116 protein-coding genes, 1 tRNA gene and 1 other RNA gene (1 of these 118 cut by a window edge) are annotated in these 112103 nt (G+C 74.5%); 74 read left to right on the top strand and 44 right to left on the bottom strand.

The features are described from left to right. Together glgC and LFA75_RS05625 are read left to right on the top strand one after the other, a co-directional pair. On the top strand, nt 1-411 hold the 3' end of the coding sequence (gene glgC, locus LFA75_RS05630) for a glucose-1-phosphate adenylyltransferase (protein WP_225232705.1). Its footprint begins 813 nt before the window's first position; the window shows 411 of its 1224 coding nt (coding positions 814-1224); the start codon falls outside the window, past its left edge; the stop codon is at nt 409-411. Between the two features lie 6 nt (nt 412-417). Beyond that, entirely contained in the window at nt 418-912 is a 495-nt protein-coding gene (locus LFA75_RS05625; protein WP_225232704.1) for a 2'-5' RNA ligase family protein, read from the top strand. Here the strand turns inward: LFA75_RS05625 and LFA75_RS05620 are convergent. Further along, nucleotides 909-1583 (bottom strand): O-methyltransferase, encoded by a 675-nt coding sequence (locus LFA75_RS05620; protein WP_225232703.1) that lies wholly within the window; start codon nt 1581-1583, stop codon nt 909-911. The genes LFA75_RS05625 and LFA75_RS05620 overlap by 4 nt on opposite strands. Nucleotides 1584-1773: 190 nt before the next feature. Between LFA75_RS05620 and sigE the strand changes: the two genes are divergently transcribed. The 4 genes from sigE to LFA75_RS05600 all read left to right on the top strand — a co-directional run bounded on the left by sigE (nt 1774) and on the right by LFA75_RS05600 (nt 4878). Then, nucleotides 1774-2337, top strand: coding sequence for an RNA polymerase sigma factor SigE (gene sigE, locus LFA75_RS05615; RefSeq protein ID WP_225232702.1), 564 nt, complete (start codon nt 1774-1776; stop codon nt 2335-2337). Then, entirely contained in the window at nt 2334-2900 is a 567-nt protein-coding gene (locus LFA75_RS05610; RefSeq protein ID WP_225232701.1) for an anti-sigma factor family protein, read from the top strand. Before sigE ends, LFA75_RS05610 begins: the two co-directional genes overlap by 4 nt. 174 nt (nt 2901-3074) lie before the next feature. Next, nucleotides 3075-4415: a S1C family serine protease gene (locus LFA75_RS05605; RefSeq protein WP_225232700.1), complete on the top strand. Its 1341-nt coding sequence runs from the start codon at nt 3075-3077 to the stop codon at nt 4413-4415. A gap of 61 nt (nt 4416-4476) precedes the next feature. Next, the gene (locus tag LFA75_RS05600; RefSeq protein ID WP_225232699.1) at nt 4477-4878 is read left to right on the top strand and encodes a twin-arginine translocase TatA/TatE family subunit; all 402 of its coding nucleotides are present in this window, start codon (nt 4477-4479) and stop codon (nt 4876-4878) included. Between the two features lie 17 nt (nt 4879-4895). On the opposite strand, the gene LFA75_RS05595 is transcribed toward LFA75_RS05600, so the two are convergent. After that, nucleotides 4896-6047: an Mrp/NBP35 family ATP-binding protein gene (locus LFA75_RS05595; RefSeq protein WP_225232698.1), complete on the bottom strand. Its 1152-nt coding sequence runs from the start codon at nt 6045-6047 to the stop codon at nt 4896-4898. 129 nt (nt 6048-6176) lie between these two features. Between LFA75_RS05595 and LFA75_RS05590 the strand changes: the two genes are divergently transcribed. Genes LFA75_RS05590 through LFA75_RS05565 form a run of 6 tightly spaced genes read left to right on the top strand, consistent with a single transcriptional unit; the run spans nt 6177 to nt 10536 of the window. Then, entirely contained in the window at nt 6177-6866 is a 690-nt protein-coding gene (locus tag LFA75_RS05590; RefSeq protein WP_225232697.1) for an AzlC family ABC transporter permease, read from the top strand. Next, nucleotides 6863-7180, top strand: coding sequence for an AzlD domain-containing protein (locus LFA75_RS05585; protein ID WP_225232696.1), 318 nt, complete (start codon nt 6863-6865; stop codon nt 7178-7180). The genes LFA75_RS05590 and LFA75_RS05585 overlap by 4 nt, the downstream gene beginning before the upstream one ends. After that, the gene (locus LFA75_RS05580; RefSeq protein WP_225232695.1) at nt 7177-7488 is read left to right on the top strand and encodes a CHY zinc finger protein; all 312 of its coding nucleotides are present in this window, start codon (nt 7177-7179) and stop codon (nt 7486-7488) included. The genes LFA75_RS05585 and LFA75_RS05580 overlap by 4 nt, the downstream gene beginning before the upstream one ends. A gap of 21 nt (nt 7489-7509) precedes the next feature. After that, entirely contained in the window at nt 7510-8619 is a 1110-nt protein-coding gene (locus LFA75_RS05575) for a M20 family metallopeptidase (RefSeq protein WP_225232694.1), read from the top strand. After that, nucleotides 8609-10021, top strand: coding sequence for an aminotransferase class I/II-fold pyridoxal phosphate-dependent enzyme (locus LFA75_RS05570; RefSeq protein WP_225232693.1), 1413 nt, complete (start codon nt 8609-8611; stop codon nt 10019-10021). Before LFA75_RS05575 ends, LFA75_RS05570 begins: the two co-directional genes overlap by 11 nt. Continuing rightward, nucleotides 10018-10536, top strand: coding sequence for a hypothetical protein (locus tag LFA75_RS05565; RefSeq protein WP_225232692.1), 519 nt, complete (start codon nt 10018-10020; stop codon nt 10534-10536). Before LFA75_RS05570 ends, LFA75_RS05565 begins: the two co-directional genes overlap by 4 nt. A gap of 7 nt (nt 10537-10543) precedes the next feature. On the opposite strand, the gene LFA75_RS05560 is transcribed toward LFA75_RS05565, so the two are convergent. Both LFA75_RS05560 and LFA75_RS05555 read right to left on the bottom strand, forming a co-directional pair. Continuing rightward, entirely contained in the window at nt 10544-11134 is a 591-nt protein-coding gene (locus LFA75_RS05560) for a DUF1003 domain-containing protein (protein WP_225232691.1), read from the bottom strand. Beyond that, nucleotides 11127-12365: a magnesium transporter MgtE N-terminal domain-containing protein gene (locus LFA75_RS05555; protein ID WP_225232690.1), complete on the bottom strand. Its 1239-nt coding sequence runs from the start codon at nt 12363-12365 to the stop codon at nt 11127-11129. The genes LFA75_RS05560 and LFA75_RS05555 overlap by 8 nt, the downstream gene beginning before the upstream one ends. Before the next feature lie 74 nt (nt 12366-12439). Between LFA75_RS05555 and LFA75_RS05550 the strand changes: the two genes are divergently transcribed. From LFA75_RS05550 to LFA75_RS05540, 3 genes are read left to right on the top strand one after another with little or no spacing between them, the layout of a single operon-like run. Beyond that, entirely contained in the window at nt 12440-13291 is an 852-nt protein-coding gene (locus tag LFA75_RS05550; protein ID WP_225232689.1) for a PhzF family phenazine biosynthesis protein, read from the top strand. Next, on the top strand, nt 13288-14205 hold the full coding sequence (locus tag LFA75_RS05545) for a DMT family transporter (protein WP_225232688.1): 918 nt from the start codon (nt 13288-13290) through the stop codon (nt 14203-14205). The genes LFA75_RS05550 and LFA75_RS05545 overlap by 4 nt, the downstream gene beginning before the upstream one ends. A gap of 44 nt (nt 14206-14249) precedes the next feature. Further along, a complete protein-coding gene (locus LFA75_RS05540; protein ID WP_225232687.1) occupies nt 14250-15203 on the top strand; it encodes an HpcH/HpaI aldolase/citrate lyase family protein in 954 nt (317 codons plus the stop codon). A 1-nt stretch (nt 15204) separates the two neighbouring features. Here LFA75_RS05540 and LFA75_RS05535 read toward each other — a convergent pair whose 3' ends face one another. After that, nucleotides 15205-15468 carry a DUF4190 domain-containing protein gene (locus LFA75_RS05535; RefSeq protein ID WP_225232686.1) on the bottom strand — a complete coding sequence of 88 codons (264 nt, stop codon included), beginning with the start codon at nt 15466-15468 and terminating at the stop codon, nt 15205-15207. Nucleotides 15469-15763: 295 nt separating this feature from the next. Between LFA75_RS05535 and LFA75_RS05530 the strand changes: the two genes are divergently transcribed. Both LFA75_RS05530 and LFA75_RS05525 read left to right on the top strand, forming a co-directional pair. Beyond that, nucleotides 15764-16963: an acyl-CoA dehydrogenase family protein gene (locus LFA75_RS05530; protein WP_225232685.1), complete on the top strand. Its 1200-nt coding sequence runs from the start codon at nt 15764-15766 to the stop codon at nt 16961-16963. A gap of 8 nt (nt 16964-16971) precedes the next feature. Further along, a complete protein-coding gene (locus LFA75_RS05525) occupies nt 16972-17580 on the top strand; it encodes a hypothetical protein (RefSeq protein ID WP_225232684.1) in 609 nt (202 codons plus the stop codon). Here LFA75_RS05525 and LFA75_RS05520 read toward each other — a convergent pair. Continuing rightward, nucleotides 17561-19489, bottom strand: coding sequence for an ArnT family glycosyltransferase (locus LFA75_RS05520; RefSeq protein ID WP_225232683.1), 1929 nt, complete (start codon nt 19487-19489; stop codon nt 17561-17563). The two genes, LFA75_RS05525 and LFA75_RS05520, sit on opposite strands and share 20 nt — an antisense overlap. Next, nucleotides 19486-20742, bottom strand: a complete 1257-nt coding sequence (locus LFA75_RS05515) for a bifunctional glycosyltransferase family 2/GtrA family protein (RefSeq protein ID WP_225232682.1) — start codon at nt 20740-20742, stop codon at nt 19486-19488. The genes LFA75_RS05520 and LFA75_RS05515 overlap by 4 nt, the downstream gene beginning before the upstream one ends. Nucleotides 20743-20867: 125 nt before the next feature. Here LFA75_RS05515 and LFA75_RS05510 point away from each other — a divergent pair, with 125 nt between their 5' ends. After that, nucleotides 20868-21803: an NADP-dependent oxidoreductase gene (locus tag LFA75_RS05510; RefSeq protein WP_225232681.1), complete on the top strand. Its 936-nt coding sequence runs from the start codon at nt 20868-20870 to the stop codon at nt 21801-21803. A 10-nt stretch (nt 21804-21813) separates the two neighbouring features. On the opposite strand, the gene LFA75_RS05505 is transcribed toward LFA75_RS05510, so the two are convergent. After that, complete coding sequence (locus LFA75_RS05505; protein ID WP_225232680.1) at nt 21814-22155, bottom strand: group I truncated hemoglobin; 342 nt, start codon at nt 22153-22155, stop codon at nt 21814-21816. A gap of 213 nt (nt 22156-22368) precedes the next feature. Here LFA75_RS05505 and LFA75_RS05500 point away from each other — a divergent pair, with 213 nt between their 5' ends. The 13 genes from LFA75_RS05500 (at nt 22369) to LFA75_RS05440 (ending at nt 36366) form a co-directional block, all read left to right on the top strand. Continuing rightward, nucleotides 22369-23616: a CpaF family protein gene (locus LFA75_RS05500; protein WP_225232679.1), complete on the top strand. Its 1248-nt coding sequence runs from the start codon at nt 22369-22371 to the stop codon at nt 23614-23616. Next, a complete protein-coding gene (locus LFA75_RS05495; RefSeq protein WP_225232678.1) occupies nt 23613-24476 on the top strand; it encodes a type II secretion system F family protein in 864 nt (287 codons plus the stop codon). The genes LFA75_RS05500 and LFA75_RS05495 overlap by 4 nt, the downstream gene beginning before the upstream one ends. Further along, on the top strand, nt 24473-25414 hold the full coding sequence (locus LFA75_RS05490) for a type II secretion system F family protein (protein ID WP_225232677.1): 942 nt from the start codon (nt 24473-24475) through the stop codon (nt 25412-25414). Before LFA75_RS05495 ends, LFA75_RS05490 begins: the two co-directional genes overlap by 4 nt. A 10-nt stretch (nt 25415-25424) precedes the next feature. Next, nucleotides 25425-25625, top strand: coding sequence for a hypothetical protein (locus LFA75_RS05485; protein WP_225232676.1), 201 nt, complete (start codon nt 25425-25427; stop codon nt 25623-25625). Beyond that, a complete protein-coding gene (locus tag LFA75_RS05480; protein ID WP_225232675.1) occupies nt 25618-26034 on the top strand; it encodes a TadE/TadG family type IV pilus assembly protein in 417 nt (138 codons plus the stop codon). Before LFA75_RS05485 ends, LFA75_RS05480 begins: the two co-directional genes overlap by 8 nt. Next, nucleotides 26031-26486, top strand: coding sequence for a hypothetical protein (locus LFA75_RS05475; protein WP_225232674.1), 456 nt, complete (start codon nt 26031-26033; stop codon nt 26484-26486). Before LFA75_RS05480 ends, LFA75_RS05475 begins: the two co-directional genes overlap by 4 nt. Nucleotides 26487-26600: 114 nt before the next feature. After that, nucleotides 26601-28373: a putative bifunctional diguanylate cyclase/phosphodiesterase gene (locus LFA75_RS05470; RefSeq protein ID WP_225232673.1), complete on the top strand. Its 1773-nt coding sequence runs from the start codon at nt 26601-26603 to the stop codon at nt 28371-28373. A 91-nt stretch (nt 28374-28464) separates the two neighbouring features. Then, complete coding sequence (locus LFA75_RS05465) at nt 28465-31953, top strand: ATP-binding cassette domain-containing protein (RefSeq protein ID WP_225232672.1); 3489 nt, start codon at nt 28465-28467, stop codon at nt 31951-31953. A 66-nt stretch (nt 31954-32019) separates the two neighbouring features. Beyond that, nucleotides 32020-33096 carry a peptide chain release factor 2 gene (prfB, locus tag LFA75_RS05460; protein WP_404820966.1) on the top strand — a complete coding sequence of 359 codons (1077 nt, stop codon included), beginning with the start codon at nt 32020-32022 and terminating at the stop codon, nt 33094-33096. Between the two features lie 79 nt (nt 33097-33175). Further along, nucleotides 33176-33865, top strand: a complete 690-nt coding sequence (gene ftsE, locus LFA75_RS05455; RefSeq protein WP_091237996.1) for a cell division ATP-binding protein FtsE — start codon at nt 33176-33178, stop codon at nt 33863-33865. A 24-nt stretch (nt 33866-33889) separates the two neighbouring features. Continuing rightward, a complete protein-coding gene (gene ftsX, locus LFA75_RS05450) occupies nt 33890-34774 on the top strand; it encodes a permease-like cell division protein FtsX (RefSeq protein WP_225232670.1) in 885 nt (294 codons plus the stop codon). 177 nt (nt 34775-34951) lie between these two features. Beyond that, nucleotides 34952-35434 (top strand): SsrA-binding protein SmpB, encoded by a 483-nt coding sequence (gene smpB / locus LFA75_RS05445; RefSeq protein ID WP_091237991.1) that lies wholly within the window; start codon nt 34952-34954, stop codon nt 35432-35434. After that, nucleotides 35431-36366 carry an NADP-dependent oxidoreductase gene (locus tag LFA75_RS05440; protein ID WP_225232669.1) on the top strand — a complete coding sequence of 312 codons (936 nt, stop codon included), beginning with the start codon at nt 35431-35433 and terminating at the stop codon, nt 36364-36366. Before smpB ends, LFA75_RS05440 begins: the two co-directional genes overlap by 4 nt. 16 nt (nt 36367-36382) lie before the next feature. On the opposite strand, the gene LFA75_RS05435 is transcribed toward LFA75_RS05440, so the two are convergent. Both LFA75_RS05435 and LFA75_RS05430 read right to left on the bottom strand, forming a co-directional pair. After that, nucleotides 36383-37780 carry an MFS transporter gene (locus LFA75_RS05435; RefSeq protein WP_225236011.1) on the bottom strand — a complete coding sequence of 466 codons (1398 nt, stop codon included), beginning with the start codon at nt 37778-37780 and terminating at the stop codon, nt 36383-36385. Between the two features lie 281 nt (nt 37781-38061). Beyond that, nucleotides 38062-38682, bottom strand: a complete 621-nt coding sequence (locus LFA75_RS05430; RefSeq protein ID WP_225232668.1) for a TetR family transcriptional regulator — start codon at nt 38680-38682, stop codon at nt 38062-38064. Nucleotides 38683-38762: 80 nt separating this feature from the next. Here LFA75_RS05430 and LFA75_RS05425 point away from each other — a divergent pair, with 80 nt between their 5' ends. Genes LFA75_RS05425 through LFA75_RS05410 form a run of 4 tightly spaced genes read left to right on the top strand, consistent with a single transcriptional unit; the run spans nt 38763 to nt 42113 of the window. After that, nucleotides 38763-39653: an amidohydrolase family protein gene (locus tag LFA75_RS05425; RefSeq protein ID WP_225232667.1), complete on the top strand. Its 891-nt coding sequence runs from the start codon at nt 38763-38765 to the stop codon at nt 39651-39653. Nucleotides 39654-39664: 11 nt separating this feature from the next. Beyond that, entirely contained in the window at nt 39665-40642 is a 978-nt protein-coding gene (locus LFA75_RS05420; RefSeq protein WP_225232666.1) for a GNAT family N-acetyltransferase, read from the top strand. A 20-nt stretch (nt 40643-40662) separates the two neighbouring features. Next, the gene (locus LFA75_RS05415; protein WP_225232665.1) at nt 40663-41550 is read left to right on the top strand and encodes an SCO6745 family protein; all 888 of its coding nucleotides are present in this window, start codon (nt 40663-40665) and stop codon (nt 41548-41550) included. Then, nucleotides 41547-42113, top strand: a complete 567-nt coding sequence (locus tag LFA75_RS05410; protein ID WP_225232664.1) for a carboxymuconolactone decarboxylase family protein — start codon at nt 41547-41549, stop codon at nt 42111-42113. The genes LFA75_RS05415 and LFA75_RS05410 overlap by 4 nt, the downstream gene beginning before the upstream one ends. Here LFA75_RS05410 and LFA75_RS24260 read toward each other — a convergent pair. Further along, nucleotides 42110-43528: a hypothetical protein gene (locus tag LFA75_RS24260; protein WP_455428452.1), complete on the bottom strand. Its 1419-nt coding sequence runs from the start codon at nt 43526-43528 to the stop codon at nt 42110-42112. The genes LFA75_RS05410 and LFA75_RS24260 overlap by 4 nt on opposite strands. Here LFA75_RS24260 and LFA75_RS05405 point away from each other — a divergent pair. The 3 genes from LFA75_RS05405 (at nt 43482) to LFA75_RS05395 (ending at nt 45640) form a co-directional block, all read left to right on the top strand. After that, a complete protein-coding gene (locus tag LFA75_RS05405) occupies nt 43482-44750 on the top strand; it encodes a magnesium and cobalt transport protein CorA (RefSeq protein ID WP_455428451.1) in 1269 nt (422 codons plus the stop codon). The two genes, LFA75_RS24260 and LFA75_RS05405, sit on opposite strands and share 47 nt — an antisense overlap. 68 nt (nt 44751-44818) lie before the next feature. Then, nucleotides 44819-45194, top strand: a transfer-messenger RNA (tmRNA) gene (gene ssrA / locus LFA75_RS05400). Between the two features lie 101 nt (nt 45195-45295). Next, nucleotides 45296-45640 (top strand): ribonuclease E inhibitor RraB, encoded by a 345-nt coding sequence (locus tag LFA75_RS05395; RefSeq protein ID WP_225232662.1) that lies wholly within the window; start codon nt 45296-45298, stop codon nt 45638-45640. A 33-nt stretch (nt 45641-45673) separates the two neighbouring features. Here LFA75_RS05395 and LFA75_RS05390 read toward each other — a convergent pair whose 3' ends face one another. Next, nucleotides 45674-48049 carry an ATP-binding cassette domain-containing protein gene (locus tag LFA75_RS05390; RefSeq protein ID WP_225232661.1) on the bottom strand — a complete coding sequence of 792 codons (2376 nt, stop codon included), beginning with the start codon at nt 48047-48049 and terminating at the stop codon, nt 45674-45676. An 80-nt stretch (nt 48050-48129) separates the two neighbouring features. On the opposite strand from LFA75_RS05390, the gene LFA75_RS05385 reads away from it, so the two are divergent. Both LFA75_RS05385 and LFA75_RS05380 read left to right on the top strand, forming a co-directional pair. Further along, on the top strand, nt 48130-49002 hold the full coding sequence (locus tag LFA75_RS05385) for a sigma-70 family RNA polymerase sigma factor (RefSeq protein WP_225236010.1): 873 nt from the start codon (nt 48130-48132) through the stop codon (nt 49000-49002). Continuing rightward, the gene (locus LFA75_RS05380) at nt 48999-49235 is read left to right on the top strand and encodes a hypothetical protein (protein WP_225232660.1); all 237 of its coding nucleotides are present in this window, start codon (nt 48999-49001) and stop codon (nt 49233-49235) included. The genes LFA75_RS05385 and LFA75_RS05380 overlap by 4 nt, the downstream gene beginning before the upstream one ends. A gap of 5 nt (nt 49236-49240) precedes the next feature. Here LFA75_RS05380 and LFA75_RS05375 read toward each other — a convergent pair whose 3' ends face one another. Continuing rightward, nucleotides 49241-49627: a DUF1304 domain-containing protein gene (locus LFA75_RS05375; RefSeq protein ID WP_225232659.1), complete on the bottom strand. Its 387-nt coding sequence runs from the start codon at nt 49625-49627 to the stop codon at nt 49241-49243. A gap of 4 nt (nt 49628-49631) precedes the next feature. After that, nucleotides 49632-50666, bottom strand: a complete 1035-nt coding sequence (locus LFA75_RS05370) for a uroporphyrinogen decarboxylase family protein (protein ID WP_225232658.1) — start codon at nt 50664-50666, stop codon at nt 49632-49634. A gap of 95 nt (nt 50667-50761) precedes the next feature. On the opposite strand from LFA75_RS05370, the gene LFA75_RS05365 reads away from it, so the two are divergent. Next, nucleotides 50762-51832 (top strand): alpha/beta fold hydrolase, encoded by a 1071-nt coding sequence (locus tag LFA75_RS05365; protein ID WP_225232657.1) that lies wholly within the window; start codon nt 50762-50764, stop codon nt 51830-51832. Nucleotides 51833-51883: 51 nt separating this feature from the next. Further along, nucleotides 51884-52741: an alpha/beta fold hydrolase gene (locus LFA75_RS05360; protein ID WP_225232656.1), complete on the top strand. Its 858-nt coding sequence runs from the start codon at nt 51884-51886 to the stop codon at nt 52739-52741. Here the strand turns inward: LFA75_RS05360 and ggh are convergent. Further along, nucleotides 52707-54128: a glucosylglycerate hydrolase gene (ggh, locus tag LFA75_RS05355; RefSeq protein ID WP_225232655.1), complete on the bottom strand. Its 1422-nt coding sequence runs from the start codon at nt 54126-54128 to the stop codon at nt 52707-52709. The genes LFA75_RS05360 and ggh overlap by 35 nt on opposite strands. 80 nt (nt 54129-54208) lie before the next feature. Beyond that, entirely contained in the window at nt 54209-55540 is a 1332-nt protein-coding gene (locus LFA75_RS05350) for an APC family permease (protein ID WP_225232654.1), read from the bottom strand. Nucleotides 55541-55695: 155 nt separating this feature from the next. Here LFA75_RS05350 and LFA75_RS05345 point away from each other — a divergent pair, with 155 nt between their 5' ends. Continuing rightward, entirely contained in the window at nt 55696-57237 is a 1542-nt protein-coding gene (locus tag LFA75_RS05345) for an adenylate/guanylate cyclase domain-containing protein (RefSeq protein ID WP_225232653.1), read from the top strand. A 12-nt stretch (nt 57238-57249) separates the two neighbouring features. Here LFA75_RS05345 and LFA75_RS05340 read toward each other — a convergent pair whose 3' ends face one another. Together LFA75_RS05340 and LFA75_RS05335 are read right to left on the bottom strand one after the other, a co-directional pair. Further along, nucleotides 57250-58257, bottom strand: a complete 1008-nt coding sequence (locus LFA75_RS05340; protein WP_225232652.1) for a potassium channel family protein — start codon at nt 58255-58257, stop codon at nt 57250-57252. A 67-nt stretch (nt 58258-58324) separates the two neighbouring features. Next, the gene (locus LFA75_RS05335) at nt 58325-60031 is read right to left on the bottom strand and encodes a class I adenylate-forming enzyme family protein (protein WP_225232651.1); all 1707 of its coding nucleotides are present in this window, start codon (nt 60029-60031) and stop codon (nt 58325-58327) included. A gap of 64 nt (nt 60032-60095) precedes the next feature. On the opposite strand from LFA75_RS05335, the gene LFA75_RS05330 reads away from it, so the two are divergent. The 4 genes from LFA75_RS05330 (at nt 60096) to LFA75_RS05315 (ending at nt 64224) form a co-directional block, all read left to right on the top strand. Continuing rightward, nucleotides 60096-60950 carry a patatin-like phospholipase family protein gene (locus LFA75_RS05330; protein WP_225232650.1) on the top strand — a complete coding sequence of 285 codons (855 nt, stop codon included), beginning with the start codon at nt 60096-60098 and terminating at the stop codon, nt 60948-60950. Nucleotides 60951-61028: 78 nt separating this feature from the next. Further along, complete coding sequence (locus LFA75_RS05325; RefSeq protein WP_225232649.1) at nt 61029-62393, top strand: sugar porter family MFS transporter; 1365 nt, start codon at nt 61029-61031, stop codon at nt 62391-62393. Between the two features lie 67 nt (nt 62394-62460). Further along, a complete protein-coding gene (locus LFA75_RS05320; RefSeq protein ID WP_225232648.1) occupies nt 62461-63225 on the top strand; it encodes a crotonase/enoyl-CoA hydratase family protein in 765 nt (254 codons plus the stop codon). Nucleotides 63226-63342: 117 nt separating this feature from the next. Further along, nucleotides 63343-64224 carry a DUF559 domain-containing protein gene (locus LFA75_RS05315; RefSeq protein WP_225232647.1) on the top strand — a complete coding sequence of 294 codons (882 nt, stop codon included), beginning with the start codon at nt 63343-63345 and terminating at the stop codon, nt 64222-64224. Nucleotides 64225-64271: 47 nt separating this feature from the next. Here LFA75_RS05315 and LFA75_RS05310 read toward each other — a convergent pair whose 3' ends face one another. Next, on the bottom strand, nt 64272-65846 hold the full coding sequence (locus tag LFA75_RS05310; RefSeq protein ID WP_225232646.1) for a long-chain-fatty-acid--CoA ligase: 1575 nt from the start codon (nt 65844-65846) through the stop codon (nt 64272-64274). A 102-nt stretch (nt 65847-65948) separates the two neighbouring features. On the opposite strand from LFA75_RS05310, the gene LFA75_RS05305 reads away from it, so the two are divergent. Then, nucleotides 65949-66704, top strand: a complete 756-nt coding sequence (locus LFA75_RS05305; RefSeq protein ID WP_225232645.1) for a 3-hydroxyacyl-CoA dehydrogenase — start codon at nt 65949-65951, stop codon at nt 66702-66704. Here LFA75_RS05305 and LFA75_RS05300 read toward each other — a convergent pair. Beyond that, on the bottom strand, nt 66701-67309 hold the full coding sequence (locus LFA75_RS05300; protein ID WP_225232644.1) for a TetR/AcrR family transcriptional regulator: 609 nt from the start codon (nt 67307-67309) through the stop codon (nt 66701-66703). The genes LFA75_RS05305 and LFA75_RS05300 overlap by 4 nt on opposite strands. A 100-nt stretch (nt 67310-67409) precedes the next feature. On the opposite strand from LFA75_RS05300, the gene LFA75_RS05295 reads away from it, so the two are divergent. The 6 genes from LFA75_RS05295 to LFA75_RS05270 are packed head-to-tail and all read left to right on the top strand — an operon-like array spanning nt 67410 to nt 74127. Continuing rightward, the gene (locus tag LFA75_RS05295) at nt 67410-68654 is read left to right on the top strand and encodes an acyl-CoA dehydrogenase family protein (RefSeq protein ID WP_225232643.1); all 1245 of its coding nucleotides are present in this window, start codon (nt 67410-67412) and stop codon (nt 68652-68654) included. Beyond that, nucleotides 68651-69628, top strand: coding sequence for an acyl-CoA dehydrogenase family protein (locus LFA75_RS05290; protein WP_225232642.1), 978 nt, complete (start codon nt 68651-68653; stop codon nt 69626-69628). Before LFA75_RS05295 ends, LFA75_RS05290 begins: the two co-directional genes overlap by 4 nt. Then, nucleotides 69625-70485, top strand: a complete 861-nt coding sequence (locus tag LFA75_RS05285; protein ID WP_225232641.1) for an enoyl-CoA hydratase-related protein — start codon at nt 69625-69627, stop codon at nt 70483-70485. The genes LFA75_RS05290 and LFA75_RS05285 overlap by 4 nt, the downstream gene beginning before the upstream one ends. A 47-nt stretch (nt 70486-70532) precedes the next feature. Continuing rightward, a complete protein-coding gene (locus LFA75_RS05280) occupies nt 70533-71054 on the top strand; it encodes a 2Fe-2S iron-sulfur cluster-binding protein (protein ID WP_225232640.1) in 522 nt (173 codons plus the stop codon). Then, nucleotides 71051-72061 carry an FAD binding domain-containing protein gene (locus LFA75_RS05275; protein WP_225232639.1) on the top strand — a complete coding sequence of 337 codons (1011 nt, stop codon included), beginning with the start codon at nt 71051-71053 and terminating at the stop codon, nt 72059-72061. Before LFA75_RS05280 ends, LFA75_RS05275 begins: the two co-directional genes overlap by 4 nt. After that, nucleotides 72058-74127 (top strand): xanthine dehydrogenase family protein molybdopterin-binding subunit, encoded by a 2070-nt coding sequence (locus tag LFA75_RS05270; RefSeq protein WP_225232638.1) that lies wholly within the window; start codon nt 72058-72060, stop codon nt 74125-74127. The genes LFA75_RS05275 and LFA75_RS05270 overlap by 4 nt, the downstream gene beginning before the upstream one ends. 21 nt (nt 74128-74148) lie before the next feature. Here LFA75_RS05270 and LFA75_RS05265 read toward each other — a convergent pair whose 3' ends face one another. Then, nucleotides 74149-74631 (bottom strand): MarR family winged helix-turn-helix transcriptional regulator, encoded by a 483-nt coding sequence (locus tag LFA75_RS05265; RefSeq protein ID WP_225232637.1) that lies wholly within the window; start codon nt 74629-74631, stop codon nt 74149-74151. Between the two features lie 89 nt (nt 74632-74720). Here LFA75_RS05265 and LFA75_RS05260 point away from each other — a divergent pair, with 89 nt between their 5' ends. From LFA75_RS05260 to LFA75_RS05230, 7 genes are all read left to right on the top strand, one after another. Further along, nucleotides 74721-75275 carry a YceI family protein gene (locus tag LFA75_RS05260; RefSeq protein ID WP_225232636.1) on the top strand — a complete coding sequence of 185 codons (555 nt, stop codon included), beginning with the start codon at nt 74721-74723 and terminating at the stop codon, nt 75273-75275. 175 nt (nt 75276-75450) lie between these two features. Next, complete coding sequence (locus LFA75_RS05255; protein ID WP_225232635.1) at nt 75451-75924, top strand: MauE/DoxX family redox-associated membrane protein; 474 nt, start codon at nt 75451-75453, stop codon at nt 75922-75924. A gap of 10 nt (nt 75925-75934) precedes the next feature. Next, on the top strand, nt 75935-76702 hold the full coding sequence (locus LFA75_RS05250) for a DsbA family protein (RefSeq protein ID WP_225232634.1): 768 nt from the start codon (nt 75935-75937) through the stop codon (nt 76700-76702). Nucleotides 76703-76719: 17 nt separating this feature from the next. Next, nucleotides 76720-77055, top strand: coding sequence for a hypothetical protein (locus LFA75_RS05245; protein ID WP_225232633.1), 336 nt, complete (start codon nt 76720-76722; stop codon nt 77053-77055). 151 nt (nt 77056-77206) lie between these two features. Then, the gene (typA, locus tag LFA75_RS05240) at nt 77207-79099 is read left to right on the top strand and encodes a translational GTPase TypA (RefSeq protein WP_225232632.1); all 1893 of its coding nucleotides are present in this window, start codon (nt 77207-77209) and stop codon (nt 79097-79099) included. Nucleotides 79100-79281: 182 nt separating this feature from the next. Next, nucleotides 79282-79806: a DUF5994 family protein gene (locus LFA75_RS05235; RefSeq protein ID WP_225232631.1), complete on the top strand. Its 525-nt coding sequence runs from the start codon at nt 79282-79284 to the stop codon at nt 79804-79806. A gap of 79 nt (nt 79807-79885) precedes the next feature. After that, nucleotides 79886-80737, top strand: a complete 852-nt coding sequence (locus tag LFA75_RS05230; protein WP_225232630.1) for a DUF1684 domain-containing protein — start codon at nt 79886-79888, stop codon at nt 80735-80737. Here the strand turns inward: LFA75_RS05230 and LFA75_RS05225 are convergent. From LFA75_RS05225 to LFA75_RS05205, 5 genes are all read right to left on the bottom strand, one after another. Further along, complete coding sequence (locus tag LFA75_RS05225; protein ID WP_225232629.1) at nt 80734-81396, bottom strand: SDR family NAD(P)-dependent oxidoreductase; 663 nt, start codon at nt 81394-81396, stop codon at nt 80734-80736. The genes LFA75_RS05230 and LFA75_RS05225 overlap by 4 nt on opposite strands. A 433-nt stretch (nt 81397-81829) precedes the next feature. After that, nucleotides 81830-83527 (bottom strand): sulfite exporter TauE/SafE family protein, encoded by a 1698-nt coding sequence (locus LFA75_RS05220; RefSeq protein ID WP_225232628.1) that lies wholly within the window; start codon nt 83525-83527, stop codon nt 81830-81832. Nucleotides 83528-83764: 237 nt separating this feature from the next. Beyond that, nucleotides 83765-85159: an MFS transporter gene (locus LFA75_RS05215; protein ID WP_225232627.1), complete on the bottom strand. Its 1395-nt coding sequence runs from the start codon at nt 85157-85159 to the stop codon at nt 83765-83767. 10 nt (nt 85160-85169) lie between these two features. Next, entirely contained in the window at nt 85170-86171 is a 1002-nt protein-coding gene (locus tag LFA75_RS05210) for an inorganic phosphate transporter (protein ID WP_318249963.1), read from the bottom strand. A gap of 7 nt (nt 86172-86178) precedes the next feature. Next, nucleotides 86179-86796, bottom strand: a complete 618-nt coding sequence (locus tag LFA75_RS05205; RefSeq protein WP_225232626.1) for a DUF47 domain-containing protein — start codon at nt 86794-86796, stop codon at nt 86179-86181. Nucleotides 86797-87365: 569 nt separating this feature from the next. On the opposite strand from LFA75_RS05205, the gene LFA75_RS05200 reads away from it, so the two are divergent. Together LFA75_RS05200 and LFA75_RS05195 are read left to right on the top strand one after the other, a co-directional pair. Next, nucleotides 87366-88340 carry a DMT family transporter gene (locus tag LFA75_RS05200; protein ID WP_225232625.1) on the top strand — a complete coding sequence of 325 codons (975 nt, stop codon included), beginning with the start codon at nt 87366-87368 and terminating at the stop codon, nt 88338-88340. Between the two features lie 134 nt (nt 88341-88474). Continuing rightward, nucleotides 88475-89197, top strand: a complete 723-nt coding sequence (locus LFA75_RS05195; RefSeq protein ID WP_225232624.1) for a M23 family metallopeptidase — start codon at nt 88475-88477, stop codon at nt 89195-89197. Between the two features lie 9 nt (nt 89198-89206). Here LFA75_RS05195 and LFA75_RS05190 read toward each other — a convergent pair whose 3' ends face one another. Continuing rightward, on the bottom strand, nt 89207-89881 hold the full coding sequence (locus LFA75_RS05190; RefSeq protein ID WP_225232623.1) for a response regulator: 675 nt from the start codon (nt 89879-89881) through the stop codon (nt 89207-89209). Nucleotides 89882-89929: 48 nt separating this feature from the next. Continuing rightward, nucleotides 89930-90415, bottom strand: coding sequence for a hypothetical protein (locus LFA75_RS05185; RefSeq protein ID WP_225232622.1), 486 nt, complete (start codon nt 90413-90415; stop codon nt 89930-89932). 143 nt (nt 90416-90558) lie between these two features. On the opposite strand from LFA75_RS05185, the gene LFA75_RS05180 reads away from it, so the two are divergent. Beyond that, a tRNA-Ala gene (locus tag LFA75_RS05180) sits at nt 90559-90631 on the top strand. Nucleotides 90632-90685: 54 nt separating this feature from the next. Here the strand turns inward: LFA75_RS05180 and LFA75_RS05175 are convergent. After that, nucleotides 90686-90886: a hypothetical protein gene (locus LFA75_RS05175; RefSeq protein WP_225232621.1), complete on the bottom strand. Its 201-nt coding sequence runs from the start codon at nt 90884-90886 to the stop codon at nt 90686-90688. A 63-nt stretch (nt 90887-90949) separates the two neighbouring features. On the opposite strand from LFA75_RS05175, the gene LFA75_RS05170 reads away from it, so the two are divergent. Beyond that, entirely contained in the window at nt 90950-92047 is a 1098-nt protein-coding gene (locus LFA75_RS05170) for an SDR family oxidoreductase (protein WP_225232620.1), read from the top strand. Here the strand turns inward: LFA75_RS05170 and LFA75_RS05165 are convergent. Then, a complete protein-coding gene (locus LFA75_RS05165) occupies nt 92037-92366 on the bottom strand; it encodes an EthD family reductase (protein ID WP_225232619.1) in 330 nt (109 codons plus the stop codon). The genes LFA75_RS05170 and LFA75_RS05165 overlap by 11 nt on opposite strands. 19 nt (nt 92367-92385) lie before the next feature. Next, on the bottom strand, nt 92386-93321 hold the full coding sequence (locus tag LFA75_RS05160) for an AraC-like ligand-binding domain-containing protein (RefSeq protein WP_225232618.1): 936 nt from the start codon (nt 93319-93321) through the stop codon (nt 92386-92388). A gap of 200 nt (nt 93322-93521) precedes the next feature. On the opposite strand from LFA75_RS05160, the gene LFA75_RS05155 reads away from it, so the two are divergent. Next, nucleotides 93522-94454: an alpha/beta hydrolase gene (locus LFA75_RS05155; protein WP_225232617.1), complete on the top strand. Its 933-nt coding sequence runs from the start codon at nt 93522-93524 to the stop codon at nt 94452-94454. 3 nt (nt 94455-94457) lie between these two features. Here the strand turns inward: LFA75_RS05155 and LFA75_RS05150 are convergent, their stop codons facing one another. After that, complete coding sequence (locus tag LFA75_RS05150; RefSeq protein ID WP_225232616.1) at nt 94458-94853, bottom strand: hypothetical protein; 396 nt, start codon at nt 94851-94853, stop codon at nt 94458-94460. A 58-nt stretch (nt 94854-94911) separates the two neighbouring features. Between LFA75_RS05150 and LFA75_RS05145 the strand changes: the two genes are divergently transcribed. Both LFA75_RS05145 and LFA75_RS05140 read left to right on the top strand, forming a co-directional pair. After that, entirely contained in the window at nt 94912-95835 is a 924-nt protein-coding gene (locus tag LFA75_RS05145; protein ID WP_225232615.1) for a pyridoxal-phosphate dependent enzyme, read from the top strand. A gap of 94 nt (nt 95836-95929) precedes the next feature. Next, nucleotides 95930-97132, top strand: coding sequence for an HNH endonuclease (locus LFA75_RS05140; RefSeq protein ID WP_225232614.1), 1203 nt, complete (start codon nt 95930-95932; stop codon nt 97130-97132). A 21-nt stretch (nt 97133-97153) separates the two neighbouring features. On the opposite strand, the gene LFA75_RS05135 is transcribed toward LFA75_RS05140, so the two are convergent. After that, nucleotides 97154-97735 carry a DUF1353 domain-containing protein gene (locus LFA75_RS05135; protein WP_225232613.1) on the bottom strand — a complete coding sequence of 194 codons (582 nt, stop codon included), beginning with the start codon at nt 97733-97735 and terminating at the stop codon, nt 97154-97156. 21 nt (nt 97736-97756) lie between these two features. Next, the gene (locus tag LFA75_RS05130; protein WP_225232612.1) at nt 97757-98770 is read right to left on the bottom strand and encodes an adenosine deaminase; all 1014 of its coding nucleotides are present in this window, start codon (nt 98768-98770) and stop codon (nt 97757-97759) included. On the opposite strand from LFA75_RS05130, the gene LFA75_RS23995 reads away from it, so the two are divergent. After that, complete coding sequence (locus tag LFA75_RS23995) at nt 98706-98939, top strand: GPGG-motif small membrane protein (RefSeq protein ID WP_318249962.1); 234 nt, start codon at nt 98706-98708, stop codon at nt 98937-98939. The genes LFA75_RS05130 and LFA75_RS23995 overlap by 65 nt on opposite strands. Nucleotides 98940-98993: 54 nt before the next feature. On the opposite strand, the gene LFA75_RS05120 is transcribed toward LFA75_RS23995, so the two are convergent. Beyond that, nucleotides 98994-99392: a PPOX class F420-dependent oxidoreductase gene (locus LFA75_RS05120; RefSeq protein ID WP_225232610.1), complete on the bottom strand. Its 399-nt coding sequence runs from the start codon at nt 99390-99392 to the stop codon at nt 98994-98996. 9 nt (nt 99393-99401) lie between these two features. Next, a complete protein-coding gene (locus tag LFA75_RS05115; RefSeq protein WP_225232609.1) occupies nt 99402-100322 on the bottom strand; it encodes an aldose 1-epimerase family protein in 921 nt (306 codons plus the stop codon). A gap of 97 nt (nt 100323-100419) precedes the next feature. Here LFA75_RS05115 and LFA75_RS05110 point away from each other — a divergent pair, with 97 nt between their 5' ends. Beyond that, a complete protein-coding gene (locus LFA75_RS05110; protein ID WP_225232608.1) occupies nt 100420-101442 on the top strand; it encodes a LacI family DNA-binding transcriptional regulator in 1023 nt (340 codons plus the stop codon). Nucleotides 101443-101444: 2 nt separating this feature from the next. Here the strand turns inward: LFA75_RS05110 and LFA75_RS05105 are convergent, their stop codons facing one another. Continuing rightward, nucleotides 101445-102671: a DUF2786 domain-containing protein gene (locus LFA75_RS05105; protein ID WP_225232607.1), complete on the bottom strand. Its 1227-nt coding sequence runs from the start codon at nt 102669-102671 to the stop codon at nt 101445-101447. Between the two features lie 128 nt (nt 102672-102799). Between LFA75_RS05105 and LFA75_RS05100 the strand changes: the two genes are divergently transcribed. Next, complete coding sequence (locus LFA75_RS05100) at nt 102800-103870, top strand: winged helix DNA-binding domain-containing protein (RefSeq protein WP_225232606.1); 1071 nt, start codon at nt 102800-102802, stop codon at nt 103868-103870. Here the strand turns inward: LFA75_RS05100 and purT are convergent, their stop codons facing one another. The 3 genes from purT to LFA75_RS05085 are packed head-to-tail and all read right to left on the bottom strand — an operon-like array spanning nt 103871 to nt 106391. Next, nucleotides 103871-105061 (bottom strand): formate-dependent phosphoribosylglycinamide formyltransferase, encoded by a 1191-nt coding sequence (gene purT / locus LFA75_RS05095; protein ID WP_225232605.1) that lies wholly within the window; start codon nt 105059-105061, stop codon nt 103871-103873. A 23-nt stretch (nt 105062-105084) separates the two neighbouring features. Beyond that, nucleotides 105085-105720: a hypothetical protein gene (locus LFA75_RS05090; RefSeq protein WP_225232604.1), complete on the bottom strand. Its 636-nt coding sequence runs from the start codon at nt 105718-105720 to the stop codon at nt 105085-105087. Further along, nucleotides 105717-106391: a hypothetical protein gene (locus tag LFA75_RS05085; RefSeq protein ID WP_225232603.1), complete on the bottom strand. Its 675-nt coding sequence runs from the start codon at nt 106389-106391 to the stop codon at nt 105717-105719. The genes LFA75_RS05090 and LFA75_RS05085 overlap by 4 nt, the downstream gene beginning before the upstream one ends. 151 nt (nt 106392-106542) lie before the next feature. Here LFA75_RS05085 and LFA75_RS05080 point away from each other — a divergent pair, with 151 nt between their 5' ends. Beyond that, a complete protein-coding gene (locus LFA75_RS05080) occupies nt 106543-107721 on the top strand; it encodes an acyl-CoA dehydrogenase family protein (RefSeq protein WP_225232602.1) in 1179 nt (392 codons plus the stop codon). A 62-nt stretch (nt 107722-107783) separates the two neighbouring features. Further along, nucleotides 107784-108611: a siderophore-interacting protein gene (locus LFA75_RS05075; RefSeq protein ID WP_225232601.1), complete on the top strand. Its 828-nt coding sequence runs from the start codon at nt 107784-107786 to the stop codon at nt 108609-108611. A gap of 26 nt (nt 108612-108637) precedes the next feature. On the opposite strand, the gene LFA75_RS05070 is transcribed toward LFA75_RS05075, so the two are convergent. The 4 genes from LFA75_RS05070 to LFA75_RS05055 are packed head-to-tail and all read right to left on the bottom strand — an operon-like array spanning nt 108638 to nt 111691. Then, on the bottom strand, nt 108638-109303 hold the full coding sequence (locus LFA75_RS05070) for an NADPH-dependent F420 reductase (RefSeq protein WP_225232600.1): 666 nt from the start codon (nt 109301-109303) through the stop codon (nt 108638-108640). Nucleotides 109304-109319: 16 nt separating this feature from the next. Then, nucleotides 109320-110105 carry an enoyl-CoA hydratase/isomerase family protein gene (locus tag LFA75_RS05065; RefSeq protein WP_225232599.1) on the bottom strand — a complete coding sequence of 262 codons (786 nt, stop codon included), beginning with the start codon at nt 110103-110105 and terminating at the stop codon, nt 109320-109322. Continuing rightward, nucleotides 110102-111037, bottom strand: coding sequence for a KPN_02809 family neutral zinc metallopeptidase (ypfJ, locus tag LFA75_RS05060; protein WP_225232598.1), 936 nt, complete (start codon nt 111035-111037; stop codon nt 110102-110104). The genes LFA75_RS05065 and ypfJ overlap by 4 nt, the downstream gene beginning before the upstream one ends. Beyond that, nucleotides 111038-111691: an SIMPL domain-containing protein gene (locus LFA75_RS05055; protein ID WP_225232597.1), complete on the bottom strand. Its 654-nt coding sequence runs from the start codon at nt 111689-111691 to the stop codon at nt 111038-111040. 115 nt (nt 111692-111806) lie between these two features. On the opposite strand from LFA75_RS05055, the gene LFA75_RS05050 reads away from it, so the two are divergent. Next, entirely contained in the window at nt 111807-111947 is a 141-nt protein-coding gene (locus LFA75_RS05050; RefSeq protein WP_225232596.1) for a hypothetical protein, read from the top strand. The last annotated feature ends 156 nt before the right edge of the window (nt 111948-112103 follow it).

The following is a 112103-nucleotide window of genomic DNA, read 5'->3' as shown; positions in this document are numbered from 1 at the left end:
GCGCACATGGACCTGCGGTCGGTCTCCCCGGTGTTCAACCTCTACAACGACCGGTGGCCGATCTACACGCTGCCCCCGCAGCTGCCGCCGGCGAAGTTCGTGCTGGGCGGCCGCGCCGAGGACTCCATGGTCAGCGCCGGGGTGATCATCGCCGGCGGGTCGGTCCGCGGGTCCGTGGTCAGCCCCGGGGTGCGGGTCGACGGCTCCAGCAGCGTCGAGGACAGCGTGCTCATGGACGGCGTGCACATCGGCGAGGGCGCGGTGGTCCGCCGGGCGATCCTGGACAAGAACGTCGTCGTCCCGCCGTTCGCCCGGATCGGGGTCGACCACGAGGCCGACCGCTCCCGCTACCACGTGAGCGCCGGCGGCGTGACCGTGCTCGGCAAGGGCGCCCGCGCCATCCTCGACTGAGCCACGGTGCAGCCCCTGGTCGTCACGCTGCTGCTGGACGCCGAGGCCCAGCAGCGGTTCGACGGGCTGCGCGAGCGGCACTTCCCGGCCGACCGGAACCACCTGGCCGCGCACGTCACGCTGTTCCACGCGGTGCCCGGCGAGCACGAGGACGCCGTCCGGGCCGACCTGGCGGCCGCGGCCGACCGGCCGGGGTTCGACGTCGAGGTGGCCGGGCTGCGCCTGCTCGGCGGCGGGGTCGCGTTCGACCTGCGCTCGGACGACGTCACCGACCTGCGGACGGCGCTGGCCCGGTCCTGGGCGCCGTGGCTGACCCGGCAGGACGCTCAGTGGCGGCACCCGCACGTGACGGTGCAGAACAAGGTCGCCCCCGAGGTGGCCCGCGCCCTGCACGCGGACCTGGCCGCGGACTTCACGCCGTACCGGGTGCCGGCCGTGGGCCTCGGGCTCTGGCGCTACCTCGGTGGCCCGTGGGAGCCGGTGGAGCGCTACCTCTTCTAGCTGCGCTTGGTGGCGACCAGCAGGCCGGCGCCGACCGGGATGACCGCGCGGACCAGGTCCTCGTCGTCCTTGACCGCGCGGACCAGCTCGCGCCAGGCGACGGTCTGCGGGTCGCGCTGGGAGCGGTCGCCCACCGACGACGCGCTGATGCCGTGCAGCACCAGCGACCCGCCGGCGCGGACCAGGCCCAGCAGCGCGGGCAGCTGCTTGCTGTACTCCGCGGGGGGACCGGCACAGCAGACCAGGTCGTAGGCGGCCGGGGACAACCGCGGCAGCACCTCGCCGACCGTGCCGAAGATCAGCCGGGTGCGGCCGCTGGGCAGCCCGGCGTCGGTGAAGGTGCGGCGGGCGGCGCGCAGCTCGGTCGGGTCGGCGCCCAGCGCGGTCAGCCCGCCGTCGGCCCGCATGCCCTGCAGCAGCCACAGCCCGGCGACGCCGCCGCCGCCGCCGATGGTCACCACGGAGCGGGCGCCGACCCCGGCGGCCAGCACGGCCAGCACGGCACCGACGGCGGGCTCGACCGGCGGCACGGTGCCCAGCGCGTCGACCGCGGCGGTGGCCCGGTGCCGGGCCTGGGCGAGCGCGGGGGACTCGGCGGCGAAGGTGTCCGCGTACGCCGCCGCGTCGGGGGTCTGCCCGCCCGGGGGCGGCGGTCCGGCGGCGCTGGTCACCCGGCGAGGGTAGTGGCCCCGGCCGCCGACGGGCGCACCGGGAACCGCCGTGGACCCGGCGGGAACACGGCGTACCTGCTCGTCCGTTGGTACGGGTGTGCGCCTGAAGCGTCCCTCGTCCGAGTCGACCGGCCCGTCGTCGACACCCACCGACCCGGCCGGGTCCGCCGCGGTCTGGGATGCTGGGGTGGTGACCGAGCCCGCTGCTGCCGACGTCTGGGTGGCCCCGACCTGGGAGCAGGTCGTCCGCGACCACTCCGCCCGGGTCTACCGCCTGGCCTACCGGCTCTCGGGCAACGCCCACGACGCCGAGGACCTCACCCAGGAGACCTTCGTCCGGGTGTTCCGCTCCCTGGCGTCGTTCTCCCCGGGCACCTTCGAGGGCTGGCTGCACCGGATCACCACGAACCTGTTCCTGGACATGGTGCGGCGGCGCCAGCGGATCCGCTTCGACGCCCTCCCCGAGGACACCGAGCGGCTCCCCGGCAGCGCGCCCAGCCCCGAGCAGGTCTACACCGACACCCACCTCGACCCCCAGGTGCAGGCCGCGCTCGACGCGCTGTCGCCGGAGTTCCGGGTGGCGGTCGTGCTGTGCGACATCGAGGGCCTGACCTACGAGGAGATCGCCGCCACGCTGGGCATCAAGCTCGGCACGGTGCGCAGCCGAATCCACCGCGGGCGGGTGCAGCTCCGCGAGGCCCTGGCCCACCTGGCACCGGGCCGTCGTCCCGTGCTCGAGGAGGGGCTGCGGTGAACATCCCGGTGAGCCACCTGGCCCAGGAGGCCATCGCCGCGCTGGTCGACGGCGAGCTGTCCGGCGTCGCCGCTGGCCGCGCCGCCCGGCACCTCACCGGGTGCGCCCAGTGCCGGCTGGCCGTCGAGGCCCAGCGCGAGGCCAAGGAGGCCCTGCACACCAGCCGCGACGTCGCCGTCCCCGGTGACCTGCTCAGCCGGCTGCAGGCCATCCCGTTCACCGCCGACGTGTCCGCCTCGGGCGGCTTCGGCGGTTCGGGCACCCTGCTCGCCTCGCCGGACCGGGTGATCGGCGGCGGGTTCTCCGCACCGCTCACCCCGCAGGAGACCCCCGACCGTCCGGGGCAGGCCCGCTGGCTGCGCCGCGGCGTGGCCGCCGGTCTGGCCGGGATCGGCGTCGGCGTGGTGGCTCTGGCGGTCAGCCTGCCCAGCGGCGGCCAGCCCGGTCCGGTGGCCCGCCCCGACACCGGCAGCGCGGCGACGTCCGGTGAGCGCACCGCCGTCGTCCCGCCGGTCGTCCGCACCGTCACGGTCGGCACGGAGCTGACCGGCGGCACCCCCTGACCGAGCGATCCGCAGGAGCCCCGGAGGACGCCGGGTACGTCCGGCCGGCGGGGACCGACGGGTCCTTCGACCGCCCGGCAGCCCCGGCGCCGGGGCACCGTCCCGTCCCGCCCCCGCCGCCGGAGCAGCAGGCCGCCTTCGGCCGGCCCGCCGACGTCGAGGGCTCGTTCGCCGGTGACCGCCCCGTGGCCNGTGCTGCGCGCCTTCGCCCCCCGCGACGGCCAGAGCGGCCTGGGCCTGCCGCCCGGTGGCCGCCCCGGCGCCCGGCGCACGTCGTCGGGTCCGTGGTGGAAGCCCGACGCCGCGGCCGACCCGTGGCGCGACCCGCTGGCCCCCTCGAGCCTGGGCCGGCCCGCGGAGTACGTCGAGGAGTCCGAGCCCCAGGGGCCGATCCAGGTCGACGCGAAGGGTCGCCGCCGGCTGCGGCTGGGCGACATCACGCTGCCGGTCGCGGTGATCGCCGTCCTGTCGCTGCTGTTCGTCGCCGCCCTCGGCGGCACGCTGAGCTGGTACCTGGGCCGCACCGCGACCGAGTCGCCGCTGCTGACCGCCAACACCCAGCTGTCCGAGGTCTCCCCGGGGATCAGCCGGGCGCCCGGCTCGGTCGCCGACATCGCCCAGCAGGTGGGCCCCGCCGTCGTCTCCATCGAGGTGCGGGTCGGTGACTCCGGGGCCACCGGGTCCGGCGTCGTCGTCGACGCGGAGAACGGCTACATCATCACCAACAACCACGTGGTCTCCGGCGCCGACGACGTCGAGGGCGCCGAGATCCGCGCGGTCTTCTCCGACGGCAGCGGGTCCGACGCGCGGATCGTGGGCCGCGACCCGGCCAGCGACATCGCGGTGATCAAGGTGGAGAAGCCCGGCCTGGTGGCCGCCTCCCTCGCCACGGCCGGCTCGGTCGTCGTCGGCGACCCGGTGGTGGCCATCGGCTCGCCGCTGGGCCTGGCCGGCACGGTGACCAGCGGGATCGTCAGCGCGCTGGACCGGCCGGTGCGGCTGTCGGGGGAGGGCAGCGACACCAACGCGGTGATCAGCGCCATCCAGACCGACGCCCCGATCAACCCGGGCAACTCCGGCGGCGCCCTCGTCGACGGCACCGGAGCGGTGATCGGCATCAACACCGCCATCGCCTCGCTGGGCGGCAGCGGCACCACCGGCGGCTCGATCGGGCTCGGCTTCGCCATCCCGATCGACACCGCCCGGGACATCGCCGAGCAGCTGATCAGCACCGGCACCGCGGTGCACGCCTCGCTCGGGGTGCAGGCCCGGTCGGTCACCGACGGCGCCCGCGACGGCGCCCTGGTGGTGAACGTGGAGCCCGGCAGCCCCGCCGAGGCCGCCGGCATCGAGGAGCAGGACGTCATCATCGCCGTCGACGGCACGCCGGTCGGGTCCTCGGAGGAGCTGCAGGTGGCCGTGGACAGCAAGTCCCCCGGGGACACCGTGACCGTCGAGCTGGTCCGCGACGGCGGCTCCTCGACCGAGGTCCAGGCCACGCTCACCACGGCCTGAGCCGACACCCAGGCACGCTGCCTACAGTTGCCCTCGACGACCCGCGGGAGGGGATGAGCAGGTGTTCGACTCGATCGGCTGGGGCGAGATCATCGTCCTCGGGTTGGCCGCGCTGTTCATCTTCGGCCCCGACCGCCTGCCCACCCTGGCCAAGGACGCCGCGCAGGGCCTGAAGAAGGTGCGCGAGATGGTCACCGGTGCGCGCGGTCAGCTGCAGGACAGCCTGGGCGACGACTTCGACCAGCTGCGCGACCTCGACCTGCGCAAGTACCACCCGAAGACGTTCATCCGCGACCAGCTCATGGGCGACGACGGGCCGGTCGTGACCCGGGGCAGCGGCCGCACCTCGGCCACCGCGGCGGTCGCCGGGACCGCCGCGGTGGCCGGTGCGAGCGCGTTGTCCCGGGCGGGCGCGCCCCGGGACCGGTCGCAGCCGGCGCCCTACGACACCGACGCGACCTAGGCCCCGAGGCCGCGGGCCTACCTCCGGACGGGGGTGAGGCCCAGCGACATCCCGGACAGACCGCGGGAGCGGACCGCGAGGCCCTCGGCGATCTTCTCCAGCGCCTGGGCCGCGGGGGCGTCGGGCTGGGCGAGCACGATCGGCGCACCGGCGTCGCCGGCCTCGCGCAGCCGGGTGTCCAGCGGGATCTGGCCCAGCAGCGGCACCCGGGCGCCGAGGGTCTTGGTCAGCGCGTCGGAGACCGCCTGGCCGCCGCCGGAGCCGAAGAGCTCCATGCGGGAGCCGTCGGGGAGCTCCAGCCAGGACATGTTCTCGACCACGCCGACCACCTGCTGGTGGGTCTGGGTGGCGATCGCCCCGGCGCGCTCGGCCACCTCGGCGGCGGCCTGCTGCGGGGTGGTCACGACCAGGATCTCGGCGTTGGGCACCAGCTGGGCCACCGAGATCGCCACGTCGCCGGTGCCCGGGGGCAGGTCCATGAGCAGCACGTCCAGGTCGCCCCACCAGACGTCGGCGAGGAACTGCTGCAGCGCGCGGTGCAGCATCGGCCCGCGCCAGACGACCGGGGTGTTGCCCGGGGTGAACATGCCGATCGAGATGACCTTCACCCCGTAGGCCTGCGGGGGCATGATCATGTTGTCGACCTGGGTCGGCTTGTCCTCGACGCCCAGCATGCGGGGGACGGAGTGGCCGTAGATGTCGGCGTCGACGACGCCGACGCTCAGCCCGCGCTTGGCCAGCGAGGCGGCCAGGTTCACCGTGACGCTGGACTTGCCGACCCCGCCCTTGCCGGAGGCGACAGCGTAGACGCGGGTCAGCGAGCCGGGCTGGGCGAAGGGGATGACGGCCTCGGGGGCGTCGGTGCCGCGGACGGTCTTGCGCAGCTCCGCGCGCTGCTCGTCGTTCATGACGTCGAGCCCGACCTTGACGCCGGTGACGCCGGCGACGCCGGAGACGGCCTCGGTGACCCGGCTGGTGATGGTCTCGCGCATCGGGCAGCCGGAGACGGTCAGGTAGACGTCCACCTCGACCAGGCCGTCCGCACCGATCCGGACGTCCTTGATCATGCCGAGCTCGGGGAGCGGCCGGTTGATCTCGGGGTCCTGGACCGTGGCCAGGGCGGCGTTGACGGCGTCGGCGGCCGGGGTGGCGGTCAGCGTCTCGGACATGCGGTGGTGGGTCTCCTCGCATCGGTGGGGGCCCGCGTCGTCCCGGTCGCCCGCACCCGAGCGGGGCGGCGACCTGCGCAGCAGGCCGTCCACCACTGTACGGCGGCCGGCGTCCTAGAGTCCGGGCTCGTGACGGACCCCGCACGCGCTGCCCGGCGGGCGACCATCCGGGACGCCCTGGGGCTGGGCGTGGCCGTCGGCCTCTACGGCGCCGCCTTCGGGGCCGCCGCGGTCGCCGCGGGGCTGGACGCCTGGCAGGCCTGCGCCCTGTCGCTGCTGATGTTCACCGGTGCCTCGCAGTTCGCCCTGGTCGGCGTGCTGGGCGCCGGCGGCGGCGTGCTGGCCGCGGTCGGCAGCGCCGTGCTGCTGGGCACCCGCAACACGATCTACGGCGTCCGGCTGGTGCCGTTGCTGCAGCCCAGGGGCGGACTGCGGCGGCTGGGGACGGCGCACCTGGTCATCGACGAGTCCACCGCGCTGGCCCTGGCCGCCCCCGACCGGGCCAACGCCCGGCTGGCCTTCACCGTCGGCGGCGGGTCGATCTTCCTGGGCTGGAACATCACCACGCTGATCGGTGCGCTGGGTGCCGACGCGCTGACCGGGGCGTCGCTGGCCGCGCTGGACGCCGTCGTCCCGGCCGCGTTCCTGGCGCTGCTGTGGCCGCGGCTGCAGCGGAGCTGGGCCGAGCCGGCCGCCCAGCGGCGGGTGGCCCTGGGCGGCGCGGTGGTCGCGCTGGCGCTCACCCCGTTCGTGCCGGCGGGGGTGCAGGTGATCACCGCCGTCGTCGCGGTGGCCCTGGCCGGGCGGTGGCGGCGGTGAGCGGGCTCTGGCTGGCGGTGCTGCTCGGGTCGCTGGGCTGCTACCTGCTGAAGGTCGCCGGGCTGAGCGTGCCGGCCGCGTGGGTCGAGCACCCGGTGGTGGCCCGGGTGGTCGACTTCGTGCCGGCGGCGCTGCTGGCCGCGCTGGTCGCGGTGCAGGCCGCGACCTCCGGGTCGGCCCTGGTGGTGGACGGCCGGCTGGCCGGGCTCGTGGTGGCCGCGGTCGCGCTGGCGCTGCGGGCGCCCTTCGTCGTCGTCCTGCTGCTGGCGGGGCTGACCGGGGCCGGCGTGCACTGGCTAGGGTCGGGCGGGTGACCACCGTGGCCGGGGAGCTCGTCGACGAGCAGACCCGCTGCGCGCACTACCGCACCGACCTGGACGTCGTGGCGATCCGGTTCGCCTGCTGCGAGCCCTACTACGGCTGCCACCTGTGCCACGCGGCGTGCGCCGACCACCCCGCCGTCGTCTGGCCGGCCGACGACCGGTCGGTGCACGCGGTGCTGTGCGGGGTCTGCCGCGGCACCCTGTCGATCGCGGACTACACGGTGGCCGACGGCTGCCCGCACTGCGCGGCCCCGTTCAACCCCGGGTGCCGGCTGCACCACCACCTCTACTTCGGCTGACCGGGTGGCAGGCTCGGGCCCGTGGACGATCCGGGTGCCGTGGCCACCGCGTTGAAGGCCGAGCTCGTGGGCATCGACAGCGTCAACCCAGGCCTGGTGCCCGGCGCCGCCGGCGAGCGGCGGATCGTGGCCCACCTGCGCGACCGGCTGGACCGCGCCGGCTTCGCCACCACCGTCGTCCCGTCGGCCGGGCCGGGCGACCGGCCCAGCCTGGTCGCCGTGCCGCCCGGTCCCGCGGGACGCCCGACGGTGCTGCTCAACGGGCACCTGGACACCGTCGGGGTCACCGGGATGGCCCGGCCGTTCGCCCCGCGGGTGGACGGCGACCGGTTGTCCGGTCGGGGTGCCGCGGACATGAAGGGTGGGGTCGCCGCCCTGGTGACGGCCGCCGAGGGTCTGGTGGACGGGCCGGTGCGGGCGGTGCTGGCCCTGGTGGCCGACGAGGAGGACGCCAGCACCGGCACCGAGGCCGTGCTGGCCGCGCTGCCCGACCTGGGCGTGCGCCCCGACGTCTGCGTGGTCGGCGAGCCCACCGACCTGGCCCTCGCGCGCACGCTGCGCGGGTTCGTCGTGCTGCGGGTCCGGTTCACCGGCCGGGCCGCGCACAGCTCGCAGCGCGACCTGGGGGTCGACGCGATCGCGCACCTGGGCCGGTTCCTGGCGGCGGTCGAGGACCGGGCGGGCGCGGTGCGGGCCGGGGGCGGTGAGCTCATGGTCACCGTCGTCCGCGGTGGCACGTCTCCCTTCGTCGTCGCCGACGCCGCGGAGTGCCTGGTGGAGCGGCGCACCGTGCCCGGGGAGGACTCGGCGTCGGCGCTGGCCGAGGTGCGGGCCCTGCTGGCCCCGGACTGGGCAGCCGAGGTCGACCTCGTCGCGGCCCGGGAACCCTGGCAGCTGGACGACAAGGGGCCGGCGGCCGACCTGGCCGACGCCCTCGGCGGCGCACTGGGCACCGGCCGCACCCTCGACGCCCCCTACTGGATGGAGGCGGCGCTCTGGCAGCAGGTGTGCCCGGCCCTGGTGTGCGGGCCCTCCGGCGGCGGGCTGCACGCCGTCGACGAGTGGGTCGACCTGCGCCAGGTCCGCGCCTTCACCACCGCCCTGCTGCAGGTGCTGCCGCGTGTCCGCTGACCCCCGTGGGCTGCGCGGCGACGCCCCCCTGCTGGACGCCTGGCTCCGCTTCCGCGAGCAGCCGGTCACCCCGTTCACCATCCCCGGCCACAAGCAGCGCCACGACCTGGTCGGCGACGTGGTGGCCGGCGACGTCCCGCTGTACGGCGGACTGGACACGGTGCACCTGGACGCCGGGGTGCTGGCCGACGCCGAGGCGCGGGCCGCCCGGCTGTGGGGGGCCGACGTCTGCCGGTTCTCCACCGGTGGGGCCACCCACGCCAACCAGGCGGTCGCGCTGGCGGTCGGCCGCCCCGGCGACGAGGTCGTGGTCAGCCGCACCCTGCACCGGTCGATGCTGATCGGGCTGGTGCTGGCCGGGCTGGTCCCGGTGTGGGTCCGGCCCGACGTCGACCCGGCCACCGGCCTGCCGCTGGGCGTGGCCCCGGCGACGGTGGCCCGTGCGCTGGCCGAGCACCCCCGCGCCCGGGCGGTGTTCGTCGGCGACCCCTCCTACGTCGGCACGGTCGGCGACGTGGCCGGGCTGGCCGACGCCGCGCACGCCCACGACGTCCCGCTGGTCGTGGACGGCGCCTGGGCGGCGCACTTCGGCTTCCACCCCGACCTGCCCCGGCACGCCCTGCAGCTGGGCGCCGACGTGCTGGTCACCAGCGCGCACAAGACGCTGCCGGCCTGGAGCCAGGCCGCCCTCGTGCTCGCCCGCACCCAGCGGGTGGACCCGGTCCGGCTGGACGCCGGGGTGGAGGCCACCGCCACCACCAGCCCGGCCGGCGCGGTGCTGGCCAGCACCGACGCCGCCCGCGCACTGCTGGCCCGGGACGGCGAGCAGCTGCTCGGCGCGGCGATGGCCGCCGCCCGGCGGGCCCGCGACCGGCTGGCCGACGTGTCCGGCCTCGTGCTGGTGGACGGTGACCCGCTGGTGCTCACCCTCGTGCTGCCGGGCACCGGCGCGGACGGGCTGGCCGTGGAGCGGGACCTGCTGGCCGCCGGCCTCCCGGTGGAGGCCGCCGAGCGGGACCTGGTCAAGGCGGTGGTCACCCTGGCCGACGACGACCGCAGCCTGGGCGCGTTCACCGACGTCGTCACCGCCTCGGTGCAGCGGCACCGCGGCGTCCCGCGGCCGGTGGTGGGGGCCGCGGTCTACGGCGTGGTGCCGGTGCCCGTGCTGCCGCCGCGGGAGGCGTTCTTCGCCGACCGGGAGGCCGTCCCGCTCGCCGACGCGGTGGGCCGGGTCTGCGCCGAGCTGGTCGCGCCGTACCCGCCGGGCATCCCGGTGCTGGCGCCGGGGGAGGAGGTCACCGCGGCCGCCCTGGCTGCGCTGGCCGCCGCCGCGGACGCCGGCGTCCGGATCGCCTACGCCGCCGACCCCACCCTGGCGACCCTGCAGGTGGTGCGTCGGTGAGCGGGCTGCCGGAGCGCTGGGGAGTCACCGACGCGGAGGCCGCGGCCACCTACGGCTGCGACGAGCTGGCGCCCGACGCCCCCGGCCGCTGGCTGCGCGGGGTGGACGTCGCCGCCCCGGTGGAGGTGGCGTTCCGCTGGCTGTGCCAGCTGCGGGCCGCGCCCTACAGCTACGACCTGGTCGACAACCTCGGCCGGCGCAGCCCGCGGACGCTGACCCCCGGCCTGGACGAGCTCGAGGTCGGCCAGCGGGTGGCCACGGTGTTCCGCCTGCACGCCTTCGTCCCCGGCCGCGAGCTCACCCTGGTGCTGCCGCCGAGACCGGTGGCGCGGGCCAGCGGGGACATGGTGGTCAGCTACGCCGCCCTGCCGGGGGCCGCCGCCGGCACGAGCCGGCTGGTCGCCGTCCTGCGGGTGCAGCCGCTGCCCCGCCCGGTGGCGGCGGCGCTGTGCTGGGGCGACCTGGTGATGATGCGCCGGCAGCTGCAGGTCCTCGCCGGGCTGGCAGCCGGCTGAGCGCGGGTCAGGAGGAGGGCCGGTCGGCGCCCTTGTCCCGGTCCACCCGGTGCTCCCGGGCCTCGCGGGTCTGCTGCTCGCGCTTGCGCTTGCGCTCCTTGCGGCGGCGGGCCGCGGCCTCGTCGTCAGGCGGGGCAAGCCGGTCCAGCTCGCTGCGGATGAAGTCGCGGGTGGCCAGTTCGCCGATCGCGACGCGCAGCGAGGCCAGCTCGCGGGCCAGGTACTCGGTGTCCGCACGGGTCTGCTCGGCCCGGGCGCGGTCCTCCTCGACCTGCACCTTGTCCCGGTCGGTCTGCCGGTTCTGGGCCAGCAGGATCAGCGGGGCGGCGTAGGCGGCCTGGGTGGAGAACGCCAGGTTGAGCAGGATGAACGGGTAGGGGTCGAACCGCAGCGAGATCCAGGCGATGTTGATCGCGATCCAGATGATCACGATGATCGTCTGGATCGCCAGGTAGCGGCCGGTGCCCAGGAACCGGGCGATCCGCTCGGCGTAGAAGCCCACCGCGTCGGGGTTGAAGGTGGGGCGCCAGCCGCGGACGCCGCCGGGCTGGTCGAGCTGCAGGTCCGCCCGCCGGGCGGTCTCGCGCGCGTCAGCCACGCCGGGCCCGCTCGCGCCAGTCGTCGGGCAGCAGGGCGTCCAGGACGTCGTCCACGGTGACCGCGCCCAGCAGCCGGCCGCCGGCGTCCACGACCGGGGCGGCCACCAGGTTGTAGGTCGCGAAGTACCGGGTGACCTCGGCCAGCGGGGCCTCCGGGCGCAGCGGCTCCAGGTCGTCGAGCACGCCGGAGACCAGAGTGAACGGGGGCTCGCGGAGCAGCCGCTGGATGTGCGCCAGGCCCAGGTAGCGACCGGTCGGGGTGGCCGAGGGCGGCCGGCAGACGTACACCTGGCTGGCCAGCGCGGGGGTGATCTCCTCCGAGCGCACCCGGGCCAGCGCCTCGGCGATGGTCACGTCGGGGGCGAGGATGACCGGCTCGCTGGTCATCATCCCGCCGGCGGTGTCCTCGGAGTAGTCCAGCAGCTGGCGCACCGACTTGGCGTCGTCGGGCTCCATGAGGCTCAGCAGCCGGTTGCGGTCGGCGCCGGGCAGCTCGCCGAGGAGGTCCGCGGCGTCGTCGGGGTCCATCTCCTCCAGGACGTCGGCGGCGCGGTCCTCGTCCAGGCTGCGCAGGATGGTGATCTGCTCGGCCTCGGGCAGCTCGCCCAGCACGTCGGCCAGCCGGCCGTCGTCCAGGGCCTCGGCGACCTCGTTGCGCCGCTTGTCCGGCAGGCCCTGCAGCTGGTGCGCGAGGTCGGCGGGCTTGAGCTCGCGGTAGGTGGCGATGAGCGTCTCGGCGCTCTGCCCGGCCTCCTCCAGCGACAGCCCGGCGACCTCGTCCCAGGCGACCTGGTGCAGCTGACCGCGGCGGCCGAACCGGCCGGGCTCGGCGACGGCCAGCCGGGTGATGACCCAGTCGCCGGTGCGGTTCTGCTCCATCGAGGCGTCGACGACGACGGCGGGCCGGCCGTCCTCGGTCATCGTCACCCGGCGGTCCAGCAGCTCGCCCAGCACCAGGGTCTCCCCGGCGCGCTGCTCGAAGTGCCGCAGGCTCAGCGTGCCGGTGCTCAGGGTGACCGCGGCGGCGTCGATCCGGGTGACCCGGCCCATCGGCAGGAAGATCCGCCGGCGGGCGACCACCTCGAGGACCAGGCCCAGGATGCGCGGGGGTGCGGTGCCCACCCGCAGCGCCACGACGGCGTCGCGGACCTTGCCGACCCGGTCGCCGGACGGGTCGAACACGGTCAGCCCGGCGACCCGGGAGACGTAGGCCCTCAGCACGGTGGTCACGGCGCCTCCAGCGTGCACAGGACGGGATTCGACCACCGGCGGGGGCCCCGGGAGGGGAGGTTACCGTCGCCGCCGTGCTGTCCTTCGAGGTCGTCGACGTCTTCGCCCCGCGACCGTTCACCGGCAACCAGCTCGCGGTCGTCCTGGACGCCGGCGGGCTGACCACGCAGCAGTGCCAGGCGCTCGCCGCGGAGTTCGGCTTCTCCGAGAGCACGTTCGTCACCGCTGTCCACGCCGGCGGCTACGCGGTGCGGATCTTCACCCCGGAGACCGAGCTGCCCTTCGCCGGCCACCCCAGCGTCGGCACCGCGCACACCCTGGTCCGGCTCGGGCTGCTGCCGGCCGGGACCGTGCAGCAGGAGTGCGGCGAGGGCGTCGTCCCCCTCGACGTCACCGCGGACGGCGCCCGGCTGACCGGTGGCGCCCCCCGCTCCCGGCCCGGCCCCGACCCGGCGGCGCTGGCCGCGGCCGTCGGCCTGACCGCGGACGACGTGACCGGCCGGCCGGCGCACCTGACCAGCTGCGGGCTGGAGTTCGCGCACCTCGACGTCCACCCCGACGCCCTCGACCGGGCCGTCGCCGACCCGCGGGCGCTCGCCGCCCTGCTGCCGGGCGTCCTCGGCGGTGTCTCGGTGCTGGCCCGGGGGGAGCACGACGAGCACACCGTCCGGGTGTTCGCCGGCGGCCTGGAGTGGGGCGAGGACCCGGCCACCGGGTCCGCGGCGCTGGCCACCGGTGCGTGGCTGGCCGCCGAGGGGCTCGCGGGGGAGGGGACCAGCGCCTACCGGCTGCACCAGGGCGCCGCCGTCCGCCGTCCCTCGGTGCTCGACGGCACCGTGGTCGTGCAGGACGGCCGCGCGGTCGCCGCCACCGTCGCCGGCCGGGTGCACCCGGTCGCGTCGGGCACGATCGCCGTCCCCGCGTGAGCACCACCCAGGCCTGGGCGCTGCACCGTCCCGGCGGGCGGGACCTCGGGCTGATGGCGGTGGCCGTCGTCGGCATCTCGCTGTCGGGGCCCATGACCGCGCTGGTGGTCGCGCCCGCGCTTGCCATCGCCTTCTGGCGCAACGCGGCCGGCGCGGTGGCCCTGCTGCCGGTGCTGCTGACCCGCGAGCGGCCGGGCCTGGCCGGTCTGCGGCTGCGCGACCTGCGCAGCTCGGTGCTGGCCGGGCTGTTCCTTGCCGCGCACTTCGCGGCCTGGCTGCCCAGCCTGTCGATGACGTCGGTCGCCGCGTCGATCGCGCTGGTCACCACCACACCGGTCTGGACGGCGGTGGCCGCCCGGTTCACCGGCGTCCGGTTGCCCGCGCAGGTCTGGTGGGGGCTCGCGCTGGCCGTGGTCGGCGCCGCGCTGATCGCCGGGGTCGACGTCACCGTCTCGCTGCGGGCGCTGGCCGGGGACGGGTTGGCGCTGCTGGGCGCGATCGCGGCGGCCGGCTACGTGCTCGCGGGGGCCTCGGCCCGGCAGCGGCTGACCACCTCGGCGTACTCGGTGGTCTGCTACAGCACCTGCGCCGCGGTGGTGGCCGTGGCCGCGGTGGTCGTCGGCGTCCCGCTGGTCGGGTTCAGCGCCCGTGACTGGTGGCTGATCGCGGGCATCACGGTCGTGGCCCAGCTCTTCGGACACACCGTGCTCAACCTGGTGGTGTCCTCGGTGGGGCCGACCGTCGTCGGCCTGGCGATCCTGCTGGAGGTGCCCGGCTCGCTGCTGGTGGCGCTGGTGCTGCTCGGCCAGCTGCCCCCGCTGCTGGCGCTGCCCGGGATGGCGCTGGTCGTGGTCGGCGTGGCCCTGGTGGTCCGCGCGTCCCGGCCGCCGACCGCCACGGAGCCGATCACCTAGACCTTGGTTACTGTCCGGTAACCATCGTCGATCGTGGAGGCACCGTGGCCGAGCTCCGATCCCGCCGTTCCAACCTCGCCGTCCCGGGCAGCAACCCCCGGTTCCTGGAGAAGGCCAAGGGCCTGCCCGCGGACCAGGTGTTCCTGGACCTGGAGGACGCCTGCGCGCCGCTGGCCAAGCCCGGCGCCCGCAAGAACATCGTCGCCGCGCTGAACGAGGGCGGCTGGGGCGACAAGATCCGCACCGTCCGGGTCAACGACTGGACGACGGAGTGGACGTTCCAGGACGTCATCGAGGTCGTCGGCGGCGCCGGGGCGAACCTGGACGCGATCATGCTGCCCAAGGTGCAGGACGCCGGTCAGGTGCAGGCGCTGGACATGCTGCTCACCCAGATCGAGAAGGCCAACGGCCTCGAGGTCGGGAAGATCGGCATCGAGGCGCAGATCGAGACCGCGCAGGGGTTGATCAACGTCAACCAGATCGCGTTCGCCAGCCCGCGGATCGAGACGATCATCTACGGCCCGGCCGACTTCATGGCCTCGATCAACATGAAGTCCCTGGTGGTGGGCGCGCTGCACCCGGACTACCCGGGCGACCCGTTCCACTACATCCTCATGCAGATCCTGATGGCCGCCCGCGCCCGCGGCGTGCAGGCCATCGACGGGCCGTTCCTGCAGGTCCGCGACGTGCCGGCCTTCGAGGAGGTCGCCAAGCGCTCGGCGATGCTCGGCTTCGACGGCAAGTGGGTGCTGCACCCGGGCCAGATCGACGCGGCCAACGAGATCTACGCGCCCTCCCAGGAGGACTACGACCACGCCGAGCTGATCCTGGACGCCTACGAGTGGGCGACCAGCGAGGCCGGCGGCAAGAAGGGCTCGGCGATGCTGGGCGACGAGATGATCGACGAGGCCAGCCGCAAGATGGCGCTGGTCATCGCCGGCAAGGGCCGGGCGGCGGCGATGTCCCGCACCTCGTCGTTCACCCCGCCGGAGGACTGACCTACGGGCCGAAGCTGGTGAGGGCGATGAAGGCCCAGACCCAGATCAGGATCAGCGAGCCGTAGACCGCGGTGCCGATCGACCCGACGATGATCCCGGCCAGCGCCAGACCGTCGCCCTCCTCCCCGGTGCGGCGGATCTGGCGCCGGGCGGAGATCCCCAGCGCCAGGCCGACCGGCCCGAAGACGAAGCCGAACACCAGCGCCAGGATCGCGGTGGTGTTGGTCGGCCGCCGGACCAGGTTGATCCTGAATCTTATACACATTTCCATTGCCCCGTGACCAGTGAGGATCTCGAATGAAGGCCTACGATTTTATTAATANGGGGGGCCGTACCCCGGGGGAGGGCCGTACCCGGGCGGCGGGCCGTAGCCGGGAGGCGGGCCTTGTGCGGGAGGCGGTCCGGAGGGGGCCGGCCGGATCTGCGGGTCGCCGCGGTAGAAGCCGTCGTCCGGCTGGCTCATCTGGTCCTCCTCGGTGCGGGTGCGGCCGTCAGCGTCGCACCCCTGACGCATACTCACCGGTAACCACGGACACCGTCGTCCCCCGCGAGGAGCACCCATGACCCGCCTGGCCCAGACCGCCGACCTGACCGAGATCCAGACCGAGATCCTGTCCACGGTCCGCCGGTTCGTCGACCGGGAGATCATCCCGCGGGCCCAGGAGCTCGAGCACGCCGACACCTACCCGCAGGAGATCGTCGACGGGATGAAGGAGATGGGCCTGTTCGGGCTCATGATCCCCGAGGAGTTCGGCGGGCTGGGCGAGTCGCTGCTGACCTACGTGCTGGTCGTGGAGGAGATCGCCCGCGGCTGGATGAGCGTCTCCGGGGTGATCAACACCCACTTCATCGTGGCCTACATGCTCATCCAGCACGGCACGCAGGAGCAGAAGGAGCGCTACCTGCCCCGGATGGCCACCGGCGAGGTGCGCGGGGCGTTCTCCATGTCCGAGCCGGGGCTGGGCTCCGACGTCGCCGCGATCCGCACCCGGGCCAAGAAGGACGCCGAGGGGAACTACACGATCGACGGCGAGAAGATGTGGCTGACCAACGGTGGGTCCTCCACGCTGGTCGCCGCGCTGGTCCGCACCGACGAGGGCGCCGAGAAGGCGCACCAGAACCTGACCACGTTCCTGGTGGAGAAGCCCACCGGGTTCGGCGAGGTCAAGCCCGGCCTGACCATCCCCGGCAAGATCGACAAGATGGGCTACAAGGGCGTCGACACCACCAGCCTGGTGTTCGACGGCTACCAGGCCAGCGCCGACGACATCCTCGGCGGCGTGCCCGGCAAGGGCTTCGCGCACATGATGGACGGCGTCGAGGTCGGCCGGGTCAACGTCGCCGCCCGCGCCTGCGGCATCAGCATCCGGGCCTTCGAGCTGGCCGTGGAGTACGCCCAGCAGCGGGAGACCTTCGGCAAGAAGATCGCCCAGCACCAGGCGATCGCCTTCCAGCTGGCCGAGATGGCCACCAAGGTCGAGGCCAGCCACCTGATGATGGTCAACGCGGCCAAGCTCAAGGACTCGGGGAAGCGCAACGACGTCGAGGCCGGCATGGCCAAGCTGCTGGCGAGTGAGTACTGCGCCGAGGTCACCACGCAGTCCTTCCGGATCCACGGGGGCTACGGCTACTCCAAGGAGTACGAGATCGAGCGCCTCATGCGCGAGGCCCCGTTCCTGCTGATCGGCGAGGGCACCAGCGAGATCCAGAAGACGATCATCAGCCGCGGTCTGCTCAAGACCTACGCCAGCAAGCGCTGACGGGTCCCGTGCGGCGCGGCTGGGTGTCGGCCGAGGACGCCGCCGGCGACTGGTGGCGGCTGTCGGTGTTCGACGACGGCTGGGTGGAGCTGCCCGGGTTCGCCCGTGGGCTGTCCGACACCCGGGCTCAGCTGCGCCAGCTGCTGTTCCTGCTGGGCGGGTTCGGCGTACTCGTCCTGCTGTCCCAGCTGGCCGGCCGGTTCGACGGCGTGGGCCCGCTGTCGCTGGTGCTCTCGATCGGCGCGCTGGGCCTGCTGCTGTTCTCCGCCGTGCTCATCGCCCGGTTCCGCGCCCGGGACCGGCAGCAGGCCGCCGGTGACCACGCCCAGGCGATGGCGGCCCGCCGGGCAGGGCATCGGGTGCGGCGCCGTCCGGGCACGCCGCTGTTCCGGCGGGCGCGCTCCTCCGCCGAGTTGGCCGCCGGCCTCGAGGGCGTCCGGCGGATCGGGGCCGAGCAGGTCAGCGCGGTCGTGCTCAGCGGTCCCGAGCGCCCCGGGCCGGCCGACCCGCTGGTGCTGTCGGTGCTGCTGCACGACGGCTCCGTGCTGACCTACCGCACGCCCGACCCGGTGGCGCGCGAGATCTTCGCCCCCTGGATCAGTCGATCCGGCGGCTGAGGTCGTAGAGGGTGACGCCGTCGACCGTGCTGGCCGGGTAGTTCTGGGCGACCCAGTCCTGGATGTCGGCCGAGGAGCTGGACCCGCTGGAGCTGCGGCCCACCGAGCCGCCGACGAACCAGTGGATGTCCCCGGCGGCGACGTACTGCTGGAACTCCGCGAGGGTGGGGGAGGGGTCGCTGCCGTTGAACCCGCCGACCGCCATCACCGGGTCGCCGGTGGCCAGCTGGTACCCCGCGGCGCTCTGCGAGCCGATCGCCGCTGCCACCCAGGTGAACGACGACGCGTTCCCGCGCAGGGCGGCGACGACCTGGGCGCTGGGGTCGCTGGCGCCGACCAGGCTGCCGCGGGTGCTCCCGCCGCCGGGGGTGAACCCGGGCCCGCCGGCACCGGGGTGCGGCTGGGGGGCGGTGCTCGCCGGCCGGGCCGGGGCGTTGCCGAACCGGCTGATCCCGGTCGGCCCGGCGGTGACGATGGACCCGGTGTGCGGGGCGCTCGCGGTGTCCACCGCGTAGGCGGCCGGCCCGCCGAGCGCGGCCAGGGTGCCCAGCGCGACGACCACCCCGACCAGCGGCCGCGGCAGCCGGTGCACCCCGAGCAGCGCGCCCGCGCCCAGCAGCGCCGCGGCCAGCACGAGCGGGGCGACCCACGGCACGAAGCTCGGCGTCCGGGTCAGCAGCACCCACGACCAGACCCCGGTGCCGGCCAGCGTGCCGGCGAGCACCAGCCGTGCCCACCAGGAGCCGCGGCGCGCCCAGAGCAGCCCGCCGCCGATGCCGACGACCGCGGCGATCGCCGGGGCCAGCGCGACGGTGTAGTAGGCGTGGAAGATGCCGGCCATCAGGCTGAACGTCAGGCCGGTGGCCAGCAGCCAGGTGGTCCAGACCAGCAGCCCGGCGCGAGCCGGGTCGGTGCGGGGCCGGCGGCCGACGGCGACCAGGCCGGCGACCGCGAGCACGAGCGCCGCGGGCAGCAGCCAGGAGATCTGGCCGCCGATCTCGGCGTCGAACATGCGCCCCAGCCCGGTCTCGCCCCAGCCCATCGTGCCGCCGACGGAACCGGTCTCGTCGCCGGTCAGCCGACCCAGCCCGTTGTAGCCCCAGATCAGCTCCCACACCGAGTTGGTCTGCGAGCCGCCGATGTAGGGCCGCCAGTCCGCCGGCACCAGCTCCACGACCAGCACCCACCAGCCGCCGGCGACCACCATCGCCAGGGTCGCCCAGGCCAGGTCGACCAGCCGGCGGCGCAGCACGGTGGGGGCGCAGACCAGCCAGACCAGGGCGAACCCGGGCACGACCAGGAAGGCCTGCAGCGTCTTGGTCAGGAAGGCGAACCCGATCAGGACGCCGACGGCCACCAGCGTGGCCCGTCGTCCCGACTGCACGGCGCGGGTCAGCAGGTAGGCCGCGAGGGTGAGCAGCAGGACCAGCAGCGCGTCGGGGTTGTCGAACCGGAACATGAGGACGGCGACCGGCGTCAGCGCGGACGCCGCCCCGGCCAGGAGACCCGCCCCGGGGCCGACCACCCGGCGGACGGCGAGGTACACCACCCCGGTGGTGGCCACGCCCATCAGCGCCTGGGGCACCAGCAGCGACCACGAGCTGAGGCCGAACAGCCGGACCGAGGCCTCCATGACCCACAGCGAGGCCGGCGGCTTGTCCACGGTGATCGCGCCCGCGGCGTCCGAGGCGCCGTAGAAGGCCGCCGACCAGCTCTGCGACCCGGCCTGCACGGCGGCGGCGTAGAAGGCGTTGGCCCACCCGGAGGCGGCCAGGTCCCAGACGTAGAGCACGCCGGTGGCCCCGAGCAGGGTGAGCAGCGCGGGCCGCACCCAGCCCGGGTCGCCGGCCCGGAGCGGGGCGGGGACCGGCGTGGCAACCCCGACCGGGGGGTCGAGGACGGTGCTCACCGGGCGCTGACCGGCAGGCCGGGCAGGACGTCGGCGGTGACCGGGGTGCCCTGGGGGCGGGCGGCCCGGGTGCGGAAGACCCAGGCCCGGAAGAGCACGAAGCGCAGCAGGGTGGCGGCCAGGTTGGCCGAGACCAGGAAGGCCAGCTCGGTCAGCCGGGGTGCCCGCGGGTCCCAGACGTTCAGCGCGGCCAGGGTGCCGCTGGTCATCGCCAGGCCGAGGGCGAACACCAGCAGGCCCTGGAACTGGGCGGTGGCCGCGCCGCCGCGGCCGCGGATGCCGAAGGTGATCCGCCGGTTGGCCGCGGTGTTGGCCACCGCGGTGACGCCGAGGGCGACCAGGTTGGCGGCCTGCGGCTCGAAGGTGTGCCGCAGCCCGACGAACAGCGCGAGGTAGGCCAGCGTCGAGACCACGCCGATCACGGCGAAGCGGACCAGCTGGCCGAGCAGCCCGGCCGGGACGCCGTCCAGGTCGGGCTCGACGAGCGGACCGCGGCCGATCTGGGCGCGCAGGTCGGCCAGCGGCAGCCGGCCGGTGGTGAACGCCCGCCACATCCGGGCGATGCCGGCCAGGTCGGCGCGGGCGGTGGAGACGATGTGCACCCGGCTGTCGGGGTCGTCCACCCAGTCGACGGGGACCTCGGCGATCCGCAGCCCGGCCCGCTCGGCGAGGACCAGCAGCTCGGTGTCGAAGAACCAGCCGGTGTCCTCGACCAGCGGCAGCAGGCGGGCGGCGACGTCGGCGCGGATGGCCTTGAACCCGCACTGGGCGTCGGAGACGTGGGTGGCCAGGGTGCCGCGCAGCAGCAGGTTGTAGCTGCGGGAGATGAACTCCCGCTTGGCGCCGCGGACCACCCGGGAGGACCCGGCCAGCCGGGTGCCGATCGCCAGGTCGGAGTGCCCGCTGATCAGCGGGGCGACCAGCGGCAGCAGCGCGTTGAGGTCGGTGGACAGGTCGACGTCCATGTAGACCAGGACGGCGGCGTCGCTGGCCAGCCAGGCCCGGTTCAGCGCCCGGCCGCGCCCGGGCTCGGTCTCCACCCGCACCCGGACGCCGGGCAGCTCGCCGGCCAGCCGGTGGGCCAGCGCCAGGGTGCCGTCGGTGCTGGCGTTCTCGGCCACGGTGATCCGCGAGCTGAACGGCAGGGTGGCCAGGTGGTCGTGCAGGCGGCGCAGGCACTGCTCGAGGTCGGCCTCCTCGTCGTGCACGGGGACGACGACGTCCAGCACCGGGGCGGCGGTCTGCGGGGGCATGGGGCACACGGTGCGGCCGGTTCCTGACGGTGCGCCCAGGATCGCCTGCACGCCTGCTGTGGAACCCCGTGCCTGGAATCCCCGGCGACGGCGACGACTTGTCCCCGGGTATGAGAGCTGTGGGAGTGACCGAGTTCGGCGGGCCCGAGGCCCTGCACCTGCTCGACGTGCCGGAGGTGCACGCGGGCCCCGGTCAGGTGCGGCTGGCCGTGCGGGCCGCCGCGATCAACCCGACGGACACCTACGCCCGCAACGGCACCTACGCCCAGCACCCGAAGGCCCCGAAGGAGATGCCCTGGATCCCGGGGATGGACGTCGCCGGCGTGGTCGACGAGATCGGGCCGGGCACCGAGACCCCGCTGCAGGTGGGTGACCGGGTGATGGCGATCGTCGTCCCGAGCGGGGCGCACGGGGGCTACCGCGAGCAGATCGCGCTGCCGGCCGGGTCGGTCGTGCCGGTGCCGTCGGGTGTCGAGGACACCGCGGCCGCCTCGCTGCCGATGAACGGCCTCACCGCGCGGCTGGCGCTGGACCGGATGGGCCTGGGCGCCGGGCAGGTGCTCGCGGTGAGCGGCGCAGCCGGTGCGTTCGGCGGCTACGTGGTGCAGCTGGCCAAGGTCGACGGGCTCGTCGTGGTGGCCGACGCCGCGGAGTCCGACCGCGAGCTGGTCAAGTCCCTGGGCGCCGACGTGGTGCTCGAGCGCGGCGACGGGTTCGCCGACGCGGTGCTGGACCGCTACCCGGGCGGGGTCGACGGCCTGGCCGACGGCGCGCTGCTCGGCGCCGCGGGCGCGCGGGTGGTCCGCGACGGCGGCGTGGTCTCGACCGTGCGCGGCTACCGCGGGGACGACGTCGACCCCGGCCGCGGGATCCGCTTCGAGCCGGTGATGGTGCGCGACTACGCGGAGAACACCGCGGCGCTGGACCGGCTGCGGCAGCAGGCCGAGTCCGGCGAGGTCACGCTGCGGGTGGCCGACGTGGTGCCGGCGGCCGAGGCCGCGGCGGCGCACGCCCGGCTCGAGGCCGGCGGCGTGCGCGGGAGGCTCGTCCTGACCTTCTGACCGGGTCCGGTCAGGCCTCCACGACCTGGTCGCGGAGGCCGGCCGCCGCCTGCTGGATGTCGCGGCGGTGGCCGTCCTCGATCCCGACGGCGGCCAGGGCGGCGCCGAGGTGCTCGACCACCCGGTCGAAGGCGGCGTCGTCGATGCCGAGACCGGCGTGGGCGCGGCGCAGGTCGTACCGGCTGGCGCCGCCGTCCAGGGCGGTGCCGAGGAACTCGGCCTGGTGCCGGCGCAGCCGGGTCATGTCGACGTCGGAGAACCAGTGCGCCAGACGGGGGTCGTCCAGCACGAGGTCGTAGAAGCGCGCGACGGCGGTGTCGAGCAGCGAGGCGCTGCCGGTTGGCTGGACCACGGGGCACCTCCGGAGGGTTGGTCGGGGCAGCCTACGGGCCGACCTGCCGAACCCGTTCCGGAATCCCTCGATGGGGGTCGTCACGCTGCGTGCCGGGCACCCAGCACGAGCGTGAGCAGGGCGTTCACCCGATCGGGTACGGGCCGGCCCGGTTGTCCACAGGTCGGCTGATCCGGCCCCCGCGAGTCCTCCCGGTCTCGTAGGTTCCGCTGCGTGCCCGTCCTGCCCGCCGCGTCGACCGCGCTGGACCTGGTGGACGCCGAGGTGCGCGAGCTGGTCCGCCGGCGCGGCCTGGACCCCGCGGTGGACCCCGGCCCCGTGCGGACGCTGGTCCGCGAGGTGGTCGCCGACTACGCCGAGCGGTCGCTGTCGTCGTCCCTGCCGCCGCTGGCCGACGCCGAGGGCGTGCTGCGCGACGTGCTGGACCGGGTCGCCGGGTTCGGCCCGCTGCAGCGCTGGCTGGACGACCCCGAGGTCGAGGAGATCTGGGTCAACGAGCCCGGGCGGGTGTTCGTGGCCCGGCGGGGGCGCAGCGAGCTGACCACGACCATCCTGGGTGCCGGCGAGCTGGCCGACCTGGTCGAGCGGATGCTGCGCACCTCGGGTCGACGTGTCGACATGTCGACCCCGTTCGTCGACGCGACACTGCCCGACGGCTCGCGGCTGCACGTGGTGATCCCCGATGTCACGCGCCGGCACATGGCGGTCAACATCCGCAAGTTCGTGCTCCAGGCGCACAGCCTGGACGAGCTGGTCGCCCTGGGCACGCTGACCGCCCAGGTCGCCCGCTTCCTGGAGGCCGCGGTCGCGGCCGGGCTGAACATCCTCGTGAGCGGCGGCACCCAGGCCGGCAAGACCACCCTGCTGAACTGCCTCTGCGCGGCGATCCCGGCCCGCGAGCGGGTGATCACGGCGGAGGAGGTCTTCGAGCTCCGCATCCCGTTGCCCGACGTCGTGGCCATGCAGACCCGCCAGCCCAACCTGGAGGGCGCGGGGGAGATCCCGCTCCGCCGCCTGGTCAAGGAGGCGCTGCGGATGCGGCCCTCCCGCCTGGTGGTCGGCGAGGTCCGCCAGGAGGAGTGCCTGGACCTGCTCATCGCGCTGAACTCCGGGCTGCCCGGCATGTGCACCCTGCACGCCAACAGCGCCCGCGAGGCCGTGGTCAAGATGTGCACCCTGCCGCTGCTGGCGGGGGAGAACATCGGGCACGCCTTCGTCGTCCCCACCGTGGCCAGCAGCGTGGACCTGGTGGTGCACGTGGGCACCGACCCGTCCGGGCACCGGCGGGTGCGCGAGGTGGTCGCCCTCCCCGGCCGCGCCGAGGGCACCGTGATCGAGACCGCCGACGTGTTCACCACCCGCGACGGACGGCTGGTCCGGGCCGACGGCTACCCGCCGCACCCCGAGCGGTTCGCCGCCCACGGGTTCGACCTCGCCGGCCTGCTCGAGGACCACCGGTGACCGTCCCCGGGGCACTGCTGGGCCTGGCGCTCGGGGTCGGCCTGCTGCTGGTCTGGCGCAGCGGACCGCGGGCGCCGCAGCGCCGGACCACCGGACGACGGCCGGGGCGCCGCGCCCAGCTGCTGTCCGCCGCCGGGCTGACCGGCATCAACCCCGCCCAGCTGCTGGCGCTGCAGGTCGTGCTGGGCCTGGTGGTCGCCGTGCTGGTCCTGGTGACCACCGCGACGGTGACCATCTCTCTGGCCTTCGGCGCGTTCGGCGCGGCCACCCCCTACCTGCTCGTCCGCCGGCTGGCCGGCAAGCGCCGGGCCGACCTGCGCGAGGTCTGGCCGGAGGTCGTGGACAACCTGGCCTCCGCGGTGCGCGCCGGCCTGTCGCTGCCGGAGTCGCTGTCCGCGCTGGCCACCCGCGGGCCCGAGGTGCTGCGGGCGCCGTTCGCCCGGTTCGCCGCCGACCACCGGGCCACCGGCCGGTTCGCCGAGTGCCTCGACCGGCTCAAGGACGACCTCGCCGACCCGGTCGGCGACCGCATCGTCGAGACCCTGCGGGTGGCACGCGAGGTGGGCGGCAGCGACCTGGGCCGAGTGCTGCGCACGCTGGCGACGTTCCTGCGCGAGGACGCCCGGGCCCGCGCCGAGCTGGAGACCCGGCAGGGCTGGATCGTGCAGGCCGCACGGCTGGCCGTCGCCGCGCCCTGGGCGGTGCTGCTCCTGCTGGCCACCCAGCGGCAGACCCTGGCCGCCTACGACAGCCCGGTCGGCACCGCGATCCTGGTCGGCGGTGGCGCCGTCTGCCTGGTCGCCTACCGGCTCATGCTGAGGATCGGGCGGCTGCCCCAGGACGTGCGGGTGCTGCAGTGACCCCCGGCGTCGTCGGCGTCCTGCTCGGGTTGACCACCTCGCTGGGCCTGGTCCTCGTGCTGCGGTACGCACCGCCGGCCCGGCCGGTCCGGCTGGTCGACCGGTTGGCGCCCTACGTCCAGGACACCCCGCCGCCGTCCCGGCTGCTGGGCACCGCCACCGAGCCCGGCATGCTCTCGGCCGCCCGCCGGGTGTTCGGCCCCGCGCTGACCGACGGCGCCCGCGTCGTGGACCGCCTGCTCGGCGGCCGGGTCGCCGTGCGACGCCGACTGGCCGCCCTGGGCTCGGACACCACGGTGGAGGACTTCCGCGTCGAGCAGGTGGTCTGGGGTGGCCTCGGGCTGCTCGCCGGCGGGCTGACCACGCTGCTGGTGGCCGGGGCGACCGGCGGGCTGAACCTGCTCAGCGCCGCGCTGGTCTGCGTCGGCGGCCTGCTCAGCGGGGTGCTGGGCCGCGACTGGTGGCTCACCCAGCAGGTGCAGCGGCGCGAGACCCTGCTGCTGGCCGAGTTCCCGGTGGTCGCCGAGCTGCTTGCCCTCGCCGTCACCGCCGGCGAGAGCCCGACCGCGGCCATCGCCCGGGTGACCCGGCTGTCCGGCGGCGAGCTGGCCCGCGAGCTCGGCGGCGCCCTCGGCCGCGCCCGGGCCGGGGTGCCGCTGGTGACCGCCCTGCAGCAGGTCGCCGACCGCACCTCCGTCGACGCGCTGGCCCGTTTCGTCGACGGCCTGGTCGTCGCGATCGAGCGCGGCACTCCGCTGGCCGAGGTGCTCCGCGCCCAGGCCGCCGACGTCCGCGAGGCCGGCAAGCGCCGGCTGCTCGAGGCCGGCGGCACCAAGGAGATCCAGATGATGGTCCCGGTCGTCTTCCTGGTGCTCCCCGTGACCGTCCTGTTCACCCTGTTCCCCGGCCTGATCAGCATCGTGACGCTGGCCCAGTGAGGAGACCCGCATGCCGTTCCTGACCCTGGTGGTCACCGCCCTCGTGCACCGTCTGCGGGGCGACGACCCCGAACGGGGCGACGTCCCCGGGTGGGTGATGATCACCGTGATGACGGCCGCCCTCGTGCTGGCCATCCTCATCCCCTTCCGGACCGCGATCGTCGACGCCGTGCAGACCGCGCTGACCTCGGTCACCAGCGGTGGTGGCTGACCCCGCCCGCCTGCACCGAACGCAGGACCGGGAGCGGGGCAGCGCGGTCGTCGACTTCGCGCTGGTGTCGGTGCTGGTCGTCGTCCTGCTGCTCGCGGTGCTGCAGGTCGCGGTCTACGTGCACGTCCGCAACGTCGCGACCAGCAGTGCCCAGGAGGGCGCTCGGTACGCCGCCGGCGCCGACGTGCCGACCGGGGCCGGCGCACCGCGGGCACTGGAGATCATCGGCTCGGCGACCAGCGCGGGGACGGCGGCGGGGCTGACCTGCACCAGCGACCAGGAGGTCGACGGCACCGGCCTGGTGCTGGTCGTCGTCCGCTGCTCGGGCGCGGTGCCCAGCCTGCTGGCCGCACTCGGCGACCTGCTGCCGCTGGAGGTCACCGGCCGCGCGGTGGAGGAGGCCCCGTGAGCCCCGACGCGGACGACGGCGAGCGCGGGTCGGCGATCGTCGAGTTCGTCTTCGTGGCGATCGTGGTGTTCCTGCCGCTGGTCTACCTGGTCGCCGGGTTCTCCGCCGTCCAGCGCGGGGTCTTCGCCGCCGACGCCGCGGCGCGGGAGGCCGGCCGGGCGATCGGCACCGCGCCGGACCCGGTGACCGGGGAGGCGCGGGCGGAGGCGGCCGCGGCCCTGGCGGTCGAGGACCAGTCGGTCGACGCCACCGACGTCCGGGTCGCCTACCTGCCGGCGGGGGTCGAGTGCACCGCGACGAACGGGGGCTACGCACCCTCGCTGGTGCCCGGCGAGGAGTTCAGCGTCTGCGTCACGGTGACCGTCCGCGTACCCCTGCTGCCGGAGTTCGTGGACGCGAACACCGCGACCGGGCAGTTCGTCGTCGAGCGCGACCGGTACACCGACCCCTGACAGAGCGTGACGCGCTGTGACCGGTGGGGCGGGGGAGGCGTCGACACACCTTCGGACCACGTCCGGGAACCGAGGATGCGCACGGATCGGCCGCCGTTCCCTACGCTGGGCCACGTGTCGTCACCCGTCGTCCCCCTCGCGGACGGCGGCCGTACGGGCGGGCACCGGTCCCGCCGCCCCGCGCCGGCCCTGCCCGCCGTCCCCGCCTCGGTGCTGGACGCCTTCCCGTCGCCGACCGCGCTGCTGGACTCCGAGGGCACTGTCCTGCTGGTCAACGCCGCGTGGGCCGGCCAGCTCGAGCAGGGCGCCGCGCTCCCGCTGGCCGCCGGCGACGACTACGCCGAGGCGGTGCTGGCCGCCCGCGACGACGACGACGTCCGCACGCTGCTGGCCGGCCTCGGCGAGCTCACCGCGCACGGCGGCCCGCCGGTGTCGATCGACGTCGCGCTGGGCCCGGCCCCGGTCGGCCGCTGGGTGCACGTGCAGGCCAGCCGGGTGGACGAGTCCGGCCAGCTGGTGCTCACCCACACCGACATCACCGCCAGCGTGGAGGCCGTCCGCGACAGCTCCCGCCGCGCGCTCTACGACCACCTCACCGAGCTGCCCAACCGGGTGCACCTGCAGGAGCTGGTCGAGGCCGAGCTGACCAGCGGCGACGAGCGCGGCACGGCCGTGCTGATCCTCGACGTCGACGAGTTCAAGGCCGTCAACGACACCCTCGGCCACGACACCGGCGACCTGCTCATCCGCCAGGTCGCCGCCCGGCTGGCCCGCGCCGCCCGCGAGCTCGACACCGTCGGCCGGCTGGGCGGCGACGAGTTCGTCGTCCTCTGCCGGGACGTCGACGCCGAGGAGGCGCTGCGGCTGGCCGAGCGCTGCCGCGCAGTGTTCGCCGAGCCCTTCACCGTCGCCGGGGCCACCGTGCCGCTGACCGCCAGCATCGGCGTGGCCGTCTCCGGCGGGCAGCGCAGCAGCGCCGCGGACCTCGTCCGGGACGCCGACCTGGCCAAGTACGCCGCCAAGGCCGCCGGGCGCAACACCGTCACCCTGTTCGAGGAGGAGCTGCGCGACGCCGCCCAGCGCCGCCTGCGGGTGACCACCGAGCTCCGCGACGCGATCGGCGCCGGCGAGCTTGTCGTGCACTACCAACCCCTGCTGCACCTGCGCACCCGCACGGTGACCGGTGTCGAGGCGCTGGTCCGCTGGCAGCACCCCGAGCGCGGGCTGCTGCCGCCCTCGGAGTTCGTGCCGGTCGCCGAGGCCAGCGGACTGGTCGACGAGCTGACCCGCTGGGTGCTCGCCACCGTCGCCCGCGACGCCGCCGGCTGGGACGCGATGGGCCTGCCGCTGACCGCCGCGGTGAACATCAGCGCCACCCACATGGGCTCGGGCACCCTGGTCTCCGACGTCAACTCCGTGCTGGCCAGCAGCGGGCTGCGCCCCGAGCGGCTCGTGCTGGAGCTCACCGAGACCAGCGTCGCCGAGGACCCCGAGCGCGCCGCCGAGCAGTTCGCCGAGCTGCGGGTGTCGGGCATCGAGGTGTCCATCGACGACTTCGGCAGCGGGTTCTCCTGCCTGGGCCAGATCGTCTCCATGCCCGCCGGCATCCTCAAGATCGACAAGTCGCTGGTGCAGGGCATCGCCGGGGTCGGCCACAAGCAGGCCAGCCAGTCCGCGGCCGCGGTCGAGACCGTGGTCAGCCTGGCCCGGGCCTGCGGCATGCGCAGCGTCGCCGAGGGCGTCGAGACCCCCGAGCAGCTGGCCACCGTCGCCGCCCTGGGCTGCACCTACGCGCAGGGCTTCGTCATCGCCCGACCCATGCCGGCCGAGGACCTGCCGCGCTGGCTGGGCTCCCGCAGCCGCCGCCGGGCCGCCCTCACCGGCTGACCCTGCCGGAAAACCAGGCGCGGCTGTCGGACCCCGTCCGTAGCGTGCTGCCCGACGGACGACGGCGGGACGACGGGGGAGGCGACAGCTCATGCGGCAGCACGCGCCCCTGGGCTGGCGCCGGCTCGCCGGGCCAGCGACGACGGTCGCCGCGGTCGCCGCCGTGCTGGCCGCCGTCGCCGAGACCCTGGGCACCGTGGTCGCCGGCCGGATCGCCGAGGGCCCGACCGGGTCGCTGCTCGCCGCGCTGGCGGTGCTGCTGGTCGGCTCGGCGGTCGGCGAGGTCGTCGGCCGCACGCTGTTCGCCACCGCCGTCGGCCGCGCCGAGGGCGTGCTGCGCGCCGACCTGCTCGACGCCGCCCTGCACCAACCGCTGACCACGCTGGAGGGCCAGGGCGTCGGCGAGCTGATCGACCGGGTCGACGACGACACCCGGCAGCTGGCCACCCTGCTGCGGATCACCGGCTGGGCGATGGGCCGCGCGGTGTTCCGCTCCGGCCTGGCCTGGGTCGCCGCCGGGCTGGTCTGGTGGCCGGCCTGGATCGCCTTCCCGCTGGTCGCCCTGCTGGTGCTGGCCACCGTCCGCGGGCTCACCTCCAGGCTGGCGGCGTCCAAGACCGTCGAGGAGGAGGCGTGGTCCGACGGCGCCGCCCAGCTCGAGGAGGCCGTCGCCGGCCGGGACGACGTCCGCACCTCGCTGGGCCAGCCGCACGTGGTCGCCCAGTTCGCCCGCCGCTCCGCCGAGATCGTCCGCCGGAACACCAGCACGTCCCGGATCGGCGCGATGGTCGCGCTGCGCAGCGGGCTGGTGCTGCACGGCATGCTCGCCGCCCTGGCGCTGACCGCGATCGCGCTGGTCGGCAGCGGCGAGCTCGACGTCGCCACCCTGGTCACCCTGTGGCTGCTGGTGACCACGTTCGTCGGCCGGCTCGACGAGGTGAACCACCACCTGCCCGAGATGCACGAGGGCATCGGCGCGCTCACCCGGATCCGCACGCTGATGTCCGCGGCGCCCGAGCCGCAGGGCGGCCTGCCGCTGACCGGCGCCGGCATCGAGGTGCGCGACCTGGACTTCTCCTACCGCACCGAGGGCCACCGGGAGCCGTTCAGCCTGCAGGTCGAGAGCTGGACGGTGCCGGTGGGCACCACCTGCGCGCTGGTCGGGCGCAGCGGGGCCGGCAAGTCCACGCTGGCCAAGCTGCTGTCCCGCGCGGTCGACCCGCCGGCGGGCACCGTGCTGGTCGGCGGCCAGGACGTCACGACGCTGGACCTCGAGCAGCTGCGGGCCGGCGTCGGCGTGGTCACCCAGCGCACCGAGCTGCTGGCCGCCACCCTCGCCGAGAACATCACCCTGTTCGCCGACCTGCCGCGCGCCGTGGTCGACCGGGCGGTCGCCGAGCTGGGGCTGACCCGGTGGGTGGCCTCGCTGCCCGACGGGCTGGACACCGTGCTCGGCCCGCGCGGGATCACCCTGTCCGCGGGCCAGGAGCAGCTGGTGGCCTTCGCCCGGCTGCTGGTCCGCGACGTCCGGGTGGTGGTGCTCGACGAGGCCACCGCGCGGATGGACCCGACCACCGAGGAGCTGGTCACCGGCGCCGCCCGCCGGCTGCTGGCCGGCCGGACCGGGGTGGTCGTGGCGCACCGGCTGGGCACCACCCGCTGGTGCGACGCGGTCGCGGTGCTGGAGTCCGGCCGGATCGTGCAGCAGGGTCCGCGCGCCGACCTGGCCGCCTCGCTCGGGCCGTTCCGCGACCTGCTGGTGGCCGCCGGCAGCGCCGGCACCCTGGACGGCCCGCCGGCCGACGAGGCCGCCGAGGTGGCCGAGGTCCCCGTCGCGCACGACGCCGGCCTGCTCTCCCGCGCGGAGCGGCGGGCCCCCCGTCCGCAGCCGCCGACCCCGCGGGTCCGGCTGGCCCGGACCGTGACGCGGGCGATCCTGGCGCACCCGCGCTGGGGCGTCGTGGGCACGATCGCGTTCCTGGGCGCCTCGGTGACCGGCACCTACGGCGTGTTCACCGGGGCGCTGTGGGGCGACCTGGTGGCCGGCCTGCAGCGCGGCGAGGACCCGACCGGGGTCTCGGTGCTGCTGGCCCTGTCGCTGCTGGGGTCGTCGCTGTTCGTGGCGTGGGCGTTCTGGCTGTACCCGATCTGGTGGACGTCGGTGACGCTGCGGCTACGGCTGGCCGTGCTCCGCGGGCAGACCGAGCAGTACCGGCTGGCCCGCACGCCGGCCGGCGAGGTGACCGCCCGGGCGCTGGACTCCGACCGGCTGATGAACTGGGCCGACCGCTGGATCGACGTCGGCATCGGCGCCGCGGTCACCGGGCTGACCATCGCGGTCACCGGGCAGCCGCTGGCCGGGGCGGTGACCGGCGGGGTGATCGTCGGTGCGGTGCTGGTCGCGTTCCTGGGCGCCCCGGCGGCCGGGCGGGCCGGTCGGCTGGCGGGGGACCGGCGGGCGGCCTTCGGGCGGTCGCTGGCCTCGGCCCTGGAGGCGGTGCGCACCGTCAAGCTCGCCGCCGCGACCGGCCCGGTGCAGCAGCACCTGGAGTCCGTCGACGCGCTGCGGGTGGCGGCCACCGTGCGCGAGACCCGGATCCGCACGCTGCTGGAGGGCGCGGCCGTCGTCCTGGTGCAGGTCGGCATCGTGGCGACCTGGGGCTTCTACCTGCTCGACGTGTGGGGGCTGGCCACCGCGCTCACCGTGAGCACCGCGGTCGCCGGGTCGGGTTGGTACGGGATCACCGCCGGACTCGCGGTCGTGGAGCGGCCGATCGCCGGTGCCTGGCTGCGGGAGGCCACCGCCCTGGCCGGCAGCGACGACCTGGTCGGCGTGCCGGCGGGGGTCGACCTGGTCGCCGGGTCCGCGCCGGCACCGGTCGACACCGACCGGGTGCCGCTGCGCCGGCTGCGCCTGGACCGGGTCACCGCTGTGCACGACGACGGCACCGTCGGCGTGGCCGACGTCGACCTCGAGGTGCCGGCCGGTTCGCTCACCCTGCTGGTCGGCCGGGTGGGGTCGGGCAAGACCAGCCTGCTCGGCGCACTCGCCGGGCTGGTGGACCACGAGGGCTCGATCCGCTGGAACGACACCGAGGTCGGTGACCCCCAGCTGTTCCTGCGGCCCGGCCAGGTGGCGCACGTCGCCCAGGTGCCGCGGGTGCTGTCGGGCACCATCACCGACAACGTCGCCCTGGGGCACGCCCGCGAGATCGGCGGCGCGCTGGCCGACGCCCGGCTGGAGCGCGACGTCTCCGAGGCCGGGGGAGTGGGGGCCCTGGTCGGGCACCGCGGGGTACGGCTGTCCGGCGGCCAGGTGCAGCGCCTCGCGCTGGCCCGGGCGCTGGCGACCGGGGCCGAGCTGGTGCTGGCCGACGACGTGTCCTCGGCGCTGGACGCCCGCACCGAGCTCGAGCTGTGGGCCGCGCTCCGGGAGCGCGGGGCCACCGTGGTGGGCGCCAGCTCCAAGCGGTCGGCGCTGGCGCTGGCCGACCAGGTGGTGGTCCTGGAGGCCGGCCGGGTCGTCGCCCGCGGCCCGTGGGTGGACCTGGCCGCGGACTGGGGCCACCTCGCGGGCTGAGCCGTCGGCCGGCCCGGCCGGTGACGACTAGGCTGGACCACCGTGGCTGCCGACTTCTCCTCCCGCATGGACGCCCTCGACGGCACGCTGAAGTCCATCGAGACCGTCCTCAAGCTCGACGACCTGCGCGACGAGATCCGCGACCTCGAGCAGCAGTCCGCCGCGCCGGACCTCTGGGACGACGTCGAGGCCGCGCAGAAGCTGCCCTCGCGGCTGTCCTACCTGCAGGGCGACCTGCGCCGGGTCGAGGACCTGCGCAGCCGGATGGACGACGTCGCCGTGCTGTGGGAGATGGCCGCCGAGGAGGACGACGAGGCCACCCGCCTGGAGGCCGAGCGCGAGGTCGAGAGCCTGCAGAAGGCGATCGAGGAGCTCGAGGTCCGCACCCTGCTGTCCGGGGAGTACGACTCCCGCGAGGCGCTGGTCACGGTCCGGTCGGAGGCCGGGGGCGTGGACGCCGCCGACTTCGCCGAGATGCTGCTGCGCATGTACCTGCGCTGGGCCGAGCGCAAGGGCTACCCGACCGAGGTCTACGACACCTCCTACGCCGAGGAGGCCGGGATCAAGTCGGCCACCTTCGCCGTCAAGCAGCCCTACGCCTACGGCACGCTCTCGGTCGAGCAGGGCACCCACCGCCTGGTGCGCATCTCGCCCTTCGACAACCAGGGCCGCCGGCAGACCTCCTTCGCCGGGGTCGAGGTGCTGCCCGTCGTCGAGCAGACCGACCACGTCGACATCCCCGAGAACGAGATCCGGGTCGACGTCTTCCGGTCCTCGGGCCCCGGTGGGCAGTCGGTGAACACCACCGACTCCGCCGTCCGGATGACCCACATCCCCACCGGGATCGTGGTGTCCTGCCAGAACGAGAAGTCCCAGATCCAGAACCGGGCCGCGGCCCTGCGGGTGCTGCAGGCCCGGCTGCTCGTCGTCCGGCAGCGCGAGCAGAAGGCCGAGATGGACGCGCTCAAGGGCGAGGGCAGCAGCTGGGGCAACCAGATGCGCTCCTACGTCCTGCACCCGTACCAGATGGTGAAGGACCTGCGCACCGAGGTGGAGAGCGGGAACCCCTCCAACGTGCTCGACGGGGACATCGACGCCTTCGTCGAGGCCGGCATCCGCTGGCGCAAGCAGCAGGAGCAGTAAGCCGCCGAGGTGTAAGGCTCCGCCCGCAGCACGGCGAGCCGACCAGGATGACCAGGTTCGGCGGGTACGGTCAGTCCCCGTGATCGAATTGCAACACGTCACCAAGGTGTACCCGACGAGCCCGCGGCCGGCCCTGGACGACGTCTCCATGGAGATCGACAAGGGCGAGTTCGTCTTCCTCATCGGTTCGTCGGGATCGGGCAAGTCCACGTTCCTGCGGCTGCTGCTGAAGGAGGACAACCCGACCAAGGGCACGATCAAGGTCAACGACAAGACCTTGAACACCATGAGCAAGTGGCAGGTGCCCAAGCTGCGCCGCACGATGGGCTGCGTCTTCCAGGACTTCCGGCTGCTGCGCAACCGCACGGTCGCGGAGAACGTCGCGTTCGCCCTCGAGGTGATCAACAAGCCCCAGCGCACCATCCGCCGGGTCGTGCCCGAGGTGCTGGAGATGGTCGGCCTGGAGGGCAAGGCCGAGCGCCTGCCCACCGAGCTGTCCGGTGGTGAGCAGCAGCGCGTCGCGATCGCCCGCGCGTTCGTGAACCGGCCGCTGGTGCTGCTGGCCGACGAGCCCACCGGCAACCTGGACCCCGAGACCAGCCAGGGCATCATGCTGCTGCTGGAGCGGATCAACCGCACCGGCACGACCGTGGTCATGGCCACGCACGACTACCACATCGTGGACTCGATGCGCCGCCGCGTGATCGAGCTGAACGACGGTCAGGTGTCCCGCGACCAGTCGCGCGGCGTCTACGGCGTCGGTCGCTGACCCCCCGAATTCCCGAAGGAACCCATGCGCGTCAACTTCGTCCTCTCCGAGGTGGCCACCGGGCTGCGTCGGAACCTGACCATGACGGTCGCCATGATCCTGACGACCGGCATCTCGCTGGCCCTCATGGGCACCGGCCTGGTCATCGCCAACATGATCAGCGACATGCGAGCGATCTACTACGACAAGGTCCAGGTCTCGATCTACCTGACCGACGACGTCACCGAGGAGCAGCGCGAGTCCATCGCGACCGAGCTCGACTCCTCGCCCGAGGTCGCGAACTACATCTACGAGTCCAAGGCCGAGGCCTACCAGCGGTTCACCGAGCAGTTCTCCCAGCAGCCGGCCCTGGTCGAGAACACCGACCCGAACGCGCTGCCCGAGAGCTTCCGCGTCGAGCTGGTCAACCCGGAGCGGTACTCGGTGATCGCCGCCGAGTTCCCGAACGGGCAGAACGGCGTGGACCAGGTGCGCGACGAGGGCGACTTCCTGGACCGGTTGTTCAGCCTGCTCAACGGTGCCCGGAACGCGACCATCGCGGTGGCCGTCGTCCAGGCCCTGGCCGCGTTGCTGCTGATCTCCAACACGATCCAGCTCGCGGCCTTCAACCGGCGCAACGAGACCAACATCATGAGACTCGTCGGAGCCTCCCGCTGGTACACCCAGCTGCCGTTCATCCTCGAGGCCGCGCTCGCCGGCCTGCTCGGTGGGTTGCTGGCCACGGTGGGCCTGGTGCTGACCAAGGTGCTCTTCATCGACCGCACCCTGGCCGGCCCCATCCGCGCCGGGATCATCCCGCCGGTCGACTGGGGTGTCATCGCCACGATCAGCCCGGTCATCACCGGTGCCGGCATGGCCCTCGCGGCGATCGCGGCGTACGTGACCCTGCGGCTGTACGTGCGGCTCTAGCGGCGATGTGAGTTGCGGGGCGACCGTAGAGTTGACCCCGGACCAAGGCGAGGCGCCCTGCGGGGGCGGGTTGAGGAGTGGGGGCCGGAGGCTCCCGCGATCGATGCCCGGGGTGCGCTCGTCGCAGCTGGGGACGGCACCTGGAGCGGTGTCGTCCGGAGGACGACGAGGTGCAGAGTGCCGCGAGAACAGGGGCGGAAGTTCATCGCCCAGAACAAGAAGGCGCGGCACGACTACTCGATCCTCGACACCTACGAGGTCGGGCTCGTGCTGACCGGCACGGAGGTCAAGAGCCTGCGGATGGGTCGCGCGTCGCTGGTCGACGGGTTCGCCATGGTCGAGGACGGCGAGGTGTGGCTGCACCACGTGCACATCCCGGAGTACACCGAGGGCACCTGGACCAACCACACCCCCCGCCGCAAGCGGAAGATCCTCATGCACCGCAGCGAGATCGAGAAGCTGGTGGGCAAGACCAAGGAGGGCGGGCTGACGCTCGTCCCGCTGGACCTGTACTTCAAGGACGGCCGGGCCAAGGCGACGCTCGCGCTGGCCAAGGGCAAGAAGAGCTACGACAAGCGCCAGGACCTCGCGGAGAAGGACAGCCGCCGGGAGATGGAGCGGGCGTTCGGCCAGTACGTGAAGAGGGGCGGACGACGATGAGCGGGACCATGCGGGGGATCGCCTACGACACCTTCGGCGGTGTCGAGGTGCTGCAGCTGCGCGAGGACCTGCCGGTCCCGCCGGTGGGTCCGGACGTCGTCCTGGTCCGGGTGCACGCGGCCGGGGTCAACCCGGTCGACGTGGGCATCCGGTCCGGCGGGCTGGCGGAGCTGTTCCCGCACCACTTCCCGGTCGTGCCGGGCTGGGACGTCTCCGGCGTCGTGGAGCGGGTCGGTCCCGCCGTGACCGCGTTCGCCCCCGGCGACGAGGTGTTCGGCTACGTGCGCCGGGACGACGTCGGCCTGGGCACCTGCGCGGAGCTGGTCGCCGCGCCGCAGCGGTGCCTGGCGCACAAGCCGGAGTCGCTGTCCTTCGCCGAGGCCGGGGCGCTGCCGCTGGCCGGGCTGACCGCCTACCAGGCGCTGACCGAGGTGCTCGACGTCGGTGAGGGCGACCGGGTGCTGGTGCACCGCGCCGCCGGCGGGGTGGGGTTCAACGCCGTCCAGATCGCGGTGGCGCTGGGTGCGCACGTGATCGGCACGGCGAGCGCGAAGAACCACGGCTTCCTCCGCGAGGCCGGCTGCGCCGAGGTCTACGACTACGCCGACGGCCCGCTGAGCGAGCAGCTCTCCGAGCCGGTGGACGCCGTCCTCGACCTGGTCGGCGGGGCGACGCTGGCCGACGCCCCGGACCAGGTCCGCGACCCGGCCCGGATCGCCTCGGTGGTCGACCCGGCGGTCAACGACCTGGGCGGGCAGTACGTCTTCGTGCGACCCGACGCCCACGACCTGGAGGAGCTGGCCCGCCTCGCCGACGACGGCCAGCTGCGGGTCCCGGTGGCCAAGGCGTTCCCGCTGGAGCGCACCGGCGAGGCGCACGAGCTGGTGGCCGCCGGCCACGTCCGCGGCAAGGTCGTCGTCACCCTGCGCTGACGTGGCCGGCGGTCGGTCAGACCGCCAGCGCCGCGTCGGCGGGCAGGTCGTCCTTGCGCGCGGACACCAGAACGGCGCCGAGCAGCAGGGCCAGCGCCAGGAAGCCGGCGCCCCAGACGAAGGCCACGTGGTAGCCGTGCACGAACGCGGCGGCCGGTGACTCCCCGGGGTTCTCGGCGAGGTAGCCGGTCACCGACGAGGCGTAGAACGTGCTCAGCAGCGCCAGCCCCAGCGAGCCGCCGACCTGCTGGGCGGTGTTGAGCACCGCGGAGGCGACCCCGGAGTCCTGCTCGGAGACCCCGACCAGGGCGGTGCTGGACGCCGGCACGAAAACCGCGGCCAGGCCGAGGCTGATGACGACCTCGGCCGGGAGCACCTCGGTGACGTAGGAGCTGGTCACCCCGATGCGGGTCAGCCAGAGCATGCCGACCGCGGCCAGCAGCAGGCCGACCACCATCAGCGGCCGCGGCCCGACGCGGGGGAGCAGCTGGGAGACCACGCCGGCGCCCAGGATGATGCCGCCGCTGAAGGGCAGGAAGGCGAACCCGGACTCCAGCGGGGTGTAGCCCAGGGTCTGCTGGAAGTAGAAGGTCAGGAACAGGAAGATCGCGAACATGGCGGCCCCGACCAGCAGGAAGACCAGGTAGGACCCGCCGCGGTTGCGGTCGAGCACCACCCGCAGGGGCAGCAGCGGGTGGCTGGTGCTCCGCTCGCGGACCACGAAGCCGACGAGCAGCACCGCGGCGGCGGCGAGCAGCGTCAGGGTGACCGGGTCGCCCCAGCCCACGCCCTCCTCGGCGGCCTTGTTGAACCCGTAGACCAGGCTGGCCAGCCCGGCGGCCGACAGCAGGACGCCGGGGATGTCGAAGCGCCGGTCGCCGGTGGCCCGGCTCTCGGTCACCAGCGTGACGGCGAGGACGGCGGTGACCGCCGCGATGGGCACGTTGATCCCGAGCGTCCAGCGCCACGAGGCGTACTCGGTGAGCACCCCGCCGAGGATCAGGCCGATGGCCGCCCCGCCGCCGGAGATGGCGCCGAAGACCCCGAAGGCGCGGGCCCGCTCCCGCGGGTCGGTGAAGGTCACGGCCAGCAGGGACAGCGCGGCCGGTGCGAGCAGGGCCGCGAAGGCGCCCTGCAGCGCGCGGGCGGCGAACAGCAGCTCCTGGTTGGCCGCGATGCCGCCCAGCGCGGAGGCCAGGGCGAACCCGCCCAGCCCGACGAGGAAGGCCCGCTTGCGGCCGATGAAGTCCGCGATCCGGCCGCCGAGCAGGAGCAGCCCGCCGAAGGTGAGCGTGTAGGCGGTGACGACCCACTGGATGTTGGCCGCGGAGATGCCGAGGTCGGCACCGGCGTCGGGCAGCGCGATGTTCACGACCGACACGTCGAGCACGATCATCAGCTGGGCGACGGCGATGACCGCCAGCGCGAGCCATCGGCGGGGGGCGGGGCCGGGCGGGGGGGGGGCGGGCCGCCCCGGGGGGGGGGGGGGGGGGGGGGCGGGGGGGGGGGGGGGGGGCGGCCGGGGGGGGGGGGGGGCCGGCTCTTTTTCACAACTGGCGCCGCCGGCGAAGCGCCCTTCTTTGGTATTTGGGGGGGCCGGCTCGTCTCCAAAAAAAAAACAGCATACAAGCCGCCGTGACTACTGTGCAGGAGACACCGTACCGATATCGCANGAGGGGTGCCGGTGAGGGGTGGTCAGCCCACGGGGTGGGCGAGACCTGCGCCGGCCCAGCGCAGGCAGTCGCGGAGGATCTGCAGGAAGTCCTCGAAGGGGTCGTCGACGTCCCAGGCCTCGATGGCGGTGGCGACGGCGGCGACGGCGGTGTTGAGCACGAGGGCGGCGTGCACCCGGTCGGCGTCGGGGGACCGCCGGGTCAGCCACTCGTGCAGGTCGGGGTAGAAGGTGTCGCAGGTGCCCTGCGCGGCGGAGCACACGTCCGGTGACTGGGCGGTGAGCCGCTTCTGCAGGGGCAACCGGTCGGCCAGGGACGCCGCCAGCGCGAGGGCGACGTCGGTCATCGCCGTCCAGAGCGGGACGTCGTCGGGGACCTGGTCGAGCATCTCCTGCCAGCGCTGGACCTCGACCGGGTCCAGGTCGAAGAGGACGGCCTCCTTGCTGGGGAAGTAGCTGAAGAACGTGGTGCGGGAGACGCCGGCCTCCCGGGCGATGTCCTCCACGCTGACCGCGTCGAAGCCGCGTTCGCCGATCAACCGCAGCGCGGTGGACCGGATCGTGCGCCAGGCCGCGAGCTTCTTGCGCTCGCGCAGGCCCTGCACGGCGTCGACCACGCACCGCTGTCCTGTCGTCCTGGCCACGGGAGGAGGCTAGACCGAAAACTGGACGCAGTGCAAGTTTTTACGCAGTCCGGTTTTCGGGATCGTCCTAGGGTGACGTCGTGGTGCACCCGCCGGTCGACGACGCCGACGTCCCGCGGTACCTGGCCGAGCTGGGGATCCCCGGGATGGTCGACGTGCACGTGCACTTCATGCCCGAGCGGGTGCAGGCGGCGGTGTGGGCGTACTTCGCCCAGGCGGAGACGCACTACGGCGCGCCGTGGCCGGTCACCTACCCGGGGACCGTCGACGAGCGGTTGGCCCAGCTCGCGCAGCTCGGCGTCCGGGCGTTCTCGGCGCTGAACTACCCGCACAAGCCGGGGATGGCGGCCGGGCTCAACGACTGGTCGGCGGCGTTCGCCCAGGACCACCCGCAGGTGCTGCAGTCGGCCACCTTCTTCCCCGAGCCCGAGGCCGCGGACTACGTTCCCGCGGCGATCGGGGCCGGCGCCCGGGTGTTCAAGGTCCACGTGCAGGTCGGTTCGTTCGACCCCCGGCACCCGCTGCTCGAGCCGGTGTGGGCCGCGCTACAGGACGCCGGCACCCCGGTGGTCATCCACTGCGGGTCGGGGCCGCTGGCCGGGGAGCACACCGGACCCGCGCCGATGGCCGGGCTGCTCCAGCGGCACCCGCGGCTGCAGCTGGTGATCGCGCACCTCGGCATGCCGGAGTACGCGGAGTTCCTGACCCTGGCCGAGACCTACGACGGCGTCCGGCTGGACACCACCATGTTCGCCACCGACTTCACCGAGGCGCTCATGCCCTTCGACCGCGCGTTGCTGCCGCGGCTGGCGGCGCTGGGGGACAAGGTGCTGCTCGGCAGCGACTTCCCGACCATCCCGTACCCCTACGCCCACCAGCTCGCCGCCCTGCACCGGCTGGGTCTGGGCGAGGGGTGGCTGCGGTCGGTCCTGTGGGGCAACGGGGCGCGGCTGTTCGGGCTCACCCCCTAGGGTCGGTACCCGTGCCCTTCCCCGCCGGACTCACCGACCGCCCCCTCACCCGGGACGACCTGCCGGCGGTCGCCGCGCTGTACGCCGCGGCCGAGCAGGTCGACGACACCGGCGAGCACCACGACGCGCACGACCTGGCCGAGTACTGGTTCGCCCCCTACGTCGAGGTCGAGCACGACCTGCGGGTGGTGCTGGACGGCGACGACGTCGTCGCGGTCGGCACCACGGTGGCGCCGCCGACCTTTCGGGACGCCTACGCCGTGCACCTGGACGGCCGGGTGCACCCCGACCGCCGGGGCGAGGGCATCGGCCGCGCCCTGCTGGACTGGCAGGTCGCCCGGGGCACGGCGGTCCACGCCGCCCGCCACCCGGAGGCGCCGGGCCGGCTGACCGTGCTGGCGCAGTCGACCATCGCCGGCCAGGAGGGCCTGCTCCGCCGGGCCGGGTTCGCACCGGCCCGCTGGTTCCAGCAGATGTCCCGACCGCTCACCGGGCTGCCCGAGCCCCGCACCGTCGAGGGCGTGCAGCTGGTGCCCTTCGACTGGGCGCGCGACGAGCAGGTGCGGCACGCCCACAACGCCGCGTTCACCGAGCACTACGGCTCCAGCGAGCGCGACCGCACCTCGTGGGAGGCGATGTTCACCGGGCAGCGCGCCTTCCGGCCCGACCTGTCGGTGCTCGCCGTGGGCGACGGGGACGTGCTGGGCTACGTGCTCGCGTACGTGCACGACGCGGACACCGCGGCCACCGGTGAGGTCGACGCCTACTACGGCCAGATCGGCGTGGTGCCGGCCGCCCGCGGGCGCGGGCTGTCCAAGGCGGTCATCACCGCGGCGCTGGCCGCGGCGTCCGCGGCCGGGTGCGCGAGCGCGTCGCTGGAGGTCGACACCGACAACGTCAGCGACGCGCAGGGCCTGTACGAGGCCATGGGCTTCCGGGTCCGCCGCACCCAGGTCTCGTGGTCGGTCCAGCTCGCACCGCAGGGGTGACCGACCAGTAGGGTCCGGGCATGGTCACTGTGGATCAGCTCACACCGGCGGGGGTGGACGCCCGGCTGGCCGCCCGCGCCCACCGGGCGATCGAGCCGCTGCACTCCCACCACTACTTCAGCCCCGAGCTCGACGAGCAGCTCGCGGCGGCCGGGCTGCGGCCGGGCCGGATGACCTACTTCGCCGGCCGGGCCGCCCCGATGGGCGCGGTGTCCCCGGGTGTGGTGACGGCGACCTTCTACAACTTCGCGCCGGCCCTGGTGGCCCGGCACGTGCCCCGCTGCTGGACGCTGGCCACCCCGGAGACCGTGGTCGCCGCCCGGTTCGCCAGCGCCGGGGACTCCCTGACCCGGCTGCTCGGCGACACCCCGCTGGCCGACGTCGTCGAGCTCGGCGACCTGCTGGCCGAGGCGTCCACCGTGCTGACCCCCGAGGCCCGCCCGCTGTACGCCGGGCACGCCGACCTCGAGTGGCCCACCGACCCGGTGGTCCGGCTGTGGCACGCGGTGACCCTGCTGCGCGAGCACCGCGGCGACGGGCACCTGATGGCGCTGCAGCTGCACGGGCTGTCCGGGCTGGAGGCGCTGGTGACGCACACCGCGACCGGCCGCGGGTTCACCGTCGAGGCCGCCCAGCGCACCCGGGGCTGGTCGCCCGAGGAGTGGGCGGCGGCCCAGGACGGCCTCGTCGCCCGCGGGCTGGTCGACGAGCACGGAGCACTGACCGAGGACGGCGTGGCCCTGCGCGGGGCCGTGGAGGAGGCGACGGACACGATGAGCACCCAACCCTTCGAGCACCTGGGGCCCGAGCGCACCGCACGGGTGGTGGAGCTGGCCAAGGGCATGGCCCGCACCCTGGTCGGCAACGGCGCCTACCCGGCCGGCGTCCTGGCGGGTGGTCAGCGGTGAGCGGCACCCACCACGAGGCGACCGGCCCGGCCCGGCTGCCCTTCCCCGAGGTCGCGCCGGACGACGCCGCGGTCGCCGAGCGGATGGCGGCCCGCCGCGGCGGCGAGCTGTCCGCGCTGGACCGGCTGCTGCTGCACAGCCCGCCGGTCGCCGACGGCTGGAACGAGCTGCTGGGCGCGCTCCGGCACCGGTCGTCGCTGGCCGCCGACCTGCGCGAGCTGGCCATCCTGCGGGTGGCCGTGCTGAACAACGCGGCCTTCGAGTGGGTCGCCCACAAGGACGCCGCCCGCCGCGCCGGGGTGACCGACGCCCAGATCGACGCGCTGTACGAGCAGGACCCCTCGACGCACTTCGACGCCCGGCAGAACCTGGTGCTGGAGCTCACCGATGCCTCGACCTGGGGCATCGAGGTGCCCGAGCTGCTGTTCGACCAGGTCCGCGCGGAGTTCAGCGAGCGCGAGATCGTCGAGCTGATGGTCACCATCGGCGGCTACGCGATGGTCAGCCGGTTCCTGGTCGCGCTGCAGGTGCCCCCGCCCGAGGGCGAGGTCGGCTCCAGCTAGGGCGCGACCAGCAGCACCCGGGCGTCGTCCCGGGCGGTGACCGCCCAGCCGGCGGCCACCGCCTGGGCGACCAGCGGCCGGTCGGGGGTGAGCAGCAGGCACCCGACCCCGGCGGCGGTCAGCGTGTCCAGCGCGCCGTCCGCGCCGTCCATCAGCCGCTCGGTGGCCAGCAGCGCCGGCATGCCGTAGACGTCGTTGCGGCCGTCGGCGGAGACCAGGACGCCGTCCTGCCCGCGGAGCAGGGTGAGCAGACCGCCCTCGTCGTACTCGTTGAGCACCCGGCACCCGTCGGGGATCGCCGCGACGGTCGCCGCGGTCGGGAACAGCGGTCCCGGTCGTCCGAACGAGCCGGGGCTGGTGAGCGCGACGGCGACGACCGTCGCCCCGATCGCCACCGGCAGCGCCCAGGACAGCCGGCGCACCAGCCGCGGCACCCGGCCCGGGGTGACCGCGGGCAGCACGGCGGCCACCGCGGGCAGGGCCACCAGCACGGCCATGGGGGAGAAGCGGGCGGCGGTCACCCCGCCGATCACCAGCACCGCGACCGCCCCGACCCAGCAGGGCAGCCACCCGGGGACCCGGTCGGCCGCGGCCGCCCGGCGCCAGGCCAGCACCAGCACGGCCAGGCACAGCGCGGCGGCGACCCAGGTCATCGCCAGCACCGGCTTGGCCCGCCACAGCGGGGCCCACTCGTCGATCAGCGCCGTGGACTCGTCGGCGGTGTGCCCGGCCGCGGCCACGATGCCGGTGCCGAGCGGGGAGGCCAGGCAGCCCAGGCCCACCGCTCCGACGACCACGGCGGGTCGGACCAGCTGCCCGGCGACGTCCCGCCAGCGGCGCTCGCGGACGGCGGTGCGGACGGGTCCGGCGAGGACGGCGAGACCGACCCCGCCGGCCACCGCGGCGAACCCGCCGAGCGCGGCCAGGTGCAGGTTGACCCACAGCGCGGTGAGCCCGACCAGGCCCGCGGCCCCGAGCAGGGCCGACCGTCGTCCGGTGCCCAGGAGCACCCGGGCGGCCAGCCCGACGAGGAGGACCAGCGCGGCGTAGCTGACCGTCTGCGGCCGGGCCGACAGCCAGGCGGTCAGCGGGACGACGGCCAGCGTGGACACCACGGCCAGCGCGGGCGCCGCGGCACCCAGCCGGCGTCCGACCACGACGACCGCGACGCCGACCAGGGACACCGTGAGCACGGTGAACCAGCCCAGGCCCGCCCAGCCGCCGAGCCGCCAGGCCAGGTCGACCAGGACGTCGTAGCCCCAGGAGTTCGGGTGCCACGGTGTCCCGGCGGCGTTCCAGCTGTCGTCCTCCACCAGCGCTGTGGTGCGCCGGGCCAGGACCTCGGCGCCGGTGGTGATCTGCCAGTAGGTGTCGCCCTCGGCGAACGCTGTCGACCGGGCGAGGGCGACCAGCACGAACGGCAGCGCCCCGCCCAGCAACGCCGCGTCGCGCCACCGGTGGCGGGGCGCGGCGGTGGTCGGGGGNGACCGCCGCCGTCCCCCGCTCACCGCCCCGCTGACCGCGCTCAGCACGCTCACCCGCCGTCCCCGCCCCGCCGGGCTGGCCCCCGAGCCGGTCACCCGGCTCGAGCTGCCGGGCCGGGCGCCCAAGCTCATCGACAACGCCGTCTACAGCGCCGGCCGGCGGGTGGACACCCCGGAGTCGCCGGAGGAGAGCCGCACCTGGCTGCGCCTCACCGATGGGTTCACGGAGAACCGGCTGGCCTGGCTGGGGCTGTACCGGCCCGAGCCGCACCAGGTCGGCGAGCTCGCGGAGCTGTTCGACCTGCCGGAGCTGGCCGTCGAGGACGCCATCCACGCCCACCAGCGGCCCAAGTTCGAGCGCTACGGCGACACGCTCTTCGTCGTCCTCAAGGCCGCCCGGTACCTCGACGCCCGCGAGGAGGTGGAGTTCGGCGAGCTGCACCTGTTCCTGGGGCGCGACTTCGTGATCACCATCCGGCATGCCGAGTCCCCGGACCTCGCCCGGGTCCGCCGGCGGCTGGAGAGCGACCCCGAGCTGCTGGCCAAGGGCAGCGAGTCGGTGCTCTACGCGATCCTGGACGCCGTCGTCGACGGGTACCTGCCGGTGCTGGCCGGGCTGGACAAGGACATCGACGAGATCGAGCTCGAGGTGTTCCGCGGGGACCCGAAGGTGTCCCGGCGGATCTACGAGCTGTCCCAGGAGGTGCTCGACGTGCAGCGGGCCACCGCCCCGCTGGCCGGGATCTGCGCGGCGATCACCGCCGGGTTCGAGAAGTACGCCGTCGACGAGGACCTGCGGGCCGCCCTGCGCGACGTGGCCGACCACGTCACCGGCATCAACGAGCGGGTCGACGCCTTCCGCTCCCAGCTGCGGGACATCCTCACGGTCAACGCCACCCTGGTCGCGCAGCGGCAGAACGAGGAGATGAAGACGCTCTCGGAGACCTCGATCGCCCAGGGCGAGGAGGTCAAGAAGATCTCGGCCTGGGCGGCCATCCTCTTCGCCCCGTCGCTGGTGGGCGGGGTGTACGGCATGAACTTCCAGCACATGCCCGAGCTGACCTGGGTGTTCGGCTACCCGTTCGCGCTGACCCTGATGTTCGGCATCAGCCTGGCGCTGTACGTGATCTTCAAACGCCGCGACTGGATCTGACCCGCCCCCGGGGTGAATCGGGAAGCTTCCGGGCGGATGGCGGGTTACGATCTCCGTACAACTGCACAGGGGGTGATTGGTCTCGACTTCGGTCGGGTCACCAGGGGAAGCGAGCCGAGGAAGCCAACGATGAGCTCGTTAACCACGCGTTGGAAAACACACAAGCGCCGACTCCAGTCAGCGCGACTTCGCTCTCGCTGCGTAAGCAGCCAGAGTGAGTCTGTCAGCCCGGGTTTCGTCATCGGCCCGGATCCTGGCATCAGCTAGATGACTCACCGTGCTGGTCGGTCGCGGACCGGCACGGGACACCACACAGCGACTGGGCCTGTCGTCCCGACCTGTTCGTGGGATCGGGAAGGTCGAGCAGGGACTACGCGGACTGCGCTCGGAGAAGCCCTGGTCGCGCGTCGAAGGACGCGGGTTCGATTCCCGCCACCTCCACCATCACAGCAGTACCCCTTGCAGAGGTAGGCAGAGCCCGGACGGTCCACGGACCGCCCGGGCTCTGCTGCGTCGTGGCCGCCCGGTGGCTACCGTCCGCAGCCATGACGTCGGAGCTGACCGAGCACCACGAGGCCAACGCTGCGCTGGTGCAGCAGCGGATCGGGATGGGGGACCACCCAGCGTCCCCGCGACCGCTGGACCACCTGGTCGTCGTCCCCCGCACGCACGCGGCCGCGGTGCAGTCCGACCTGGAGGCGGCCGGGTTCCGGGTGGACGGCGTGCAGCGGGGTCTGCGGCGCGCCCGGATCGAGTTCTCCCGCATCGACGCCGCCGACCTCGACACGGCGGACGCGTTCACCCGGGAGATCGTCGAGATCGTCGGTCGCCACGGCGGCGGGTACGACGGGTGGGCCGGCTATCTGGTCGCCGGCCCGGCAGGGGGCTGACGGAGGCGGGCGCGGTTCGCCGACCGCCGCCGGTCAGGCGCCGACGTAGGCGGCCAGGTGCTGGCCGGTGAGGGTGCCGCGGTCGGCGACCAGCTCGGCGGGGGTGCCCTGGAAGACCACCCGGCCGCCGTCGTGGCCGGCGCCGGGACCGATGTCGATGATCTGGTCGGCGTGGGCCATCACGGCCTGGTGGTGCTCGATGACGATCACCGACCGGCCGGCGTCGACCAGCCGGTCGAGCAGGCCCAGCAGCTGGTCGACGTCGGCCAGGTGCAGGCCTGTGGTGGGCTCGTCGAGCACGTAGACGGTGCCGCCCTCGCCCATCTGGATCGCCAGCTTCAGCCGCTGGCGCTCGCCGCCGGACAGCGTGTTCAGCGGCTGCCCGAGGGTCAGGTAGCCCAGCCCGACGTCGACCATCCGGCCCAGCACCTTCTGCGCGGCCGGGGTCTTGGCCGCGCCGGTCCCGAAGTACTCCAGCGCCTCGGTGACCGGCAGCGCGAGCACCTCGGCGATGTTCTTGCCCTCGAGCCGGTACTCCAGCACCGCGGCCTGGAAGCGCTTGCCCTCGCACTCCTCGCAGGGCGTGGAGACGGTGCCCATCGTCGGGATCTCGGTGATGATCACGCCGGCGCCGTTGCAGGAGGGGCAGGCGCCCTCGGAGTTGGCGCTGAAGAGGGCGGGCTTGACCCCGTTGGCCTTGGCGAACGCCTTGCGCACCGGCTCCAGCAGCCCGGTGTAGGTGGCCGGGTTGCTCCGCCGGGACCCCTTGATCGCGGTCTGGTCGATGCTCACCACGCCCTCGCGCCCGGCCACCGAGCCGTGCACCAGCGAGCTCTTGCCCGACCCGGCGACCCCGGTCACCACGGTGAGCACGCCCAGCGGGATGTCCACGTCGACGTCGCGCAGGTTGTGCGTGCTGGCCCCGCGCACCTCGAGCACCCCGGTCGGCGTGCGCACCGTCGGCTTCAGCGTCGCCCGGTCGTCGAGGTGCGTGCCGGTCAGCGTGCCGCTGGCCCGCAGACCCGCCAGCGACCCCTCGTAGACGACCTGCCCGCCGGCGGTGCCGGCCCGCGGGCCGATGTCCACCACGTGGTCGGCGATCGCGATCGTCTCGGGCTTGTGCTCGACGACCAGCACGGTGTTGCCCTTGTCGCGCAGCTGCAGCAGCAGGGCGTTCATCTTGTCGATGTCGTGCGGGTGCAGCCCGATGGTGGGCTCGTCGAAGACGTAGGTGACGTCGGTCAGCGAGCTGCCCAGGTGCCGGATCAACTTGGTGCGCTGGGCCTCACCACCCGACAGCGTGCCCGCGGGCCGGTCCAGCGACAGGTAGCCCAGCCCGATGTCGGTGAACGCGTCCAGGGTGTCCCGCAGGCCGCCGAGCAGCGGGGCCACCGACGGCTCGTCGAGCCGGCGGATCCAGTCGGCCAGGTCGCTGATCTGCATCTGGCACAGCTCGGCGATGTTCTTGCCGGCGACCAGGGACGAGCGGGCGGTGTCGTTGAGCCGGGTGCCGGCGCAGTCCGGGCAGGTGGTGAAGGTGACCGCGCGCTCGACGAACGCCCGGATGTGCGGCTGCATCGAGTCGACGTCCTTGCTGAGGAACGTCTTCTGGATCTGCGGGATGATCCCGAGGAAGGTCAGGTTGATGCCCTCGACCTTGATCTTGGTGGCGTCCTGGTACAGCAGAGCGCGCAGCTCGCGCTCGGGCAGGTCGCGGATGGGGACGTCGCAGTCGAACAGGCCGCAACCGCGCAGGATCCGGCCCTGCCAGCCGTCCATCGACCAGCCGGGGATGGTCAGCGCACCCTCGTTGATGGTCTTGGTGTCGTCGTAGAGCGCGGTGCGGTCGAAGTCGGTGACCGACCCGCGGCCCTCGCACCGGGGGCACATGCCGCCCTGCACGCGGAACTCCTTGCGCTCGATGTTCCGGCCGGCCTCGGGGTCGCCCTTCTCGACGGTCACCCCGCCCTTGCCGCTGACCGTGGCGGTGTTGAACGAGAACGCCTGCGCCGAGCCGATGTGCGGGGTGCCGATCTTGGCGAACAGGATGCGGAGCAGGGCGTTCACGTCGGTCGCGGTGCCCAGGGTGGACCGCGGGTTGGCGCCCATCCGCTCCTGGTCGACGATGATCGCGGTGGTCAGGCCGTCGAGCAGGTCGACGTCGGGCCGGGCCTGGCTGGGCATGAAGCCCTGCAGGAACGCCGGGTAGGTCTCGTTGATCAGCCGCTGGGACTCCGCGGCGATGGTGGCGAAGACCAGCGAGCTCTTGCCCGACCCGGAGACCCCGGTGAAGACCGTCAGCCGCCGCTTCGGGATCTCGACGTCGACGTCCTTGAGGTTGTTCTCCCGGGCGCCCAGCACCCGGATCAGGTCGTGGGTGTCGGCCGGGTGCGTCGCGGGGCTGTCCACGGCGTGCTGTCTACCGCATCCGGGCGACAATTCCGACCCGGTCACACCCCGTGGGGCCGGGTCGTCAGGAGGCTGTGGAGATGGTCGAGGAGTTCGAGGCGGAGCGGCCCAGGCTGACCGCCCTGGCCGCGCGGGTGCTGGGTGACCGGTCCGAGGCCGAGGACGTCGTCCAGCAGGCCTGGCTGCGGCTGCACCGCACGGAGACCGAGGTGCTGGACCTGCCGGCCTGGCTGACGACGGTCACCACGCGGCTGTGCCTGGACCGGCTCAAGGCCCGCACCCCGGTGCCCGTCGAGGAGCTGGAGGACGTGCCGGATCCGGTGGCCGACCCCGCCGACGAGGTCGCGCTCGCCGACACCGTGGGGCTGGCCCTGCAGGTGGTGCTGGACCGGTTGCCGCCGCGGGAGCGGGTGGCCTTCGTGCTGCACGACAGCTTCGGGTTCGCGTTCCCCACCATCGCCGCGGTCCTGGACACCACCCCGGCCGCCGCCCGCAAGCTGGCCTCCCGGGCCCGCGCCCGGATCGCCCAGCCCGCAGCCGAGGACCGGCTGGCCGACTGGGTGGTGGTGGACGCCTTCATGGCCGCCGCCCGCGGCGGCGACCTGGCCCGGTTGCTCGAGCTGCTGGCGCCCGGTGCCGGGGTGACCGCCGACGCCGCCGCGCTGCAGGCCGGCACCCCGGAGCGGATCGAGGGCAGGGACGCGGTGGCCGCTTTCTTCGACGGCAGTGCGCACGCGGCGCTGCCGGTGCTCGTGGACGGCCGGGCCGGCTACGCCTGGTACCACCGCGGCGAGGCCAAGGTGGTCTTCGACTTCGCCGTCGCCGACGGCGTGGTGCAGGCCATCACCTTCCGCGCCGAGCCCGACCTGCTGTCCCGGGTCGAGCGCCGGTCACACCCGGACGACGGCCGTCGTCAGGGAGATGAACACCCCCGAGAGAGGACCGAGACGTGAAGACCATGACCTGCGCCCAGCTGGGTGGCCCCTGCGACCTGGCGCACCGCGGCGAGGACGCCAACGCCGTCATCAACGCCCAGGACCAGCACCTCAAGGAGGCGGAGAAGGCCGGCGACGCCAGCCACCAGGAGGCCCGGGACGCGATGAAGGGCCGCTGGCGGCACCCCAAGAAGTCGATGGACTGGTACCGGGGGATGCAGAAGGCGTTCGCCGACCTGCCCGAGGACTGAGGGCCTCAGGAGGTGAGCCCCACCGCCAGCGCCACGATGCCCAGCAGCGGTGGGGTGAGCTGGATCAGCGCGGGCCGGGTCTTGCTGCGGTCGGACAGCAGCAGGACCAGCCCGGCGGCCACCATCGACCCGGCCCCGACGAACACCAGCGTGGCGCCCACGGCGGTGCCGCCGGCGGCCACGACCACGATGCCGACGGCGATCTCGACGGCCAGGAACAGGTTGTAGAAGCCCTGGTTGAACGCCATCGACCGGGTCTCGCGCGCCTGCTCGGGCGTGGTGCCGAAGGTGGCCCGGGCCCTGTCGCCGGTCCAGGCGAGGGACTCGAGCACGAAGATGTACAGGTGGACGGCGGCGGCGATGCCGGCGAGGACCAGCCCGGCGACGAGCACGGCGCTACAGCTCGCCGCGCACGAGCTCGGCCGCCGTCGCCAGCGCCCGCATCTTGCCCGCGGCGGCCTCCCGCGGCAGGTACTTGAGGCCGCAGTCGCTGGACAGCACCAGCTTCTCGACGTCCACGTGGTCCAGGGCGCGGCGGACCCGGTCGGCGACCTGCACCGGCGTCTCGACCTCGGGCGTCGAGAGGTCCAGCACGCCCAGCGCGATGCCCTTCCCGCGCAGCGGGGCCAGCGTCGCGGGGTCCAGGCTGGACTGCGCGGTCTCCACCGAGATCGCGTCGGCGGTGACGTCGGCCAGCTCCGGCAGGAAGGAGTAGCCGTCGGGGCGCTGGGCGACCATCGCGGCGTAGCCGAAGCACAGGTGCACGTGGGTGGTGCCGGTGGCGCCCTCGAGCGCCCGGTTGAGCACCTCCACGCCGTACTGCCGGGCCACGTCGGGCCGGGCCTGCAGCCACGGCTCGTCCAGCTGGACGACGTCGGCGCCGGCGGCGAAGAGGTCGGCGATCTCGGCCCGGACCACGTCGGCGTAGGCCAGCGCCAGCTCGCGGTCGCTGCCGTAGAAGTCGTCCTGCGCCTGCTGGGCCATGGTGAACGGCCCCGGCACGGTGATCTTGACGGCCCGGTCGGTGTGCGCGCGCAGGAACCGCACGTCGTCGGCCTGCACCGGGCGCGGCCGGGTGATCGGGCCGGTGATCCGCGGGACCGGGATGTCCAGGCCCGAGCGGTTGCGCACCGTGCCCGGGTTGTCCAGGTCGATGCCCTCCAGCGCGGTGGCGAAGTGGTTGGAGTAGGACTCCCGGCGGATCTCGCCGTCCCCGACGATGTCCAGCCCGGCCGCCTCCTGCGCGCGGATGGTGACCAGCGTGGCGTCGTCCTGCGCCTCGGCGAGGTCGGCCTCGGGGATGCGCCACAGCTCGGCGGCCCGGACCCGTGGCGGGAACTGGTGGCCCAGCCGGTCCCGGTCGATCAACCACCCGGGCTGCGGCAGGCTCCCGACGACGGTGGTGGGCAGCGGCGGCAGCGGGCGGGGCATGGCGTCGATCCTGCCCGACCGCGGGGCTGTCGCCGTCGCCGGTCATGGGAGAGGGTGAGCGGCGTCACCCCACCCGGCTCGACGAGGAGCTGTCCGTGCTCGAGAACCCGTTCTACGCACCTGAGGTCCAGGGCCCCTACGAGATGCACTCGCTGGGGTCCTTCGACCTCGAGGAGGGCGGGACCATCCCGGACCTCCAGCTCGCCTACGCCACCTACGGCGTGCTGAACGAGGCCATGGACAACGCGATCCTGGTGCCCACCTGGTTCAGCGGCACCCACGCCACCTGGTGGCAGGTCTACCTCGGCCCCGGCCGGGCGCTGGACCCGGAGAAGTGGTTCATCGTGGTGGTGAACCAGATCGGCAACGGGCTGTCCACGTCACCGCACACCACCGACGACCCCTCCATCGCGATGTCGAGGTTCCCGAAGGTCCGGATCGGGGACGACGTCCGGGCGCAGCGGCAGCTGGCCGCCGACCTGTGGGGCATCGAGCGGTGGGCACTGGTGGTCGGCGGGTCGATGGGTGCGCAGCAGGCCTACGAGTGGGCCGTCCGGTACCCCGACCAGGTCGCCCGGTGCGCCCCGATCGCCGGCACCGCGCAGAACACCCCGCACGACTACCTGTTCACCCAGGCGCTGATGGACGCGATCACCTCGGACCCCGGCTGGGCCGGCGGGGAGTACAGCTCGAACGCCGAGGTCGCCGCGGGGCTGCGCCGGCACGCCGACATCTGGGCGATCATGGGGCTGTCCACGGAGTTCTGGCGGTCCGGGTTCTGGAGGGGCATCGAGCTGCCCGACGTGCACTGGGACACCTTCACCGAGTTCCAGGAGCGCTTCACCCAGGCGGTCTTCGGCGCGATGGACCCCAACGCGCTGCTGAGCATGGGCTGGAAGTGGCAGCGCGGCGACGTCGCCCGGCACACCGACGGCGACCTGGCCGCGGCGCTGGGGCGGATCACCGCGGTGACCTTCGTGATGCCGATCGACGAGGACATGTTCTTCCCGGTCCGCGACTGCCGGCGGGAGGCCGAGCTGGTCCCCGGCGCCGAGCTGCGGGTGCTGCCCAGCATCGCCGGGCACTTCGGCCTGTTCGGGTTCGAGAAGACCTACCTGGACGCCGTCGACGCCAACCTCTCGGAGCTGCTGGCCCGGCCGGCCTGAGGCAGCCGGAAAGCAGTCGCGCCCCGGCCCGGGGTCCGGCACGGTGGCGGCATGGAACGCACCGTGCCGGTCGCCGACGGGGTCGAGCTGTGGGTCGAGGAGCGGGGCGACCCCGGGGCGCCGGCGGTACTGCTGGTGATGGGCGCGGCGTCGTCGGGCCTGTTCTGGCCCGACGCGCTGGTCGACCGGCTGGCCCGGTCGTACCGGGTCGTCCGGTACGACCACCGGGACACCGGCCGGTCGACCGCGGGCAGCTCCTACGCGCTGCGGGAGCTGGCCGACGACGCGGTCGCCGTCCTCGACGGCCTGGGGATCGACCGGGCGCACGTGGTCGGCATGTCGATGGGCGGCCTGCTCACCCAGCTTCTGCTGCTGGACCACCCCGACCGGCTGCTGAGCGCCACGCTGTTCGGCACCGGACCGCTCGGCGGGGCGCCCGGCGAGCCCGCGCCCGGGCCGTCGGCGGAGCTGCTGGCCTTCTGGGCGACCATGGGCGAGCCCCGGGACGACGAGGCCGAGCTGGCCTGGCGGGTCGAGCACTGGCGGCTGCTGCACGGCGACGGCATCCCGGTCGACCCGGCGGAGTGGCGCGCGCAGGAGCTGCGGGTGGCCGAGCACTCCGGCGGTCTGCTGCCCGCGACGGCCCACGCCACCGCCGACCAGTCCGGGCTGGCGCGGGGCGCCGAGCTGGCGTCGGTCGCCGTCCCGGTGCTGGTCGTGGAGGCGCCGGCCGACCCCGCGTACCCGCCGCCCAACGCCCGACGGCTGGCCGACGCGCTGGGGAACGCGCACGTGGTGACCGTCCCGGGCATGGGCCACGCGCTGCCGGCCGCCGTCCTGGCCCCGCTCGCCGACGCGATCGAGGCCCAGCTGGTCAGCCCGCGCGGCGCGGGGGACCGGCCGGGGTGACGGCGGGCAGCTCGCTGGTCAGCAGCCGGACGTGCTTGCGGCGCCCGGGCCGGCGGGCGGCCAGGAAGTCCAGGGCGATCGCCGCCGTCCACGACTGGTCCCTGCTGCCCAGCTGCTCGCCGGTGATCGGCTGGTAGTACTCGGCGAAGTCGCACTCGACCAGCTGGGCCAGCCCGGCCAGCCGGAGCGCGTTGGCCGCCTCCTGCTCGCCGGACCGGTTGAGCGCCCAGGCCATCAGCCAGTTGAGCACCGGCCACTGCGGTCCGCGCCAGTAGGTGCGCTCGCGGAAGTGCGGCGAGGCCGGCGACACCGACGGGACGACGGGCCACCGCAGCCGGGAGTGCCCGCACCAGCGGGGGCCCAGCAGCAGGTCGCGCTGGCGGCGGATGAGCGCCTCGTCCCCGCCGCAGACCAGCGGGGCGAACCCGGCGGCGGAGTCGACGTCCAGGTACCGCCCGGTGCGCAGGTCCAGGTCGCGGGCCAGGCCGGTGCCCGGGTCCACCGAGCGCAGCACCCCGGTGCGGAACCGGCGGGCGATCGCCCGGGACTCCTCGACGCCGTCCACGATGCCCAGCTCCGAGCCCATGTCGGCCAGCAGGTCCGACGCCGCGGCCAGCAGCGCCGACACCAGGACGTCGCCGACCACGAAGTCGCCGGTGGCCCGGTAGGCCGCGTCGTCGTAGCGGGCCCGGACCTTCTGCTCGACCAGCCACAGGTACTTGGCGTACTCGCCGTCCGAGGGACGCTGCGAGGGGTCGCTGACGTGCGCCAGGTCCCGGCGGACGAACGGCGGCATGTCTGGGCCCGGGTGCACCTGGGCGTAGGGGGCGTCCCAGCGCGGGGAGTCGTCCATCCCGGACTCCCAGCCGTGGTGGATCTCGACCAGCCCGTGCGCGTACGGGTCGCGGGCGGTGGCCAGGTAGCGGTGCCAGGCCAGCCAGCGCGGGAACGTCTCCACCACGAAGGCCTCGGCCAGCTCCTGGTCGGCACCGCCCTTGCGCCGGGCGTCGTGCAGGATCCGGGACAGCGCGATCACGTGGATCGGCGGCTGGGTGATGCCCGAGGTGAGCACCCCGGCCGGCCGGGCGGCGGCGACCTGGGTGCGCCAGCGGTCCGGGTCGGGGAAGTAGTCGCTGGGGGAGTGGAACAGGATGTGCGGGATCATCCCGGTCGTCCACTGGCCGCCGAGCAGGGTGCGCAGCTCGTCCAGCGCCCGCGGCACCGACACCGTGGCGATGCCCAGGGCGACGAACCCGGCGTCCCAGCTCCACATGTGCGGGTAGAGCGTGGGCGAGGCGACGGTGAAGCGGCCGCGGTCATTGCCCTTGAGCACGTAGCCGGCGCGGCCGGCCATCAGCGCGATGTCGTTCGGGGTGGGCTGGTACATCGGGCTCCCTCGGCTGGGCGGCACCCGCGATCCTCGCCGGTGCGCGGCCCGCGGCCAACCCAGCTCGCCCGCCGATCACGTCACGTCCGGGCGGGCTGCTCGCTGCGCCGGCCGGCCAGCCGGGCCAGCAGGTACAGCCCGACCCCGACCAGCAGCATGATCCCGGCGCGCAGCCAGGTCCCCGCCTCCTGCTGCCACAGCAGCAGCACGCACGACCCGATCGCCAGGTAGGGCAGCACCACGGGGGCTCGGAAGTGGTCGTGCTCGACGGCGTCCCGGCGCAGCACCAGCACCGAGACGTTGGTGGAGAGGAAGACCAGCAGCAGCAGGAGGACGACGGTGGTCGCCAGCGTGGCCAGGTCCCCGGTCAGGGTGAGCCCGATGGCCACCACCGTGGTGGCCACGATCGCCACCCAGGGGGTGCGGCGGCGCGGCAGCACCCGGCCCAGCACCGGGGGCAGCAGCCGCTGCTCGGCGAGCCCGAACACCAGCCGGCTGGCCATGATCATGGTCAGCAGGGCGCCGTTGGCCACCGCGACCAGGGCGATCGCGCTGAACACCTGGTCGGGGAGTCCGACGCCGCTGGCCTGCACGACCGCCAGCAGCGGGCCGGACGACGCGGCCAGGTCGTCGGGCGCGAGCACCACGGAGGCGGCCAGCCCGACCAGCACGTACACCGCCCCGGCGGTCAGCAACGCCCCGAACAGGGCGCGCGGGAAGACCCGGCGGACGTCGCGCACCTCCTCGGCCAGGTTGGCCGAGGTCTCGAAGCCGACGAAGGAGTAGTAGGCGAGCACCGCGGCGGCCAGCACGGCCGAGCCGGCCGACACCCCGTCGGGGAACTCGGTGACCCGGCCGACGTCGCCGTCCCCGCGTCCGAGCACGACCGCGCCGAGGACGACGACCAGCACCAGGCCGGACACCTCGACGCAGGTCATGACCAGGTTGGCCCGCATGGACTCCTGGATGCCGCGGGCGTTGAGCAGCCCGACCAGCACCAGGAAGACCACCGCGGCGGGCACGGCGGGCACGTCGAGGAAGACGGGGAGGGAGTCCCCGCTGAACGCCAGCGCCAGGCCCGCGGCGCTGGGGACGCCGGCGGCGGGCATGCAGAACCCGACCAGGAACGACAGCAGCGGGACGCCGAAGGCCCGCTCGGCGAACACCGCCGCACCCCCGGCCCGCGGGTACTTGGTGACCAGCTCGGCGTAGGACGCCGCGGTCAGCAGCGCCAGCACCAGGGCCACCAGCAGCGGCAGCCAGACCGCCCCGCCCACCTCGCCGGCCACCTCGCCGACCAGGGCGTAGATGCCGGCCCCCAGCACGTCGCCGAGGATGAAGACGTAGAGGAGCTTGCCGCTGACGGCCTGCTTGAGCTGGGAACCGTCCTGGTTCCGGTCCGTGTCGGTCACCGAACCACCCTCCGCCCGGTGGCCGGTGCCGGCAAGCGCAGCCTCCCCCCGCAGGTGGGGGGCAGGGTGGCGCGGGCGCCCCGTGCCGTGCACCGTGGCGCGGTGCAGCGTGTCCCGGCGTCCCCCCGCTCGTTGGAGCAGCGCGTGGAGCCGTCGTGATCACCCGGGCCGTGCGCCGGCTGCTCGCGGTGCTGCTCCGGGTGGTCGTCCCCGGCATCCGCCGGGTGGTCCCCGCCGACCGGGTGGTCGCCCCGGGCATCGTGCTGCTGGTCGTCGCCGCCAACGTGGTGGGCGCCGGGGTGGTCACCCTGCTGCTGCTCGGGGTCAACGGCGGCTCGGACGCCGACTCGCCCACCGGGCGGCTGGTCACCGCGGTCGCCGGGGCGGGCTACCTGGTGCTGGCCATCCCGGTCGGCGTGCTGTGGGGGCTGCGCCAGCAGCGGCAGACCAACCGGTGGCTGTGGGCCGGGCGGGCACCGACCGCCGAGGAGGCGCTGGTCGCCCTCCGGCTGCCCGCCGACATCGGCCGGCTGGTGGCCGTGATCTGGGCGGTCGCCGCCGTGGGGCTGGGGGTCGTGGCGGCCGTGGTCTACCCCGAGCCGCTGGTGGGGCTGCGGATCGGGTTGTCCGTCGTCCTGGGCGGGGTGGTCACCGCCGGGGTCGGCTACCTGCTCGTCGCCCGCGCCGCCCGGCACGTGACCGCCCGGGCGCTGGCCGCCCACCCGCCGGACGAGCCGCGCACGCTCAGCGTCCGCCGGCGCCTGCTGCTGGCCTGGGGGCTGACCAGCGCGGTGCCCATGGTCGGTCTGATCCTGCTGGTGCTCGACCCGACCGGCCAGGGCACGCCCGGCCGATTCACCGCGCTGTTCCTGCCCGGCGTCAGCCTGGTGATCGGGCTGCTGGCCACCCTGCTCATCGCCCGCGCGGTCGGGTCGCCCCTGCGCGAGCTGCGCCGGGCGGTGCAGCGGATCGGCGACGGCGCCACCGACGTCCGGGTGGTCGTCGACGACGCGGGGGAGATCGGCCTGCTGCAGGCCGGGGTGAACTCGATGGCCGCCGGGCTGGCCGAGCGCGAGCGGCTGCGCGACCTGTTCGGCCGGCACGTCGGCGACACCGTGGCCGCCCAGGCGATGGAGCAGGGCGTCGAGCTGGGCGGCGAGACACGCACCGTGGCCGCGCTGTTCGTCGACGTCGCCGGCTCCACCGGGTTGGCCCAGCAGCTGGGACCGCAGGAGATGGTCGGGCTGCTCAACCGGTTCTTCGCCGTCGTGGTGGACGCGACGTCGGCGGAGGGCGGGCTGGTCAACAAGTTCGAGGGCGACGCCGCGCTGTGCGTGTTCGGTGCGCCGCGGACCCTGGACGACGCGGCCGGGGCGGCGCTGCGGGCCGCCCGCGCCATCTGCACCGCGGTCGGCGAGGCCGGCGAGGTCGAGGGGGGTGTCGGGGTGGCCTGGGGCGACGTCGTGGCCGGTCAGATCGGGGCGGACAGCCGCTCGGAGTACACCGTCATCGGCGACGCGGTGAACTCCGCGGCCCGGCTCACCGAGCTGGCCAAGGACCACACCGGGCGGGCGGTGGCCAGCGACGCGGCCGTGCAGGCGGCGGACCCGGCCGAGCGCGAGCACTGGGTGTGCGCCGACGAGGTCGTGCTGCGCGGGCGGTCCGAGCCGACCCGCACGTGGGTGCGGCGCGGCTAGGAGTGCGAGCAGCTAGGCGTGCGAGCGGACGACGACGAGGACGTCCTCGGACTGCAGGGTGCCGATCTTGGGGTCGTCGAAGCGCAGCGTGCGGCCGCCCCGGGTGACCGACAGGACGACGTCGCGCAGCTGGCGGGCGCCCATGCCGACCTCGGCGCTGGTGACCGTCCGCTGGGCGAGGTCCAGGCCGTGGCCCGACGTCAGCAGGTCCTCCACGACCGCGACCACCCGCGGGCTGTCGGTGGCCAGGCCCAGCAGTCGCCCCGAGGTGGACGACGAGGTGATCACCGAGTCGGCACCGGACTGCCGCAGCAGGCTGGCGTTCTCCTCCTCGCGCACGCTGGCCGTGATCGGCACGGTGGGGTTGAGCTGGCGCACGGTGAGGGTGATGAGGACGGCGGTGTCGTCGCGGTTGGCGGCCACCACCACCGCCCGGGCCTTCTCGATCGACGTCCGGCGCAGCACGTCGGCCCGTCCGGCGTCGCCGACGATGCCGGTGAAGCCCAGGGAGTTGGCCTCGTCGATCGCCGTCGGGCTCGGGTCGACGACGACGATCAGCTCCTTCTCGGTCCCGTTGGCCAGCAGCGCGCGGATGGCGCTGCGGCCCTTGGTGCCGTACCCGCACACGACGACGTGCTGGCGCACGGAGGACCTCCAACGACGGACCCGGAACTCCTCCCGGGAGCGCGCGGTGAGCGCCTCCAGGGTGGTCCCGATGAGGATGAGCAGGAACAGCACGCGCAGCGGGGTGATGATCAGGATGTTCACCAGCCGCGCGCCGGGGGTGATCGGCGTGATGTCGCCGTAGCCGGTGGTCGAGAGGCTGACCGTGGCGTAGTAGGTGGCATCCAGCAGCGACAGCTCGTCGCCGTTGTTGTCGCGGTAGCCCTCGCGGTCGAAGTAGACGATCAGCACGGTGGCCACCAGCACGACGGTGGCGATGACCACCCGCTTGCCGACCTGCCGGAACGGCGACTGCTCGGTGTGCGCGAGCTGCACACCGCCGTGGTCGGTCAGCACCGGTTCGTCACGGGCGTGACAGTAGTGAGCGGCGGGGTGCCCGGCTGCCCCGGACACCCCGGACGGGTCATCCCGCGGCGGCGCGCTCGCGGTCGGCCAGCACCCGCTTGAGCACCTTGCCCGCCGCCGACACCGGGATGGCGTCGGTGAACACGACGTCCCGCAGCCGCTTGTATGGCGTCACCCGGTCGTTGACCGCGGCCATCACGCTGGCCTCGGTGAGCGCGGCGCCGGCGTCGTCGGCCCGGCGGACCACGTAGGCGACCGGCAGCTCGCCGGCCATCGGGTCGGGCCGGCCCACGACGGCCGCACCCGCGACGCCCGGGACGCCGACCAGGATCTCCTCCAGCTCGCGGGGGAACACGTTGTAGCCCTTGTGCAGCAGCATGTCCTTGGTCCGGTCGACCACGGCCAGGTAGCCGTCCTCGTCGAGCACGCCGACGTCGCCGCTGTGGAACCAGCCCTCGGCGTCGATCGACAGCGCCGTGGCCTCCGGCCGGCCCGCGTAGCCGCGCATGACCTGCGGACCGCGGATGCAGATCTCCCCGCGCTCGCCGGCGGGCAGCGCGGCACCGCCCTCCAGCGGCCGGATGCTGATCTCGGTGTCGAAGACCGGCAGGCCCACGGTCCCGGCCTTGCGCAGCCCGCTGCGGGCGGCCGGGTTGCCGGTCGCCTGCATCGTCACCTCGGTCAGCCCGTAGCCCTCGCCGATGACGGCCTGCGGGAACAGCGCGGTCAGCCGCTCGATCAGCGGGACGGCCAGCGGTGCCGCCCCGCTGGACAACCCGCGCACGCTGGTCAGGTCGACCTCGGCGATGCCGGGCACCTGCAGCAGCGCGGCGAACACCGGCGGGGCACCGCCGATGCCGGTCACCCGGTGGGCGACCGCGTCGGCGACGTAGGCGACCGGGTCGAACCGGTCGTGGATGACCACCGTGGCGCCGCTGAGCACCTGGCCGTTGAGGTAGCCGATGACGCCCATGGCGTGGAACCACGGCGTCAGGTTGATCGCGCAGGCGGTGCCCAGCCGGACCGGGAACTCCTCGGGGCTGCTCACCTGGTCCAGGGTCAGGTCGCCCTCGGCGTCCAGCGCCGGCAGCGAGCCCGAGGCCCAGCAGCCCGACTGCAGCACGTTGGTGACGACCTGCCGGTGCGGGAGCTCCACGCCCTTGCTCACCCCGGTCGTGCCGCCGGTGTAGGCCAGGTGCGCCACGGCGGTCGCGACGTCCAGGTCGGCGTCCCGGTGGGCGTCGGCGGGGTCGGCGCGCAGCAGCTCGGCCAGGTCCACGCCGCCCTCGGGCAGCTCGACGGCGGCGTCGGGGTCGGCGATCTGCTGCGGCCCGGTGACCACGACGGTCTGCACCGCGGTGTCGGCCAGCGCGGCCCGGACGGCGGGCAGGCAGGCCTCCCAGGTGATCAGCGTCCGGGCACCGCTGTCGGCCAGCTGGTGGGCGAGCTCGGTGGGCGTGAGCAGCGGGTTGGTGGGGGAGAAGGTGGCCCCGGCCAGCAGCACGCCGTAGTAGACCGCCGGGTACTGCAGGCAGTTGGGCAGGTGGACGGCGACCACGTCCCCCCGGCCGACCCCGCGCTCGGCCAGCCCCGCGGCCACCGCGTGCGCCCGGCGACCCAGCTCGGTGAAGGTCAGCTCGACGCCGTGGTGGACGAAGGCCGTGCGGTCGCCCCAGCGACGGACGGCGGCGCGCAGCACGGAGCCGACCGGTACGGCCGGGTAGTCGAGGGTGCGGGGGAGCCCGGCGGGCCAGCGGTCGGTCACCCGGCCGATGGTGGCCCGGGTCACAGCGGTTGTCGAGCCCGGCCGGTGCCGCACACTGGCGCCCATGAGCGGTGGGCGGACGGCACTGGTCCTCGGCGGCGGCGGCATCACCGGGATCGCCTGGGAGATCGGGGTGGTGACCGGGCTGGGCGACGCCGGGGTCGACCTCCGGACGGCGGACCTGGTCGTCGGCACCTCGGCCGGCTCGGTGGTCGGTGCCCAGCTGCGCAGCGCGGCGTCCCGCGAGGAGCTGTACCGGGCCCAGCTCGGGCCCTCGGTCGAGACCGGCCCGCCCGCCGCGATGGGTCGCGGCACCCTGCTGCGCTTCGGGCTGGCGATGCTCCGGCACCGTCGCGACGAGCAGGCGTTCCGGGCCCGGCTCGGTGCGCTGGCGACCGCCGCGGCCGCCGCGGGCCGCACGCCCACCGAGGAGGCCCGGCGGGCCGCGATCACCGCCCGGCTGCCCAGCACCGAGTGGCCGCGGGAGCCGCTGACGATCACCGCGGTGGACGCCGCCACCGGCGCCTTCGAGACGTTCACCCGGGACTCCGGGGTCGACCTGGTCTCCGCGGTCGCCGCGAGCTGCGCGGTGCCCGGGGTCTACCCGCCGATCACGGTCGGCGGCCGCCGGTTCGTCGACGGCGGGGTCCGGTCGGTGGCCAACGTCGACCTGGCCGCCGGCTACGACCGGGTGGTGGTGCTGGCGCCGATCACCCGCGGCATCGGCCCGATGACGGGGGTCGACGAGCAGGTGGGCGGGTTGGGGGGCCGGGTGGTCGTCGTCCGCCCGGACGCCGGGTCCACGGCCGCGATCGGCAAGAACGTGCTGGACCCGGCCGCGCGGGCCCCCTCCGCGCAGGCCGGTCGGGCCCAGGCGGAGGCGGTGGCCGACCAGGTGCGCGAGGTCTGGACCGGCTGACCGCCTCGGGTAGCCGGACCGGCGGGGCAGGCGGATGATCACGACTGGTTGAGAGTTGCAACGAGACGGGGATCCCTGATGACCAGCAGCACCGAGGCCACGGCGGCCCACCGCCGGGCCGTCACGAAGGCCGCGTCGCTGACCGCGGTCGGCGGCATCCTGTTCGGCTACGACACCGGTGTCATCGGTGGCGTCCTGCCCAACATCAGCGACGACTTCACGCTGGACACCCCGTTCCTGCAGGGCACCGTGGTGTCGATCCTGCTGGTCGGGGCGGCGGTGGGGGCGCTGATCGCCGGCCGGGTGGCCGACACCCTGGGCCGGCGCCGGGCGATCATCGCGACGTCCGTCGTGTTCGTCGTGGGCCTGCTGCTGTCGATCGTCGCCCCGGCGTTCTGGGTGCTGCTGCTCTCGCGGTTCCTGATCGGCGTCGGCGTCGGGTCGGCGTCCTTCGTCGTCCCGGTGTACATCGGGGAGATCGCGCCCCCCGAGCGGCGCGGGGCCCTGGTCAGCCTCAACCAGCTGTCGGTGACCATCGGCATCCTGGTCTCCCAGCTGGTCGCCTACTTCCTCGCCGGCAGCGGCGACTGGCGGATCAGCGTGGGCCTGGCGCTGGCACCGGCCGTCGTCCTGGGCCTGGGCATGATCCGCGAGCCCGAGAGCCCGGCCTGGCTGGTCCGGCAGGGCCGCGACGACGAGGCGCGCGAGGTGCTCCGGACGCTGCGCGACTCCGAGGACGCGATCACCGAGGAGATCGACGACATCCGCGGCACCGCCACCGAGGAGGAGAAGGGCGCCAAGCGCTCGCTGCTCGCGCCCAAGCTGCGGCCGGCGCTGATCCTCGGCGTCACCCTGGCGATCGTCCAGCAGATCACCGGTGTGAACACCGTCATCTACTTCGCCCCGACCGTGCTGGAGAACGCCGGCCTGGGCTCGCAGGCCGCGCTGCTGGCGCTGCTGGTCGTCGGCCTGACCAACGTGGTCATGACGATCGTGGCGATCAAGGTCATCGACCGGGTCGGCCGGCGCGCCCTGCTGATCTGGGGCATGAGCGGCATGGTGCTGGGCCTGGCCGGGCTGGCCGTGGCGTTCCTGTTCGACATCGCCGGGGCGGGCGCGATCGCCACCACCGTGGTGCTGGCCTTCTACGTCGGGTCCTTCGCGGTCAGCCTGGGCCCGGTGGTCTGGTTGCTGATCAGCGAGATCTTCCCGCTGGCGGTGCGCGGGCGGGCCTCGTCGGTGGCCACCATGGCGAACTGGGTGGCCAACTTCGTGGTCGCGGTCAGCTACCTGTCGATCATCTCGGCCATCGGGGAGACCGCGACGTTCGGCGTCTACGCGGTCATCACCGTGCTGTCGCTGGTCTACGTGGTGAAGGCCGTGCCGGAGACGAAGAACCGGAGCCTGGCCGACATCGAGCGGGAGCTGTCCCCCTCCACCTGATCCGGCCCCGGGTCGGGGCTGACGGTCAGGGTTGACTGCCCGGCCCCGACCTGGCAGACATGCCGGCATGGCAGACACGGTGCTCGCAGAGGTGTCCGACGGCGTCGGCGTCATCACGCTCAACCGGCCGGAGGCGAAGAACGCCGTCGACCTGGCGACGACGCAGGCGCTGGCCGCCGTCGTCGACGAGTTCGACGCCCGGGACGACGTCGCCGTGCTGGTGCTCACCGGCGCCGGCGGCGTGTTCTGCGCCGGGATGGACCTCAAGGCCTTCTCCCGCGGCGAGCGTCCTTCCCTGCCCGGCCGCGGGTTCGCCGGGCTGACCGAGGCGCCGCCGGCCAAGCCGCTGATCGCCGCCGTCGAGGGCTGGGCGCTGGCCGGCGGCTTCGAGCTGGTGCTGGCCTGCGACCTGGTGGTGGCCTCCCGGGAGGCGCGCTTCGGCATCCCGGAGGTCAAGCGCTCGCTGGTCGCCGCCGGCGGCGGCGTGCTCCGGCTGCCCAAGACGCTGCCGTACCAGCGGGCGATGGAGCTGGCGCTGACCGGCGACCCGATGGGCGCCGAGGAGGCGCACCGGTTCGGCCTGGTCAACCAGCTCACCGAGCCCGGCGGCGCGCTGGCCGGGGCGCGTGAGCTCGCCGCCCGGATCGCGGTGAACGGCCCGCTGGCGATCAAGGCCACCAAGCAGCTGGTCGCCGGCGCCGTCCGCTGGACCGACCGCGACCTGCTCGACCACCAGGCCACCGTCGTCGACGCCGTCTTCACCTCCGCCGACGCCCAGGAGGGCGCCCGCGCCTTCGCCGAGAAGCGCCCCCCGGTCTGGCAGGGCAAGTAGCCGCCGAGTGACAGCTGAGCGCGGTCAACGCCCGGGTGCAGGCCGCGCTGAGCTGTCACTCGGTGGCCTGTCCACAGGCTCGACCTGCGCAGCGCGGCTCTCGGGCACGCTGCGGCGGTGCGTGCACCCCGTCGTCCGACCGCGCTGGTCGGCCGGTGGTTCCGGGGCAGCGACGTCGTCGCACGGGGGCTGCTGACCCCGGGCGAGCTGCGCAGCTCGGCCTGGCGCCGGGTCTTCCCCGACGTCTACGTCGATGCCACCTGCGCCGTCGACCACGCGCTGCTGGCCCGCATCGCGGCCACGACCCTGGTGCCGGGTGCGGTGGTGACGGGCGCGAGCGCGGCGGTGCTCTGGGGGCTGACCGACCTGGCCGGCGTCGACGACCCCGTGGAGCTGACGGTCGCGCCCGGGGTCCCACGTCCGAGCTGCGCCGGCGTCGTCGTCCGGCGGCGGTCGCTGCCGGCTGAGCAGGTGCTTCGGCGGGGCGCCGTCCTGGTGGCCACCCCGGAGGCGACCGCGCTGGAGCTCGCCACCCGGCTGGACCCGGTGGAGGCTGTTGTGCTGCTCGACCGGTGCGTCGCCGAACGCCTGACCAGCCTCGCCGCCCTGCGGGAGTCGGCGGCGGGCCTGACCGGTCGGGGGTGCCGACGGGCCCGCGCAGCCGTCGACCGGGCAGACGGCCTGGCCGGCTCACCGCAGGAGACCCGGCTGCGGATGGTGCTGCACGACTCGCACCTGCCGCGCCCGGTGGCCCAGTTCGAGGTCCGCGATGCCGGGCGGTTCCTCGGCCGGGTGGACTTCGCCTGGCCCGCGCACCGCATCGCCCTGGAGTACGAGGGCGCCTGGCACACCACGCAGATCGCGGCTGACCGCCGGCGCATCGAGGCTCTGCAGGCGGCCGGCTGGCGGGTGCTGTTCGTGACGGCGGCCGACCTCCACCGCCCGGCGATGCTGCTGGCCCGCATCGCGGCAGCGCTCACCGCGTCGAGTGACAGCTGAGCGTCGCTACGACGGCCCGTCAGCAGCGCTCAGCTGTCACTCGGTGGTCAGACGGCGGGGGCGGCGACGAGGTCGCCGGCGGAGTGCTCGGTGCGGAGCTGGGTCTTGAGCACCTTGCCGCTGGGGTTGCGGGGGAGGGCCCCCACGACCGAGTACTCCCGGGGGCACTTGTAGCGGGCCAGCCGCTGCCGGCACCAGGCGGAGAGCTCGGCGGCGGTGGGCGGCGCGGCCGGGTCGCGGGGCGCGACGACGGCCAGCGGCGCCTCGCCCCACCTGCTGTCCGGGACGCCGATCAGCGCCACCTCGGCCACCCCGGGGTGCGCGGCGAGGACGTCCTCCACCTCGGCGCAGTAGATGTTCTCGCCGCCGCTGATGATCATGTCCTTCTTGCGGTCGACGACGAAGTAGTAGCCGTCCTCGTCCTGCCGCACCAGGTCGCCGGAGTGGAACCAGCCCCCGGTGAACGCCTCGGCGGTGGCGTCCGGCTTGCCCCAGTACCCGCTCATCACCATCGGCGAGCGGTAGACGATCTCGCCGACCTCGCCCGGCGGCACGTCCTGCATCAGCTCGTCCACGACCCGGACCTCGACGTTGAGCATCGGCGTGCCCACCGACCCCAGCTTGCGGATCGAGTCCTCACCGCGCAGCAGCGTGGTCACCGGGCTGCACTCGGTCTGCCCGAACGCGGTCATCACCTCGGCCTGCGGGAAGGTGTCGATCAGCGTGCGCAGCAGCGTGGTCGACGCCGGCGCGGCGCCCCAGCTCACCCGGCGCAGGCAGGACAGGTCGCGCTCGGCGATCCCCGGGACGGCGACGACGGCGGCCCACATCGCCGGCACCAGGAAGATGCTGTTCACCCGCTCGCGCTCGATCAGGTCCAGGGTCGCCACCGGGTCGAACCCGCCCGAGCGCAGCACCACGTGGGTGCCGCCCAGCAGCAGCGGCGGCAGACCACCGGCCAGCCCGGCGATGTGGAACATCGGCGTGCCCGGCGCGTGCACCTTCTCCGTCGTCGGGTCCACGCCGTTGGTGACCACCTGGCTGAAGGCGTGCATCAGCAGGTTGCGGTGGGTCAGCACGGCGCCCTTGGGCCGCCCGGTCGTCCCCGACGTGTACATGATGAACGCGGGGCCGTTCTCGTCGACCTCGACGTCCAGCGGTTCCGCGGACGCCGCGGCGAGGGCCGCCTCGTACTCCTCCCCGACCTGCAGCACCGTGGCCACGCCCGGCGCCTGCGTGCGCGCCGCGGCCGCCACCTCGGCCATCGCCGCGTCGACGACCATCGCCACCGCGCCGCTGTCGGTCAGGGCGTAGGCGATCTCGTCGGCCACCAGCCGGAAGTTCACCGGGACGACGACCGCCCCCAGCCGCACGCCGGCCAGGTAGCTCTCCCACACCTCCGGCCCGTTCAGCGCCAGGACGGCGACCCGGTCGCCGGTGCGCACCCCCCGGTCGGCCAGCGCGTGCGCCAGCCGGGTGACCCGCTCGTCCAGCTCCGCGTAGGTCAGCCCGTGGCCGTCGAAGCGCAGGGCGACGGCGTCGGGGGTGGACCGGGCGTGCCGGCCGAGCTGGGAGCTCATGGTCATGCCGCGCCAACCGGTGTCGTGCCGGGTCTGCTGCACGCGGGCTCCCTGGGGCCGGGGGGATGTGTGGTCGGCGTCATGCTGGCCCCCGCCATCCATTACGGTCAACCCTGACTGCCACGCCCCGATCGAAGGAGAACCATGGACGTCACCGACGCCGTCGCCGTCGTCACCGGAGGTGCCTCCGGCCTCGGCCTGGCCACCGCCCGCCGCCTGCGGGACGCCGGAGCCCAGGTCGTGCTGCTGGACCTGCCCAGCTCGGCCGGCGAGGCCGTGGCCGCGGAGATCGGCGCGCACTTCTCCGCCGCCGACGTCACCTCGCCCGAGCAGGTCGAGGCGGCCCTGGACCTCGCCGTCGGGCTCGGCCCGCTGCGGGTCGCGGTGAACTGCGCCGGCATCGGCAACGGCATCAAGACCGCCGGCAAGAAGGGCGCCTTCCCGCTCGAGGCGTTCCAGAAGGTCATCCAGGTCAACCTGGTCGGCACCTTCAACGTCATCCGGCTCGCCGCCCAGCGGATGCTGGCCGTGGACCTGCTGGGCGAGGAGCGCGGCGTCATCGTCAACACCGCGTCGGTCGCGGCGTTCGACGGCCAGATCGGTCAGGCGGCCTACTCGGCGTCCAAGGGCGGCATCGTCGGCATGACCCTGCCGATCGCCCGCGACCTGGCCAGCGAGGCCATCCGGGTGGTCACCATCGCCCCCGGCCTGTTCAACACCCCGCTGCTGGCCGGGCTGCCCGAGGAGGCCAAGGCCTCCCTCGGCGCCCAGGTTCCGCACCCGGCCCGGCTCGGCGAGCCCGACGAGTACGGCGCGCTGGTCGCCCACGTGGTGGCCAACCCGATGCTCAACGGCGAGGTCATCCGGCTCGACGGCGCGATCCGGATGGCGCCCCGCTAGTCCTCGAGCAGCTCCCGGGCCATCGACTGCCACAGCGCTACGTGGGGGTCGGTGGCCGGCGGGCGGTCCTCGAACGCGTAGGCCATCGCCACCCCGCGCATCGAGGTGAACAGCAGCTCGGAGACCACCGGGTAGCGGGGGTGCGCGGTCACCTGCGGCCCCCAGATCCGGTCGGCCACGCCCCGGATCGCCACCCGCAGCCGGCGCTCCTGGGGCCGCAGCGCCGCCCGCAGCGCCTCGTCGGTGCGGGCGGCGTTCCACAGCTCCATGGCCGCCCAGAACGGCGGCTCGAAGAACGTCGCCCAGATCAGCTCGACGCACCGGTCGACGCGCTCGGCCTCGTCGGTGATGCCCGCGCCGACGGCGACGGCGTGGTCGGCGGCCTCGGTGAGCATGGTCTCGGCCAGGTGCGACGTGGCGGCGACCAGCAGTTCCTCCCGTGAGGGGAAGTGGTGCAGCAGCCGGCCGCGGGACACCCCCGCGCGGGCCTGCACGGCCAGCGTCGAGGCCCCGGCGTAGCCGTCGGACACCAGGCAGGCGACGGCGGCGTCGAGGATGAGGGCGCGGCTGTCGGCGCTCCGCTCGCTCCGGCTGCGGGTCTCCATCGGCGCAGTCTACGCCGCTGGCAGTCAGGGTTGACCGTTCCGTGACCCGACCGGAGGATGCGCAGGAGCACCACCACTCACCGAGGAGAGGTGTCCCGCCGTGGACTTCGACGACACACCGGACGAGGCCGCCTACCGCGCGCGCGTCCGCGACCTGCTGGCCGAGCACGCGGCCGACCTGGTGCACCTGGACGCCGGCGAGGAGGCCGCCGACCCCCGCGAGCAGGAGCAGGCGCTGCGCCGCACCCAGCGGGTGCTGGCCGACGCCGGGCTGGTCGGGGTGGCCTGGGCCGCCGAGCACGGCGGGCAGGCCGGCTCGCTGGCCCAGCAGGCGATCGTGGGCCAGGAGCTCGCCCGCGCCCGGGTGCCCAGCCTGATCAACCACATCGGGATCGGCATGTGCGGGCCGACGGTCATCGCGCACGGCACCCCCGAGCAGCACGAGAAGTACCTGGCCCGGCTGCTGCGCGCCGAGGACGTCTGGTGCCAGCTGTTCAGCGAGCCGGCCAGCGGTTCGGACCTCGCCGCGCTGCGCACCACCGCCGTCCGCGACGGCGAGGACTGGGTGGTCAACGGCCAGAAGGTCTGGACGACGCTCGCGCACGTCTCCGACTTCGGCATCCTGCTGACCCGCACCGACCCCGACCGGCCCAAGCACGGCGGGCTGACGATGTTCGTCGTCGACATGCACGCCCCGGGCGTCACCGTCCGCCCGCTGCGCCAGATGGGCGGGCAGTCGGACTTCAACGAGGTCTTCTTCGACGACGTCCGGATCCCGGACTCCGAGCGGCTGGGCGAGCCGGGCGAGGGCTGGCGGGTCGCGCTGACCACGCTGCTCAACGAGCGCGTGGCCGTCGGCGGCGGCGGCAACGACCTGGGCCTGTCGATCGAGTCGCTGGCCCGGCTGGCGGGGGAGAAGCTGCCCGGCCTGCCCGCCGAGCGGCAGGTGCTGGCCCGGCAGGCGGTCGGCCGGGCTGCGGTCGCCGCGCTGGCCAACCGGTACACCGGCTACCGCCGGCTGACCGCGATCAGCCAGGGCGGGCTGCCCGGCCCGGAGGCCAGCGCCGGCAAGCTCGCCGGCACCGCCGCGGCGAAGCTCGTCGCCGACGCCGGGGTCCGGCTGCTCGGTGACGACGCGGTCTTCGCCGCCGCACCCGGGGACGGCAGCGGGGAGGACGGCGCCGGCCGCTGGCAGCGCAACCAGGCGTGGCTGCCGGGCATCGCGATCGCCGGCGGCACCGACGAGGTGCTGCGCAACATCATCGGCGAGCGGGTGCTGGGCCTCCCGCCCGAGCCGCGCGAGGACAAGCACCGCCCCTTCAACGCCTCCGGGAGCACTCGGTGAACTTCGACCTCGACCAGGACCAGCTCGACGCAGCCGCCGGCGCGAAGCAGTTCTTCGGCGGCCAGGCGTCCCCGGCGCAGGCCCGCGCCGCGCTGGAGGACGGCCCGGTGGCGCCCGGGAGGAAGGCGCTGGCCGACATCGGGTTCACCGGGATCACGGTCGCTGAGTCCGCCGGCGGCGCGGGGGGTTCGCTGCTGGACCTCGCCGTCGTCGCCGAGCAGGCCGGCGCCGTCCTGGCCGGGCCGTCGTTGGTCACCGCCGCCCGCGCCGCCGTGCTGCTGGCCGACCAGCCGGAGCTGGCCGCGGCGCTGGCCGACGGGTCCCGCGCGTTCTGCGTCGTCGACGGCTCCACCCCGGCGCTGGACGCCGTCGGTGCCGACACCTTCCTGGCGCTGGTGGACGGTGCCCTGGTGGTGGGCGGCGGCGACGTGGTGACCGGCCGGCCGATGGACGCCACCCGCGGCCTGGGCGTCGTCACCCTGACCGACCCGCAGGTGCTCGTGCCCGACGCCGCCCGGCTGTGGGCTCGCGCCCGGGACGTCGCCCTGGTCGCGCTGGCCGCCGAGGACCTCGGCACCGCCGGGAAGGCCGTCGAGGTCGGCGTTGCCTACGCGAAGGAGCGGCACGCGTTCGGCCGGGCGATCGGGTCCTACCAGGCGGTGAAGCACTCGCTGGTCGACGCCTGGGTGGGCGTCGAGCAGCTGCGCTCGCTGGTCTGGTGGGCGGCCTGGGCCGCCGACGCGGCCCCCGACGAGCTGCCGCTGGCCGCCGCGGCGGCGAAGGCGTTCGCCGCCGAGACGCTGGAGCGCGCCGCCGAGACCTGCATCCAGGTGCACGGCGGCATCGGCTTCACCTGGGAGCACGACGCGCACCTCTACTGGCGGCGGGCCAAGGTCGACCGGCTGCTGCTGGGCGACGCCGCCGAGCACACCGACGTCGTCGCCGGGCTCGTCCTCGCGGGGGCCCTGGCATGAGGCAGTGGGAGCAGGTCAGCTGGGCCGTGGACGGCGGGGTCGGCACGCTGACCCTCGACCGGCCCGACCGGCGCAACGCCTACACCCCGCTGATGGCCCGCGAGCTCGGCGAGGTGGCCGCGGTCGCCGACGCCGACGACGCCGTCCGGGTGGTCGTGGTGACCGGCCGCGGCCGGGACTTCTGCGTGGGTGCCGACCTGCAGCGGGCCGGCACCTTCGACCGCAGCGCCCAGGCCGACGAGGCCGGCACCATCGACGGCGTCGCCCGCGACTGGGGCGGCATCGGCGCGCTGCCGTTCGCCGCGCTGCGCAAGCCGGTGATCGCCGCGGTCAACGGCGTCGCGGTCGGCATCGGGGCCACGATGATCCTGCCGATGGACATCCGGATCGCCGCGGAGTCCGCCCGGTTCGGCTACGTCTTCGCCCGCCGCGGGATCGTGCCCGAGGCCGCCTCGAGCTGGTTCCTGCCACGGGTGGTCGGGATCAGCCAGGCCATGGAGTGGGTGGCCACCGGCCGGGTCTTCGACGCAGCCGAGGCGCTGAGCGGGCGGCTGGTCTCCCGGGTGGTGCCGGACGCCGAGCTGCTGGACACCGCCTACGCCCTCGCCCACGAGATCGCCGACAACACCTCCGGGGTCTCGGTGGCGGTGTCCCGGCAGCTGCTGTGGTCGATGCTGTCGGCGGCCAGCCCGTGGGACGCGCACCGCGCGGAGTCCCGGGCGCTGGTGGAGCTGGGCAGCGGTCCGGACGCCGCGGAGGGCGTCGCCTCCTTCCTGGAGAAGCGCCCCGCGGCCTTCACCGCCCCGCTGGACGGCGTCGGGCTGGGCTGGCCGGCACCGCCGGCCGACCTGGCCTGAGGGTCCCCGCGGTTTCGGGCAGGGGGACGGCGGGGCACCACCGCTGCGTGGACACCCAGATCACCCTGCGGGTCGACGGGGCCGACCGGCCGCTCACCGTCGACACCCGCACCTCCTTGCTGGACGCGATGCGCGAGCGGCTGGGGGCGACGAGCGCCAAGAAGGGCTGCGACCACGGCCAGTGCGGCGCCTGCACCGTGCTGCTGGACGGCCGCCGGGTCAACAGCTGCCTGGTGCTGGCCGTCACCGCGGAGGGGCAGGAGGTGACGACGTCCGACGGGCTGGCCGCCGACGGCCCGCACCGGCTGCACGAGACGTTCGTCGACCACGACGCCTACCAGTGCGGCTACTGCACGCCCGGGCAGATCACCTCGGCCGCCGGGGTCCTGGCCGAGGCCGCGCAGGGCTGGCCGAGCGCGGTGACCGAGGACCTGGTCGCCGACCGGACCGACCTCACCGACGCCGAGATCCGCGAGCGGATGAGCGGCAACCTGTGCCGCTGCGCGGCGTACGCGAACATCGTCCCCGCGGTCGCCCAGGTCGCCGTCGAGCAGGGAGTGCGCGCGTGAGGGAGTTCCGCTACGAGAAGGCCATCGACCCGGCGGGGGCGGTGGCGCTGCTGACCGGGGAGCCCGAGGGGGCCTACCTGGGCGGGGGCACCAACCTGGTCGACCTCATGCGGCTGGGGGTGGCCACCCCGGACGTGCTCGTCGACGTCCGGCAGCTGACCTCCACCGAGGTCGAGGACCTGCCCGACGGCGGGCTGCGGATCGGGGCCGCGGTGCCCAACGCCGACCTGGCGGCCGAGCCCCGAGTGCGCGAGCGCTACCCGCTGCTGGCCCAGGCCCTGCTGGCCGGGGCGTCGGGGCAGCTGCGCAACCGGGCCACCACCGGGGGCAACCTGCTGCAGCGCACCCGCTGCACCTACTTCACCGACACCACGATGCCGTGCAACAAGCGCGACGCCGGCTCCGGCTGCGGCGCGGTCGAGGGCCTGCACCGCAACCTCGCCGTGCTGGGCGCCACCCACGAGGGCCCGACGTCCCCGCACACCTGCATCGCCACCCACCCGTCGGACATGGTGGTCGCGCTGCGGGCGCTGGACGCCTCGGTCCGGGTGCTGGGCGCCGACGGCGAGCGCACCGTGCCGATCGCCGAGCTGCACCGGCTGCCCGGCGACGACCCGGCGCGGGACACCACGCTGGCGCACGGCGAGCTGATCACCGCCATCGACGTCCCGGCGCTGCCGTGGGCCACCCGCTCGCGCTACCGCAAGGTCCGCGACCGGGCCTCCTACGCCTTCGCGCTGGTGTCCGTCGCCGCCGCCCTCGACCTCGACGGTTCGACCGTCCGCGACGTCCGGATCGCCCTGGGCGGGGTGGCGCACAAGCCGTGGCGGGCGACCGTCGCGGAGGACGCCCTGCGCGGCGGACCGGCCACCGAGGCCGCCTTCGCCGCAGCCGCAGAGGCCGAGCTGGCCGCCGCCGCGCCGCTCGCCGACAACGCGTTCAAGGTCCCGATGGCCACGAACATGATCACCCGCACCCTCGTCCAGCTCGCGGAGGCCCGCGCATGACCGCCACCACCGAGCGGGCCGTCGGCAGCGACGTCCGCCGGATCGACGGCCCGGCCAAGGTCCGCGGCCTGGCCCCCTACGCCTACGAGCACGAGGTCGACGGCTCGGCGGTGTTCGTCGCGCTGGTGCAGTCCACCGTGGCGAAGGGGCGGATCACCTCGATCGACGTCTCGGCCGCGCAGGCGGTGCCCGGGGTGCTCGCCGTCCTCACGCACGAGGACGCGCCGCGGCTGGGGGACGTCGCGGAGGAGCTCCTCGTCCTGCAGTCCGACCGCGTGCAGTACGCCGGCCAGCCGGTCGCCGTCGTGGTGGCCGAGACCTCCGAGGTCGCCCGGGACGCCGTCGGCCGGGTCGTGGTGCGCTACGACGCGCAGCGCCCGGACGTCGACCTGCGGGCCGACCGGGACGACCTGTACCCGCCGGAGAAGCTGATGGGCGGCTTCGAGACCGACTCGGTCATCGGCGACGTGGACGCCGCGCTGGCCGCCGCGCCGGTGTCGGTCGACGTCACCTACGAGACGCCGAACGAGCACAACAACCCGATCGAGATGCACGCGACGGTGGCCCGGTGGGACGGGGACGTGCTGCGGATGTGGGACGCCAACCAGGGCCCGCACAACCTGGTCCCGGTGATCACCGAGGCGTTCGGGATCACCGCCGACCAGCTGCACATCACCTCGCCCTACGTGGGCGGCGCGTTCGGGTCCAAGGCGTTCACCCACGTGCACCAGCTGATCGCCGGGATGGCCGCCAAGGTCACCGGCCGCACGGTGAAGGTGGAGCTGACCCGGCAGCAGATGTTCAGCCTGGTCGGCCACCGCACCCCGACCATCCAGCGGCTGCGGCTGGGCGCGCTGCCCGACGGCACCATGACCGCGATCAGCCACGAGGTCGTGGAGCACACCTCGCAGAACGCGGAGTTCGCCGAGCAGACGGCGACGGCGACCCGGTTGATGTACGCCGCGCCGGCCCGCCGGACGACGCACCGGCTGGCCAAGCTGGACGTGCCGGCGCCGACGATCATGCGGGCGCCGGGGGAGGCCCCGGGCATGTACGCCCTGGAGTCCGCGGTCGACGAGCTCGCCGAGGCCCTGGGCATGGACCCGGTGGAGCTCCGGCTGCGCAACGAGCCCGAGCGCGACCCCGAGCGCGACGTGCCGTGGAGCACCCGGAACCTGGTCGCCTGCCTGCGCCAGGGTGCGGAGCGGTTCGGCTGGGCCGACCGCGACCCGCGGCCCGGCGTCCGTGCGGACGGCCGGTGGCTGGTCGGCACCGGGGTCGCCGCGTCCACCTACCCGACCCGCCGCCGGCCCTCGCAGGCCCGGATCGAGGCCGTGCCCGGCAAGCCGTTCGTGGTCAGCATCGACGCCTCCGACATCGGGACCGGCGCCTGGACGGCGCTGACCCAGATCGCCGCCGACGCGCTCGGCGTGCCCATGGACGACGTCGACCTCCGGATCGGCGACAGCCGGCTGCCGAAGGCCTCGGGGGCGGGCGGCTCGACCGGGATCACCTCGTGGGGGCCGGCGATCATCGCCGCGGCGCAGGAGCTGCGCGACCGCGAGGTGCCGCCCGGCGGCCTGACGGTGACCGGGTCCTCCGGCCCGGGCGACGAGGCCGAGCAGTACTCCAGCCACGCCTTCGGTGCGCACTTCGCCGAGGTCCGGGTGGACCGGGACTCCGGCGAGGTCCGGGTGCCGCGGATGACCGCGGTCTTCGCGGCCGGCCGGATCATCAACCCGACCACCGCCCGCTCGCAGTTCCTCGGCGGCATGACGATGGGCCTGTCGATGGCGCTGCACGAGGAGGCGGTGCTCGACGCGACCCACGGCCACTACGCCAACCACGACCTCGCCGAGTACCACGTCGCCACGAACGCCGACGTCGGCGAGGTGGACATCAGCTGGGTCGACGAGGTCGACGAGCTGCACAACCCGCTGGGCGCCAAGGGCATCGGCGAGGTCGGCATCGTCGGGTCGGCGGCGGCGATCGGGAACGCCTACGCGCACGCCACCGGACGCCGGGTCCGGGACCTGCCGCTCACCCCGGACAAGTTCTTCCGCTGACCCCGGGGGCGGCGCCCGGGGTCAGCGCGTCGGGTCGAGGTGGGCCAGCAGGGTCTGGCCGATGTCCTCCAGCGCCGCGATCTGCGCCGGGCTGAGCTGGTCGAACAGGTGCGTGCGGACGCTCTCCACGTGCACCGGCGCGGCGTGCTCCAGGGCGGCGAACCCCTCGTCGGTGAGCACGGCGAGCTGGCCGCGGCCGTCGCTCTCGCACACCTGGCGCCGCACCCAGCCGCGTTCCTCCAGCCGGGACACCGCGTGCGAGAGCCGGCTGCGGGAGGACAGGCACCGCTCGGCGAGCTGGCTCATCCGCAGCGACCGGCCAGGGGTCTCCGAGAGCTGCACCATGATCTCGTAGTAGGCATGGGAGATGCCGGTCTCGCGGGTCAGCTCGCGGTCCAGGCGGTCCTGCAGCAGCTGGGTGCTGTAGAGCCAGGCCCGCCAGGCCTGCTGCTCCTCGGGGCTGAGCCAACGCGGCTGTGACGGAGCCGACACCTCTGCGGACATGCCCAGAAGGGTACTAGCGGAATGCTCAAGCCTTCAACTACGCTACGGTCCGGCGAAGCAGTCAAACGCTCAACGACTTGGAGACAGACATGACCAGCACGCAGATCCCCGGTTACCTGGCCGGCACCTGGGACATCGACGCCAGCCACTCGACGGTCGGGTTCTCCGTCCGCCACATGATGGTCAGCAAGGTCCGCGGGTACTTCACCAAGTTCGAGGGCACCCTCGTCACCGCCGAGGACCCGGCCGCCTCGACCGTCGAGGCCACGATCGACATGGACTCGATCGACACCCGCCAGGAGCAGCGCGACGCGCACATCAAGTCCGCCGACTTCTTCGACACCGGCAACCACACGGTCATGACCTTCCGCTCCACGTCGATCAAGCCCAAGGGCGACGACTGGACCGTCGAGGGCGACCTCACCATCAAGGGCATCACCAAGCCCACCACCCTGGACCTGGAGCTCAACGGCTTCGGCCCGGACGCCTACGGCGGCACGCGCGCCGGCTTCTCCGGCAAGACCACGATCTCCCGCAAGGAGTTCGGCGTGGACATCGACATGCCGATGGACGGCGGCGGCGTCGTCGTCGGCGACAAGATCTCCGTCGAGCTCGAGATCGAGGCCGTGCTCCGCGCGAGCTGAACCACCGCGGCGTCGACCTGACGCCGCCGCACGACCGACGAGGGCCCCGGGTGACCACACCCCGGGGCCCTCGCCGCGTCCGGACCGGCGCGTGCAGGCCCTGACCAGCAGGTCCTGGGCAGATCCGCAGCCGGTTCCCAGGAACTCCCGGGGGTCCGGCGACGACTGTGCTGTCGTGCGGTCCGACGAGGTGCGTCCCTGGCTGGCGCTGGCTGCCCGGCTGCTGCTGGGCGGCGTCCTGGTGGTGGCCGGGGCGCTCAAGGTGCCCGATCCCGCGGCGGCCGTCCGCGCCGTGCGGGCCTACCGGCTGCTGCCCGAGGGCCTGGTCGGCCCGGTCGCCTTCGGGTTGCCGGCGCTGGAGGTCGTCGTCGGCCTGGCCCTGCTGGCCGGCGTCCTCGTCCGGGCGTCGGCGGTCGCGGCCGCCGTGCTGATGGTGGTCTTCCTGGTCGGCATCGGCTCGGCCTGGGCGCGCGGCCTGCAGATCGACTGCGGCTGCTTCGGCGGCGGCGGCCAGGTCGACGCCGGCCAGACCGCCTACCCGGCCGAGGTGGCCCGGGACACCGCGCTGCTGCTGGTCGCCCTGGCCCTCGCCCGCTGGCCGCACTCCCGTCTCGCCCTCGCCCACCGTCTGGAGCCCGCCACACCATGAGCACGTCGAGATGAGCACGTCGAGCAAGAAGGAGACCGCCCGCCGGCGGATCGCCGCGAAGCGGGAGGCCGAGGCCGCCCAGCGCGCCGCCGAGCAGCGCCGCCGCCGGACGATCCTGGGCGGCTCGATCGCCGCCGCCGTGGTGGTGATCGCCGTCGTGGTCGCGATCGTCGTGCAGACCGCCCGGACGTCGACCGCCGCGGACGCGGCCGTGCCCAGCGGCACCGTGGCCGACGGCAACGGCTACACGTTCGCCGTCGGGCCGGACGACGCCCCGGTCACGGTGGACCTGTACGAGGACTACCAGTGCCCCAACTGCAGGGACTTCGAGGACGCCGCCGGCTCCACCCTGGAGGACCTGGTCACCGCCGGCACCGTGCGGATCGTCTACCACGGCATGGCCTTCCTGGACTCCTCGCGCAACGACGACTACTCCACCCGGGCCCTCAACGCCGCGGCCGTGGTCGCCTCCACCTCGGGCACCGACGTGCTCGAGCGGTTCCACGACCTGCTGTACGCCAACCAGCCCGACGAGGCCACCGGCAGCGGACTGACCGACGACCAGCTGATCTCCTACGCCGAGCAGGCCGGGGCGAGCGCGGAGGCCGTCGAGTCCGGCATCCGCGACCAGGTCTACGGCGGCTGGGTGGAGCGGGCCACCGACCAGGCCTCCAAGGACGGCGTGACCGGCACCCCGACGGTGTTCGTGGACGGCACCACGCTCACCGACCTGTCCGCCGACGGGCTGTCGGCCGCGGTCGCGGCGGCGACGTCCTGACGGGGGAGACTGGGTCCATGACGACGAGCACCCCGTCCCGCACGTCCCCGCTCACCTCGCTGCCCAGCGCGCTCCCGGTGGCCGTCGGGCTGGCGGCCGGGTTCGGCATCGCGCAGGGCACCGGCGTCCGGGCACTCGGCGGTCTGGTCTTCGTCGCCGGGGGCGTCGCGGCCGGGTGGCTGTGGCGCCGGCGCCGCGGCTGGGCCGTGACCGCCGGCCTGGCCGCGGTCTACCTGGTGGCGTTCGTGCTGGCCCACGTGCTGGCCATCGGCGTCGGCTGGCCGGCCTGGCTGGCCGTTGGCCTGGTCACCGTGGTCGCCGCGGGGATCAGCTACGGGGTCGCCGACAGGTGAGCCGGGGCGGGTCGCGCCTCCCCCCGAGGGGTGCGTGACAGCGCACACGCCGGGCATCCCCTCCGGAGCGCCTACCATGGGAGGGTCGCCGGTCGGCGACCCCGCGGCGTGCAGCGCTGCGAAACCCCGATCTTCCTGAGGTGCTCTTCGCATGCCCACCCGTAACGACCTGCGCAACGTGGCGATCGTGGCCCACGTCGACCACGGCAAGACGACCCTCGTCGACGCCCTGCTCCGGCAGGCCGGTGCCCTCGGTCGTGCCAAGGGCGAAGGCACCGACAACGACTCGACGCAGGACCGGGTCATGGACTCCATGGACCTGGAGCGCGAGCGCGGGATCACCATCCTCGCCAAGAACACCGCGATCCGGCTGGCCGACGAGAACGGTGACCCGGTCATCGTCAACATCGTCGACACCCCGGGCCACGCGGACTTCGGCGGCGAGGTCGAGCGCGGTCTGTCCATGGTCGACGGCGTCGTCCTGCTGGTCGACGCCTCCGAGGGCCCGCTGCCGCAGACCCGCTTCGTGCTGCGCAAGGCGCTGGCCAAGGGGATGCCGGTCATCCTCGCGGTGAACAAGACCGACCGCGGCGACGCGCGCATCGACGAGGTCGTCGACGAGTGCTACGAGCTGTTCATGGAGCTGCTCGAGGACGCCGGGCTGCCCGCGGAGACCCTCGAGTTCCCGATCGTCTACTGCAACGGCCGCACCGGCCAGGCGTCGATGAACAAGCCGGAGAACGGCACCGTCCCGGACAGCCCCGACCTGGGCCCGCTGGTCAAGACGCTGCTGGACACCATCCCGGCCCCGGTCTACGACGCCGAGGAGCCCCTGCGCGCGCAGGTCACCAACCTCGACGCCTCGCCCTTCCTCGGCCGCCTCGCGCTGCTGCGCATCCACTCCGGTGAGATGAAGCGCGGCCAGCAGGTCGCCTGGTGCAAGGTCGACGGCACCATCACCAAGGTCAAGATCACCGAGCTGCTGACCACCGAGGGCCTGACCCGTGTCCAGGCCGACAGCGCCGGCCCCGGCGACCTGGTCGCCATCGCCGGCATCGAGGACATCGGCATCGGCGACACCCTGGCCGACCCCGACGACCCGCGCCCGCTGCCGGCGCTGACCGTCGACGAGCCGTCGATCTCGATCACCATCGGGATCAACACCTCGCCGCTGTCGGGCAAGTCGGGCAAGAAGGTCACCGCCCGCCTGATCAAGAACCGCCTCGACCAGGAGCTGGTCGGCAACGTCTCGGTGCGCATGCTGCCCACCGAGCGCCCCGACACCTGGGAGATGCAGGGCCGCGGCGAGCTGGCCCTGGCGATCCTGGTCGAGCAGCTGCGCCGCGAGGACTTCGAGCTGACCGTCGGCCGCCCGCAGGTGGTCACCAAGGTCATCGACGGCAAGGTGCACGAGCCGGTCGAGCGGGTCACCATCGACACCCCCGGCGAGTACGTCGGCACGCTGACCCAGGCGCTGGCCGTGCGCAAGGCGCGGCTGGAGAACCTGGTGCACCACGACACCGGCTGGGCCCGCATGGAGTACATCGCGCCCTCCCGCGGCCTGATCGGGTTCCGCACCGAGTTCCTCACCGAGACCCGCGGCACCGGCGTGTTCAACCACGTGCTCGAGGGCTACGAGCCGTGGCTGGGCGAGATGCGCGCGCGGCCCACCGGGTCCCTGGTGGCCGACCGCTCCGGCGTCGCGACCACGTACTCGATGTTCTCGCTGCAGGAGCGCGGCTCGATGATGGTCGAGCCCGGCACCGAGGTCTACGAGGGCATGCTGGTCGGTGAGAACTCGCGTCCCGACGACATGGACGTGAACATCACCAAGGAGAAGAAGCTCACCAACATGCGCAAGTCCACCTCCGAGGAGCTGGAGCGGCTCATCCCGCCGCGGATCCTCAACCTGGAGCAGGCGCTGGAGTTCTGCGCCGAGGACGAGTGCGTGGAGGTCACCCCCACCGTCGTCCGCATCCGCAAGGTCGAGCTGGACCAGACCACCCGCGGCCGCTCGCGCAACAAGAAGCCCAAGCCGGAGTAGTCGCCCCCCGGCACGTCCGACGCCCCCGTCACCCCGAGGTGACGGGGGCGTCGTCGTCCCGGGGTGAGGTGGCTCGCTCTCGCGTGGTCACCCACCGTGAGGGCTGGCCGTGTGGCTCGCGGGGCGGCTGGGACGTGGCGTGTCCCGCCGGAGGGCCCAGGTGCCGCGCCTAGCGTTGCCTGGTGGGGATCGAGCGAGGGGTGGTGCCGGTGGCGGACCGGGCGGCGTGGGTCGGTGAGCAGGAGCTCCCGGGTTTCCGCGGGGGGATCGACGTCCGGGTGAGCCTGCGCACCGATGCCGGCCCCGGTCTGCGGGGTGCGTGGTGGCCCCGGTCGACCGACCTGGCGCTGGAGCTGCCCGAGCTGGTGGCCGCGCTGGCCCGGCGCGGCGTGCTGGTCACCCGGTTCACCTACCCGTTCAGCACCTGGCACGCCGTCCCGCGCAAGCTGGCGGTCGGGGACCGGATCGTGCGGGTCGGCGGGTTCGGCACCGGTGACCCCCAGGTGGTGTCGCTGACCTGCGGCCCCGACCAGCTGCACCTGGAGCTGCTGGTCGTGCCGCCGGCCACCGAGGCGTTGTTCAGCGCCCGCGCGCTGCGGATGGCCGCTGTCCCCGGGACCGCGCTGACCGCCCGCGCCGTGCTCACCGCGGCCGGGCGGCACCCTGCCCTGCGCACCGGCGAGATCCCGGTGCAGACCGCCGGCTGAAATCCCACCGATCCGGTGGGAATCGCCGGGCGGGTGGTCCCGGTTGGGGCAGGGGAGACGACCACCCCCTGGAGGACCCGTGACCAGCACGCTGCCCGACACCCAGTCCGACACGTTCGCCGCCGACTGGGCGCAGTGGCACGAGGCCAAGGAGGCCACGCTCACCGCGCCGCACGGCTTCCTGTCGGTGACCGCGCTGGCCTGGCTCACCGACCAGCCGATCGCGATCGAGGGCGTGCCCGGGCGCTGGTCGGACGGCGACCGCGGCGTGGTGGTCGAGCTGGCTGCCGACGAGCAGCTCGCGGTCGGCGACCGGCCGGTGGTGGGGGAGCACGTGTTCGGCGCGCTCGGGCTGCGGGAGAGCGTGCTGGCCACCGCGGGCGACACCGTCGTCGAGGTGGCCGAGCGCGGTGGCCGGCACGTCGTCCGGCTGCGCGACCCGGAGTCCCCGCTGCGGCTGGCCCACCCCGGCACGCCCGCCTACCCGGCCGACCCGCGGTGGGCCGTGGAGGGCCGCTTCGTGCCCTTCGCCGCCCCCGAGCCGACCACGGTGGGCGGCGCCTTCGAGGGCGTCGAGCACGTCTACGACGCCCCCGGCACCGTGGAGTTCGAGCTGGACGGCCGGCCGCTGTCGCTGCGGGCGTTCCCCGGGCACGGCGAGGGCCGGCTGATGGTGCTGTTCTCCGACGAGACCTCCGGGGACACCACCTACGCCTTCCGGTCCCTCCAGGTCGTGCCCGACGCCGACGGCCGGGTCGTGGTCGACCTCAACCGGGCGACGAACCTGCCCTGCGCCTACACCGACCTGGCGACCTGCCCGCTGCCGCCGGCGGAGAACCGGCTGCCGCTGGCCGTCGAGGCGGGGGAGCGGACGCCGACCACGCGCGGCGTCGCCGTCCCCACCGCGGACGGGGCCGTGCTGGCCCGCTAGTCCGAGCCCTCGACGGTGAACCGGAAGGCGTCCCGGAGGGTGTGCAGGTCCCACAGGTGGCCGGCCATCACGTCGGGACCCTTCACCGGGTCCCCCTCGACCAGCGCGCCCGGGATGACCAGCTGGGACACCTGGATGCCCTCCTCGCCGAGCACCTCGTGCAGCAGCTGGGCGTAGGCGGTCAGCCCGGCGAAGGCGATGCTGGTGCCCGCCACGCCCTTGTTCGGCACGGTCGCCGACCCGCCGTTGACGAACAGGATCGAGGGCTTCGCGTCCTTGGGCAGGTAGCGCATGCCCGGCAGCACCTGCCGGACGGCGGCCACCGGCCCGTAGATCGAGAACTCCACCGGCCCGACCAGGTCGGCGACGGTGGTCTCCAGCACCGGCCGCAGGAACGTCTTGTCCGGCAGCGGGCTGTACTGCAGCACCTCGATCGGGCCCATCGCCTGGGCGACGGTCTCCAGCGTGTGCGTGATCGAGTCGGGGTCGCGGACGTCGGCGACGAACCCGCCGGCGGTGATCCCCTCGGCCGAGAGGTCGTGCGCCAGGTCGGTGACCCGCTGCTGGTTGCGGGCGATCAGCGCGATGTCGTACCCCTGCGCGCCGAATGTGCGCGCCACCTGGGCGCCCAGGCCCCGACCGGCTCCGATGATGGCCATCACGGACATGCGGGTGCTACCTCCACGGCTGTGCACGGCGCCGTGGTCGGCGCCGTCGCCCTGCACCCCTACCCGGTCGGTCGCGGGCAACGCATCGGCCCTGCGCGAACCGGCTGGACGCCCGGTCGCCGCCGCGATGGGGTGGGGGAATGCGACTCCTCGTCCTCGGCGGCACCCACTTCCTCGGCCGGCACGTGGTCGACGCCGCGCGCGCAGCCGGTCACGACGTCGCGACGCTGACCCGGGGTGTGTCGGGGGAGCCGCCCGACGGTGTGCGCGCCTTCCACGCCGACCGGGACGACCCGCTCCCCGCCGAGGTGCTGGCCTGGGCGCCCGAGCTGGTGGTGGACACCTCGTGCCAGACCCGGGCGGCCGCCGAGCACGCGACCGCGCTGGACCCGGCCGGCTACGCCTTCGTCAGCAGCCTCAACGCCTACCGGGGCTGGCCGCCCGGGCCGCTGCGCGGGGAGGACGAGCCGACCTGGGACACCGACGACGACGAGTACGGGCCCGTCAAGGCGCACGCCGAGCGGGTGCTGGGTGGTGCCCTCCGCGACCGGTTCCTCACCGCCCGGGCCGGGCTGGTCGTCGGGCCGTTCGACCCGCTCCACCGGCTGGGCTGGTGGCTGGACCGGATCGCGGCCGGCGGGCCGGTCGTCGTCCCCGACGCCCTCGACCAGCCGATCGCGCTGGTCGACGCCCGGGACCTGGCCGGCTGGCTGGTGCAGGTGTGCGGGCAGCGGTCCGGCGCTGTCAACGCCACCGGCCCGGCCGGGATGACCACCCTCGGCGGGCTGCTGGACACCTGCCGGGAGGTCACCGGTGGCGACGCGGAGTGGGTCGTCGTCCCGGAGGCGGACCTGCTCGCCGCCGGGGTGCAGCCGTGGCAGCACCTGCCGCTGTGGCTGCCGGCCGACGTGGCCCGCACTGCCTGGGACGTCGACACCGGCCGGGCGCGGGAGCTCGGCCTGCCCAGCCGGCCGGTTCGGGACTCGGTCGCCGACACCTGGGTGTGGATGCAGACCCACNGGGCCCGGCACGGCATCCGGATCCTGCCCGGCCCCAGCTCGGGCCCCCGTCCCCCATGCCCTCGGCGCGCCGCCCCATCCCGCCGGGGTGGCCCCCCCTGCCCCCGCCCCCCTCCCGGCCCCGCCCCCCCGCCCCCCCCCCCCGCCCGGGCGCCCCGCCCACCGGCCCCCCGCGCCCCCGCCCCGACCGGGCCGCCCCGCCCCCCCTGCTCGAGCTTGGCGGCCGCCTCGACCGACTCGGCCTCGGTGTCGGCCCGGTAGACCCGCCACGAGTGGACGACGGCGGCGACCCAGCCGAGCACGATCACCGCGTAGACCGGCCAGCGGACGGCGTCGGCGACCTCGAAGGCGTTGAACAGCGACCGGGTGTTGGTGAACACGATGATCCCGCCGACCGCGGAACCCAGCAGGCGCGGCGGCACGTGCCGGACCAGCCAGGCGGCGATCGGCGCGGCGATGACGCCGCCGATGAGCAGGCCGGCCACCCAGGTCGCGTCGATCCCCTGCGAGCCGAGGGAGAACAGGAAGCCCAGCGAGGCGGCCAGCGCCACGATGAACTCCGAGGTGTCGATGGAGCCGATCACCTTGCGGGGCTCCATCCGGCCGCTGGCCAGGATCGCCGGCGTGCCGACCGGCCCCCACCCGCCGCCGCCGGTGGCGTCGACGAAGCCGGCGACCAGGCCCAGCGGGCCGAGGAAGCGCTTGCGCATCGGCTTGCCGAGGTTCTGCTTGTTCAGGCCGCGGAAGGTGAAGCGGATCAGCACGTACAGGCCCAGCACCAGCAGGATCGCGCTCATCAGCGGGGCGGCGACCGAGGTGTCCAGCGAGGCCAGGAAGGTCGCGCCGGCGAAGGCCCCGACACCACCGGGGATGCCGATCTTGGCGACGACCTTCCAGTCGACGTTGCCGAACCGCCAGTGCGAGGCGCCCGACACCAGTGTGGTGCCGATCTCGGCCAGGTGGACGGTGGCCGACGCGGCGGCCGGGCTGGCGCCGACGGCCAGCAGCAGCGTCGTCGAGGTGACGCCGTAGGCCATGCCCAGGCTGCCGTCGACGAGCTGGGCGCCCAGGCCGACGAGGGCGAACAGGATGAGGGTGCGCACGGTGGAGCTCCAGGGGAGGGTCGCGACAGGGGGGAGTCCCCCGGCCGCGCACCCGCGCCGGAGGTCGGGGCAGCGGTGCCCCGGGTGTGGTCAGCGGGCCGGACAGGCCGTGGTGGTGACGCGCACGAGGTCGACGTGGATGCGGCTCACCAGGAGGTCCCCCGGGAGCAGGCGGGTCGTCGACACGAGGTCAATGTCTACCAGCCCGATGCACAAAGAAGGCAACGGGACGTCCCGTCAGGTGGGATCGGGCTCCAGGACGTCGTCCCGGATGGTCAGGAACGACACCAGGCCGCCCACGGCGAGCAGTCCGGCGCACACCCGCATGGCCAGCGCATAGCCGTCGGTGAAGGCGTCCGGGCGGGCGTAGTCGTCGCCGGACAGGCCCACCACCAGGGGCAGCGCGGCGACGGCGAGCAGCTGGCCGGCCCGCGCGACGGTGTTGTTCACCCCGCTGGCCACCCCGGCCAGGTGGTTGGGGGCGGCGCCCAGCACGGTCGCGGTCAGCGGGGCCACGGTGGCCGCCATCCCGAGACCGAACAGGACCGACCCGGGCAGCACGCCGGTCACCCAGCCGGTGCCGGCGTCCACGAAGGACAGGTAGAGGACGCCGGACCCCGCGACCAGCGGGCCGACGGTCATCGGCAGGCGGGGTCCGATCCGGCCGGCCAATGCACCGGCCCGGGAGGACAGCAGCGAGATGATCAGGATCGACGGGACGACGGCGGCCCCGGCGGCCAGCGCGTCGTAGCCGAGGACGGTCTGCAGCTGCAGCACCAGGAAGAAGGACATGCCGCCCAGCGCGCCGTAGACCGCCAGCGTGGTCAGGTTGGCCCCGGTGAACTGCCGGTCGGCGAAGACGCCCAGCGGCAGCATCGGGTCGGCCGCCCGGCGCTCCTGGACGACGAACCCGACCCCGGCGGCCAGCCCGAGCGCGAGGGCGACCCAGGTGCCCGGTCCCGCGCCGGCGTCGATCAGCGCGTAGGTGACCCCGCCGAGGGCGAGTGCTGCGGTGAGGGCGCCGCCGACGTCGAACCGGCCGTGGTGGGCGGGGTCGCGGCTCTCGGGCACGTGCCGCAGCGCCACCAGGACGACGGCGACGGCCAGCGGCACGTTGAGCAGGAACACCCACCGCCAGCTGACGGTGTCGACCAGGAAGCCGGCCAGGAACGGGCCGCCCAGCCCGGCGATCCCGCCCAGCCCCGACCACAGGCCGATGGCCTTCGCCCGGTCGGCGTGGGCGAAGGAGGCCTGGATGATCGACAGCGACCCGGGCACCAGCAGCGCCCCGCCGATGCCCTGCAGCACCCGGGCGGCCACCAGCAGGCCGGTGGAGGGCGCCAGGCCGCACAGCAGCGACGTGGCGGCGAACCAGACCACGCCGACCAGGAAGACCCGTCGCCGTCCGAACCGGTCGCCCAGCGCGCCGCCCAGCAGCACGAGCGAGGCCAGCGCGAGGGTGTAGCCGGTGACCGTCCACTGCAGCCCGGACAGCGAGGCGTCCAGGTCGCGGCCGATGGTGGGCAGCGCGACGTTGACCGCGGTGGAGTCCAGGAACGCCATCGCCGAGGCCAGCACGGTGGCCAGCACCGTCCAGCGACCCTGCGCCGTCCCCAGTCGCAGGTCGCCCACGGGACTCCTGTCAGCCGACGATCGCGTGCGTGAGGTAGTAGACCGCAGCCGCGACGGCGCCGGCCGCGGGGAGGGTCAGCACCCACGCGACGACGATGTTGCCAGCGACGCCCCAGCGCACCGCGGACAGCCGCCGGGTGGCGCCCACGCCCATGATCGAGGTGGTCGTGATGTGCGTGGTGGACACCGGGACGGCGAACACCGTGGCCGTGGTGACCATGACCGCCGAGGCCACGGTCTGGGCGGAGAAGCCGCCGGCCGGGGTGAGCTGGATGATCCGCCGGCCCAGCGTGCGCATGATCCGGAAGCCGCCGGCGTAGGTGCCCGCGCTGATCGCCAGGGCCGCGGCGAGGATGACCCACAGCGGTACCTCGAAGCTGTCGATCTGGCCCGAGGTGACCAGCGCGAGGGTGATGATGCCCATGGTCTTCTGAGCGTCCTGCAGGCCGTGGCCCAGCGCCATGGTCGCCGAGCTGACGATCTGTGCGTAGCGGAACCCGCGGTTGGCCCGGGTCACGTTGGCGCCCCGGAAGGACCATAGGATCGCCAGCATGAACAGGTAGCCCAGGCCGAACCCGACCAGCGGCGAGAGCACCATCGGGATGACGACCTTCTCGATGATCCCCGCCCACTGCACCGAGTGGACCGCGGCCAGCGCCGCGCCGACCAGGCCGCCGATCAGCGCGTGGGACGACGAGCTGGGCAGCCCGAAGTACCAGGTGATCAGGTTCCAGGTGATCGCGCCCATGAGCGCGGCGAAGACGATCTGCAGGCCGCCGGACCCGGACGGGGTGTCGATGATCCCGGCGCCGACGGTCTTGGCCACCTCGGTGGAGATCAGCGCCCCGACCAGGTTCATCACCGCGGCCAGCGCGAGGGCGACCCGCGGGGTCAGCGCCTTGGTGGACACCGCGACGGCGATCGAGTTCGCCGCGTCGTGGAAGCCGTTGGTGTAGTCGAAGGCCAGCGCGACGACGACGATGACGACCATCGCCAGGAAGAGCCCGTCCACGGTGGGCTCAGGACTCCTTGACCGCGATGGTCTCGACGACGTTGGCGACGTGCTCGAAGGCGTCGGCGGCCTCCTCGAGCTGGTCGGCCACCTCCTTGAGCTTGAGGATCTCCAGGGCGTCGAACTCGCCCGAGTACAGCCGGGACAGCAGTCGGCGGTAGAGCTTGTCCGCCTCGTTCTCCAGGCTGTTGACCTCGATCCAGTAGTCCGACAGGCCCTTCATGGCCTTCAGCCGCGGCATGGCGTCGGCGGTGACCTGGGCACAGCGCTGCAGCAGGGCGACCTGCTGGCCCATCTCGGCGGGCAGCGTGCCCAGGCCGGTGAGGACGACGAGGTCGGCGGCGGCCTCGATGGCGTCCATGACGTCGTCCAGGTCGCTGGCCAGGTTGTAGATGTCCTCCCGGTCGAACGGGGTGACGAAGCTGGAGTTCAGCTGGCGGAAGACCGCGTGCGTGGCGTTGTCCCCGGCGTGCTCGAGGTCGCGCAGCTTGCGGGCGAGCTCCTCGCGCCGCGCGTGGTCGTGCACGAAGTCACCGAGGACCGACGTGGCCTCGACGAGGTTGCGCGCCGAGACGGCGAACATCTCGTAGAAGCTCGAGTCCTTGGGCGTGAGGCTGAAGGGCACGCGCGGAGCTTAGGACCCCTCCTGGCCACCCACCGTTCACCGGGCCTTCATCTACCCGTGCGCGGCGTCCGCCGATCCGGCGTCCAGCGCGGCGACGAGGTCGGCGCGGGCCCGGGCGACCCGGGAGCGGACGGTGCCCACCGGCACCTCGGCGATCCCTGGGTGAGGTCGTCGGCGGACTGCCGGTCGCCCAGGTGCGCGGACAGCCGCCAGCCGTCGGCCGTCGGTGCGCCGACAGCACGGTCCCGTCGGCTGATCCGCAGGACGTCCCACCGGGGACGAGCAGGTCCTGCGCCCTCCGCCGCGCCGCCGTCCTGGCCGTGACCACCGCCGCCCCGGGCAGGTGCTGCCCGGCGTCGACGTGCGGCGGGCGGCGACCGTGCCGGCCACCGGTCCGGCCCTGCTCGCCCGCGCCGCGGTGGTGGTGTTGCTGGCGGGCGGGATCGGGCTGGCCGTCGGGGGAGCGGCCGCCGCCCGCCGGTCGCGCACCGCCGACGCCGGCCCCTCCGCCGGGGCACCGGTCCCGGTCTGGGCCGCGTGCGCGGGACGGTCGTGGCAGGCTCGCAGTCGTGGACGGGGTGCAGCTGCTGACGGCCGGCGGGGGGCCACCCCCCGGGGTGGAGCCCCACCTGGGCCTGTCCGTGGCGTTGGCGCTGCTGTCGGCGTGCGCGTTCGCGGTCTCCACCGTGGTGCAGCACCGGGCGGCGACCACCGCCGGCCAGGACCTGCCCGAGGGCGCGGTCCTGCGGCTGGTCGGCAAGCTGGTCCGCAACCGCGCCTGGATCGGCGGGCAGGCCGCGGCGCTGTGCGGCTTCCTGCTGCACGCCGCGGCGCTCAAGTTCGGTCCGGTCGTCGTCGTCCAGCCGCTGCTGTCCGGCGGGCTGGTCATCTCCCTGGCGTTGGGTGCCCTGGTCGACCGCCGGCACCCGGGGCGGGTGCTGCCGGAGCGGGGGCAGTGGATCTCCGCCGGGGTGGTCGCGGTGACCCTGGGGCTGTTCGTGCTGTCGGCCCGCCCGGACCACGGCGGGTCCTACGCCCGGCCGGGTCCGCTGCTGATGTGCGTGGGGGCCGCGGCGGCGGTGATGGTGCTGGCCGCGCTGTGGGCGCTGCGCCCGCGGGCCCCGCACAAGGCGCTCGCCCTGGGCCTCGGGGCCGGGTTCGGCTTCGGCATCACCGGCCTGCTGCTCAAGGACGTCGTCGCCCGCCCGCCCGGGGACCTGCTCACCAGCTGGACCACCTACCTGCTGCTGGTCTCCGGGGCCGCCTCGATCACCTTCGCGCAGTGGGCCTACCAGTCCGGCGCGCTGATCGAGTGCCTGCCGGTGATGGCGGTGCTCGAACCGCTGGTCGCCGTCGGCCTGGCCGCGCCGGTGTACGGCGAGCGGCTGGCGCCGGGCGTGCTGGCCACGACCGGCCAGGTGGTCGGCGTGGTCGGGCTGGTGGTCGGGGTCGCCGTGCTGGCCCGCCGGACGGCGGCACGGGACGCCACCGGCGTCCCGCTGGCGGTGCCCGCGCCCGCGCCCGCACCGCACCGGCGCGGCTGAACTACACCGTTGTCATTCTCCAGACGGCGTGTCGCGGGCGGCACGCCGACCAGGGGGTCACAGAGGCATCACGGCTCGTTACGTTGTGCGCTGTCGACCGCGCGGGGTGGTCGGGACGCACAGGGGGAGCAAGCGTGGCCGTTCGGGGCAACGGGGTCGGGCATGGTCCGGGCACACACCTGCGGCGTCGTCCGGCCGCCCTGCTGGTCGCCCTCGCGCTGGGCGGCGCCCTGGCCGGTGTCCTCGGTGTCCCCGTCGCACCGGAGGCCGGTGCCTCGTCGGTGGACGCCGACGTCGTCCAGGCGCTGGAGGCCTCGGAGACCTCGCTGTTCGACGAGCAGGCCGAGGTGATGCCGCAGATGGCGATCACCGAGGCGCAGGCGCAGCAACGGCTGGCCGAGGTGGCCGCCTCCCGTGCCCAGCGGGACGCCGAGGCCGCGGCGGCCGCCGAGGCCGCCCGGCCCGACGCGGTCATGCCCGTCGACGGGGCCCGGATGACGACCTGCTTCTGCCAGCGCTGGGGGACCATGCACAGGGGCATCGACCTGGCCGCCCCGATGCTCACCCCGGAGTACGCAGCCGAGGACGGCGTCGTGATCAAGGCCGGAGCGGCCAGCGGCTATGGACTGGCCGTCTACATCCTGGGCGTCAGCGGCGACGTGATGATCTACGGGCACATGGAGGAGATCACGGTCTCCGCCGGCGACGCGGTCGAGATGGGCCAGACCATCGCCCTGGTGGGCAGCCGCGGGCAGTCGACCGGGCCGCACCTGCACTTCGAGGTGCACTCCGGGGGCATCAACGGCGAGCCCGTCGACCCGGAGGAGTGGCTCCGCGACCGCGGCGTCGACATCTGATCGATCGCCTCAGGGCGTGAAGCGGTAGCCCATCCCCGGTTCGGTGTGCAGGTAGCGGGGGTGGGCCGGGTCGGGCTCGAGCTTGCGGCGCAGCTGGGCCAGGTAGACCCGCAGGTAGTTCGTCTCGGTCTCGTAGGCCGGCCCCCACACCGACTGCAGCAGCTGGCGCTGGCCGACCAGCCGGCCGCGGGCGCGCACCAGCTCCGACAGCAGCGCCCACTCGGTGGGGGTCAGCCGCACCGGGACGCCGTCCGCGGTCACCTGCCGGGCCGCGAGGTCGACGGTGAAGTGCTCGGTCGCGACGACCGCCTCGCCGCCCTCGGCGGGTCGGCGGCGCACCACCGCGCGGAGCCGGGCCAGCAGCTCGTCCATGTCGAAGGGCTTGGTCACGAAGTCGTCGGCGCCGGCGTCGAGTGCGTCGACCTTGTCCCGGCTGTCCGAGCGGGCCGAGAGCACCAGCACCGGGCCGGTGAACCACGGCCGCAGCCCGGCCAGCACCTCGGTGCCGTCGAGGTCGGGCAGGCCCAGGTCCAGGACGACGACGTCGGGGTGGCTGGCGGCGGCCTCGCGCAGCGCCGTCGTCCCGTCGGGGGCGGTGACCACCTCGTGGCCGGCGGCCCGCAGGGTGATCCGCAGCGCGCGCAGCAGCTGAGGGTCGTCGTCGACGACCAGCACCCGGCTCACGTCGTCCATGATCGCCCCCGAGGCGTGCGCCGGGCCCCGCGGGGCAGCTCAGGGTCGCCCGGTGGGGGTGGTCCAGTGCAGCTCCCACGTCTGCCCGGGCGCCAGGGCCCGCCACCGCTGCCGGGCGGCGGCCAGCGCGTCGGCGGCCCGGCGCAGCTCGGCCGCGGGCACCCACGAGGCCTCGCCGCGCTGCACCGGCTCGGACCGGGACAGCCGGGCCACCACGTCGGCGAGCGCCTCGGCCCGGCCGACCGCGCCGTGCCGGTCCTTCTTCAGCTGGTCGGAGCGCTCCCGCGCGTGCGGGCGCTGACGGCCGGAGACGTGGGTCATCGAGCCCCACACGACGCCGTCGGCGATGGCGCCCCAGATGCCGTCGCGGACCCGGAGCTCGGTCTCGACCAGCAGGTGCACCAGGTCGTGCGGCAGGTCGTCACCGCCGCCGGCGCCGCGCAGGGTGAAGGCGACGCCGTCGTCCCGGGTCAGCGGGGTGACCACCGGGCGCCGGTCGGCCATCCGGGTGAAGACCACGCGCACGCATCCATGGTCCGACGGCAGGTCAACCGGGTTCCCGCCGTGGGGAGCGGGACGCCACGCCGATGACCGGGACCCTCCTCGGGGGTGGCCGTCCGGGGACTGTATGGTTGTCAACGGCTCGGACACACCAGACCGGGTCGCAAGGGGCTGTGGCGCAGCTGGTAGCGCACCACACTGGCAGTGTGGGGGTCAGGGGTTCGAGTCCCCTCAGCTCCACCCACGTGAACAGGCCGTCCACCCGCTGGGTGGACGGCCTGACTCGTCTCCGGGCTAGCGGGAGTTCTGCCTACGGGCGACGACGACGAGCCCGACGAGCACCAGCGCCAGTGGAGCCCAGCCCGGCAGGCCGAACGGGCCGAGGATCAGCTCCGCGACGAAGATCAGCAGTCGGAACGCGACCCAGAAGCCGACCAGCAGGACGAGCCAGAACACGACGGGTCGTTCGGCCTGCAGGCGGCGCAGCATCTCCATCGCCCCATCATCCCCCGTGCGCGCCACGGAACACGGCGACGGCCCGCGGTGCTGCCCTGAAGGATGAGCACCCTGCAGACCACCCCCACCCCACCCTTCCTCGGCGCCCACGCCCTCGTGGTCGGCGCCAGCGGCATCACCGGCAGCGCGCTGGTGGAGAAGCTGACCGCCGGCGGCTGGGAGGTCTCCGGCCTCTCCCGCAACCCGGTCGAGGGCTCCAGTGCCCGGCACGTCCGCGCCGACCTGCGCTCCGCGGACTCCCTGGCGGAGGCGCTGGGCGAGCTGCGGCCGACCCACGTGTTCTTCTGCGCCTGGTCCAAGCAGGACACCGAGGCCGAGAACATCGTCGTCAACCGGGCGATGGTCGCCGACCTGCTGGCCGCGCTGGCGCCGGGCCGCAGCGTGCGGCACGTCGCGCTGGTCACCGGGCTGAAGCACTACCTCGGCCCATTCGAGGCCTACGCCCAGGGCGAGATGCCCGACACCCCGTTCCACGAGGACGCCGACCGGCTGCCGGTCGAGAACTTCTACTACGCCCAGGAGGACGCCCTCTTCGAGGCGGCGGCCGAGCAGGGCTTCACCTGGAGCGTGCACCGCTCGCACACCGTCATCGGCCACGCCGTCGGCAACGCCATGAACATGGGCTCGACGCTGGCCGCCTACGCCGCGATCTGCCGCGCCGACGGCCGACCGTTCGTGTTTCCGGGGTCCGAGACCCAGTGGAACTCCCTGGTCGACATGACCGACGCCGGCCAGCTCGCCGATCACATGATCTGGGCCTCGACCACCGAGGCCGCCGCGGACCTGGCGTTCAACGTGGTCAACGGGGACGTCTTCCGCTGGCGGTGGATGTGGCCCCGGCTCGCCGCCGCGCTCGACGTCGAGCCGATCGGCTACTCCGACGCCCCGCGGCCGCTGGAGGAGCAGATGGCCGACGCCGAGCCGGTCTGGGCCCGGGTCGTCGCCGAGCACGGGCTGGTCGAGCCCGACCTCGCCCGGGTCGCGTCGTGGTGGCACACCGACTCCGACCTCGGTCGCGACATCGAGGTGCTCGCCGACATGAGCCGCTCCCGGCTGCTCGGCTTCACCGGCTACGTGCGCACCGAGGACTCGTTCCTGCGCCTGTTCGACCGCTACCGGGCCGAGGGACTCATCCCCTGACCGGCTCGCGGTAGACGGTGGTCTCCCCGCTGACCAGGGTGACCCCGGCCCCCGCGAAGTTCGCCAGGTCCGCGACCGCGGCCTGCCCCTCCGGCCCCGCCATGGCGGCGTCCAGGGCGGCCTGGTCGTCGAACTCCAGGACGGCGACGAAGTGGAACGGGGCCGGTGCGCCGTCCGGACCCGGGGCCGGGTGGGTCCCGGTGAACGAGCGGAGCCCGGGGAACGCCAGGCCGAGCCGGCTGTGGGTCTCTGCGTAGTGCCGGTCGAACGCGGCCGGGTCCTCGGGCTGGGCGTAGAGGGCGATGAGCGTGTGGGTCATGGTGCTGGGCTCCTCGAGATCACCGTGCACGGGCGGCCGGCCCCGGCAGCTCGCTGGGGTTGTGGCCGAACTGCTGCTTGAACGTGCGGGAGAAGTGGCTGGCGTCGGCGTAGTGCCAGCGCTGGGCGACGGTGCGGCCGGCGAGCAGCTCGTCCCTCGCCCGGGCCAGCCGTCGGGTCCGGATGTGCCCGGCGACGCCCTCGCCGGTGGGGGCGAAGGCGCGCTGCAGGGTGCGCAGCGACACCCCCAGCGCGGCCGCCACCGAGGCCGGTACCAGCGCCGGGTCGCCCAGGTGCCGGTCGACGTGGGCCTCGGCGGCCGCCCGGACGACCGCGGGGTGCCCGGGCGGTCCGGCCGGTGCGTCCTGCAGGGCGGCGGCGAGCAGCTCGATCGTGGCGTTCCGGGCCGCCGGCAGGGCGGCCAGCGGCAGGTCGTCCAGCGTGCTGGACAGCCCGTCCAGGTAGGCGCCGAGGAGGGTGACGGCGGGGGCGCTGCTGTCCAGGACCGTGCCGGTGAGCAGCAGCCCGCGTGACCCGACCTCGGCCAGCGCCGCCTTCGGGACGACGAGGCTGCGCTTGACCAACCGCTCCTGCACGACGAACTCGGCCGGGGTCGTGGAGTCCCAGACCACGACGCTGCCCGGGCGCAGCTGTGCCTGGCGCCCGCCCTGGCCGACGACCTCCCGTCCCGACAGCGTCATGAGCATGACCAGGTACTCGCCGTCGGTGGCCGCGATGTCGTGCGCGCGCCGGGTGCCCGAGCAGGGGTCGCAGGTGCAGTCGACCAGCACCAGGTCGGCGAGGTGGCGCCGCCGGACGGTGGCCCGGAACCCGGGGGCGTCGGCGTCCAGCTCGGCGATGCTCCACGGCAGGTGCGTGGACGACAGCAGTCGGCCCCACGCGTCCTGCGCCTGGGCGCGGCCCACCCCCTGCACGGTCCGGACCTCGTCGGTCACGGCCACCACCTCGGTCCTCGTCGACGGAGTGCCCGAACCCTAGGGAGGTTGGCACCGCGCTGGCGAGGGCTGCGCGGGGGGTTGGCGCGCAGAGTCGGGTGGACGGCGTCCCCGTCCATGGCCCTGGGCCGTCGGCGTCCCTAGGTTTCGGCCACCGCCGGTCCACCCGGACCTGCCCACGACGCCGTGGAGGACCACCCGTGACCAGCACCCAGCCCGCACCCGAGCGCACCGACGTGGAGTTCGACGCCGACGGCGTCACCCTGCGCGGGTGGCACTACCGGCCGGGCACCACCGACCCCGCCCCGGTGATCGTGATGTGCCACGGCTTCGCCGCGGTGAAGGAGATGTACCTGGACGTCTACGCCGAGGTCTTCGCCGCCGCCGGGTTCCACGTGCTGGTCTACGACAACCGCAACCTCGGCGCCTCGGGCGGGGAACCCCGTGGCGAGATCACCCCGCACGACCAGATCGACGACTTCCGCACCGCGATCACCTTCGCCGAGACGCTGCCGGGCGTGGACGCCGAGCGGATCGGCATCTGGGGCTCGAGCTACTCGGGCGGCCACGTGCTCGTCGTGGCCGCGACCGACCGCCGGGTGCGGTGCGTCAGCGCCCAGGTCCCGGTCGTGGACGGCGACGCCAACTTCCGGCAGCTCGTGCGGGCGGACTTCGTGCGCGGTGCCCGGGCCGGCTTCGACGAGGACCGGCGCGCCCGGGCCCGCGGCGAGGCGCCGGCCATGATCGACGTGGTCAACGCCGACCCGATGGCGCCCAGCGCGCTGCCGACCCCGGACTCCTACTTCTGGTTCATGGGCACCCACGAGCTGCGCGCGCCCAGCTACGTCAACTCCTGCACGCTGCGCAGCGTCGAGCGGTTCTCCGAGTACCAGCCGGGTGCCTACATCCGGTTGATCGCGCCGACCCCGTTGCTCATGTGCGTCGCCGAGGACGACGTCCTCACCCCCACCAAGATCGCCATCGACGGGTTCCACGACGCGCGGGAGCCGAAGAAGCTGGTCGTCCTGCCCGGCGGGCACTTCGACGCCTACGTCGAGGGGTTCGCGATCTCCTCGGCGGTCCAGGTGGACTGGTTCACCCAGCACCTGCAGCCCGGCCGCGCCCCGGCCTGAGGGTCAGCCGGCGGTCGCGTCCAGCTCGGTGAGGACGGCGGCCGCCAGCGCTTCGACGTCGTCGGCCGACGGGGCGATCTCCGCACCGACCGCCAGGCCGAGGACCGCAGCGGCCGCGTCGTACCTGATCACCGTGCTGGCCGGCAGCTGTCCGTCGCCCATCAGCCCGTCGGCGACCAGCTCCAGCTCGTTCAACGGGGTGCCCTTCTTCCCCGACAGGCCCCGGGTCCGGTGCACGAAGCGGCGGTCCAGGGCCAGCAGCACCGCCGAGGCGAAGCGGGGCTCGAGCGCATCCCGCTCGGGCCCCGCCGGCACGGCACGGAACGCGGCGAGCTGGCCGGCGACGTCGGCGCGGGCGGCAGCGACCTCGTCGGCGGTGAACGAACTGCGACCCAGCACGGGACCTCCTGGACGACGTCGGCGCGCGCAGGCTACCGCCCGGGGCGACCATCCCGGGGTGACCGTCGCCCTCTCGCACTGGCCCACCCCGCTGGACGCCGCACCTCGTCTCGCCGTCGCGGTCGGGCTCCGACCGGGCGACCTGTGGGTCAAGCGCGACGACCTCACCGACCTCGGCGGCGGCAACAAGATCCGCAAGCTCGAGCACCTGGTGGCCGAGGCCGAGGGCGCGGGCGCGTCCGTGCTGGTCACCAGCGGCGGGGTGCAGAGCAACCACGCCCGGATGACCGCCGCGGCAGCCGCCCGGCGCGGGCTGGGGTGCGTGCTCGTGCTCGCCGGCGACGCCGACCCGCAGCGCCCCGGCAACCTGGCCCTGGAGGGGCTGTTCGGTGCCCGGGTCGTCCTCGGCGGGGATCCGGTCGCGGTGGCCGATGAGCTGCGCGGCGCGGGGGAGCGGCCGTTCCTCATCCCGCTCGGCGGGTCCTCGCCGACCGGTGCCCGGGGGTACCTGGCCTGCGCCGCCGAGCTGGAGGAGCAGGCGCCGGACCTGGCCCACGTGGTCACCGCCGTCGGGTCCGGCGGCACGATGGCCGGGCTGGTCGCCGGGCTCGGCGCCGAGCGGGTCCTCGGGGTGGACACCGGGGCCGTCGACGACCCGGTCGAGCGGGTGACCGCCCTGGTCGAGGCGCTCGGCGGCTCGGTCGGCGCCCTGCGGCTGCGGTCCGACCAGGTCGGCGCCGGCTACGGGGCGCTCACCGCGGCCGGGGAGCACGCCATCCGGACGGCGGCCAGCACGGAGGGCTTGGTGCTGGAGCCGACCTACACGGCCAAGGCGATGGCCGGGCTGGTCGCCGCGGTGGCCGACGGCGACGTCCGGCCGGGGGAGCGGACCGTCTGGCTGCACACCGGGGGCCTGCCCGGGTTCTTCGGCCACCCGTTCGCCGAGCAGGCCGCCCGGGGGGCCCTGACGCACCGCGGATGAGGCCCGATCCCGGCTCTGAACTGGTCTTTCGTGTTGTCGCTGACACCCCCTCGCGGTAGACTTCGAACACACATTCGAATGCCGGGGAGGTGTCGTGAGCGAGCTCGGGTCGGCCCTGGACAGCTTCGGCGCAGAGGACCTGCACGGGCTCACCGGTGGTCAGACCCTGGAGCGGACGGCGGTGCTCGTGGCAGCTCGCAACCGGCTGGATGCCGAGATCGCCCGCACCGCCCGGCACGCCGAGCTGACCCAGGCCCCTGAGCACGACGGGCTGGTGTCGATGCGGTCCTGGTTGATCGGTCACCTGCGGCTCTCGGCCGCCGAGGCGAGCCGGATCGTGCGGACCGGTCGCGCGCTGGAGCACTTCCCGGCGCTGGCCGCAGGGTTCGCCGAGGGTGCGGTGACCGCCGCGCAGGTCGACGTGGTGGCCTCGACGGTGGGGGAGCAGGAACGGGCCCGGGCGGCGGAGCAGGACGTCGACCTGGCCGCGTTCGACCGCACGTGGGCAGCGCTGGCGGTCTCCTCGTCGCACCAGACCCTGGCGGTGGCGGTCAAGGCGTTCGAGGCCGCCCTGGACCCCGACGGTGCTGAGCCCGACCCGACCGAGGATCGGCGGCTCAGCGTGGCCACGCACGCCGACGGCAGCGTGACCGGCCGGTTCGACCTGGATGCGGTGGGCGGGGAGAAGGTCAAGGCGGCGCTGGAGTCGATCGTGCAGGCCGACCGGCCGCAGGGTGACCTGCGCACGCGGTGGCAGCAGAACGCCGACGCGCTGGTGCAGCTCGCGGACAACCAGCTCGCCGCCGGCGACCTGCCCACGTTGCGGACCCAGAAGCCGCACGTCGTGATCACGGTCGGTGTCGAGGACCTGGTCGGCGAGGGCACCGGGCCCGGGACGGCGAGCACCGGCTTCGGTGCGGTCATCTCCGCCGCCCGGGCCCGCTGGCTGGCCTGCGACGCGGTGGTGTCGAGGATCGTCATGGGCCCCGACGGCGTCCCGCTGGACCTGGGCCGCGCCCACCGGGTGGTCACCCCGGCACTGCGGCGAGCAGTCGTGGCGAGGGACGAGACTTGCGTGTTCGCCGGCTGCGGCGCACCCCACCACTGGGCCGATGTGCACCATCTCGTGCACTGGGCGCACGGCGGGGAGACCTCGTTGGAGAACTCGGCGCTGCTGTGCGAACGGCACCACACCAAGGTCCACCACGGCTTCCGGGTGCAGCGAGATCCTGGTGGCCGATGGCGCACCCACCGCCCCGACGGCACCGAGATCCTCCTCGAACCCCGCCTCGTCTGAACCAAGGCCGGCCGTCGTGCGCTAGCTACTGCCCATGGGCGGGGCTACAGCGCTGCCCTCCTCCAGCCACGGCCCGGGCGGGTCGGGGCGGCGCCCCAGCAGGCCGCCGACGAACCGGAGGACGACGTCGGCGGCCAGGTCCACCAGCAGCCCCACCGCGACCACCAGCGAGACCGGCAGCACCAGCGGGGCCGCCACCAGGGAGATGGCAACGACGCCGGGCAGGTCCCGCGCGATGCCCGGCCGGCGGACCGCCGAGGCCAGTGCACCCCAGCGGACCCCGGCCCACATGAGCCACCGCCGCGGGATCGGGGTGCCCAGCTCCCGGCACATGCGCCGGAACACCGCGTCGGCGTCCCCGCTGCTGATCGCCCCGGCCTCGATGCCGACCGAGCAGAACCAGTCGTGCACGATCGCGGCCGCCGTCCACGGGCCGTCGGCCGGGATCAGCCAGCGCACCGGCACCGGCACCGATGCGAAGTCGGTGACGAACCCTACCGGCACCACCCAGTCCTCGCGGCGTCCGCGGTAGACCAACGGCTCCGTCAGTCGCCACCGGCGGTCGGCCAGCTGCTCGACGTGCGGTCGGGTGACGAAGGGCACCGGGCCAGTGTGGCCCGCGGGTCAGACAGGTCCGGCGGCCTCCCAGGCGTCGATGCCGGCGAGCAGCTCGGCCTTGCGGTCGTCGGCGGCGAACGAGGCCCGCACCGACGTGCGCGCCAGACCGGCGAACTCCTCGGCGGTGAATCCCAGCGCGAGCAGCGCGGCGTAGTTGTCGGCCGCGTAGCCGCCGAAGTAGGCCGGGTCGTCGGAGTTGACCGTCACCTGGACACCGGCGTCCAGCAGTGCCCGGATCGGGTGCGCCGCCAGGTCGGGCACCGCCCGCAGCCGCACGTTGGACAGCGGGCACACCGTCAGCGCGATGCCCCGCCCCACCAGCAGGGCCAGCACGTCCGGGTCCTCGACGGCGCGGATGCCGTGGTCGACCCGCTCCACGCCGAGCAGCTCGACCGCCTCCCGCACGTAGGCCGGGGGACCCTCCTCGCCGGCGTGCGCCACCCGGTGCAGGCCCATCGCGGCGGCCCGGTCGAACACCGACACGAACAGCGAGGGCGGGTAGCCCACCTCGGCCGAGTCCAGCCCGATGCCGACCAGGTCGTGCACCCGGTGCGCGACCGCGTCCAGCGCGGCGTGCGCGGTCTCGACCGGTCGGTCGCGGACCACGCACAGGATGACGCCCCCGGTCATGCCCCAGCGCTCGCCCGCCGCGGCCAGCGCCGAGGTCATCCCGTCCAGCACGTCGTCGGCGGACACCCCGTTGCCCAGGTGCACCTGCAGGTCGACGAACAGCTCCGCGTGTGCCACCCCGTCGGCGTGCGCCCGCGCCAGGTAGGCGGCGGTCAGGTCGTGGAAGTCCGCGGCGGTCACCAGCACCGGCATGCAGGCGTAGTACAGGTCCAGGAACGACTGCAGGTCGGCGAAGTCGTAGGCCCGGCGCAGCTCCTCGACATCGCCGTAGGGCAGTCGGACGCCGTTGCGCTGCGCCAGGGCGAAGGCCAGCTCCGGTTCGAGGGTGCCCTCCACGTGCAGGTGCAGCTCGGCCTTGGGCAGACGGGACAGGGCGTCGGGCAGGCTCACGCCGGGCCATGATCCTCGGGCGGGGCGGGTGCCGACCGGCCGGTCCGCACGGTGGATCCGGTTCGTCGACAGTTCCAGCACCTTCCGCAAGCATCTGCTCTGGGGGATCGTGCTCATCGTCGTCGGGCTGCTGGTCGGTCCGGGTGGTGTCAGCATCTTCACGAGCTGACCGGGCTCGGCGGGACGGCGGACGAGGGCGCCGTCCCACCGGGCGATCAGCTGGTCAGCCCTGCGGTGAGTGCACCGTGTCGGCCTCGACGGTGAGCACCACCCGCTGCTGGTCCCGGCCGCCGAACCACGGGTAGGGGCCGCCCAGGTACTTCTGCGCCAGCGCCTCGATGTGCTCCGCGGCGCCGTCGGTGGTCATCGCCACCACCCGGCCTCGCACCCCGAAGTACCGCGAGGGGTTCGCCGGGTCGGCGATGTTCAGCGCCACCCGCGGGTCCCGCTCGACGTTGCGCACCTTCTGGAAGCCGGCGACGGTGTTGACCACGACCCGGCCGGCGTCGTCGACGTCCACCCAGGTCTGGGTCATCTGCGGCCCGCCGTCGGGCATCAGCGTGGCGATGAAGCAGGGCGCGGGGGAGCGGAGCAGCTCGAGCAGTGCCGGGGGCAGATCCATGCCCCGACGCTACGACCGCAGCGCCTCGATCTCCCAGCTCGCGGAGTGCGTGTCCCCGGGCTGCAGCACCACCAGGTCCGTGCCGGAGTTCAGCGCGTCCGGCGGGCAGGTCATGGGCTCGACCGCGAGCCCCACCCGGTCGTCGGCCGGGTCGGGACGGTCGGCGGTGTGCACTTGCACCCAGGGCAGCTCGGCGGTCGACCAGTGCATCGCCACCCCGCCGCCGTCGGCGGCCCGCACGGTCGCCGTCGCACGCTCGGCGGCGCCCAGCCCGGTGTAGGCGTGGTCGACGGCCAGCCCGCGCAGCGAGCGGCTGGTCCGGAAGTCCAGGTCGGTGCCCTCGACGTCGGCCAGGCCGGTCGGCAGCAGCCGCTCGTCGTCCACGGTGAGCACCCGCGCGGCGTCGAGCTGCAGCTCCCAGTCGTCGACCCGGCCGGGACCGGCCACGAGGTAGGGGTGCACCGAGCTGCCCCACGGCGCCGCGGACTCCCCGGTGTTGCGCCCCTCCACGGTCCAGCGGAGACCGGCCGGCGTCAGCTCGTAGCCCACGACGACGTCCAGCAGGTGCGGCCAGCCCTGCTGCGGCCAGACCCGCACGCCCAGCCGCAGCGTCGAGGCGGTGCGGTCCAGCAGCTCCCAGGCGCTCCAGCAGGTGAGGCCGTGCAGCGCGTTGCCGCGGTCGGGCTCGGTGAGGGCCAGCTGCTGCACCTGGTCGCCCGAGGTCCAGCGGCCGTCGGCCACCCGGTTGGGCCACGGCGCCAGCACCGAGCCGCGGTAGAGCGGGCGCGGGACCTCGACGGGGAAGCCGACGACCAGGTCGCGGCCGGCCACGGCGAGGCTGCGCAGCCCGCCGCCGACCTCGGTGACCACCGCGCGGACGTCGTCCAGGACGAGTTCGTGCTGGGTGCCGCTGGGGTGCGGGGAAGGCATGCGTGGCTCCTGGCGGACGGCAGCGGGTCTGTGAACGCTAACAGCGGCGCTCTCCCGTGCCACGATGCGCGCGACGTGTGCGGAGCAGGAGGCTGCGGTGGAGGACAGACCCGGACGACCGGTCATGGCCGACGTCGCCGAGCTCGCCGGTGTCTCCCACCAGACGGTCTCCCGGGTGCTCAACGACCACCCCTACGTCAAGGAGGAGACCCGGGCCAAGGTGCTGGCGGCGATGGCCGAGTTGGGTTACCGGCGCAACCTCACCGCCCGGGCGCTGGCCCGCCGGCAGTCCGACACCATCGGCGTGATCGCGTTCGACACCACGCTGCACGGCCCGGCGAGCACCCTGTTCAGCCTGGAGCAGGCCGCCCGGGCCGCGGGTTACCAGACCCAGGTGGTCACCGTGCCCGACCCGCACCCGCAGGCCTTCGCCGACGCGGTCGACCGGCTGGTCGCCCAGTCGGTGTGCGGGGTCGTCGTGCTCGCCCCGCAGCGCGCCGCGGTGCAGGTGATGGCCGGGTTGCCGGCCGACCTGCCCGCGGTCGCCGTCGAGGGCGGGACGGCGCCCGGTGTGCCGTCGGTCGTGGTGGACCAGTTCGACGGCGCGCAGCAGGCCACCCGGCACCTGCTCGACCTGGGGCACACCGAGATCGCCCACGTCCGGGGCCGCCTGGACTGGCTGGAGGCCGAGGCCCGGCTGGACGGCTGGCAGCAGGCCATGACCGCCGCCGGGCTCCGGCTGCGCGAGCCGCTGGTCGGTGACTGGAGCGCGCGGTCCGGGTACGCGGCCGGCCTGGAGCTGCAGCGGCGGTGGCCCGAGGTCACCGGGGTGTTCGTGGCCAACGACCACATGGCGCTCGGCCTGGTCCGCGCGCTGGCCGAGGCCGGGGTCGACGTGCCCGGGCAGGTGAGCGTGGTCGGCTTCGACGACATCGCCGAGGCCGAGTTCCTGCGGCCCCCGCTCACCACCGTGCACCAGGACTTCGCCGAGGTCGGCGCCCGCTGCGTCGACGTGCTGGTCGAGCGGATGGGGGCCGCCGACCGGTGGTTCCAGGGCCGGCCGGTGGTCGTGCCCGGTCGCCTCGTGGTGCGGGCCTCCACCGGTCCCGTCCCGCGCTGACCTCACCCCGGCAGCGGGGTGCGGCCGGTCCCCAGGTCGGCGCCGTCGGCCGCCCGCCGGCCGGCCCACCAGCCGGCCGCGTCCACCGGACGGCTGCGGGTGCGCCGCAGGTGCGGGAACAGCTCCGTGACCCGGCCCTGCACGGCGGCCTCGCGTCGGACGAGCACCGGCACCAGGGACCCGCCGTGCTGCTGCGCGGCGCCGGCCGCGGCGCGCTCGCCGGCCACGGCCAGCCGCTCCCCGATGCGGGCGGCGTAGGCGACCAGGAAGCCGCGCCGGAACACCGCCGTGCGGGGGCCGTCGGCGTCGGCCAGGGCGCGGGTGGCCTGCAGCAGCAGCGAGGTGAACAGCAGGTCGACCAGCTCCAGGTCCACCGGGAGGCCGACCACGGTGGCGATGCCGAGCTCGCGCAGCAGCACGACCCGGCAGCCGTTCGCCACGGCGACCGCGTGCAGCAGCTGGGCCTTCGCGCCGGTGAACGGGTCGGTGAGGTGCAGCCGCCGGGCCACCACGTCGGCCCCGAGGTCGGGCCCCCGCTGGTCGGCCAGCACCGCGCTGTCGATGGCGTACCGGCTCATCAGCTCCTGGGCCTTGCCGGTCAGGGCATCGGCCTCCTCGGGGAACTCGGTGCGCTCGGCCTTGGCCAGCAGGGCCCGCACCCGGCCCAGCGCCTTCTCGTCGACCGGGCCGGTCGGCACCGGGGTGTCGGCACGGCGGTGCTGCGGCCAGCCGGCCGGGCCGGGCAGCAGGTGCTCCAGCCGCGGCAGGTCCGGCAGCAGGCCCAGCACCCGGACGACGTCGCGCCACCCGGTGGCCGGGTCCACCCCGGTGCCCGCCCACCAGCCGGCCAGCCCGGCCGCGGGACCCAGGGCGTCGAGCTGGTCGGCCCACGCCCGCGGGGCCCGGTCGGCGGCCCGGGTGGTGCGCGCCTGGGCCACCACGACGGCGGCGGCGAGCCGGCCGGCCCGCTGGCTGACCCGCCGGCGGACCACGTGCACCACGTCGGTGGGCTGCCAGCCGCGGTCGTAGGCGGCGGCCACCCCGTCGGCCAGCGTGGTCTCCGCGCCGGGCAGGTCGAGGGCGGGGTGGGCGCTGGCGAGCGCGCTCACCAGCGGGTCCAGCAGGTCGCCGGCGTCGGGGTCGCGGGCCAGCCGGCCCGCCGCGCGGAGCAGCTCCAGCGGGTCGGGGTCGACGGGTGGGCGGCCGGTGCTCCGCCACGGGGTGCGCATGACCAGCAGCGTGCCGCAGGACCCCGACGTCCGCGGTCGACCTGTGGACGGCGGCCGGTCCCGTGGACGGAGCCGGGGTGGATGTCGGTGCGCACCGCTACCGTCGCCGTCCGACCCCCGGAGGCCCCATGGACGTCGACGTCACCGCCCTGCGCCGGATGCGGCTGGCCGCGCTGGGCCTGACCCGTCCACGGGGCGGAGTGGTCGCCGCGGTGGCCGGCCTGCTGGCGATGCAGGCGCAGGACCTGCGGCAGGCCGAGTGGGCGATCGGCTCCCGGGTGCCCGGGAGCACCGTCGCCGACGTCTGGGCGTCCTTCGCCGCCGGCGAGGTGGTCCGCGCGTGGCCGATGCGCGGCACCCTGTTCGCCACCACCCCCGCCGACCTGCGGCTGCTGCTCGGGCTGACCGCGGGGCGCCAGGTGCGCACCGCTCAGCCGCGGCACCGCCAGCTCGGGCTGACCGACGACGACGTCGACCGGGCCGGCGACGTGGCCCGCGCCGAGCTGGCCGGGGGCGGTGCGCTGACCCGGCCCGAGCTGCTGGCCGCGTGGACCGCGGCCGGCCTCGACGTCACCGGGCAGCGCGGGCCGCACCTCTACGGCCGGTTGGCCCACCAGGGCCTGCTGTGCCTGGGCCCGCCGCGCGGGGAGACCGCGGGCGGGGCGCTGCAGGCCTTCGTGCTGCTGGACGAGTGGGCGCCCGGCGAGGCCGTCGGTGACCGGGCGGCGGCCGTCGCCGAGGTGGTCCGGCGGTACCTGGCCGGGCACGGTCCGGCCACCGAGCGCGACCTGGCCTGGTGGACCGGTCTGACGCTGACCGAGGTGCGGGCGGGCTTCGCCGCGGTGCGCGACGAGCTGACCGAGGTGCGGTGCGAGGGGGCCGTGCTCTGGACCCTGGGCGAGCCGCCGGCGGCCGGGCCCGACGGGGTCCGTGCGCTGGCCGGTTTCGACGAGCTGCTGCTCGGCGTCACCGACCGCTCGCACGTGCTGGCCGCCGAGCACTGGCAGACGGTGGTCCCCGGCGGGAACGGGGTCTTCGCCCCGATGCTCGTCGAGGACGGCGAGGTGGTCGGCACCTGGCGCCGGGTGGTGACGCGTGGCCGGGCGTCCGTGGCGGTCAGCCCGTTCGACGCGACCGCCGACCCGCGCCGGTTCGCCGACGCCGCCGGCGCGGCGCTGGCGTTCCGGGGCGAGGCCTGATCAGGCGCGCGGGCGCACCCGGCCGGCGGCCTCCCGGGCGGTGGCGCGCGCAGCGTCGACGTCCTCGGCGCGGGCCAGGGCCACGCCCATGCGGCGGCGGGTGAAGCTCTCGGGCTTGCCGAACAACCGCAGCTGGACGCCGGGGAGGGCCAGCGCCTCGTCCACCCCGTCGAACACGATGCCCACCGCCTCGACCCCGCCGTAGACGACCGCGGACGCGCCGGGGTTGCGCAGCGAGGTGTCCACCGGCAGGCCCAGCAGCGCCCGGGCGTGCAGCTCGAACTCGTCCTGCCACTGCGTCGTCATGGTGACCATGCCGGTGTCGTGCGGGCGCGGGCTGACCTCGGAGAACCAGACGTCGTCGCCGCGGACGAACAGCTCGACGCCGAACAGGCCCAGCCCGCCGAGGTCGCCGGTCACCGCGGCGGCGATCGCCCGGGCGCGCTCGAGCGCGACCTCGCTCATCGGCTGGGGCTGCCAGCTCTCCACGTAGTCGCCGGACTCCTGCCGGTGCCCGATCGGTGCGCAGAAGTCGGTGACGGTCTGCCCCTCGCGCTGTGAGCGCACGGTGAGCAGGGTGATCTCGTAGTCGAAGTCGACGAAGCCCTCGACGATGACCCGGGTGCCGGCGACCCGGCTGCCGGCCATCGCGTAGGTCCAGGCCGCCTCGACGTCGTCCGCCGTGCGCACCGTGCTCTGGCCCTTGCCCGACGACGACATCACCGGCTTGACCACGCACGGGAACCCGACCGCGGCGGCGCCGTCCTGCAGCTCCGCCAGCGAGTCGCAGAACCGGTAGGGGCTGGTGGGCAGACCGAGGGTCTCGGCGGCCAGCCGGCGGATGCCCTCCCGGTCCATGGTCAGCCGGGCGGCCCGCGCGGTCGGCACCACGCGCACGCCCTCGGCCTCCAGCTCCACCAGCGTCGGGGTGGCGATGGCCTCGATCTCGGGGACGACGACGTCGGGCCGCTCGGCCTCGACGAGCGCCCGCAGCTGCTCGGGGTCGCTCATGGTGATCGTGCGCGCGTGGTGGGCCACCTGGTGCCCGGGGGCATCGTCGTACCGGTCGACCGCGATGGTCTCCACGCCCAGGCGCTGCAGCGCGATGAGCACCTCCTTGGCCAGCTCGCCGCTGCCCAGCAGCATCACGCGGGTGGCCGAGGGGGACAGGGGCGTGCCCAGGGAGACCATGCGGGCAGGTTAGCGGCGCCCGGTCAGCCGATCTCGGCCCGGAGCACGGTGCCGTCGGCGGACAGCCACACCCGGTCGCCGGCCCCGGAGTAGGGCTGGGAGACGGTGAGCAGCAGGTCGCCGTAGGTGGGGAAGGGCCGCTCGACCACCAGCTCGAGGAGGTCCACGTCGTCGTCCTCGCCGCCCAGCGCGCGGTTGCCGGTGCTCAGTGCCTCCACCAGCGCGGGGGCGGAGACGTCGGACAGCGCGAACTCCGCCTCGGCCGGCGGCTGCGCGGGCAGCGGCTCGGCGCGTCCCTCGCCCGGGGCGTCGAAGTCGTACTCCTGGTAGCGGGTCCACAGGCCGGTGTCGGCGTCCAGGAGCACGGCAGAGAACGTGCTGTCCTCCACGACCAGCTGGGTGACCCGGGTGGTGCCGGCGTCGTCGACGGCGGCGTCCAGCGCGGCCTGCAGCCGATCCGGGTCGGTGAACGGCACGTCGTCGTCGCCGTCGGACTCCGTGGACGAGCTGCTGTACAGGTGCGGCAGGACGCCGGCCTTCTCGGCCCCCACCACGCCGAGGGTGACGGCGAGGCCGAGCACGAGCCCGAGGACGAAGCCGCCGGGTCGGCGCGGCGCGGGCTCGCCCGGGACGACGACGGTGCTGGCGGGCGCGCTCACGCGGGGGACCGCTGCAGGTAGAGCAGGTCGCCGGCTGCCGACGTCCAGAGCGTCTCGTCCTCGAACCCGTCGGCGCCGTTGACCAGCTGCACGGTCACCTCGGCGCGCAACCGGTCGGGCTGCTCGATGCGGGCGCTGAGGTCGGCGACGTCGGTCCACGACGCGGCGTGCTGCCGCGCGGCCCGCTCGAGGGCGCGGGCCAGCACGTCGGGGGCCAGGTCGCGGGCCTGGAACCGGCCCGAGGTGTCCAGGCCGGCCCCGGGCTCCACCGGCAGGTCGTCCTGGTCGACGGTGAGCGCACCGTCGACGAACTCCACCGCGCTGGTCCGGCGGCCGCGGGGACCCAGGTCGGTGACCAGGACGGAGTCCTCGGTGACCTCGACCTGCTCGAGCACGGACACCCCGTGCTCCTGGGCCAGCCACAGCAGGGCGTCACCCAGCCGGCGGCCGACGAAGAACCCGGTCGGTGCCCGCGGTCCCGAGGCAGCCGGGGTGGCGGGCCGGGGTCGGGCGCGCCGGGCCGGCCGGGCCACGTCCCGGGAGGCGAGGACGACGACCAGCACGACGGCCACGACGCCGAGGACGACGGCGTAGGGCCGGTAGACGTCGGCCGTCGCCGCGAAGACGGAGCCGATCGCGACGCCCAGCGCCGTGCCCTGCAGGAACCGCACGTGGTCTCCCGTGCTCGGTGGGTGGTCGCGGCGAGCCTAGGGGGCCTGGGGGCAAGGTCACCCGGACCGGGCACGCCTGGAGTGGCTACCGGCGGGTAACCGGCGGACCATCGGTGGGGAGACGCCGTCGTCGACGAGGGAGATCCACCACATGACCGCCGACCTGCTCACCGGGGACTTCTTCGGGTACGAGACCCTGCTGTCCGACGAGGAGCGCAAGGAGCTGCAGACGCTCCGGGACTTCCTCGACGAGAAGGTCCGGCCGCGGGTGAACGACGCCTGGGCCGCCGCCGAGTTCCCGATGGACCTCATCCCGGAGTTCGCCTCCATCGACGTGGTGGGCCGCGCCTACGAGTGGGACGGCCGGCTGCCGGCGTCCAAGCTGTACGGCGGGTTCCAGGCCCTGGAGCTGTCCCGGGTGGACCCCTCGATCGCCACGTTCCTGGGCGTGCACAACGGCCTGGCGATGGGCTCGATCATGATCCTGGGCTCGGAGGAGCAGCGGCAGCGCTGGATCCCCGAGATGATGTCGATGGACAAGATCGGCGCCTTCGCCCTCACCGAGCCCGAGGGCGGCTCGGACGTCGCCCGCGGCCTGCGCACCACCGCCCGCCGGGACGGCGACTCGTGGGTGCTCAACGGGGCCAAGCGCTGGATCGGCAACGGGACCTTCGCCGACCACGTCGTGGTGTTCGCCCGCGACGAGGCCGACGACGCGGTGAAGACCTTCGTGGTCGACAAGGGCACCCCGGGCTTCACCGCCACCAAGATCGAGGACAAGTTCGCGCTGCGCACGGTGCAGAACGCCGACATCACCTTCGTCGACTGCCGCATCCCGGCCGACCACAAGCTCGAGGGCGGCAACACCTTCAAGGACGTCAACAAGGTCCTCAAGGTCACCCGCGGCGGCGTGGCCTGGTCCGGCGTCGGCTGCCAGATGGGTGCCTACGAGTACGCGCTGGCCTACGCCAAGGAGCGGGTCCAGTTCGGCAAGCCGATCGGCAGCTTCCAGCTGATCCAGGACCTGCTGGCCAAGATGCTCGGCAACGTCACCGCGAGCCTGGGCATGGTCGTGCGGATCGCCCAGCTGCAGGAGACCGACGACCTGCGCGACGACCAGGCGGCGCTGGCCAAGGCCTACGTCACCGCCCGCGGGCGCGAGACCGTGGCCATGGCCCGCGAGCTGTTCGGGGGCAACGGCATCGTGCTGGAGAACAACGTGATCCGGTACTTCAACGACGCCGAGGCGCTGTACTCCTACGAGGGCACCCGCGAGATGAACACCCTCATCGTGGGCCGGTCGGTCACCGGGCTCAGCGCCTTCGTCTGAGGCCGGAGCTGCGCGGTGCCTGCGTGGCGTACGGTTAGGGCAGCCTAACCAGGAGGACGTACGTGACGCAGGCACCGAAGAAGCGACGGGTGACCCGGGTGGGCACCGTCGTGCGCACCGAGCGGGTGACCCCGCATCTGGTCCGGGTCGTGCTGGGCGGCGAGGCCCTGGCCGGCTTCGGCGCGGGGGACTTCACCGACCACTACGTGAAGCTGCAGCTGCCCCCGGCCGGGGCGCCCTACGCCGCGCCGTTCGACGCCGAGGTGGTGCAGGCCGAGCACCCGCGTGAGCTGTGGCCGGTCAGCCGGACCTACACCGTCCGCGCCTGGGACGCCGCTGCGCAGGAGCTGACCCTGGACTTCGTCACCCACGGGGACGAGGGCGTGGCCGGGCCCTGGGCCGCCGCTGCCCGCCCCGGTGACCTGCTGCAGTTCGCCGGGCCCGGCGGGGCCTACGCCCCGGCCGCCGAGGCGGACTGGCACCTGCTGGTCGGCGACGACTCCGCGCTGCCGGCGATCGCCGCGGCCCTGCCCCGGCTGCCGGCCGGCGCGGTCGCCCACGTGTTCGTCGAGGTGGAGGGTCCCGCCGACGAGCAGGACCTGCCCGGGGTCACTTGGGTGCACCGCGGCGAGCAGCCCGTGGGCGCGGCGCTGACGGCCGCGGTGCTGGCCACCGAGCTGCCCGGCGGTGTGCCGCACGTCTTCGTGCACGGCGAGGCCGGCTTCGTGCGGGAGCTGCGCCGCGTCGTCCGGTCCCGGTGGGAGGTGCCGCGCGAGCTGCTCAGCGTGTCGGGCTACTGGCGGGTCGGGCGCACCGAGGACCGCTGGCAGGCCGAGAAGCCGGAGTGGAACGCGGCGGTCGCGGCCGACGAGGCCGCGCTCACCGTCTGAGGCGGCGGCGGCGCGGCCTGCGTCGCTCACATGTCGCGGTAGCGCTCGGCCTCCGAGGTGGCCTGGCGGAGCTGCTCGACGTCGTACTCCGGGCCGTAGCCGGGGGTGTCCCGCTGGATGCGCCAGCCCTCGGCGAGCGGGCCGACGTCGTAGGTGTCGAAGCCGATCCGGTCGATGTAGTCGGCGACCCAGGCCTTGGCGTCGGCGTCGTCCCCGGCGATGACCAGGGCCCGGCGGTGCGGGGTGCCGCTCTCGCTGCGCTTGCTGGTCAGGTGCTCGGAGTAGATGTGGTTGAAGGCCTTGACGACCTTCGACGTCGGCAGGTGGCGCTGGGCCATCTCCGCGGTGGTCGTCGACTCCTCGTCGAGCTCGGCGATGTGGCCGTCCCGCTCGGGGTAGTAGTTGTTCGTGTCGATCACGGTCTTGCCGGCCAGCGGCTCGACCGGGACGTCGGCCAGGTTCTTCAGCGGCACCGTGACGACGACGACCTCGCCGGCCGCGCCGGCCTCGGCGGCGGTGGCCGCGGAGATCGCACCCTGCCGGGTGTCCCGGGCCTCGATCTCGGCGACGAGGTCGGCCAGGGTCTCCGGGCCGCGGGAGTTGGAGATCACGACGTCGTAGCCGGCGTCGGTGGAGATGCGGGCGAGCTGGGAGCCGATCAGGCCGGCCCCGATGATGCCGATGGTGGTCATACCGGCTCCAACAGCGTCAGCCGGCGCTGATTCCGCCGTCCCACGGGAAGGCGGGGGCCCGGCGCTCGGCGAACGCGGCCACGCCCTCGGCCAGCTCGCCGGAGGCGATGGTCTCGCCGAACCAGCGGTCGGCCACCTGCTCGGCGTCCCCGCCGGTGGTCAGCTCGGCGACCACCTCCTTGGTGGCCCGCTGGGTCAGCGCCGACCGCCCGGCCAGGACGGCGGCGAACGCGGCCACCCGGTCGGCCAGCCCGTCGACGGGGAGCACCTCGTCGACCAGCCCGACCCGCAGCGCGGCGACGGCGTCGAGCAGCTCCCCGGAGAACAGCAGGTACTTCGTCGTCGCCGGTCCGACCAGGTCGACCAGCGCCTTGGTGGGGGCCGGCGGGTAGACCACCCCGATCCGGGCCGGGGTGACCCCGAAGACCGCGGTGTCGTCGGCGAACCGCAGGTCGCAGCTGGCGGCCAGCTCCACCCCGCCGCCGATGCAGTGCCCGCGGACGACGGCCAGCGTCGGGTGCGGGAACGCCCGGATCGCCGCCTGGGCGGCCAGGTTGTCCGCGCGCAGGCCGGCCATCGGGTCGGTCGGGTCCTCCCCGCCGAGCAGCTCGCCGATGTCGGCCCCGGCGCAGAACGAGGGACCGGCCCCGGTCACCAGCAGCACGCGGACGTCGTCCACGACCTGCGCGAGCAGGCCGGGGACGGCCGCCCACATCGCCCGGGTCATCGCGTTGCGCTTGGCCGGCCGGTCCACCGTCAGGGTGGCGACCGGGCCCTCGACCGCGATGTGCAGGTCGCTCATCCCAGGTCGTCGGTGCCGAACGTGTCGCAGGCGCCCGGGTCGCCGGAGCTGTAGCCGGTGGAGAACCAGCGCTCGCGCTGCTCGCTGGACCCGTGGGTGAAGGCGTCCTGGTCGACGGTGCCGTTGCCCAGGTTGGTCTGGATGAAGTCGTCGCCGATCCGGCTGGCGGCGTCCAGCGCCCGGGCCACGTCGTCGTCGGTGATCTCGGTGATCAACGGCTCCTGGCCGTCGTCGGACGTCGTCGTCGCGTGGTTGGCCCAGACCCCGGCGTAGCAGTCGGCCTGCAGCTCGAGCCGGACCGTGCCCGACGTCGGACCGGTCTCGCCCGGGGTGACCTGCTGGTTGGTGCCCAGCAGGTTCTGCACGTGGTGGCCGTACTCGTGGGCCAGCACGTAGGCGTCGACGAACGTGCCGCCGCGGGCGCCGAACTGGGTCTCCAGCTGGTCGAAGAAGGTCAGGTCGACGTAGACCAGCTGGTCGCCGGGGCAGTAGAACGGCCCGGACCCGCTGGTCGCCCCGCCGCACGCGGTCTGCACCGAGCCGGAGAAGAAGACCGTCGGGGTGTCGGCGTACTGCGTGCCGAGGGTGTCGGGGAGCGCCGTCGTCCAGTAGTCCTGGATGGAGTCGATGATCGCCACCGCCGCGCAGTCGGCGCTGTCGTTGGCGTCGGCCCCCGTCCGGCACTGCTGCTCGAGCTCGGTGTTGTCGGCCGTGCCGCCCCCGCCGCCCTGCAGCTGGGACAGGATGCTGGCCACGTCGCCGCCTCCGCCGCCCGAGCCCCCGCCGCCGAGCACCTGGACGAGGACGAAGGCGATGATGCCGACGATCCCGATGCCCCCGCCGCCGACGGCGAGCCCGCGGCCACCGCCTCCGCCGCGGCGGTCCTGCACGCCGGACGTGTCGAGCTTCGCGCCTTCGCGGAACCGCACCATCTAGAGCTCCTCGAGGTTGGGGGGAGAGATCAGGAACACGGCCTCGACCGCGCCGTGCACCTCCTGCAGGGTGGGCTCGAGCTCCAGCTCGGGTGCCGCGGCCGCGCCGGCCCGTCCCCGGGCCGCGCTGGCCATCATCACCGGCGCCGGGGCGCCCGTGCCGACGTCGCGCAGCTCGACCAGCCCGGTGACGGTGCTGCCGACCGCGGCCGCGTAGCCGCGGGCCCGGGCCACCGCCTCGGCGATGGCCTCGGTCCTGGCCTGGTCGTGCGCCGGGTCGTCGCGGTCCAGCCGCCAGTTCGGGCCCCACAGCGAGCTGCCCTCGAGCGCGGCCGCGGCGACCGCGACCTCGCCGACCCGGTCGACGTCGTCGAGCCGCAGCTGGGTGGTGACCGAGGCCCGGTAGCCGGTGATCCGGTTCCGCTCGGCCTGCTCGGGGTGCACGCCGACCGAGGCGGTGGAGTGCCGGGTGACCAGGTCGGCGTGCTGGGCGAGGAGGTCGGTGACCCCGCGCTGCAGGTCGCCGAGGAGGGACAGCGCACGGTCCCGCCGCTTGTCCCGGGCGGTCACGGTGATGCTCAGCGTGGCGTGGCTCGGGCGCACCCGGAGGGTGGTCTCGCCGCGCACCACCACCCGCGGGATCTGCTCGGTCACCGGGTCACCCTGGCAGATCACAGGTGGGGAACGCTTCTCGACCCGTGACGCTCCTGTGACCCGGCGCTGTGAGGGTGGCCCCGTGGCCGGTCACCGAGGAGCCGAGAGCAGGTTCATGACCATCGGCGTGGTCGGTGGCGTCTGCCTGCTGTCGGCGCTGCTGACCTCGTGGATGCTCGGCGTCCCGGCCTGGGTGTTCGCGGTGGTGTTCGCCGGGCTGGTCGTGGTCAGCCTGATCCGCCCGCCCAACGGCTGACCGCGCTCACCGTCGGCGGCGGGTGCCGAAGATGCCGCGGGTGATCTCCCGGCCCAGGGCCGACGCGGCCGACCGGGCGAACGCCTTGAACGCCGAGGACCCCAGGACGTCGGCCACCACGCTCGAGTCGGGCTCGGGCGCGGGCTCCCGGCGCGG

Origin of the sequence: Klenkia terrae (genome assembly GCF_900491935.1) — a bacterium.
Taxonomy (GTDB): Bacteria; Actinomycetota; Actinomycetes; order Mycobacteriales; family Geodermatophilaceae; genus Klenkia; species Klenkia terrae.
This window is presented reverse-complemented; position numbering and strand designations above follow the sequence as displayed.

Excerpts from the sequence above, each read along its gene's own strand:
- LFA75_RS05370 (WP_225232658.1), bottom strand. The coding sequence starts at position 50,666 with ATGCCCCGCCCGCTGCCGCCGCTGCCCACCACCGTCGTCGGGAGCCTG.
- ggh (WP_225232655.1), bottom strand. The coding sequence starts at position 54,128 with ATGTACCAGCCCACCCCGAACGACATCGCGCTGATGGCCGGCCGCGCC.
- LFA75_RS05050 (WP_225232596.1), top strand. The coding sequence starts at position 111,807 with ATGACCATCGGCGTGGTCGGTGGCGTCTGCCTGCTGTCGGCGCTGCTG.
- LFA75_RS05225 (WP_225232629.1), bottom strand. The coding sequence starts at position 81,396 with ATGGCCATCATCGGAGCCGGTCGGGGCCTGGGCGCCCAGGTGGCGCGC.
- LFA75_RS05465 (WP_225232672.1), top strand. The coding sequence starts at position 28,465 with ATGCGGCAGCACGCGCCCCTGGGCTGGCGCCGGCTCGCCGGGCCAGCG.
- LFA75_RS05395 (WP_225232662.1), top strand. The coding sequence starts at position 45,296 with ATGACGTCGGAGCTGACCGAGCACCACGAGGCCAACGCTGCGCTGGTG.
- LFA75_RS05100 (WP_225232606.1), top strand. The coding sequence starts at position 102,800 with ATGGACGTCGACGTCACCGCCCTGCGCCGGATGCGGCTGGCCGCGCTG.
- LFA75_RS05320 (WP_225232648.1), top strand. The coding sequence starts at position 62,461 with ATGGCAGACACGGTGCTCGCAGAGGTGTCCGACGGCGTCGGCGTCATC.
- LFA75_RS05330 (WP_225232650.1), top strand. The coding sequence starts at position 60,096 with ATGAGCGGTGGGCGGACGGCACTGGTCCTCGGCGGCGGCGGCATCACC.
- LFA75_RS05105 (WP_225232607.1), bottom strand. The coding sequence starts at position 102,671 with ATGCGCACCCCGTGGCGGAGCACCGGCCGCCCACCCGTCGACCCCGAC.
- LFA75_RS05385 (WP_225236010.1), top strand. The coding sequence starts at position 48,130 with ATGGTCGAGGAGTTCGAGGCGGAGCGGCCCAGGCTGACCGCCCTGGCC.
- LFA75_RS05245 (WP_225232633.1), top strand. The coding sequence starts at position 76,720 with ATGACGACGAGCACCCCGTCCCGCACGTCCCCGCTCACCTCGCTGCCC.
- LFA75_RS05305 (WP_225232645.1), top strand. The coding sequence starts at position 65,949 with ATGGACGTCACCGACGCCGTCGCCGTCGTCACCGGAGGTGCCTCCGGC.
- LFA75_RS05070 (WP_225232600.1), bottom strand. The coding sequence starts at position 109,303 with ATGACCACCATCGGCATCATCGGGGCCGGCCTGATCGGCTCCCAGCTC.
- LFA75_RS05170 (WP_225232620.1), top strand. The coding sequence starts at position 90,950 with ATGAGCACCCTGCAGACCACCCCCACCCCACCCTTCCTCGGCGCCCAC.
- LFA75_RS05515 (WP_225232682.1), bottom strand. The coding sequence starts at position 20,742 with ATGCCCCCGCAGACCGCCGCCCCGGTGCTGGACGTCGTCGTCCCCGTG.
- LFA75_RS05300 (WP_225232644.1), bottom strand. The coding sequence starts at position 67,309 with ATGGAGACCCGCAGCCGGAGCGAGCGGAGCGCCGACAGCCGCGCCCTC.
- LFA75_RS05080 (WP_225232602.1), top strand. The coding sequence starts at position 106,543 with ATGACCGCCGACCTGCTCACCGGGGACTTCTTCGGGTACGAGACCCTG.
- LFA75_RS05440 (WP_225232669.1), top strand. The coding sequence starts at position 35,431 with ATGAGCGGGACCATGCGGGGGATCGCCTACGACACCTTCGGCGGTGTC.
- LFA75_RS05325 (WP_225232649.1), top strand. The coding sequence starts at position 61,029 with ATGACCAGCAGCACCGAGGCCACGGCGGCCCACCGCCGGGCCGTCACG.
- typA (WP_225232632.1), top strand. The coding sequence starts at position 77,207 with ATGCCCACCCGTAACGACCTGCGCAACGTGGCGATCGTGGCCCACGTC.
- ypfJ (WP_225232598.1), bottom strand. The coding sequence starts at position 111,037 with ATGGTGCGGTTCCGCGAAGGCGCGAAGCTCGACACGTCCGGCGTGCAG.
- LFA75_RS05120 (WP_225232610.1), bottom strand. The coding sequence starts at position 99,392 with ATGGATCTGCCCCCGGCACTGCTCGAGCTGCTCCGCTCCCCCGCGCCC.
- LFA75_RS05360 (WP_225232656.1), top strand. The coding sequence starts at position 51,884 with ATGGAACGCACCGTGCCGGTCGCCGACGGGGTCGAGCTGTGGGTCGAG.
- ftsX (WP_225232670.1), top strand. The coding sequence starts at position 33,890 with ATGCGCGTCAACTTCGTCCTCTCCGAGGTGGCCACCGGGCTGCGTCGG.
- LFA75_RS05175 (WP_225232621.1), bottom strand. The coding sequence starts at position 90,886 with ATGGAGATGCTGCGCCGCCTGCAGGCCGAACGACCCGTCGTGTTCTGG.
- LFA75_RS05115 (WP_225232609.1), bottom strand. The coding sequence starts at position 100,322 with ATGCCTTCCCCGCACCCCAGCGGCACCCAGCACGAACTCGTCCTGGAC.
- LFA75_RS05530 (WP_225232685.1), top strand. The coding sequence starts at position 15,764 with ATGACCCGCCTGGCCCAGACCGCCGACCTGACCGAGATCCAGACCGAG.
- LFA75_RS05165 (WP_225232619.1), bottom strand. The coding sequence starts at position 92,366 with ATGACCCACACGCTCATCGCCCTCTACGCCCAGCCCGAGGACCCGGCC.
- LFA75_RS05265 (WP_225232637.1), bottom strand. The coding sequence starts at position 74,631 with ATGTCCGCAGAGGTGTCGGCTCCGTCACAGCCGCGTTGGCTCAGCCCC.
- LFA75_RS05260 (WP_225232636.1), top strand. The coding sequence starts at position 74,721 with ATGACCAGCACGCAGATCCCCGGTTACCTGGCCGGCACCTGGGACATC.
- LFA75_RS05485 (WP_225232676.1), top strand. The coding sequence starts at position 25,425 with ATGCCGTTCCTGACCCTGGTGGTCACCGCCCTCGTGCACCGTCTGCGG.
- LFA75_RS05065 (WP_225232599.1), bottom strand. The coding sequence starts at position 110,105 with ATGAGCGACCTGCACATCGCGGTCGAGGGCCCGGTCGCCACCCTGACG.
- purT (WP_225232605.1), bottom strand. The coding sequence starts at position 105,061 with ATGGTCTCCCTGGGCACGCCCCTGTCCCCCTCGGCCACCCGCGTGATG.
- LFA75_RS05285 (WP_225232641.1), top strand. The coding sequence starts at position 69,625 with ATGAGGCAGTGGGAGCAGGTCAGCTGGGCCGTGGACGGCGGGGTCGGC.
- LFA75_RS05415 (WP_225232665.1), top strand. The coding sequence starts at position 40,663 with ATGGTCACTGTGGATCAGCTCACACCGGCGGGGGTGGACGCCCGGCTG.
- LFA75_RS05270 (WP_225232638.1), top strand. The coding sequence starts at position 72,058 with ATGACCGCCACCACCGAGCGGGCCGTCGGCAGCGACGTCCGCCGGATC.
- LFA75_RS05250 (WP_225232634.1), top strand. The coding sequence starts at position 75,935 with ATGAGCACGTCGAGCAAGAAGGAGACCGCCCGCCGGCGGATCGCCGCG.
- LFA75_RS05535 (WP_225232686.1), bottom strand. The coding sequence starts at position 15,468 with ATGTGTATAAGATTCAGGATCAACCTGGTCCGGCGGCCGACCAACACC.
- LFA75_RS05595 (WP_225232698.1), bottom strand. The coding sequence starts at position 6,047 with ATGTCCGAGACGCTGACCGCCACCCCGGCCGCCGACGCCGTCAACGCC.
- prfB (WP_404820966.1), top strand. The coding sequence starts at position 32,020 with ATGGACGCCCTCGACGGCACGCTGAAGTCCATCGAGACCGTCCTCAAG.